General features: G+C 65.1%; 96 protein-coding genes and 2 tRNA genes (2 of these 98 only partly in view). 28 read left to right on the top strand and 70 right to left on the bottom strand.

Annotated elements, in window-relative coordinates; genetic code table 11:
* The 23 genes from truB to tpiA all read right to left on the bottom strand — a co-directional run.
* A protein-coding gene (truB, locus tag HLH45_RS17750) for a tRNA pseudouridine(55) synthase TruB (protein ID WP_074053084.1) crosses the window boundary here: on the bottom strand, positions 1 to 342 show its beginning. The gene continues 585 nt to the left of window position 1, outside the view; only the first 342 of its 927 coding nucleotides appear in the window; its start codon is at positions 340 to 342; the stop codon falls past the left edge of the window.
* Between the two features lie 79 nt (positions 343 to 421).
* Positions 422 to 814, bottom strand: coding sequence for a 30S ribosome-binding factor RbfA (gene rbfA, locus HLH45_RS17755; RefSeq protein ID WP_005914265.1), 393 nt, complete (start codon positions 812 to 814; stop codon positions 422 to 424).
* Positions 815 to 958: 144 nt separating this feature from the next.
* Positions 959 to 3,667: a translation initiation factor IF-2 gene (infB, locus tag HLH45_RS17760; RefSeq protein ID WP_008570978.1), complete on the bottom strand. Its 2,709-nt coding sequence runs from the start codon at positions 3,665 to 3,667 to the stop codon at positions 959 to 961.
* A 95-nt stretch (positions 3,668 to 3,762) separates the two neighbouring features.
* A complete protein-coding gene (nusA, locus tag HLH45_RS17765; protein ID WP_005914268.1) occupies positions 3,763 to 5,274 on the bottom strand; it encodes a transcription termination factor NusA in 1,512 nt (503 codons plus the stop codon).
* Positions 5,275 to 5,278: 4 nt separating this feature from the next.
* A complete protein-coding gene (gene rimP, locus HLH45_RS17770) occupies positions 5,279 to 5,869 on the bottom strand; it encodes a ribosome maturation factor RimP (RefSeq protein WP_008570977.1) in 591 nt (196 codons plus the stop codon).
* A gap of 197 nt (positions 5,870 to 6,066) precedes the next feature.
* Positions 6,067 to 6,143, bottom strand: a tRNA-Met gene (locus HLH45_RS17775).
* A 200-nt stretch (positions 6,144 to 6,343) separates the two neighbouring features.
* Entirely contained in the window at positions 6,344 to 7,804 is a 1,461-nt protein-coding gene (gene nuoN, locus HLH45_RS17780; protein WP_003485567.1) for an NADH-quinone oxidoreductase subunit NuoN, read from the bottom strand.
* Positions 7,805 to 7,840: 36 nt separating this feature from the next.
* The gene (locus HLH45_RS17785; protein WP_014090522.1) at positions 7,841 to 9,343 is read right to left on the bottom strand and encodes an NADH-quinone oxidoreductase subunit M; all 1,503 of its coding nucleotides are present in this window, start codon (positions 9,341 to 9,343) and stop codon (positions 7,841 to 7,843) included.
* 20 nt (positions 9,344 to 9,363) lie between these two features.
* Positions 9,364 to 11,523 (bottom strand): NADH-quinone oxidoreductase subunit L, encoded by a 2,160-nt coding sequence (gene nuoL, locus HLH45_RS17790; protein WP_008570974.1) that lies wholly within the window; start codon positions 11,521 to 11,523, stop codon positions 9,364 to 9,366.
* Positions 11,524 to 11,530: 7 nt separating this feature from the next.
* Positions 11,531 to 11,836, bottom strand: a complete 306-nt coding sequence (gene nuoK, locus HLH45_RS17795) for an NADH-quinone oxidoreductase subunit NuoK (RefSeq protein ID WP_005914274.1) — start codon at positions 11,834 to 11,836, stop codon at positions 11,531 to 11,533.
* Positions 11,833 to 12,495: an NADH-quinone oxidoreductase subunit J gene (locus HLH45_RS17800; RefSeq protein WP_008570973.1), complete on the bottom strand. Its 663-nt coding sequence runs from the start codon at positions 12,493 to 12,495 to the stop codon at positions 11,833 to 11,835. Before HLH45_RS17800 ends, nuoK begins: the two co-directional genes overlap by 4 nt.
* Before the next feature lie 4 nt (positions 12,496 to 12,499).
* Positions 12,500 to 12,988 carry an NADH-quinone oxidoreductase subunit NuoI gene (nuoI, locus tag HLH45_RS17805; protein WP_003485557.1) on the bottom strand — a complete coding sequence of 163 codons (489 nt, stop codon included), beginning with the start codon at positions 12,986 to 12,988 and terminating at the stop codon, positions 12,500 to 12,502.
* A gap of 3 nt (positions 12,989 to 12,991) precedes the next feature.
* The gene (gene nuoH / locus HLH45_RS17810; RefSeq protein WP_008570972.1) at positions 12,992 to 14,083 is read right to left on the bottom strand and encodes an NADH-quinone oxidoreductase subunit NuoH; all 1,092 of its coding nucleotides are present in this window, start codon (positions 14,081 to 14,083) and stop codon (positions 12,992 to 12,994) included.
* The gene (gene nuoG / locus HLH45_RS17815) at positions 14,080 to 16,314 is read right to left on the bottom strand and encodes an NADH-quinone oxidoreductase subunit NuoG (RefSeq protein WP_033478364.1); all 2,235 of its coding nucleotides are present in this window, start codon (positions 16,312 to 16,314) and stop codon (positions 14,080 to 14,082) included. The genes nuoH and nuoG overlap by 4 nt, the downstream gene beginning before the upstream one ends.
* Positions 16,311 to 17,645 carry an NADH-quinone oxidoreductase subunit NuoF gene (gene nuoF / locus HLH45_RS17820; RefSeq protein WP_003485551.1) on the bottom strand — a complete coding sequence of 445 codons (1,335 nt, stop codon included), beginning with the start codon at positions 17,643 to 17,645 and terminating at the stop codon, positions 16,311 to 16,313. Before nuoF ends, nuoG begins: the two co-directional genes overlap by 4 nt.
* A gap of 3 nt (positions 17,646 to 17,648) precedes the next feature.
* Positions 17,649 to 18,176, bottom strand: coding sequence for an NADH-quinone oxidoreductase subunit NuoE (nuoE, locus tag HLH45_RS17825; protein ID WP_003485548.1), 528 nt, complete (start codon positions 18,174 to 18,176; stop codon positions 17,649 to 17,651).
* Entirely contained in the window at positions 18,173 to 19,480 is a 1,308-nt protein-coding gene (locus HLH45_RS17830; protein ID WP_008570969.1) for an NADH-quinone oxidoreductase subunit D, read from the bottom strand. Before HLH45_RS17830 ends, nuoE begins: the two co-directional genes overlap by 4 nt.
* Positions 19,477 to 20,229: an NADH-quinone oxidoreductase subunit C gene (locus HLH45_RS17835; protein WP_008570968.1), complete on the bottom strand. Its 753-nt coding sequence runs from the start codon at positions 20,227 to 20,229 to the stop codon at positions 19,477 to 19,479. Before HLH45_RS17835 ends, HLH45_RS17830 begins: the two co-directional genes overlap by 4 nt.
* Positions 20,230 to 20,265: 36 nt before the next feature.
* Positions 20,266 to 20,820 (bottom strand): NuoB/complex I 20 kDa subunit family protein, encoded by a 555-nt coding sequence (locus HLH45_RS17840; protein ID WP_005914280.1) that lies wholly within the window; start codon positions 20,818 to 20,820, stop codon positions 20,266 to 20,268.
* On the bottom strand, positions 20,811 to 21,167 hold the full coding sequence (locus HLH45_RS17845) for an NADH-quinone oxidoreductase subunit A (RefSeq protein ID WP_003485539.1): 357 nt from the start codon (positions 21,165 to 21,167) through the stop codon (positions 20,811 to 20,813). The genes HLH45_RS17840 and HLH45_RS17845 overlap by 10 nt, the downstream gene beginning before the upstream one ends.
* A 102-nt stretch (positions 21,168 to 21,269) precedes the next feature.
* Positions 21,270 to 21,354, bottom strand: a tRNA-Leu gene (locus HLH45_RS17850).
* Between the two features lie 49 nt (positions 21,355 to 21,403).
* Positions 21,404 to 21,877 carry a preprotein translocase subunit SecG gene (gene secG, locus HLH45_RS17855; protein ID WP_008570967.1) on the bottom strand — a complete coding sequence of 158 codons (474 nt, stop codon included), beginning with the start codon at positions 21,875 to 21,877 and terminating at the stop codon, positions 21,404 to 21,406.
* A gap of 33 nt (positions 21,878 to 21,910) precedes the next feature.
* Complete coding sequence (tpiA, locus tag HLH45_RS17860) at positions 21,911 to 22,666, bottom strand: triose-phosphate isomerase (RefSeq protein WP_008570966.1); 756 nt, start codon at positions 22,664 to 22,666, stop codon at positions 21,911 to 21,913.
* Between the two features lie 112 nt (positions 22,667 to 22,778).
* Between tpiA and HLH45_RS17865 the strand changes: the two genes are divergently transcribed.
* Positions 22,779 to 23,579, top strand: coding sequence for an SDR family NAD(P)-dependent oxidoreductase (locus HLH45_RS17865; protein WP_008570965.1), 801 nt, complete (start codon positions 22,779 to 22,781; stop codon positions 23,577 to 23,579).
* A 204-nt stretch (positions 23,580 to 23,783) separates the two neighbouring features.
* Here HLH45_RS17865 and HLH45_RS17870 read toward each other — a convergent pair whose 3' ends face one another.
* From HLH45_RS17870 to trpB, 10 genes are all read right to left on the bottom strand, one after another.
* Positions 23,784 to 24,212 carry a group I truncated hemoglobin gene (locus HLH45_RS17870; protein ID WP_008570964.1) on the bottom strand — a complete coding sequence of 143 codons (429 nt, stop codon included), beginning with the start codon at positions 24,210 to 24,212 and terminating at the stop codon, positions 23,784 to 23,786.
* Positions 24,212 to 25,084 carry a DUF3034 family protein gene (locus HLH45_RS17875; RefSeq protein ID WP_008570963.1) on the bottom strand — a complete coding sequence of 291 codons (873 nt, stop codon included), beginning with the start codon at positions 25,082 to 25,084 and terminating at the stop codon, positions 24,212 to 24,214. The genes HLH45_RS17870 and HLH45_RS17875 overlap by 1 nt, the downstream gene beginning before the upstream one ends.
* Entirely contained in the window at positions 25,081 to 27,447 is a 2,367-nt protein-coding gene (locus HLH45_RS17880; protein ID WP_033478363.1) for a putative bifunctional diguanylate cyclase/phosphodiesterase, read from the bottom strand. The genes HLH45_RS17875 and HLH45_RS17880 overlap by 4 nt, the downstream gene beginning before the upstream one ends.
* Positions 27,444 to 28,127, bottom strand: coding sequence for a methylamine utilization protein (locus HLH45_RS17885; RefSeq protein ID WP_008570960.1), 684 nt, complete (start codon positions 28,125 to 28,127; stop codon positions 27,444 to 27,446). Before HLH45_RS17885 ends, HLH45_RS17880 begins: the two co-directional genes overlap by 4 nt.
* Before the next feature lie 188 nt (positions 28,128 to 28,315).
* Positions 28,316 to 29,254, bottom strand: coding sequence for an isopenicillin N synthase family dioxygenase (locus HLH45_RS17890; RefSeq protein WP_008570959.1), 939 nt, complete (start codon positions 29,252 to 29,254; stop codon positions 28,316 to 28,318).
* A gap of 122 nt (positions 29,255 to 29,376) precedes the next feature.
* Positions 29,377 to 30,726, bottom strand: a complete 1,350-nt coding sequence (gene glmM, locus HLH45_RS17895) for a phosphoglucosamine mutase (protein ID WP_008570958.1) — start codon at positions 30,724 to 30,726, stop codon at positions 29,377 to 29,379.
* Entirely contained in the window at positions 30,723 to 31,610 is an 888-nt protein-coding gene (gene accD, locus HLH45_RS17900) for an acetyl-CoA carboxylase, carboxyltransferase subunit beta (RefSeq protein ID WP_008570957.1), read from the bottom strand. Before accD ends, glmM begins: the two co-directional genes overlap by 4 nt.
* Positions 31,611 to 31,850: 240 nt before the next feature.
* Positions 31,851 to 32,657, bottom strand: coding sequence for a tryptophan synthase subunit alpha (gene trpA / locus HLH45_RS17905; RefSeq protein ID WP_008570956.1), 807 nt, complete (start codon positions 32,655 to 32,657; stop codon positions 31,851 to 31,853).
* 43 nt (positions 32,658 to 32,700) lie between these two features.
* Positions 32,701 to 33,081 (bottom strand): hypothetical protein, encoded by a 381-nt coding sequence (locus HLH45_RS17910; protein ID WP_008570955.1) that lies wholly within the window; start codon positions 33,079 to 33,081, stop codon positions 32,701 to 32,703.
* Positions 33,082 to 33,123: 42 nt separating this feature from the next.
* Positions 33,124 to 34,341, bottom strand: a complete 1,218-nt coding sequence (gene trpB / locus HLH45_RS17915) for a tryptophan synthase subunit beta (protein WP_005914297.1) — start codon at positions 34,339 to 34,341, stop codon at positions 33,124 to 33,126.
* A gap of 105 nt (positions 34,342 to 34,446) precedes the next feature.
* On the opposite strand from trpB, the gene HLH45_RS17920 reads away from it, so the two are divergent.
* Entirely contained in the window at positions 34,447 to 35,373 is a 927-nt protein-coding gene (locus tag HLH45_RS17920) for a LysR family transcriptional regulator (protein ID WP_008570954.1), read from the top strand.
* A 191-nt stretch (positions 35,374 to 35,564) separates the two neighbouring features.
* Here the strand turns inward: HLH45_RS17920 and HLH45_RS17925 are convergent, their stop codons facing one another.
* The 8 genes from HLH45_RS17925 to prmB all read right to left on the bottom strand — a co-directional run bounded on the left by HLH45_RS17925 (position 35,565) and on the right by prmB (position 44,424).
* The gene (locus HLH45_RS17925) at positions 35,565 to 36,233 is read right to left on the bottom strand and encodes a phosphoribosylanthranilate isomerase (protein WP_008570953.1); all 669 of its coding nucleotides are present in this window, start codon (positions 36,231 to 36,233) and stop codon (positions 35,565 to 35,567) included.
* On the bottom strand, positions 36,230 to 37,003 hold the full coding sequence (gene truA, locus HLH45_RS17930; protein ID WP_008570951.1) for a tRNA pseudouridine(38-40) synthase TruA: 774 nt from the start codon (positions 37,001 to 37,003) through the stop codon (positions 36,230 to 36,232). The genes HLH45_RS17925 and truA overlap by 4 nt, the downstream gene beginning before the upstream one ends.
* 162 nt (positions 37,004 to 37,165) lie before the next feature.
* Complete coding sequence (locus tag HLH45_RS17935; protein ID WP_008570950.1) at positions 37,166 to 37,573, bottom strand: VOC family protein; 408 nt, start codon at positions 37,571 to 37,573, stop codon at positions 37,166 to 37,168.
* Positions 37,570 to 39,525, bottom strand: coding sequence for a type IV pilus assembly protein FimV (locus HLH45_RS17940; protein ID WP_443980425.1), 1,956 nt, complete (start codon positions 39,523 to 39,525; stop codon positions 37,570 to 37,572). Before HLH45_RS17940 ends, HLH45_RS17935 begins: the two co-directional genes overlap by 4 nt.
* 683 nt (positions 39,526 to 40,208) lie before the next feature.
* Positions 40,209 to 41,234 (bottom strand): aspartate-semialdehyde dehydrogenase, encoded by a 1,026-nt coding sequence (locus HLH45_RS17945; RefSeq protein ID WP_008577526.1) that lies wholly within the window; start codon positions 41,232 to 41,234, stop codon positions 40,209 to 40,211.
* Between the two features lie 83 nt (positions 41,235 to 41,317).
* Positions 41,318 to 42,391 (bottom strand): 2-hydroxyacid dehydrogenase, encoded by a 1,074-nt coding sequence (locus HLH45_RS17950; RefSeq protein ID WP_008577524.1) that lies wholly within the window; start codon positions 42,389 to 42,391, stop codon positions 41,318 to 41,320.
* Positions 42,384 to 43,487, bottom strand: coding sequence for a chorismate synthase (aroC, locus tag HLH45_RS17955; protein WP_008577522.1), 1,104 nt, complete (start codon positions 43,485 to 43,487; stop codon positions 42,384 to 42,386). The genes HLH45_RS17950 and aroC overlap by 8 nt, the downstream gene beginning before the upstream one ends.
* Positions 43,488 to 43,497: 10 nt before the next feature.
* Positions 43,498 to 44,424 carry a 50S ribosomal protein L3 N(5)-glutamine methyltransferase gene (gene prmB / locus HLH45_RS17960; protein ID WP_008577520.1) on the bottom strand — a complete coding sequence of 309 codons (927 nt, stop codon included), beginning with the start codon at positions 44,422 to 44,424 and terminating at the stop codon, positions 43,498 to 43,500.
* Between the two features lie 80 nt (positions 44,425 to 44,504).
* Here prmB and HLH45_RS17965 point away from each other — a divergent pair, with 80 nt between their 5' ends.
* Positions 44,505 to 45,155 carry an SCO family protein gene (locus HLH45_RS17965; RefSeq protein ID WP_008577518.1) on the top strand — a complete coding sequence of 217 codons (651 nt, stop codon included), beginning with the start codon at positions 44,505 to 44,507 and terminating at the stop codon, positions 45,153 to 45,155.
* The gene (asd, locus tag HLH45_RS17970; protein WP_008577516.1) at positions 45,152 to 45,994 is read left to right on the top strand and encodes an archaetidylserine decarboxylase; all 843 of its coding nucleotides are present in this window, start codon (positions 45,152 to 45,154) and stop codon (positions 45,992 to 45,994) included. Before HLH45_RS17965 ends, asd begins: the two co-directional genes overlap by 4 nt.
* Positions 45,995 to 46,405: 411 nt before the next feature.
* On the opposite strand, the gene HLH45_RS17975 is transcribed toward asd, so the two are convergent.
* The gene (locus tag HLH45_RS17975) at positions 46,406 to 47,989 is read right to left on the bottom strand and encodes a transglycosylase SLT domain-containing protein (protein WP_011347957.1); all 1,584 of its coding nucleotides are present in this window, start codon (positions 47,987 to 47,989) and stop codon (positions 46,406 to 46,408) included.
* Positions 47,990 to 48,281: 292 nt separating this feature from the next.
* Here HLH45_RS17975 and HLH45_RS17980 point away from each other — a divergent pair, with 292 nt between their 5' ends.
* On the top strand, positions 48,282 to 49,787 hold the full coding sequence (locus HLH45_RS17980; RefSeq protein WP_008577512.1) for a helicase HerA-like domain-containing protein: 1,506 nt from the start codon (positions 48,282 to 48,284) through the stop codon (positions 49,785 to 49,787).
* A 50-nt stretch (positions 49,788 to 49,837) separates the two neighbouring features.
* On the opposite strand, the gene nudK is transcribed toward HLH45_RS17980, so the two are convergent.
* A complete protein-coding gene (gene nudK / locus HLH45_RS17985; protein ID WP_014090544.1) occupies positions 49,838 to 50,458 on the bottom strand; it encodes a GDP-mannose pyrophosphatase NudK in 621 nt (206 codons plus the stop codon).
* A 352-nt stretch (positions 50,459 to 50,810) separates the two neighbouring features.
* Here nudK and HLH45_RS17990 point away from each other — a divergent pair, with 352 nt between their 5' ends.
* The gene (locus HLH45_RS17990; protein WP_008577509.1) at positions 50,811 to 52,085 is read left to right on the top strand and encodes a DUF4013 domain-containing protein; all 1,275 of its coding nucleotides are present in this window, start codon (positions 50,811 to 50,813) and stop codon (positions 52,083 to 52,085) included.
* Between the two features lie 137 nt (positions 52,086 to 52,222).
* On the opposite strand, the gene HLH45_RS17995 is transcribed toward HLH45_RS17990, so the two are convergent.
* Positions 52,223 to 53,689, bottom strand: coding sequence for a rhomboid family intramembrane serine protease (locus HLH45_RS17995; RefSeq protein WP_008577508.1), 1,467 nt, complete (start codon positions 53,687 to 53,689; stop codon positions 52,223 to 52,225).
* 111 nt (positions 53,690 to 53,800) lie between these two features.
* Between HLH45_RS17995 and greB the strand changes: the two genes are divergently transcribed.
* Entirely contained in the window at positions 53,801 to 54,307 is a 507-nt protein-coding gene (gene greB / locus HLH45_RS18000; protein WP_011347962.1) for a transcription elongation factor GreB, read from the top strand.
* 324 nt (positions 54,308 to 54,631) lie between these two features.
* Here greB and rimO read toward each other — a convergent pair whose 3' ends face one another.
* A complete protein-coding gene (rimO, locus tag HLH45_RS18005) occupies positions 54,632 to 56,008 on the bottom strand; it encodes a 30S ribosomal protein S12 methylthiotransferase RimO (protein WP_008577504.1) in 1,377 nt (458 codons plus the stop codon).
* A 180-nt stretch (positions 56,009 to 56,188) separates the two neighbouring features.
* On the opposite strand from rimO, the gene HLH45_RS18010 reads away from it, so the two are divergent.
* The 4 genes from HLH45_RS18010 to HLH45_RS18025 all read left to right on the top strand — a co-directional run bounded on the left by HLH45_RS18010 (position 56,189) and on the right by HLH45_RS18025 (position 57,817).
* On the top strand, positions 56,189 to 56,851 hold the full coding sequence (locus HLH45_RS18010; protein WP_008577502.1) for a dienelactone hydrolase family protein: 663 nt from the start codon (positions 56,189 to 56,191) through the stop codon (positions 56,849 to 56,851).
* Positions 56,848 to 57,282, top strand: coding sequence for an HIT domain-containing protein (locus HLH45_RS18015; protein ID WP_008577500.1), 435 nt, complete (start codon positions 56,848 to 56,850; stop codon positions 57,280 to 57,282). Before HLH45_RS18010 ends, HLH45_RS18015 begins: the two co-directional genes overlap by 4 nt.
* 27 nt (positions 57,283 to 57,309) lie before the next feature.
* Complete coding sequence (locus HLH45_RS18020) at positions 57,310 to 57,477, top strand: LiaI-LiaF-like domain-containing protein (protein ID WP_008577498.1); 168 nt, start codon at positions 57,310 to 57,312, stop codon at positions 57,475 to 57,477.
* 154 nt (positions 57,478 to 57,631) lie between these two features.
* Positions 57,632 to 57,817 carry a LiaI-LiaF-like domain-containing protein gene (locus tag HLH45_RS18025; protein ID WP_008577497.1) on the top strand — a complete coding sequence of 62 codons (186 nt, stop codon included), beginning with the start codon at positions 57,632 to 57,634 and terminating at the stop codon, positions 57,815 to 57,817.
* A gap of 21 nt (positions 57,818 to 57,838) precedes the next feature.
* Here HLH45_RS18025 and dcd read toward each other — a convergent pair whose 3' ends face one another.
* Both dcd and apbC read right to left on the bottom strand, forming a co-directional pair.
* Positions 57,839 to 58,408 carry a dCTP deaminase gene (dcd, locus tag HLH45_RS18030; protein WP_008577495.1) on the bottom strand — a complete coding sequence of 190 codons (570 nt, stop codon included), beginning with the start codon at positions 58,406 to 58,408 and terminating at the stop codon, positions 57,839 to 57,841.
* A gap of 91 nt (positions 58,409 to 58,499) precedes the next feature.
* Positions 58,500 to 59,351 carry an iron-sulfur cluster carrier protein ApbC gene (gene apbC, locus HLH45_RS18035; RefSeq protein WP_008577493.1) on the bottom strand — a complete coding sequence of 284 codons (852 nt, stop codon included), beginning with the start codon at positions 59,349 to 59,351 and terminating at the stop codon, positions 58,500 to 58,502.
* 335 nt (positions 59,352 to 59,686) lie between these two features.
* Here apbC and HLH45_RS18040 point away from each other — a divergent pair, with 335 nt between their 5' ends.
* Both HLH45_RS18040 and HLH45_RS18045 read left to right on the top strand, forming a co-directional pair.
* Entirely contained in the window at positions 59,687 to 62,677 is a 2,991-nt protein-coding gene (locus tag HLH45_RS18040; protein WP_008577491.1) for a TonB-dependent receptor plug domain-containing protein, read from the top strand.
* A gap of 361 nt (positions 62,678 to 63,038) precedes the next feature.
* Positions 63,039 to 66,098, top strand: coding sequence for a TonB-dependent receptor (locus HLH45_RS18045; RefSeq protein WP_008577490.1), 3,060 nt, complete (start codon positions 63,039 to 63,041; stop codon positions 66,096 to 66,098).
* A gap of 895 nt (positions 66,099 to 66,993) precedes the next feature.
* On the opposite strand, the gene HLH45_RS18050 is transcribed toward HLH45_RS18045, so the two are convergent.
* Complete coding sequence (locus tag HLH45_RS18050; protein WP_033478770.1) at positions 66,994 to 68,589, bottom strand: phytoene desaturase family protein; 1,596 nt, start codon at positions 68,587 to 68,589, stop codon at positions 66,994 to 66,996.
* A 450-nt stretch (positions 68,590 to 69,039) separates the two neighbouring features.
* Between HLH45_RS18050 and HLH45_RS18055 the strand changes: the two genes are divergently transcribed.
* The 3 genes from HLH45_RS18055 (at position 69,040) to HLH45_RS18065 (ending at position 75,824) form a co-directional block, all read left to right on the top strand.
* Positions 69,040 to 71,142, top strand: coding sequence for a M13 family metallopeptidase (locus HLH45_RS18055; RefSeq protein ID WP_029819769.1), 2,103 nt, complete (start codon positions 69,040 to 69,042; stop codon positions 71,140 to 71,142).
* Positions 71,143 to 71,527: 385 nt separating this feature from the next.
* The gene (locus HLH45_RS18060; protein ID WP_008574920.1) at positions 71,528 to 73,624 is read left to right on the top strand and encodes a M13 family metallopeptidase; all 2,097 of its coding nucleotides are present in this window, start codon (positions 71,528 to 71,530) and stop codon (positions 73,622 to 73,624) included.
* Between the two features lie 184 nt (positions 73,625 to 73,808).
* Positions 73,809 to 75,824 carry a M13 family metallopeptidase gene (locus HLH45_RS18065; protein WP_008574919.1) on the top strand — a complete coding sequence of 672 codons (2,016 nt, stop codon included), beginning with the start codon at positions 73,809 to 73,811 and terminating at the stop codon, positions 75,822 to 75,824.
* A gap of 208 nt (positions 75,825 to 76,032) precedes the next feature.
* On the opposite strand, the gene HLH45_RS18070 is transcribed toward HLH45_RS18065, so the two are convergent.
* From HLH45_RS18070 to HLH45_RS18095, 6 genes are all read right to left on the bottom strand, one after another.
* Positions 76,033 to 76,728: a rhomboid family intramembrane serine protease gene (locus HLH45_RS18070; protein ID WP_014090553.1), complete on the bottom strand. Its 696-nt coding sequence runs from the start codon at positions 76,726 to 76,728 to the stop codon at positions 76,033 to 76,035.
* A 40-nt stretch (positions 76,729 to 76,768) separates the two neighbouring features.
* The gene (locus HLH45_RS18075) at positions 76,769 to 77,176 is read right to left on the bottom strand and encodes an MGMT family protein (protein ID WP_033478907.1); all 408 of its coding nucleotides are present in this window, start codon (positions 77,174 to 77,176) and stop codon (positions 76,769 to 76,771) included.
* Between the two features lie 408 nt (positions 77,177 to 77,584).
* Positions 77,585 to 78,955, bottom strand: coding sequence for a glutathione-disulfide reductase (gene gorA, locus HLH45_RS18080; protein WP_008574917.1), 1,371 nt, complete (start codon positions 78,953 to 78,955; stop codon positions 77,585 to 77,587).
* Positions 78,952 to 80,232: an NAD(P)/FAD-dependent oxidoreductase gene (locus tag HLH45_RS18085; RefSeq protein WP_372497667.1), complete on the bottom strand. Its 1,281-nt coding sequence runs from the start codon at positions 80,230 to 80,232 to the stop codon at positions 78,952 to 78,954. Before HLH45_RS18085 ends, gorA begins: the two co-directional genes overlap by 4 nt.
* Complete coding sequence (locus tag HLH45_RS18090; protein ID WP_008573151.1) at positions 80,210 to 81,454, bottom strand: DUF418 domain-containing protein; 1,245 nt, start codon at positions 81,452 to 81,454, stop codon at positions 80,210 to 80,212. The genes HLH45_RS18085 and HLH45_RS18090 overlap by 23 nt, the downstream gene beginning before the upstream one ends.
* A 228-nt stretch (positions 81,455 to 81,682) precedes the next feature.
* Positions 81,683 to 82,162 carry an FKBP-type peptidyl-prolyl cis-trans isomerase gene (locus HLH45_RS18095; RefSeq protein WP_014090558.1) on the bottom strand — a complete coding sequence of 160 codons (480 nt, stop codon included), beginning with the start codon at positions 82,160 to 82,162 and terminating at the stop codon, positions 81,683 to 81,685.
* A gap of 109 nt (positions 82,163 to 82,271) precedes the next feature.
* Here HLH45_RS18095 and HLH45_RS18100 point away from each other — a divergent pair, with 109 nt between their 5' ends.
* Together HLH45_RS18100 and HLH45_RS18105 are read left to right on the top strand one after the other, a co-directional pair.
* Positions 82,272 to 82,814: a C40 family peptidase gene (locus tag HLH45_RS18100; RefSeq protein WP_008573152.1), complete on the top strand. Its 543-nt coding sequence runs from the start codon at positions 82,272 to 82,274 to the stop codon at positions 82,812 to 82,814.
* Positions 82,815 to 82,923: 109 nt separating this feature from the next.
* Positions 82,924 to 83,673: a C40 family peptidase gene (locus HLH45_RS18105; RefSeq protein ID WP_017168813.1), complete on the top strand. Its 750-nt coding sequence runs from the start codon at positions 82,924 to 82,926 to the stop codon at positions 83,671 to 83,673.
* A gap of 199 nt (positions 83,674 to 83,872) precedes the next feature.
* Here HLH45_RS18105 and HLH45_RS18110 read toward each other — a convergent pair whose 3' ends face one another.
* From HLH45_RS18110 to HLH45_RS18120, 3 genes are all read right to left on the bottom strand, one after another.
* On the bottom strand, positions 83,873 to 84,364 hold the full coding sequence (locus tag HLH45_RS18110) for an acyl-CoA thioesterase (RefSeq protein WP_014090559.1): 492 nt from the start codon (positions 84,362 to 84,364) through the stop codon (positions 83,873 to 83,875).
* A 244-nt stretch (positions 84,365 to 84,608) separates the two neighbouring features.
* Positions 84,609 to 85,445, bottom strand: a complete 837-nt coding sequence (locus HLH45_RS18115; RefSeq protein WP_008573155.1) for a class I SAM-dependent methyltransferase — start codon at positions 85,443 to 85,445, stop codon at positions 84,609 to 84,611.
* Between the two features lie 9 nt (positions 85,446 to 85,454).
* Positions 85,455 to 86,795, bottom strand: coding sequence for a dicarboxylate/amino acid:cation symporter (locus HLH45_RS18120; protein WP_029819779.1), 1,341 nt, complete (start codon positions 86,793 to 86,795; stop codon positions 85,455 to 85,457).
* 143 nt (positions 86,796 to 86,938) lie between these two features.
* Here HLH45_RS18120 and HLH45_RS18125 point away from each other — a divergent pair, with 143 nt between their 5' ends.
* From HLH45_RS18125 to HLH45_RS18145, 5 genes are all read left to right on the top strand, one after another.
* The gene (locus HLH45_RS18125) at positions 86,939 to 88,645 is read left to right on the top strand and encodes an alkaline phosphatase family protein (RefSeq protein WP_031423379.1); all 1,707 of its coding nucleotides are present in this window, start codon (positions 86,939 to 86,941) and stop codon (positions 88,643 to 88,645) included.
* Positions 88,646 to 89,014: 369 nt separating this feature from the next.
* Positions 89,015 to 90,319 (top strand): tRNA lysidine(34) synthetase TilS, encoded by a 1,305-nt coding sequence (gene tilS / locus HLH45_RS18130; protein WP_033478698.1) that lies wholly within the window; start codon positions 89,015 to 89,017, stop codon positions 90,317 to 90,319.
* A gap of 31 nt (positions 90,320 to 90,350) precedes the next feature.
* Complete coding sequence (locus HLH45_RS18135; RefSeq protein WP_003486852.1) at positions 90,351 to 90,611, top strand: exodeoxyribonuclease VII small subunit; 261 nt, start codon at positions 90,351 to 90,353, stop codon at positions 90,609 to 90,611.
* A gap of 1 nt (position 90,612) precedes the next feature.
* Positions 90,613 to 91,488 carry a polyprenyl synthetase family protein gene (locus HLH45_RS18140; RefSeq protein ID WP_031423384.1) on the top strand — a complete coding sequence of 292 codons (876 nt, stop codon included), beginning with the start codon at positions 90,613 to 90,615 and terminating at the stop codon, positions 91,486 to 91,488.
* A 461-nt stretch (positions 91,489 to 91,949) separates the two neighbouring features.
* The gene (locus tag HLH45_RS18145) at positions 91,950 to 93,038 is read left to right on the top strand and encodes a M35 family metalloendopeptidase (RefSeq protein ID WP_008573158.1); all 1,089 of its coding nucleotides are present in this window, start codon (positions 91,950 to 91,952) and stop codon (positions 93,036 to 93,038) included.
* Between the two features lie 69 nt (positions 93,039 to 93,107).
* Here the strand turns inward: HLH45_RS18145 and HLH45_RS18150 are convergent, their stop codons facing one another.
* Both HLH45_RS18150 and pmbA read right to left on the bottom strand, forming a co-directional pair.
* Positions 93,108 to 93,569 (bottom strand): DUF4870 domain-containing protein, encoded by a 462-nt coding sequence (locus HLH45_RS18150; RefSeq protein WP_014090566.1) that lies wholly within the window; start codon positions 93,567 to 93,569, stop codon positions 93,108 to 93,110.
* Positions 93,570 to 93,895: 326 nt separating this feature from the next.
* A complete protein-coding gene (gene pmbA, locus HLH45_RS18155) occupies positions 93,896 to 95,263 on the bottom strand; it encodes a metalloprotease PmbA (protein ID WP_033478700.1) in 1,368 nt (455 codons plus the stop codon).
* A 147-nt stretch (positions 95,264 to 95,410) separates the two neighbouring features.
* On the opposite strand from pmbA, the gene yjgA reads away from it, so the two are divergent.
* The gene (gene yjgA, locus HLH45_RS18160; RefSeq protein WP_008573162.1) at positions 95,411 to 95,992 is read left to right on the top strand and encodes a ribosome biogenesis factor YjgA; all 582 of its coding nucleotides are present in this window, start codon (positions 95,411 to 95,413) and stop codon (positions 95,990 to 95,992) included.
* A gap of 256 nt (positions 95,993 to 96,248) precedes the next feature.
* Here yjgA and tldD read toward each other — a convergent pair whose 3' ends face one another.
* Entirely contained in the window at positions 96,249 to 97,694 is a 1,446-nt protein-coding gene (tldD, locus tag HLH45_RS18165; protein WP_011347993.1) for a metalloprotease TldD, read from the bottom strand.
* A gap of 98 nt (positions 97,695 to 97,792) precedes the next feature.
* Between tldD and HLH45_RS18170 the strand changes: the two genes are divergently transcribed.
* A complete protein-coding gene (locus HLH45_RS18170) occupies positions 97,793 to 98,545 on the top strand; it encodes a DUF6065 family protein (RefSeq protein ID WP_033478709.1) in 753 nt (250 codons plus the stop codon).
* Between the two features lie 15 nt (positions 98,546 to 98,560).
* Here the strand turns inward: HLH45_RS18170 and HLH45_RS18175 are convergent, their stop codons facing one another.
* The 3 genes from HLH45_RS18175 to HLH45_RS18185 all read right to left on the bottom strand — a co-directional run bounded on the left by HLH45_RS18175 (position 98,561) and on the right by HLH45_RS18185 (position 104,722).
* On the bottom strand, positions 98,561 to 102,481 hold the full coding sequence (locus HLH45_RS18175; protein ID WP_033478702.1) for a YhdP family protein: 3,921 nt from the start codon (positions 102,479 to 102,481) through the stop codon (positions 98,561 to 98,563).
* A gap of 169 nt (positions 102,482 to 102,650) precedes the next feature.
* Entirely contained in the window at positions 102,651 to 104,150 is a 1,500-nt protein-coding gene (rng, locus tag HLH45_RS18180; RefSeq protein WP_031423396.1) for a ribonuclease G, read from the bottom strand.
* Entirely contained in the window at positions 104,150 to 104,722 is a 573-nt protein-coding gene (locus HLH45_RS18185) for a Maf-like protein (RefSeq protein ID WP_011347998.1), read from the bottom strand. Before HLH45_RS18185 ends, rng begins: the two co-directional genes overlap by 1 nt.
* 138 nt (positions 104,723 to 104,860) lie before the next feature.
* Here HLH45_RS18185 and HLH45_RS18190 point away from each other — a divergent pair, with 138 nt between their 5' ends.
* Positions 104,861 to 105,595, top strand: a complete 735-nt coding sequence (locus tag HLH45_RS18190; RefSeq protein WP_008573166.1) for an SIMPL domain-containing protein — start codon at positions 104,861 to 104,863, stop codon at positions 105,593 to 105,595.
* 297 nt (positions 105,596 to 105,892) lie between these two features.
* A complete protein-coding gene (locus HLH45_RS18195; RefSeq protein WP_033478703.1) occupies positions 105,893 to 106,567 on the top strand; it encodes an energy transducer TonB in 675 nt (224 codons plus the stop codon).
* Between the two features lie 78 nt (positions 106,568 to 106,645).
* On the opposite strand, the gene rlmH is transcribed toward HLH45_RS18195, so the two are convergent.
* Positions 106,646 to 107,116: a 23S rRNA (pseudouridine(1915)-N(3))-methyltransferase RlmH gene (gene rlmH, locus HLH45_RS18200; protein WP_003486825.1), complete on the bottom strand. Its 471-nt coding sequence runs from the start codon at positions 107,114 to 107,116 to the stop codon at positions 106,646 to 106,648.
* A 121-nt stretch (positions 107,117 to 107,237) separates the two neighbouring features.
* On the opposite strand from rlmH, the gene HLH45_RS18205 reads away from it, so the two are divergent.
* Positions 107,238 to 108,773, top strand: a complete 1,536-nt coding sequence (locus HLH45_RS18205; RefSeq protein ID WP_008573168.1) for an alkaline phosphatase PhoX — start codon at positions 107,238 to 107,240, stop codon at positions 108,771 to 108,773.
* 157 nt (positions 108,774 to 108,930) lie between these two features.
* Here the strand turns inward: HLH45_RS18205 and rsfS are convergent, their stop codons facing one another.
* The 6 genes from rsfS to HLH45_RS18235 form a co-directional block, all read right to left on the bottom strand.
* Positions 108,931 to 109,344, bottom strand: a complete 414-nt coding sequence (gene rsfS, locus HLH45_RS18210; protein WP_005912943.1) for a ribosome silencing factor — start codon at positions 109,342 to 109,344, stop codon at positions 108,931 to 108,933.
* 56 nt (positions 109,345 to 109,400) lie between these two features.
* A complete protein-coding gene (gene nadD / locus HLH45_RS18215; RefSeq protein WP_008573169.1) occupies positions 109,401 to 110,270 on the bottom strand; it encodes a nicotinate-nucleotide adenylyltransferase in 870 nt (289 codons plus the stop codon).
* Positions 110,267 to 111,295 (bottom strand): DNA polymerase III subunit delta, encoded by a 1,029-nt coding sequence (gene holA / locus HLH45_RS18220; RefSeq protein ID WP_014090574.1) that lies wholly within the window; start codon positions 111,293 to 111,295, stop codon positions 110,267 to 110,269. Before holA ends, nadD begins: the two co-directional genes overlap by 4 nt.
* A 22-nt stretch (positions 111,296 to 111,317) precedes the next feature.
* Positions 111,318 to 111,962: an LPS-assembly lipoprotein LptE gene (locus tag HLH45_RS18225; RefSeq protein WP_008573172.1), complete on the bottom strand. Its 645-nt coding sequence runs from the start codon at positions 111,960 to 111,962 to the stop codon at positions 111,318 to 111,320.
* A 554-nt stretch (positions 111,963 to 112,516) separates the two neighbouring features.
* Complete coding sequence (leuS, locus tag HLH45_RS18230) at positions 112,517 to 115,159, bottom strand: leucine--tRNA ligase (protein WP_033478705.1); 2,643 nt, start codon at positions 115,157 to 115,159, stop codon at positions 112,517 to 112,519.
* A 67-nt stretch (positions 115,160 to 115,226) separates the two neighbouring features.
* A protein-coding gene (locus HLH45_RS18235; protein ID WP_008573173.1) for a DUF998 domain-containing protein crosses the window boundary here: on the bottom strand, positions 115,227 to 115,343 show its end. It continues 501 nt past the right edge of the window; the window shows 117 of its 618 coding nt (coding positions 502-618); the start codon falls outside the window, past its right edge; the stop codon is at positions 115,227 to 115,229.

Genomic DNA, 115,343 nt, shown 5'->3' on the forward strand with positions numbered 1-115,343 from the left:
AGGCGCCAGCGCCGCCTGTAGATCGGCCTCGCTCAGATCCGGCACCGCACGCTCGCGCAGCGGCTCGCCGTCGGCATCGTCGGTGTCGGTGGTGACGCCCAACACGATCTCGGCGTGGTATGCCTTGGCTGAACCAAGCAGCAGTCCGGCGATCTTGGTGGCTTCGCCAAAACAGAGCGGCAACAGGCCGGTAGCCAGCGGATCCAGGCTGCCGGTATGGCCACCCTTGTCTGCGCGCAATAACCGGCGTGCGGCCTGCAGTGCATTGTTGGAGCTCAGCCCGGCCGGCTTGTCCAGCAGCAGGATGCCGTGCAACGGGCGATAGACGATGCGGGGTTTCAAAAGATCGGTGCTCGAATCAGGCGCAGTGCGCGCCTGCGGGAATCAGGGCCGCGGCAGATGCGGCAGGCCGTGACAGCGCTCAGCGCTGTTCGGCATCTTCATCGCTGGACGTGGCCTCGGGGCCAACGTCGTCCAGGTCACGCAGCAGATTGTCGATGCGTTCGCCGCGATCGACCGAATCGTCGTAATGGAAGTGCAGCTCGGGCACGTGGCGCAGCTTCATCGCGCGCGCCAACTGGGTACGCAGCTGGCCGGCGATTTCCTTAAGCCCCTTGACCGCTTCTGCCGAACGCTCCTGCTGCAGCGCGGTGACAAAGACCTTGGCATGCGCCAGGTCGCGACTGATTTCGACGTCGGACACGCTGACCGACGGCAGGCCATGGTCGCGCACGGCCGCGTGCACGATCGTGCCGAGGTCGCGACGCACCTGCGCGGACACGCGGTCGGTGCGATGGAATGATTTGGTTGGCATGGTCGTGGACCTGGTTGATTCGGAGGGCCAGTTGGCACCGAAGCCAAAAACAAACGCGGGCGGCCATGCCGCCCTCGCCTTGCAGAACCTGCATTGGACCAACTCCGCCGAACGGAGTCCGGGGCCGGTAGGCCCCGGCAGCCGTTACAGCGTACGGGCTACTTCGATACGCTCGAAGCACTCGATCTGGTCGCCGGCCTTGACGTCGTTGTAAGCCTTCACGCCGATACCGCATTCGGTACCGTTGCGCACTTCGTCGACGTTCTCCTTGAAGCGACGCAGCGATTCCAGCTCGCCTTCGAACACCACAACGCTGTCGCGGAGCACGCGGATCGGCTTGCTGCGCTTGACCACGCCTTCGATGACCATGCAGCCTGCAACCGCGCCGAACTTCGAGCTACGGAACACATCGCGGACCTGTGCGATACCGATGATCTCTTCGCGGATTTCCACGCCGAGCAGACCGGAGGCTACCTGCTTCACCTGATCGATCACGTCATAGATGATCGAGAAGTAACGCAGATCAATGCCGTTGGACTCGACGATCTTGCGCGCCGAGGCATCCGCACGCACGTTGAAGCCGATGATCGTCGCCTTGGAAGCAGCGGCCGAATTCGCGTCGGATTCGGTGATGCCGCCCACGCCGGAGTGGATCACGTTGATGCGGATGTCCTCGTTGGACAACGCCACCAGCGACTGCTTGAGTGCTTCCACCGAACCCTGCACGTCGGCCTTGATCACCAGGTTCAGTACCTGCTGACCTTCGCCCTTGCCCATCTGGGCCAGGATGTCTTCCATGCGGTTGGTCGCCGAGGCCACCAGACGCGATTCGCGGCGCTTGGTTTCGCGCTGCTGCGCCACGTCCTTGGCCAGGCGCTCGTCGTCGACGACCACGAAGTCGTCGCCGGCTTCCGGCACGCCGGACAAACCCAGCACCTGCACCGGAATCGACGGGCCCGCCGAGGCCGGCTGATGGCCGGTTTCGTCGAACAACGCACGCACGCGGCCGTACTGGATGCCGCACACCAGATAGTCGCCACGCTTCAGCGCACCCTGCTGCACCAGTACCGTCGCCACCGGGCCGCGGCCCTTGTCCAGCGAGGATTCGATGACGGTACCGCTGGCGCGGCCCTCGGCCACGGCCTTGAGCTCCAGCACTTCGGCCTGCAGCGAAATCGCGTCCAGCAGCGTATCCACGCCGGTACCGACCTTGGCCGACACTTCGATGAACTGGGTATCGCCACCGAACTCTTCGGCCACCACGTTTTCGGCCAGCAGCTCGTTCTTGACCCGCAGCGGATCCGCGCCGGTCTTGTCGATCTTGTTGACCGCCACGATCAGCGGCACGCCTGCCGCCTTGGCATGCGCAACCGCTTCCTTGGTCTGCGGCATCACGCCATCGTCGGCGGCAACGACCAGCACCACGATGTCGGTGATCTTGGCGCCACGGGCACGCATCGAGGTAAACGCGGCATGGCCGGGCGTATCCAGGAAGCTGATGACGCCACGACCGGTTTCGACGTGGTACGCACCGATGTGCTGGGTAATGCCGCCGGCTTCGCCGGAGGCGATCTTGGTACGGCGGATGTAGTCCAGCAGCGAGGTCTTGCCGTGATCGACGTGACCCATGATGGTGACCACCGGCGGACGCGACGTGGCCTCGCCCTGCGCATCTTCGGCATGCGCCAGCAGCGCGTCCTCGAAGTCGGCATTGTCGGCACGCACGGCTTTATGACCAAGCTCTTCGGTCACCAGTGCGGCGGTGTCGTGATCGATGCTCTGGGTGATGGTCGCCATGACGCCCATCTTGAACAACGCCTTGACCACGTCGCCGCCCTTGAGCGCGAGCTTCTGCGCCAGGTCTGCCACGGTGATGGTCTCGCCGATCGCCACTTCACGCACCACCGGTGCGGTGGGACGCTCGAACCCGTGCGGGCCGCTGTTGGCCTGGCTGCCGCCACGGCCGTTGTCATTACCACGGCGCGAGGACGACGAACCCGGGCGGCCGGTCGGCTTGCCGCGCACATTGGAACGCCGCGCGCGATCGGCCGCGGACAGATGCAACTGCCCGGCAAAGCGCTTGGTCGCATCGTCATCTTCAACACCGGCCACCATGACGTGCGAACCGCGCGTCTTGTGCTTGGCGGCATTGCTGCGGTCGTCCGCACGTGCCGGCGCTGCCGGACGCGAGGCCGGAGATGCGCCCGCCGGACGTGCCGCACGCGGTGCGGACGACGGCGAAGACGGTGCCCGCGCGGCAGGCGCCGACGGCGTCGGCGCATCAGCAACCGGGGCCGGCGCACTGGCAGCCGCAGCGGCTTCCTCGGCAGCCTTGCGCTCGGCTTCTGCACGGTCCTTGGCGGCCTGCTCTTCCTCGCGCTTGCGCTGAATTGCCTCGTCGCGCACGCGGTCGCTTTCGGCCAGGCGCTGCTGCTCCTCAAGGTTGCGCTGACGCGACTCCTCGAGCTTACGCAGGATATCGGCGCGTTCTTCGTCCGGCGTCATCGGTGCGGCGCGGCCGCTGCCTTCGTTCTCGGACTTCACGTAAGTGCGCTTCTGCCGCACTTCCACGTTGACCGTGGTCTTGGTGCGGCCGGCGTTGACAGTGACTTCCTGCAGCTTGCGCCGGTTGAGCGTGATCTTCTTGGCTGCTTCGCTCGCCGCTTCGGCAGACGTTTCTGCCTTGCCATGCGTGCGACGCAGGAAGCCAAGCAGTTTCATCTTCTCGGTGCTGGTCACGACCTGGTCGGGACCGCTGAACTTCATTCCGGCCTCGGCCAGTTGAACCAGCAGTTTATCGACCGGCGTATTGACCAGTTCGGCAAGCTTGCGGATGGTGGTTTGCTGCGACATTCGGATCCTATGATCTGGTTGGCGCCCCCTCGCCCAGAGCAAGGGATACGCTGATTCTAAGCCCTGATGGGGTCAGGGCGCGGTTCATTGCCGGCTCATTCGCCGCGCTCCAAACGGGCGATCTCCTCGGCGCGGGCCGCCAGGATCAGCGCCGCAGCGCGCTCCTGGGTCATGCCCTCGATGCCGAAGTCGACGATCTCGTCCGCGGCCAGGTCGGACAAGTCCTCGCTGGTACGCACGCCGTGCTCGGCCAGCGCAAAAGCCGTCTCCTCGTCCATCCCCTCCAGCGCCAGCAGGTCCTCGGTGGGCTGAGTTCCTTCCAGGCCTTCTTCCTCGGCCAGCGCGGCGTTGAGCAACGCATCGCGGGCACGGGCGCGCAGTTCTTCAACGATGTCTTCGTCGAAGCCCTCTACCGCCAGCAACTCGCCGACCGGCACGTAGGCGATTTCTTCGACCGTATTGAAACCTTCGGAGACCAGGATCGCGGAGATTTCCTCGTCCACTTCCAGGCGGTCCATGAACAGCTGGCGTGCCGCGGCCTGCTCGGCCTCGGACTTGGCGGCCACCTGGTCGGCGGTCATCACGTTGAGCTGCCAACCGGTCAGGCGGCTGGCCAAACGCACGTTCTGCCCCCCCTTGCCGATCGCCTGCGCCAGGCGGTCTTCTGCCACGGCCAGGTCCATCGAGTGCTTGTCTTCGTCGACGATGATCGACTGCACTTCAGCAGGCGCCATTGCGTTGATGACGAAGTTGGCCGGGTTTTCGTTCCACAACACGATGTCCACGCGCTCGCCATTGAGTTCGTTGGACACCGCCTGCACGCGCGAACCGCGCATGCCGATGCACGCGCCGATGGGGTCGGTGCGGGCGTCGTGCGCGATCACGGCGATCTTGGCGCGGTCGCCCGGATCGCGTGCGCAAGCCTTGATCTCGACCAGGCCCTGACCGACTTCCGGCACTTCGAGCTTGAACAGTTCGATCATGAATTCAGGTGCGGCACGGCTGATGAACAGCTGCGGGCCGCGTGGCTCGGAGCGCACCTCGGCCAGGTAACCGCGCACGCGGTCGCCGGGACGCAGCACGTCGCGCGGAATGCCCTTGTCCTTCGGAATGAAGGCTTCGGCGTTGCCGCCAAGATCGACAAAAATATTGCCGCGCTCCGCGCGCTTGACCACGCCGGTAATCAACTCACCCACACGATCCTTCCACGCATCCACCACCTGCTGACGCTCGGCCTCGCGCACACGCTGCACGATCACCTGCTTGGCAGCCTGCGCGGCGATACGGCCGAAGTCGGGATTCTCGATCTGTTCTTCGATGTAATCGCCCACTTCCACGCCGTCGGCTTCGTCGATGGCATCCATCAGACGCACCTGGCGGTCAGGGGATTCCATCACCACGTCATCGGCAACCACTTCCCAGCGACGGTAGGTTTCGTAAGTACCGTCCTTGTGATCGATGGTGACGCGGGCCAGCACGTCCTGGTCGGGATAGCGCTTCTTCGCCGCGGAAGCCAGCGCGGCCTCGATCGCTTCGAAGATCACTTCGCGCGGCACGCCCTTTTCGTTGGCGACCGCATCCACTACCAGCAAAAGTTCCTTGCTCATTTCGTCACTCCGCGCGCGGCTTGCCAGCCGCCGACTCGTTGGATGGTTTCTTCTTTTCGTGCCCGGGTTTTTTCGGGCCGGGCTTGTTCGGTTTCTGCGGTGCCAGACCCAGCGCAACCCAATCCGGCACGATGCGCGCTTTGTCGATATTGTCGTAGCCGATCTGCACGTCCTTGCCATCGACGGCGAACACCACCGCCTCTGCCTCGGCATCGATGCGCAGGATCTCGCCCTGGAAGCGGCGCCGACCATCCTGCGCCAGCTTCAAGACGATCTTTGCCGACTCACCGGTGTGGCGCGCGAACTGTTCCAGCGTGAACAGCGGACGATCCACACCCGGCGATGACACTTCCAACGTGTAGTTACCGCTGATCGGGTCTTCGACGTCGAGCTGGGCGGAGACTTCGCGGCTCACGCGCTCGCAGTCGTCGACATTGATGACACGCTCGGGCTGTTCGGCCAGCGGCACGTCGATATATAGGCGCAATGTGGCGCCGCCTGGAGCGGGAAGATATTCCACGCCCAGCAGTTCCAAGCCCAGGGACTCAACCGTTGGACTCAGCAGATTCGCGATTTCGGTCGCTTTTTCGCTCACAGACTGCCCTGATCAGATGATTGCCAGTAGAACCCCGGCAACCGGCAGCAAACTTTCCGGTTCCGGAAAAAACAAGGGGCCCGATGGGCCCCTTGCGTGAAAAAAACCCGACCTCTCAGGGTCGGCGTAAAGACGGGAACATGCGTCCTTACGATCCAAGAAGCTGAATTACTGCGATAAAGCAACAATTCGAAACTTGGTAGCGGGGGCAGGATTTGAACCTGCGACCTTCGGGTTATGAGCCCGACGAGCTGCCAGACTGCTCCACCCCGCAGCAGAAGCGGAATTATGAAGAACTTGAGCGGCAATTGCAAGCCCTAGTTTTTCATCTGTTGGACAGCGTGGCGGCTGTTCAACGTCGCGGCGAATAATACCCGCAATGCAACAAAAACGAAACAGTAAGCGCGGTTTTATTTCAGTGCGACGCCACATGCAGGATGCGACGCCGCAAAACCTAACGCTGGCGCAGCGGTCTTAGGCGAGGCCGGCGAATGCGCGCTGGCACCACACCATGATCGGACTCCAGGCCAGACCAAGTGCAAGCAGGGCCAGCGCATTGACGCCGAGCACGGTGCCGAGCACGCGATCGTTATTGGCCGGCAACGGCTCGCCTACCGGCTCGTCGAAGTACATGACCTTGATGACGCGCAGGTAGTAGTACGCACCGATCACTGCGCAGATCACACCGACCAACGCCAGCCACAGCATGTCGCCCTTCACTGCCGCGCCCAGCACCGCCAGCTTGGTCCAGAAACCGAGGAACGGCGGGATACCTGCAAGCGATGCCATGATGCACAGCACCAGACCAGCCATCCACGGATTGCGCGCGTTGAGTCCCTTGAAGTCGTCGATGTTTTCCGCTTCGAACCCGTTGCGCGACAGCGCGATGATGGCGCCGAACGAAGCGGTGGACATGATGGTGTAGCTGACCGCGTAGAACATCGCAGCCGCATAGCCCTCTTCCCCGCCGCCCGCCACGCCCATCAGCAGGAAGCCGATATGCGAGACCGTCGAGTATGCGAGCATGCGCTTGAGGTTGCTCTGCGCAATCGCCATCAGGTTACCGACCACCAGCGAAACCGCCGACAAGCCGCCGATCAGCAGATGCCACTGCGGCGACAACGGACCCATACCAACTTCCAGCAGGCGATAAGCCATACCGAACGCCGCAAGCTTGGGCGCCGAGCTGATGAACAACGCGATCGGCGCAGGCGCACCCTGATACACGTCGGGCAGCCACATGTGGAAAGGTGCAGCACCCAGCTTGAAGGCGACGCCAGCGATCATGAAGATGGTGCCGGTCAGCAGCAACGTGCGTTCGTTCGAGCCTTCGATCGCATCGTGGATGCCGGCCAGGCTGAGCGTACCGGTGGCGCCGTAGACCAGCGACATGCCGTATAGCAGCAGACCCGACGCCAGCGACCCGAGCACGAAATACTTCATCGCCGCTTCGGTGGCCAGGCCATTGTCGCGGTTGGAGGCGACCAGTGCGTAGGAGCACAGCGCCAGCAGCTCCAGGCCCAGATAGACCATCAACAGGCTACCGGCCGACGCCAGCAGCATCATGCCGGCAGTGGCGAACAACACAAGCACCGGGATTTCGCCCTGGTAGAGATTACGCTCGCGCAGGTAGGTCCAGCCATACACCAGGCTCAACCCGCTGACCAGCACGATCACGGTCTTCATGACATCGGCTGCCGTGTCGCGCACGAACATGCCATTGAAGATATCGCCCTGCCCGCCCGTGCCGGTTGCAAGCAACACGAGCACCACGGCAAGCACGGCAACGGAGAACAGGTGGGTCCAGACCTTGTTCCGCTGGCTCACGAACAGGTCGAGCATCAGCAGTGCGAAGGCGCCGCCGATCAGCACCAGCTCCGGTACGAGCGGAGCTAGGTCAGCGGTGGTCAACGGCGCGAGCGTTGGCGTGGTCATCATTAAATCCTGGAAATCAAAACGTACGGCAAGCGGTCAGAGCTTGGTCGCGGCAATCTGGGTCGCCAGCTTGGCGATCGACGGTTCCATCAGATCGGTCAGCGGCTTCGGGTACAGGCCAAGGGCCAGCACGCCAGCGGCGAACACCCCCAGCACGAATGCTTCGCGGCCATTGATGTCTTTCAGCTCGGCCACGTGTGCGTTGGCCACTTCGCCGAAGAACACGCGCTTGTACAGCCACAGCGTGTACGCAGCGGTGATCACCAGCGTGGTGGCGGCGCCAAAGGCAACCAACGGATGTTTCTGGAAGCTGGCCAGGATGACCATGAACTCGCCGACGAAACCACTGGTTCCCGGCAGGCCGGCATTGGCCATGAAGAACAACATGGAGAAGGTGGCGAACCAGGGCATCACGTTGACCACGCCGCCGTAATCGGCGATGCGACGGGTATGCATGCGGTCGTAGAGCACGCCGATGCACGAGAACATCGCGCCGGACACGAAACCGTGCGAGATCATCTGCACCATCGCGCCCTGCAGGCCCAGACGCGCAGCGTCAGTGCTGCCGTACTCGCGTACCAGGGTGAAGGCGATAAAGGTACCGAGCGTGACGAAACCCATGTGCGCGATGGACGAATACGCCACCAGCTTCTTCATGTCGTCCTGCACCAAGGCCACCAAGCCGACATAGATCACCGCAATCAGCGACAGCGTGATGACCAGCCAGGCGAACTCATGGCTCGCGTCGGGCACGATCGGCAGGTTGAAGCGCAGGAAGCCGTAGCCGCCGATCTTCAACGCAATCGCCGCCAGGATCACCGAACCGGCGGTCGGCGCCTCGACGTGCGCGTCCGGCAACCAGGTGTGCACCGGGAACATCGGCACCTTGACCGCAAAGGCGATCAGGAATGCGAAGAAGATCCAGGTCTGTTCCTTGGCGGTCAGCTGCAGCGCATACAGGTCGGCGAGCTGGAAGCTGCCGCCCTTCAGATACAGATACACCAGGCCCACCAACATCAGCACCGAGCCGAGGAAGGTATAGAGGAAGAACTTCATCGCCGCGTAGATGCGCCGCGGGCCGCCCCAGACGCCGATGATCAGGAACATCGGGATCAGCATGGCTTCGAAGAATACGTAGAACAACATCGCGTCGGTGGCGGCGAAGATGCCGACCGTGACGCCTTCCAGAATCAGGAAGGCAGCGACGTACTGATTGACGCGCTTGTCGATCGAGCGCCAGGCTCCGATCAGGGCCAGCACCGTCACCAGCGTGGTCAGCACGATCAACGCGACCGCGATGCCATCCACGCCCAGGTTGTAGCCGATGTTGTAGGCCGGGATCCAGGCATGCAGTTCGATGAACTGCATGGCGTCATTGGCAGTGTCGTAGCCCAGCAGCGGCAGACTCAGCGCAAAGGTCGCCACCGCTACCGCCAGGGACGCCCAGCGGGCAGTCTCGGCGTTGCGCAACGCAAGGATCAGGGCGCCGCCGATAATCGGCAGCCAGATCAAGATAGACAGTAAAGGCCAGTTCGACACGTTTTCTTATTCCGTACAGTTCAACGCCAGAAATGCATCAGTACCGCCAACAAGGCGATCAAACCGATGATCATTGCGAAGGCGTAGTGATAGAGGAAACCGGATTGCGTGCGACGCAGCAGATTTGCAGCCAGGTCGATCAGTCGGGCAGAACCGTTGACAACAGCGCCGTCGACCACATGGGTATCGACTGCACGTGACGCCTTGCCAAGAACAACGCCACCACCGGCGAAGCCATTGATCCAGAGCTTGTCGAAGCCGTACTTGTTTTCCAGCAACCACACGATCGGCGCGAATGTCTTGCGCGACTTTGTGGCCAGTTCCGGCTTCCACAGGTAGAACAGGGAAGCCAGCAGCAGGCCGGCAATCGTCAGGAAGAACGGAGCGGCCATCATGCCGTGCAGTGCGAAAGCAACCGGGCCGTGGAACTCTTCGGCCAATGCACCAACGGTATCGCGTGCCGGATCGTAGAAATCGACGATGCCAGTGAAGAACGAAACTGCCTGGCCCTGCATAGCGTGTGCTGCATGGTGGCCCTGCCAGTCGGTTCCGAACAACATCGGACCGATCGTGAAGAAGCCGATCGCGATCGAGGGGATTGCTAACAAGACCAACGGCAGTGTTACCACCCACTTGGACTCATGCGGCTCGTGGGCACCATGGTGACCATGTCCATGATCGTCGTGGCCATGCGTGTCGTGGCCATGCGCATCGTGCGAGTGAACCTGCGCTTCGGCATCGGTATGCGCGCTGTCGTGATGCGAATGCGCGTCGTGCGCATGGGCGTCGCGGAACCGCTCCTTGCCGTGGAAGGTCAGGAACAGCAGACGGAAGCTGTAGAAACTGGTCACCAATACGCCGCCAAGCACAGCCCAGTAGCCATAGGTTGCGATCCAGCCATGCGACTCATGCGCATGATGCGCAGCGGCCTCGATAATGGTGTCCTTCGAGTAGAAGCCGGAGAAGAACGGCGTACCAACCAAGGCCAATGTACCGATCACGCTGGTCCAGTAGGTCACCTTCATGTACTTGCGCAGGCCACCCATCTTGCGCATGTCCTGCTCGTGGTGCATGCCGATGATTACCGAGCCGGCCGCCAGGAACAGCAGCGCCTTGAAGAAGGCATGGGTCATCAGGTGGAACACGGCTGCCGAATAGGCCGACACGCCCAATGCCACGGTCATGTAACCCAGCTGCGACAGCGTGGAGTACGCCACCACGCGCTTGATGTCGTTCTGCACGATACCGATCAGGCCGGTGAAGAAGGCTGTGGTCGCACCGATGAACAGGATGAAGTTCAGCGCTGTTTCCGACAGCTCGAACAGCGGCGACATACGCGCCACCATGAAGATGCCGGCGGTCACCATCGTTGCGGCGTGGATCAGCGCCGAGATCGGTGTCGGGCCTTCCATCGAGTCCGGCAGCCACACGTGCAACGGCACCTGGGCCGACTTGCCCATCGCACCGATAAACAGGCAGATGCAGATCAGCGTCATCACGCTCCATTCGTGACCCGCGAACAGCTGCACCTTGGCGCCGGCCATGGTGGTCGCGTTGGCGAACACGGTGGAGTAATCCAACGAGCCGAACCACAACAGGACGCCGGCGATACCGAGGATGAAGCCAAAGTCGCCGACGCGGTTGACCAGGAACGCCTTCATGTTGGCGAACACGGCAGTCGGGCGCTTGAACCAGAAACCGATCAGCAGGTACGACACCAGGCCCACCGCTTCCCAGCCGAAGAACAGCTGCAGGAAGTTGTTGCTCATCACCAGCGTAAGCATGGAGAAGGTGAACAACGAGATGTAGCTGAAGAAGCGCTGGTAACCCGGGTCCTCTTCCATGTAGCCGATGGTGTAGATGTGCACCAACAGCGACACGAAGGTCACCACCACCATCATCATCGCAGTCAGGCGGTCGACCATGAAGCCGACATGTGCCGAGTAGTTGCCGACATCAAAGAATGTGTAGAGGTTCTGGTTGAACGGGCTGGCGCCCTGCTCCACCAGCTGATACAGCGTCAGGCACGACAGCACGCAGCTGACCGCAACACCGAGGATGGTGACGTACTGCGCGCCCTTGCGCCCGACCTGGCGCCCGAACAGGCCGGCGATGATGCTGCCGACCAGCGGTGCAAGCACCACTGCGATCAACAGACTCTTGGAGAGAGTGATTTCCATCTACAGGTCAGCCCTTCAACGTATCGACTTCGGCCACATTGATCGTGCGGCGCGTGCGGAACAGAGTCACCAGGATCGCAAGGCCGATTGCAGCCTCCGCAGCGGCAACCGTCAGAATGAAGAACACGAACAACTGACCGGCGGTATCGCCAAGCTCGCGCGAGAAAGCGATGAAGTTGACGTTGACCGACAGCAACATCAACTCGATCGACATCAGCAGCACGATGACGTTCTTGCGGTTGAGGAAGATGCCGGCCAGCGAGATGCAGAACAGCACCGCGCCCAGTCCAAGCAGGTGGCCCAAGGTAATCAAGACTTCGCCTCCTGTCCGTCGGCCGCGTCGATTTGCGGCGCAACCTGTACCGGCTTTTCAACCGCCATTTTGACCATGCGCAGACGGTCGCCCGCCTTGACCCGGGACTGCTCGCCGGCATTCTGCAACTTGATGCCAGTGCGCTTGCGCAGGGTCAGCATCACTGCAGCCACCACCGCCACCGTCAGGATCACCGCGGCAAATTCGAAAGGCAGCAGAAATTCGGTGTACAGGCTCTTGGCCAACCAGGTCAGGTTTGAACTGTCAGCCGCTTGCGCAGCTGCGTTGTCTGCCGGGAACGGCGTGGCGCTGCGCGCCTTGACACCGATCAACGTGACCATCTGCGCGAGCATGGCCACCGCCACGATGACGCCGAGCGGCATGTACTTGACCCACCCCTCGCGCAAGCGGCTGGTATCGATGTCCAGCATCATCACCACAAAGAGGAACAGCACCATCACCGCGCCGACATAGACCAGCACCAGCGTCACGCCGAGGAATTCAGCCCCGACCAGCAGCCAGATGCATGCCATCGAGAAGAACGTGAGGATCAGGCACAACACGGCGTATACCGGGTTGCGCACGCTGATCACCGCACCGGCGGACACGACCGCGACGGCGGAGAAGGCGTAGAAAGCAAGAGTGACCCAGTCCATCATGACCTCAACGGAAGGCGGCATCGGCAGCGCGACGCTCGGCGATCTCGGTCTCTAACCGGTCTCCGATCGCCAGCAGCTGCGGCTTGTTGACAATGTTTTCGCCACGCTTCTCGAAGTGGTACTCGAGGATGTGCGTTTCGACGATCGAGTCCACCGGGCAGCTTTCTTCACAGAAGCCGCAGAAGATGCACTTGAACAGGTCGATGTCGTAGCGCGTGGTGCGGCGGGTGCCGTCTTCGCGCTTGGCCGAGTCGATGGTGATCGCCAGCGCCGGGCACACCGCTTCGCACAGCTTGCAGGCGATGCAACGCTCTTCGCCGTTGGGATAACGGCGCAGCGCATGCAGGCCGCGAAAGCGCGGCGACTGCGGGAACTTCTCCATCGGATACAGCACGGTGTACTTGGGCTTGAACGTGTATTTCAACGTCAGCCACAAGCCGCCGAGCAGCTCGAGCAGCAGCAAGCTCTTGAAGTAATGGGTGATCTTGTTCATCAATTACACGCCCTTCTGGATCACGCCGTAAAACACCATCAACGCCGTCACTGCGATCCACACGATCGTGAGCGGAATGAAGACTTTCCAGCCCAGACGCATGATCTGGTCGTAGCGGTAACGCGGGAAGCTGGCGCGGAACCAGATATAGGCGCTGGCGAAGAAGAACACCTTCATCAGCAGCCACGGCCAGCCGCCCTTCCACAACCAGTCGATCCACGGCGAAACGTCCGCATTGACCCAGCCCTGGATCGGGCTCAACCAACCGCCGAGGAAGAAGATCGAGATCAGGAAGCTGACCAGGATCATGTTGGCGTATTCGGCCAGGAAGAACAGGGCGAACGCACCGCCGGAATATTCCACCATGTGACCGGCGACGATTTCCGATTCGCCTTCCACCACGTCGAACGGCGCGCGGTTGGTTTCGGCGACGCCAGAAACCCAGTACACGATGAACAACGGGAACAGCGGAATCAGGAACCAGTCAAAGAAACCGGAGTTGCCGGCCTGCGCGAACACGATCTGGCTCAGGTTGACACTGCCGGAGGCAATCATCACACCGACGAGCGCAAAGCCCATCGCGATTTCGTAGCTGACCACCTGCGCGGCCGAACGCATCGCGCCCAGGAAGGCGTATTTCGAGTTCGATGCCCAGCCGGCCAGGATGATGCCGTACACGCCCAGCGAGGTCATCGCCAGCAGATACAGCAGGCCGACGTTGGCATTGGACAACACCAGCTTCGCATCGAATGGCACTACCGACCATGCGGCAAAAGCCGGCGCCAGTGTCAGCAGCGGTGCGATGACGAACATCGCCTTGTGCGAGCTGGTTGGCTGCACGATTTCCTTGAACAGGAGTTTGAAGACGTCGGCGAAGGCCTGGAAGATGCCCATACCCACGTACATGGGCCCATGGCGCACGTGCATCCAGCCGATCAGCTTGCGCTCCCAGACCACGTAGAACGCCACCGCCACGATCACTGGCACGGCGATCAGCAGGATCTTCAATACCGACCACAGCACCACGCCGCCATCGCCCAGCCCCAGGAACCACTGGTGCAACGGGTCGACCAGGTTCAACAACAATTCGTTCATGCAGCCACCACCGTTACACGACCGGCACCGAGCGGCGCGGTTGCGCCATGGCCGGATTCGATCCACACCGTGCCCGGTGCGACGCGCTTGTCCAGCACCACCGGCAACGTTGCCTTACCGGCATCGGTACCGACCTTGACCATCTGACCAGCCTGGACCTGCAACTGCGTCGCCTGCTCCGGATGCATCGCCACGCACGGCGCGATGTTGAGCGGATGCGACTGCAGCGCAGCGGCCCGACGCACCACCGCATCGGTGCGGTAAATCGCAGCAGTTGCAGCGACTTCCAGCCCGTTGCTGGCGGCCGCTGGTTGCGCCGACGCCGTTGGCGTCACGTTGCGGTTCTGCATGCCGGCGCGCAGGCCGATCAGGTCGATGAATTCGAAACCGGGCAGACCCAGTTCACCGCCAAGTGCACGCAGCACGCGCCAGCCCTCGCGCGCTTCGACCGGTAGGCGGCCAGCAGCACGTGCAGTCTGCACGCGGCCATCGAGATTGGTCAGCGATGCATCGATTTCCGGCAACGCACCGATCGGCAGAATCACATCGGCCACATCGCGCGTCGACGCACAGGCGAACTGGCTGAAGGCAACCACCTTGGCGCCTGCCAGCGCGCTGCGTGCAGCGGCGGCGTCGGCAAAATCCAGGCCTGGCTCGATGCCGTACAGCACGTACGCCTGACGCGGCTGGGCCAGCATGCCGGCGACATCGCGCGCGGTCGGCAGCACGCCCTGCGCCACCAGACCCACGGCATTGGCGCCTTGCGGGATGCGGCACAACGATGCGCCGGTTGCGGCAGCAAAATCGCGTGCGGCGGCACGCAACGCGGCAGCCTGCGGATGATTTTCGGCCAACGCACCGACCACGATCACGGCGCGGCTTGCAGCCTTGACCGCATCGCGCAGCGTCGCATCGCTCAGTGCACCCGCCAACTGCGACGGGGCCACCACGGTGCGGCTGGCCTGGGTGAAGGCGAAATCGAAGTCGACCGGGTTGACCGAGTGAATCTGCGTACGGTTCTGGATATGCGCCTTGCGCAGACGTGCGTGCAGCAACGGCAGCTCATGCCGCACATTGGTGCCGAACAACACCACCACGTCAGCCTGTTCGATCTCCGCCAGCGGCGTGGCAAACGCTTCGGCTACCGCAGCGTCGGAGAAATCACGGTTGAGCAAACGGTGGTCCAGGTTGCCGCTGCCCAGACCTTCGGCCAGACGCGCGAGCAATGCGCCTTCTTCGTTGGACGTGGACGGATGCACCAACACCCCGAGCTGATCGCCGGCGTTTTCGCGCAGGATCTGCGTGGCGGCGGCCAGACCTTCGGTCCAGCTCACTTCAGTCCACTGCCCGTTGACCTTCTTCAGCGGCTTGACCGCACGGTCTTCGGCATACAGGCCCTGATGCGAATAACGGTCGCGGTCGGAGAGCCAGCATTCGTTGACTGCCTCGTTCTCACGCGGCACGGTGCGCAGCACTTCGCCACGACGCACATGCAGGAACAGGTTCGAGCCCATCGCATCGTGGTAACCCAGCGATTCGCGCGCCATCAGTTCCCACGGACGCGCGCGGAACTGGAACACCTTGTTGGTCAGCGCGCCCACCGGGCAGACGTCGATGACGTTGCCGGAGATCTCGGTGGTCAGCGGCTTGCCGTCGTAGGTGCCGATCTGCAGGTTCTCGCCGCGATACATGCCGCCCAGCTCGTAGGTGCCGGCAATATCTGCGGTGAAACGCACGCAACGGGTGCACTGGATGCAGCGGGTCATCTCGGTGGCGACCAGCGGACCGATGTCCTCGTCCGGCACCACCCGCTTGCGCTCGTTGAACCGGCTGACCGAACGGCCGTAGCCCAACGAGACGTCCTGCAGTTCGCACTCGCCGCCCTGATCGCAGATCGGGCAGTCCAGCGGGTGGTTGATCAGCAGGAATTCCATCACGCTGCGCTGGTACTTCAAAGCCTTTTCGCTACGCGTGGTGACCTTCATGCCATCCATCACCGGCGTGGCGCAGGCAGGCGACGGCTTGGGCGACTTTTCGACATCGACCAGGCACATGCGGCAGTTGGCCGCGATCGGCAGCTTCTCGTGGTAGCAGAAGCGCGGAATCGGGATGCCGGCCTTGTCGGCCGCCTGGATGATCATCGAGCCCTTCGGCACGACCAGACTCTGGCCGTCGATCTCGACGGTCACATGGTCCGGTGGCACGTTCGGGTTCACTGGTTGGGCGCTCATGCAGCCACTCCGACTTGCGTATCGACGATCGAACGACCGTTGACGATGTAGTACTCGAACTCGTCCCAGAACTGGCGCAGGAAGCCTTGAATCGGCCATGCCGCCGCTTCGCCGAACGCACAGATGGTATGGCCTTCGATCTGGCCAGCGACGGTGCGCAGCTGATGCAGGTCTTCCATCGTGGCCTTGCCGGCCACGATGCGCTCCAGCACGCGGTGCATCCAGCCGGTGCCCTCGCGGCACGGGGTGCACTGGCCGCAGGATTCCTTGTGGAAGAACTGCGAGATGCGGCAGGCGAAACGCACGCAGCAGACGCTGTCGTCCAGCACCACGATGGCACCCGAACCCAGGCCGGTGCCGAGCGCACGCAAGGTGTCGTAGTCCATCTGCAGGCCAGCCACCTGGTCGGCCTTCAGCACCGGCATCGACACGCCGCCAGGCACCACGCCCTTGAGCTTGCGACCCGGGCGCAGCCCGCCGGCCATTTCCAGCAGTTCGTCGAAGGTGGTGCCGAGCGGCACCTCGAAATTGCCGCCCTTCTGCACGCAACCGGACACCGAGAAGATCTTCGGGCCGCCGTTCTTGGTCTTGCTCAACCCGAGGAACCACTCCGGGCCGTTGCGAATGATCGCCGGCACCGACGCATAGGTCTCGGTGTTGTTGATGGTGGTCGGCTTGCCGTACAGGCCGAAATTCGCGGGGAACGGCGGCTTGTAGCGCGGCTGGCCCTTCTTGCCTTCCAGCGATTCCATCAATGCGGTTTCTTCGCCGCAGATGTACGCGCCAGCGCCCAGCGCACCGTAGATGTCGATATCCACGCCGCTGCCGAGAATGTTCTTGCCTAACCAACCGTTGGCGTAGGCATCGGCCAGCGCCAGCTCGAAGTTTTCGAACGGCTCGTGGTGGAATTCGCCACGCAGGTAGTTGTAGCCCACCGTCGAGCCGGTGGCGTAGCAGGCGATCGCCATGCCCTCCACCACCGAATGCGGGTTGTAGCGCAGGATGTCGCGGTCTTTGCAGGTGCCCGGCTCGGATTCGTCCGAATTGCACAGGATGTACTTCTGCATCGTGCCCTTGGGCATGAACGACCATTTCAACCCGGTCGGAAAGCCCGCACCACCACGGCCGCGCAGGTTCGACGCCTTGACCATTTCGATAACATCGGCCGGCGGGATCTTCTCTTCGAGGATCTTGCGCAGCGCGGCGTAGCCACCGGTTTTCAGATAGCTCTCATACGACCACGGAGTGTCGTAGTGCAGGGTCGTGTAGACGACCTGATGCGGCTGCGGCGCCGGACCGACCGGGCCTGAGGGTGCGTGATGATGTGCCATGTCTTACTCCAGCCCGTCCAGCAGCGCGTCGACCTTTTCTTTCGTCAGATGCTCGTGATAGTGGCCATTGATGACCATCATCGGCGCCGCGGAGCAGGCAGCCAGGCACTCTTCTTCGCGCTTGAGGTAGACGCGACCATCGGCCGTCGACTGCCCCAGCTTGCAACCCAGCTTCTTTTCCGCGTGGGCCAGCAGATCCTCGGCGCCATTGAGCCAGCAGCTGATATTGGTGCAGAACGCCACGTTATGGCGGCCGACGCGCTCGGTCTCGAACATCGAGTAGAAGCTGGCGACCTCATAAGCCCATACCGGCGGCAGCTCCAGGTACTTGGCTACGCCCACGATCAATTCGTCGGTCAGCCAGCCCTGGTTCTGCTCCTGCGCGGCGTGCAGACCCTGCAGCACCGCCGAACGCTTGCGGTCCGGCGGGAACTTGGTCAGCCAGTGATCGATGTGCGCGCGCGTCTTGTCGCTCAGCACCACCTGCGGATCGACGTCGCGCGCCGCTTCGAAATTACCCGTCGCCTTCATCGGTCAACCTCACCGAAAACCAAATCGTAAGTACCGATCATCGCCACGACGTCGGCCAGCAAATAGCCACGCACCACCGCGTCCATCGACGACAGATGCGCAAAACCCGGCGCGCGCAGATGCACGCGGAACGGCTTGTTGGCGCCGTCGGACATCAGGTAGCAACCGAACTCGCCCTTGGGCGCTTCCACCGCGCTATAGGTTTCGCCGGCCGGCACGCAATAGCCTTCACTGAACAGCTTGAAGTGATGGATCAGCGCTTCCATGTCGTCCTTCATGCCTTCTCGGCTGGGCGGAGCGACCTTGAAATTGGTGACCATGACCGGGCCCGGGTTGGCCTTCAGCCACTTCACGCACTGTTTGATGATGCGGTTGGATTCGCGCATCTCGGCCACGCGCACCAGGTAGCGGTCATAGCAGTCGCCGTTGGTGCCGACCGGGATATCGAAATCCACCGCGTCGTACTTGGCGTAGGGCTGCTTCTTGCGCAGATCCCACTCGATGCCCGAGCCACGCAACATCGGACCGGTCATGCCCCAGGCGCGTGCCAGATCCGGGCTGATGATGCCGACGTCGACGGTACGCTGCTTCCAGATGCGGTTATCGGTCAGCAGGGTCTCGTACTCGTCCACGCGTGCCGGGAAGGTATTGGTGAACTCCTCGAGGAAGTCCAGCATGGTGCCTTCGCGACCGGCATTGCGCTTCTTCAGCGCCCCGCCCTTGTGCCAACGCGACTCCTTGTACTGCGGCATGCGATCGGGTAGATCGCGGTAGACGCCGCCGGGACGGTAGTAGGCCGCGTGCATGCGCGCGCCACTGACCGCCTCGTAGACGTCCATCAGTTCTTCGCGCTCGCGGAATGCATACAGCATCACCGCCATCGCACCCAGATCGAGCGCATTGGAACCGACCCACATCAAATGGTTCTTGATGCGGGTGATCTCGTCGAACATGGTGCGGATGTACTGCGCACGCTCGGGTGCTTCGATCCCCATCAGGGATTCGATCGCGCGCACATAGGCGTGCTCGTTGCACATCATCGAGACGTAATCCAGACGATCCATGTACGGAACCGACTGGTTGAACGGCTTGGACTCGGCCAGCTTCTCGGTGCCACGGTGCAGCAGGCCGATATGCGGATCGGCACGCACCACGGTCTCGCCATCCATTTCCAGGATCAGGCGCAACACGCCGTGCGCCGCAGGATGCTGCGGGCCGAAGTTCATCGTGTAATTGCGGATTTCCTGCTTGCTTTCGACAGGATTGCTCGCGAAGGCATCGGTTGCCTGGCGGAACTCACTCACTTGGCAGTCTCCGACTTGCCCACTTCACCAGCGGCAGTCTCATAACGGGCATCGTCGCGAATGACGCGCGGCACGCCGACGCGCGGCTCGACCGAGGTCACCGGCTCGTATACAACGCGCTTGCGCTCCTCGTCGTAACGCACTTCGACGTTGCCGATCAGCGGAAAGTCCTTGCGGAACGGGTGGCCGACGAATCCGTAGTCGGTCAGGATGCGGCGAAGGTCCGGGTGCCCATCGAACACGATGCCGAACAGGTCGAACGCCTCGCGCTCGAACCAGTTCACGCCCGGCCAGATATCGGTCAACGACGCCACCACCGGCACCTGCTCGTCCGGTGCGTAGCAACGCACGCGCAGACGCTGGTTGTGCTGGTAGGAAATCAGCTGTGCGACCACCGCAAAACGTTGCTTGGGCAGCTGCTGCGGCTGCGCGCCGGAAGAGCTTTCCTGGCTGGGGAATTCGCCCCAGGCGAAACGGCCGACGGCCTTGCCTTCGACGCCGCGACTGAAGCCCTGCGACGACACGTCGGCGGTATCCCACTCGTCGCTGCCGTAGCCCAGGTAATCGACGCCACACAGGTCGCTGAGCTGTTCGAAACCGAGCTCGTCACGCAGTGCAAGACAGGTGGCGTGCCAATCGGCGGCCGCGACTTCCAGCGTCACTTCGCCGCGCGGCAATGCCACGGCAATCTGCGCACCGGCGAAACGTGCCGCAAGTCGGTCAGTGAAGGAGGATGCTTGCTCTGCCATGGGGGCTTGGCTGCTCTCGGTAGAAGAAGACGGGTGTCAGCGCGCGATCGTCTGGGTACGCCAGATCTTCTTCTGCAGCTGCAAGATGCCGTAGACCAGCGCCTCGGCGGTCGGCGGGCAGCCCGGGACGTAGATGTCCACCGGCACGATGCGGTCGCAACCGCGCACCACCGAATACGAATAGTGATAGTAGCCGCCGCCGTTGGCGCAGCTGCCCATCGAGATGACCCACTTCGGATCGGGCATCTGGTCGTAGACCTTGCGCAGCGCCGGGGCCATCTTGTTGACCAGGGTACCGGCCACGATCATCACGTCGGACTGGCGCGGCGACGGGCGGAACACCACGCCGTAGCGGTCCAGATCCAGGCGCGAGGCGCCCGCATGCATCATCTCGACCGCACAGCAGGCCAGACCGAAGGTCATCGGCCACATCGAGCCGGTGCGCGCCCAGTTCAGCAGCGCATCGACGCTGGTGGTCACGTAGCCCTTTTCGAGCAACGGGTTTTCGCCTTCCGGGCGCAGGATGTCTTCCACCCGGCCTTCCGGCATCGGGTTGGTCATCAGACTATCCAGGGTCTGAATCACTCCCATTCCAGCGCTCCCTTCTTCCACACGTAGATAAAGCCGAGGAACAACATGCCGACGAACAGCCCCATGGTGACCAGCGAACGGGCGCCGATCTCCATGAACACCTGCGTCCACGGCACGATGAAGATGATTTCCAGATCGAACACGATGAACTGGATCGCGATCAGGTAGTAGCGCACATCGAACTTCATGCGCGCGTCTTCGAAGGCTTCGAAGCCGCACTCGTAAGGCGAGAGCTTGCGCGGGTCCGGGCTACGCGGACCGAGGAATCGACCGACCAACATCAGCACGATGCCGATACCGGTGGCGACGATCAGAAACAGCAGACTCGGCAAATATTCGGCCAGCACAGCGATTCTCTCTTGCCTCTGCCCGCACGCGCCGCGTGCCGGCATGGGGTATAGGCAGACCCCGCGCGCGACAAGCGATGCGCAGGAACTGCAGCCAAACAATGGTGCCCAAGAGGGGACTCGAACCCCTACGACCTAAGTCGCTACCACCTCAAGGTAGTGCGTCTACCAATTCCGCCACCTGGGCATACGTTGCGCCGCTGGGCATCCCAGTGCGCAGCGTATTGTAACCGGCTTCAGCGTTTTTGTGCTGGTTCTGAAGCGTTTTCTTCGCTTACTGCAGGCGCCGGCTGCGCCGGTGCGGACTGCGCAGGCGCCACTGCCGGGGCGGCGGCCGGAGCCGGCTGCGACGGAGCGGTCGGCACCGCACCTGCGGCCGGGGCCTGCGGCAACGGCTGGGTGAGCTCGCCGGCGGCGGCCGGAGCCGGGGTTGCCGACTGCGACATCACACCCAGGTTCTGATCCGTAGGACGTGCGCCGTGCGTGGCGTACCACGCCATGAACAGGCTGATGCTGAAGAACACCACCGCCAGCCACTTGGTCGACTTGGACAGGAAGTTCGACGCACCCTGCGAACCGAACACGGTGCCGGACGCGCCGGCGCCGAAGCCGGAGCCGGCCGCCGCACCTGCGCCACGCTGCATCAGGATCAGCGCAATCATCGCCAGGGCGACCAGCACGTAGACCACATTGAGGATCAACATCAGCATTTCGAAATCCGTCCCCGGACAAAACTTAATGGGTTAGCACGCGGCCGCCGCGCGTGCGATGGCCAGGAAATCTTCGGCGACCAGTGACGCGCCTCCGACCAGCCCGCCATCGACGTCAGGCTGCGCGAACAGCTCGCCGGCGTTGTCGGGCTTGACACTGCCCCCGTACAGGATGGGCAACGAATCGGCGATTCTAGCATCCGCCTTCGCGACTTCGCCACGCAGGAAGGCGTGTACGGCCTGCGCCTGCTCCGGGGTCGCAGTGCGGCCGGTGCCAATGGCCCAGATCGGTTCGTAGGCCAGCACCGCGCCTGCGAAACCGGCGCTGCCGACCAGCGCCAGGACCGGGTCGAGCTGGGCACGTAGGATTGCCTCGGTCTGACCGGCTTCACGCTGTTCCAGCGATTCGCCCACGCACAGCACTGGAATCAGTCCAGCATGGATGGCGGCGGCAAACTTGCGTGCCACCAGCTCGCTGCTCTCATGGTGATACTGGCGGCGCTCGGAGTGGCCGACCAGCCCGTAGCCGGCACCGACATCGACCAGCATGGAGGCCGAGACCTCGCCGGTGTAGGCGCCCTTCTCATTACTACTGACGTCCTGGGCTCCGAACGACAGGTGATGGGCCTCGAAATCCTCGATCAGGTCGCCGAGGTAAGGCAGTGGCGGCAGGATGACGACTTCGACACCCTCCAGGGGCATGTGCGCGGCCACCTTGGCCACCAGTTCGGTGGCGAAGGCGCGGCTGCCATGCAGCTTCCAATTTCCGGCAACGATCTTTCGACGCATCAGGCGCAGGTTCCTGAGTTGAAGACAGGCGACAGAATAGCCCAAGGGCTGGCAGCAACCGGCACACTTCTGTCCGCCAGATGTCCTTCCCCTCCCCTTACAGGAACCTGCCATGTCCGTTTCGCCTGTCTTCGCCTTGATCACCGGCGCCTCCAGCGGCATTGGCCGCGAGATTGCGCGCGCATACGCCAGGCGCGGCGTGCCGTTGATCCTGACCGCACGACGGGTGGACCGGCTGCAGGCATTGGCCGAGGAATTGCGCAGCACGGTTCGGGTGGAAGTGCTGCCGGCCGATCTGGCCGACCCTGCCGCGGCCGAGGCGCTGGCAACGCAGATCCAGCGCAACGGCTGGACCGTGGGCACACTGGTCAACAATGCCGGTTACGGCGTGCCGGGCCGCTACCTGCATCACGACTGGGCCACGCATGCGCGCTTCCTGCAGGTGATGGTGGGCGCGGTGTGCGAACTGACCTGGCGACTGCTGCCGATGATCCGTGCCAGCGGCCAGGGCCGCATTCTCAACGTGGCCTCCTTCGCCGCACTGACGCCCAGCGCCGATGGGCAGACCCTGTATGCGGCCAGCAAGAGCTTCATGCTGCGCTTCAGCGAATCGCTGGCGCTGGAAAACGCCGATTGCGCGGTCAAGGTCTGCGCGCTGTGTCCGGGCTTTGCCTGGTCCGAATTCCACGACGTGACCGGCACCCGCGAGGCGATGTCCACCCTGCCCGCCTGGGCCTGGCTGCAGGCCGATGCAGTGGCCGAATATGGAATCGCCGCACTGGAGCGCGGCCAGGTGCTGGCGGTACCGGGCTGGCGCTATCGGCTGGTCAACGCAGCACTGCGGCTGTTGCCGCATGCGTTTGCCCTACGCCTGATGGCGCGCGGCTCGCATCGGGTGCGGCCGCTGGAATGATGCATCGGCAGGCTGCGTGTGCGGGCCATATCGCCTGTGCTCGGCAGCGCTTCGTGCCCGCCTTCGACCCGGGCGACCGGAGGGCTTGCGACGACCACGCAAGCGCATGTATCGAGCATCAGATGATTTGGATGCACGCGCATGCCAGCGCAAGTCGGCATCAGCTCACGCACCTTCCCGCCAACGCTAAACCACCCGCTTGCTTCAGTGATTGACGATCTCGCCGTGCATGGCCGCCAGACGCGCCAGCAGGCGGTTTTGCGTGCGACGCGGAATCTTGCGCTGATCCATGGCCCAGTTCAGATCCTCGACCAGGGCATTGAAGTCGCCTTCGCGGATGGCCAGGTGCGCGTGCGCCTGCTGCATCGATTTGGCGGTGTCCGGGCATGGGCCGTCGGCGACATGGCAGAACTTCTGCACCAGGCGCTCGTTGAGCATGACGATATTGACGCGCGCGAATTTATCGACGATGCGTGGATCGTCGGCGATGCGCGAGAGCATGGTTTCCACCAGCGCTTCGATGCCGGCCTGCCCGCCGAGTTCGTCGTACAGCGTCTGCCGCGATTGCGTGCTGGCGCAGGCGCTCGTCAGGCCCAGCACGCAGAGCAGCGACCAGCGCAGCCATCGGTTCATCAGAACGCCACCTGCAAGGAGAGATAAGGGCCGCGCTGATCGGCAAGCGTGGCGATGTCGCCAAGATCGGCGAATGCAGCGGTCAACGAGACATGCTTACTCGGGAACCAGGCAACGAATGCATCTGCCCACGCTTGCTCGCGCGCAAAGCCGAGGTTATTGGGTTTGTCGCGATATTCCACACCCACTGCCCAGGACGGCGACAGCACGACGGCGGCGCTGACCTCCGGAACCAGGCGATAGCTGTTGCGGCGATCGCCGCCGAAGCCGAGCAAGCCGGCCTGGTTGGCGCGGGTAGCGCGCAAGGTGCCGTTGAGCAGCAGCTGATATCCAGCAGCGCCCTGCAGCAACAGGCGGCTTGCGCTGACATAGATGTCGGTGCCGTGATCGTCGCGCGCACCGATCGCCAACGGCAAGGTGCCGTTGCGCAGGCGTTTGTACTGCACGCCCAGGCTGACTTGTGGCGCATGTCCGTACACAAGGTCGCCGGCCACGCGCACCTTGGCACCGAACACGTCCTGGCCAAGCGCATTCCATGGCAAGCCGAGCCGGTCCTGCAAGGTGCCCAGATCCAGGCGCTGGCGGGCAAGCGACAGTTCCAGCCGATTGCCGACCGTGAGCGCGGCGCCCTGCACGTCGAGACGGTAATCGCCGCTGTCGACGTGGGTTGCGAACGCGACGGTGCCAAGCTCGTCGCGCGTGCCGTACCCGGACAACGTGGCCCACGGCACGATGCCGCCGCCGCTACTGCCTTCGATCATCGACACGCCGCCGGTGGCGAGCAGGCGCCCGTCACCGGCCAGGGCATGCAGCGGCGCGAACACGCCGGCCACCGCAGCAGCAACAAGCGCAACACGCAGATGCCCGCTCATCGCTGCACTCCTGCATGCGCTGGCGTGGTCATGCCGAGTTGGCGCATGCACCAAGCCACCAGCGGCGCTTCTTCCAGCGGTGGCGAATACAGATAGCCCTGCACCATGTCGCAGCCGTAGCCGCGCAGCAACGCGAGGGCCGCGGTGTTCTCGACGCCTTCGGCAATCACACTCAGCCCTAGGTTGTGCCCCAGATCGATCGTGCTGCGCACGATGAAGGCATCGTCGGTGCCTTCGGCCAACTGCATGACGAAACTCTTGTCGATCTTCAATTCGTTCACCGGCATGCGCTTGAGTTGTGCCAACGAGGAATAGCCGGTACCGAAGTCGTCGATGGACAGGCGCACGCCGACACTGCGCAACTGATGCAGCATGTGCAGCGCGAATTCGACATCGCGCATCAGGGCACTTTCGGTCAATTCCAGTGTGACCGACTGCGCTGGCACGGCATGATGCTCCAGGCAGCCGCGGACGAAGTCGGGCAATCCGGGATCGGACAGATCCAGTGCCGACAGGTTGATGGCCATGCCCAGTTCCAGCCCTTGCTTGCGCCATTGCGCCTGGCAGCGCAGAGCTTGGTCCAGCACGAAGCGGGTGAGCGGATGGATCACGCCGGAGTGTTCGGCAAGCGGGATGAATTCGTCCGGGCCGATCGGCCCTAGCACCGGGTGATGCCAGCGCACCAGCACTTCGACCTGTTCGACATGATCGGTGCGCAGACAAATCTTGGGCTGGAAGCGCAAGGTGAGTTCGTTGGCGCCGATGGCCTGACGCAGATCGCCGGTGAGGCGCAAACGCCGCAAATGCTGTTCGTCCTGGCCCATGCGGTAGACGCTGGCGCCGAAGGCGGCCGTCGTACCGACCTGCCGCCGTGCAATGTCGGCCCGGCGCAACAAGGTGTCGGGGTCGGCGCCGTGCTCGGGAATCAAGGCGATGCCGATGCTGGCTTCGAGCTGGATGCGCGCCTGCGGCAACACCAGCGGGCGGCGCAACTGCAGCAGCAGGCGCTGCGCATCCTGCTGCACGCTGGCCGCATCGGCTTGCGCCACCACCACCATGAATTCATCGCTTCCCAGCCGGCCCACCAGGTTGGGCTCCTGCACGACCTCCACCAACCGACGCCCGGCTTCCACCAATACCTGGTCGGCGAAGTCGTGGCCCAGGCTGTCGTTGAGTTCCTTGAAGCGCTCCAGATCCAGGATCAGCACCGCGGCGGTGCCACCGGATGCCACGGTCTGATCCACCACGTCCTTCAAGCGCTCCAGCAACCAGATCCGGTTAGGCAACCCAGTCAGGGCGTCATGGCGGGCCTGATGCAGGATGTGCTGTTCGCGGCTGGCGATCTGGTGCTGCATGCGCCCGAAACTGTCGGCCAGTTCAGCGAGTTCGCGGCCTGGCGGCACCTGCACGGCGGTGCGGTAATCGCCGCGCTGAATGCGCCGCGCGGCCTGCACCAGTTGCGCCACCGGTTTGCTCACGCTGCGCGCAAGAAAAATCGCCACGCCCAGTGCAGCGACCGTGGCCAAGCCTGCCAGCAGCAGGATCCGCAGCTTGAGGATGCGGTACGGCGCCACGGCGCGATCCAGCGATGCCTGCAAGGCCACCCGCACCTGGCTGTCGCCCTGGATCGATTGCAGCCTGACCAGATAACGCGACTCATCCAGCGTCAGCGGGATCGATGCAGCCTGCACCTTCTCGGCCAGGGGCAGCTGCTGCGCGAATTGGGCGCGCGCCGAGGGCTCCAGGGTGGAGGCCAGCACGCGCACCGGCGGGCCATCGGTAAAGAAGGTCGCATCCAGCCCGGTGGTGGTGCGGAAATCCTGCGCCAGGCCATCGCCGGATTCGTTGCCGATCCCAATCCAGCCGACCCGGTTCGGCGCCAGCACCTGCACCACCGCCAACCGCACGATGTGCTGATTCAGCGCCACCACACCGACCGCGCGTCCATCGCGCTGCGCTTGCTGCAGCAAGGCCTGCACCGCACGCAATTGTTCGGCTTGCGGCACGTCGGCCAGGCCGGTCAAGAATTGGCCATCGGGCGACAGCAAGAGCGCGGTTTGCGCCGACATGCGCGCGGCGTGGTTACGCAAGGCCGACTGCATGGTCGGCACATCGCCGCTTGCAACGGCCGCACGAAACCCGAAATCGTCGGCCAGCACCGACGCCGACTGCAGCAGCTGTTCGTCGCGGCGCACGTTGATGCGTTGCCAGACCCGCTGCCCGATCTCCAGCTCTTCGCCAAGTTGCGCCTTGACGCTGCGCTCGGTCGCCACCTGAACGGCAAGGAAGGTCAGCGCCTGGGTGGCAAGCACGACCAGCACGAGCAAGGCCGCGATGCGGGTATGCAGGCGCATCGACCTCATGGGCGCGGCTTCTTCGGGTCGGCGTTACGGAACTTGTCCTGCAGGGCGCGCACGCGCGCATCCGGTGGCGCCACGGCCGGCGCGGCGCCGGTGGTCTGCAGGGTCACGCGGCGCTGTACTGGTTCGCGTGCGATCACCAACGGCTCGCTGCTGGCCGCGCCCTTGATGCGCGGGTGCCAGACCCGCAGCGTGTAATTGCCCGCAGGCGCCTCCAGCTGGGCGCGGCCATCGCTGCCGGTCTTGCCGAAATACGGCGTGTCCAGCACCACGATGTACCCCAGCATCCAATCGTGGATGTTGCAGCCGATGGTGACCAGACCCGCCTGGTCGAAACGCACCGACGTTGCGGTGGTGCCTTGAAACAGCGGCAGCTCGAAGCGCTTGGCCGGAGAGAACGAATACACCTGGTGGCGAATCTGATCGTTGTTCGGAAAGCGCACCAGGGTGCCGGTGCGCACTGCGAGCACGGCAGGCACGAACTGCGAATTGACCTGATCCATCTCCGCAGTCTTGGCCGCGGCTGGCGGAGCCGGCCGCGCCGGCTCCAGGCTCACGACCGCATCGACCAGCACGCCGCCGGCATCGGCGACGGTCACATTGACCGCTGTCGCCGACACCGATCCTGCGCCGGCACAGGCCGCCAGCACCGACACGACACCCAGCCATTTGATCCATCGCATGCGCACGCCCCCAGCCCTGTGCAATCGGCAGCGGGCGCCAGGCGAGTCCGACGTCGCGCTAGCGATTAGCCTCGGTTATCGGCCCGAGTGAACGCAAACTTTAACCAGACGCGAGCGGAATCTTCTGAACAGAAGTGCGGCACCGGTCACCGGTGGTGTTGCGAGCGCGGCTGTTGCGCAGGCGCAGATCACTTCAGCTTGATCTCGCGCAGACGCTCTTCCAGGAAGCCATGCGCCGTGATCGGCTCCGGATAACGGCTGGGATTGTCGGCACTGATGCACGAGGGCAGCACGTCGATGAGGAAATCCGGATTGGGATGCAGGAAGAACGGCACCGAATAGCGCGGCTGGCGCGCCTGCTCTCCGGGCGGATTGACCACGCGGTGGATGGTGGACGGATATACATGGTTGGTCAGGCGCTGCAGCATGTCGCCGATGTTGACCACGATGGTGTCGGCGTCGGCAGTGAACGGCACCCACTCGCCATCGTGGGAACGCACTTCCAGGCCGGCGGCACTGGCACCCACCAGCAAGGTGATGAAATTGATATCGCCATGCGCACCGGCACGCACGTTGGGAATGTCGTCGCTGGTGATCGGCGGGTAATGGATCGGCCGCAGGATCGAATTGCCGTTGTTGGTCTTGTCGACGAAGTAGTCCTGCGGCAGGCCGATATGCAGCGCCAGCGCCGACAGCACGCGCGAACCCAATTGATCGAGCTGCTGGTACAGCTGGTAGCCGCGCTCACGGAAGCCCGGCACTTCGCTGGGCCACAGGTTCGGCGGCATCACTGCGCGGTACGGCGAATCGTCCGGAATCTCGCGGCCGATGTGCCAGAACTCCTTCAGGTCGAAGTGCTTGGAATCCTTGGCGGTTTCCACGCCGAACGCGGTGTAGCCGCGCGCGCCACCGCTGCCTTCCACGTGATAACGGCGCTTGGTCGCTTCGGGCAACACGAAGAACGCCTTGAACACGTCGTAGGCGGCGTCGATGTCGGCCTGGGCGATGCCGTGGTTGCGGATGCCGGCAAATCCCCACTGCCGATAAGCCGCTCCGAGCTCGGCGACGAAGGCGTCGCGATCGGTGTCGAAACGGGTGATGTCCAGCGTGGGGATGCGCGCGCTCATACGGATGTCTGCAGTCAAGGTCGAAAGGTCCAGAGAAACCTGCTGATCAGATCAGCAGGCGATACAACAGGTAAAACGTGGCGGCCTTGGCGATGACCACGCACACGCCAATGACGATCGACTCACGCCGCGTCACGCACTGCACCCGAGAGCCGGTCGAGCGTGTCCTGCATCAGGCCGGCGTCGTCAGCTTCCACGGTCACCCGTACCACCGGTTCGGTGCCCGACGGGCGCAGGAACGCGCGGCCGCGCCCTTGCACGGCGGCCTGCGCCTGCTGCAATGCCTGCTGCACGTGGACCGCTTCCACAATGGCCTTGGCGGTGCCGCCATCCAGGCGCACGTTGACGGTCTTCTGCGGCACCTTGCTCAGGCTGGCCAGCGCCTCGCGCAGGCTCTGCCCATCGCGGCCCAGCGCTTCGAGCACCTGCAGCGCACTGACGATGCCATCGCCAGTGCTGGCACGGTCCAGGCACAACAGGTGACCGGACGTTTCGCCGCCCAACGTGCCGCCGCCTTCGACCAGGGCCTGATGCACGTAGCGGTCGCCGACCTTGGCGCGCTGGAACGGGATGTGCAGTGCAGCCAATGCCTGTTCCAGACCGTAGTTGGTCATCAAGGTGCCGACCACGGTACCCGTCAGCCGGCCGCTGGCCTGCCACGAGCGGGCCAGCACATACAGCAGATCGTCGCCATCGACCAGGTTGCCCTGGTCATCGGCCATCAGCACGCGGTCGCCGTCGCCATCGAAGGCGATGCCCAGATGCGCCCCGCACTCGCGTACCTTGGCGGCGAGATTGTCGATATGGGTCGAGCCCACGCCGGCGTTGATGTTGAGCCCGTCCGGCGCGGCGCCGATGACCACCACTTCGGCGCCCAGCTCGCGGAACAGCATGGGTGCGATGTGATAGGTGGCGCCATGCGCGCAATCCAGCACCATCTTCAGCCCGTGCAGGGTGAAACCGCGCGCCACGCTGGCCTTGCAGAATTCGATATAGCGGCCGATCGCGTCACGGGTGCGGATGGCCTTGCCCAATCGCTCCGATTCCACCGTGTGGAACGGCTCGTCCAACGCCGCTTCGATCGCCGCTTCGGTGGCGTCGTCGAGCTTCTCGCCTTCGGCGGAGAAGAACTTGATGCCGTTGTCGTAATGCGGATTGTGCGAGGCACTGATCACCACCCCCGCATCTGCGCGCAGCGTGCTGGTCAAAAAGGCGATGGCCGGGGTCGGCATCGGCCCGATCAGCTGCACGTCGGCTCCGGCGGCAACCAGGCCTGCTTCCAGCGCCGCTTCGAACATGTAGCCGGAAATGCGGGTGTCCTTGCCGATCAGCACCAATGGCCGCTTGCTGCGGCCCTGGGTCAGTACACGGCCAAGCGCATTGCCCAGGCGCAGCACGAAATCGGCCGAGATCACACCCTGCCCGACCCGGCCGCGGATGCCGTCGGTGCCGAAGTACTTGCGTGCGCTCATGCGGCGTCGGCGTCTTGCGGATGCGGCTGCCGCATCATCATCGCGGTGAGCTCGGCGATGCGGTCGCGCAGCTGGCGGCGGTCGCAGATCTGGTCGATGGCGCCGTGGTCGAGCAGGAACTCCGAGCGCTGGAAACCTTCCGGCAGCGTTTCGCGCACGGTCTGTTCGATCACGCGCGGGCCGGCAAAGCCGATCAGCGCATGCGGCTCGGCGATGTTGATATCGCCGAGCATCGCGAACGAGGCCGACACGCCACCGGTGGTGGGATGGGTGAGCACCGAGATATACGGCAGGCCGGCTTCGCGCAGGCGGCCGAGCGCGGCCGAGGTCTTGGCCATCTGCATCAGCGAGAACAGGCCTTCCTGCATGCGTGCGCCGCCGCTGGCGGAAAAGCACACGAACGGGCAGCCCACTTCCAGCGCCACTTCGGCCGCACGCGCAAAGCGCTCGCCGACCACCGACCCCATCGAGCCGCCCATGAAGGCGAAATCGAACGCAGCGGCGACCAGCGGATTGCCCTTGAGGGTGCCGCGCATGGCGATCAGCGCGTCGTATTCGCCGCTGGCCTTCTGGCTGGCCTTGATGCGCTCGCCGTAGCGCTTCTGGTCCTTGAACTTGAGCGCGTCGACCGGCCCGAGCTGAGCGGCGATTTCAGTGGTGGCGGTGTCCGGGTCGAACAGCGAATTCAGGCGCGCGCGGGCGCGGATGGCCATGTGGTGATCGCATTTCGGGCACACCTCGAGGTTTTCTTCGAGCTCCGGGCCGTACAGCGCGCTCCCGCAATTGCTGCACTTTTCCCACAGGCCCTCGGGGACACTGCGCTTCTTGGCCGGGGTGTTTTCGGTGCGGATGCCGGAGGGCATCAATTTGCTGAGCCAGCTCATGCGTGTATGACAATCCATGCAGGGCGGCCTGGCGGGCCGCAGAGGGGCGACAGTCTAACGCGCCGTGGGAATGCCAAGGTAGCCGGGGTCATGAATGCGGGATCTGGCGCAGAGACTTGCGGGCTTGGGCGGCGTGATGTCTCTGCGCAGGATGGCGCGATGCGGCGCAATGGATTGGCTGCACGTGGCTGCGCCCGCCCCCTCGCCCCACTCCCTAGCGCTGAGAGAGACGTTCGGTTCTCATTTCTGGTCGAGCGCCTGGCGCAACGGGGCCAGGAACGCTTCGGCGCGCTCACGGGCGCTGCGGACCTCGCCTGCGTCCGCCAATGCGGCGACCAGGGCACTGCCCACCACCACGCCGTCGGCATCCACGGCCATGGCAGCGGCGCTGGCCGCATCCTTGATGCCGAAGCCGGCCACCACCGGCGCGCCGGCACGCTGGCGCAGCTGGCGCAGGCGATCGCTGGCGGCATGGGTGTCGAGCAGATTGGAGGCGCCGGTGACGCCGGCAAAGCTGACGTAGTACAGATAGCCCTGCGCGGTGCTGCACAACATGTCCAGGCGCTGCTCGCTGGTGGTGGGCGAGGCCAGTGCGATCAGCGCCAGGCCGACCTCGGTGAAGATGGCGCGCGTTTCGCCGGCTTCTTCCGGCGGCAGGTCGACCAGCAGCACACCATCCACGCCCGCGGCGACCGCGGCTTCGGCGAAGCGTCGCGTGCCATGGATCTCGATCGGGTTGAGGTAGCCCATCAACACCACCGGGGTGGTGGCATCTTCGCGGCGGAACTCGTGCACCGCTTCGAGCACATACGCCAGGCCGGCACCGCGGCCCAGCGCGCGCTCGGAGCTGCGCTGGATGGTGGGACCGTCGGCCATGGGGTCGGAGAACGGCACCCCCAGCTCGATCACATCGGCACCGGCGCGCACCAGCGCGTGCATCACCGGCACGGTGGCTTCCAACGATGGGTCGCCGGCGGTGATGAAGGGGATCAGTGCCTTGCGCCCATTGGCACGCAGCTCGGCGAAGCAGGAATCGATACGACGCATGAAATCACTCGAACAAGGGAGGAAGGCCAGCTGCCATCTAACCTCAGGTGGCAAAGAAATACCGCATCAGCGCAAAGCACAGCGCAAACAGGTAGCCGTAGGAAAATCGATCGATGCGCAGCACCGGGTCGCCGCGACGCGCACGCCACGCACCAAGCGCGGCCATCAGCCCACCAGCGACCAGCGGCGCGATCAGCAGCGCTGCCAGTCGAGACCCAAAGGTCGCAGTGAGGTGCTGCGGCAGCAGCCAGAGACTGACACCGCCAAGTAACGCGCCCAGGATTGCGTAGCCCACTGCCGCCAGCCAGGGCGAGGGCCTGCGCTCGAACGACTCGGCGACAGAGTGCAGGCCAACTTCGATCAGCAGCTCGGCCAAGGCCTGCAGGAGCACCTCGGCCACCAACTGGAGCATTCCTTCGAGCATCGCCGCGTCCCTGCGTCCGGATAGCGTCAGCCGCCACCACTTTTAAAGAGCGATCCCCTCGCGCGCTGCGATGGTATGCACATCCTTATCGCCACGCCCGGACAGATTGCACAACACCAGCGCATCCCTGGGCAGCTCGCGCGCAAGCTTGATCGACTGCGCCACCGCATGGCTGGACTCGAGCGCGGCAAGAATGCCTTCGGTATGCGCCAGCAGATGGAAGGCGGCCATCGCCTCGTCGTCGGTGATGCCCTGGTACACCGCGCGACCGCTGTCGGACAGGAACGAATGCTCCGGGCCCACACCCGGGTAATCCAGGCCGGCGGAAATCGAATGGGTCTCGGTGATCTGGCCGTCATCGTCGCAGATCACGTAGGTGCGGTTGCCGTGCAGCACGCCCGGGCGACCTGCGGCGATGGAGGCGGCGTGGCGGCCGGTGGCGATGCCATCGCCGGCCGCTTCGGCGCCATAGATCTTGACGCCCGGATCATTGAGGAAGGCATGGAACAAACCGATCGCATTGCTGCCGCCACCCACGCAGGCACTGATCGCATCCGGCAGCCGACCATAGTCCTGCAGCATCTGTTCGCGCGCCTCGCGACCGACAATCGCATTGAAGTCGCGCACCATGCGCGGGTATGGGTCCGGGCCAGCCACGGTGCCGATGATGTAGAAGGTGTCGCGCACGTTGGTCACCCAGTCGCGCATGGCTTCGTTGAGCGCGTCCTTGAGCGTGGCCGAGCCGGAAGTCACCGGGATCACCGTGGCGCCGAGCAGCTTCATGCGGTAGACGTTGATCTTTTGCCGCTCGATGTCGGTGGCGCCCATGTAGACCACGCATTCCAGGCCCAGGCGTGCCGCCACGGTGGCACTGGCGACGCCGTGCTGGCCGGCGCCGGTCTCGGCGATGATGCGGGTCTTGCCCATGCGGCTGGCCAACAGCGCCTGGCCGATGGTGTTGTTGATCTTGTGCGCGCCGGTGTGGTTCAGGTCTTCGCGCTTGAGCAGGATCTGCGCCCCACCCACTTCACGGCTGAGCCGCTCGGCGTGGTAGATCGGGCTGGGCCGGCCGACGTAATGCTTGAGGTCCTTGTCGTATTCGGCAATGAAACTCGGGTCCTGCCGCGCCTGATCGTAAGCGGCGGACAATTCCTGCAGTGGGCCGATCAAGGTTTCGGCGACGAAACGGCCACCGAACTTGCCGAAGTGACCGGCAGCATCCGGATAGGCGTAAAAGTCACTGATGGGCTGGGCCGACATGGGAATCCTCTGCAGCGATGCGTCATACGAGAGGCGTCACTCTAGCGCAGCCGCGGCGCGCGATAAATCGATAAGATTGCCGCAACCTGTGAGCTGGAATCACATATGAGCGCCTTGCTTCCTCCATTGGCGGCGCTGCGTGCGTTCGAAGCTGCCGCGCGCCTGCAGAGCATCAGCCGTGCTGCGCAGGAATTGCACGTGACCCATGGCGCCATCAGCCGGCACGTGCGTTCGCTGGAACAGGCGTTGGGCGCGGCGCTGTTTGCGCGCCAGGGCCGCGGCCTCGTGCTGACCGCGGCGGGCGTTCGGCTTCGCGATGCCACCGGCGAAGGCTTTGGCGTGATTGGTCAGGCCTGGGCGGCATTACAACGCCCGGCCGCCGAAGCGCCGCTGGTGCTGGGGTGTTCGGGCAGCTTGCTGGCGCGCTGGGTGATTCCGCGCCTGGGACTGCTGCAGCAAGAGCTGCCTGACGTGCGCCTGCATCTGTCGGCCAGCGAACAGCCACCTGGCCCGGACCTGGACGGCCTGGATGCCGCCCTGCTGCTGGACACCCCGCCCTGGCCCAGCGAGTGGCAGGTGCACACCCTCGGCGTGGAGTGGATTGGGCCGGTGCTGAGTCCTCAGCTCGCATCGACCTTGCAGATCGAGGGGAGCAACCCGGCCGCGCTCGGCGATCACGCGCTGCTGCACACCCGCTCGCGCCCGCAAGCCTGGCCGGAATGGGCCCAGGCGCACGGGCTGGCACCCGAGGGGCTGCGCTTCGGCACCGAATTCGAACACCTGGTGTATCTGCTGGAAGCCGCTGCTGCTGGTCTTGGGATCGCGATTGCGCCGCAGCCGTTGGTCGCCGCGGACCTGGCAGCCGGGCGCCTGCTGGCGCCATGGGGCTTCACCGCCACGCACGGCCGCTGGGTCTTATGCGCGGCCAAGCGCAACCCCGATCCACGCATCGAGCGGCTGGCCGGCTGGCTAGGCAAAGCGCTGGCGACAGACCAGCACACCTCTTCAACCCTGCAGGCAGCGGAGAACTGAGCAGCCATCGCGCGCGATCACCCCATGAGCACTTCGCCAGCTGCTGGCGCATCGCGAACACGTGCAAGCGAAAAGGCGCAAGGATCAGGCGACTGTCCAGTGGATCCTGACGCAGCGGTGTTGCAGGCAAGAAGCAGCGCTTGAGATGCCTCGGCATAGCCGCTGCCACGAATCCCGAACCCCAATCACCCTCACGACATGTCGTGACAATCCGCCCGCCGCACTTCCTCGACGAACTTGCGCATCTTGTGGCCGTCCTTGATGCCGGGCGCCAACTCCACGCCACTGGAAACGTCCACGCCCCAAGGCAACGTGGCCACGATGGCGTCGAACACGTTGTCGGCGTTGATGCCACCGGCCAGCAGAAACGGACGATGCAAGCCGGTGGGCAAGCGCGACCAGTCGAAGGTCTTGCCGGTGCCGCCGCCCGCGCCGGGCGCATGGCTGTCGAACAGAAAGCCAGCGGTATTGGGATACGACAACTGCAGCGTGCGCGCGTTGGCGTCCTCGCCATTCACGCCGCTGCTGCCCATCGGCACCGCCTTGAGATACGGCAGGTTGAAGCTACGGCAGAACGCGTCGTCTTCCTCGCCGTGGAACTGCAACAAGGTCGGGCGCACGGTGCGCACCACTTCGCGCACTTCTTCCTTGGAATTGTTGCGGAACAACGCCACCACATCGACCATCGGCGCAGTGGCCTGGCGCATCGCGCGCGCCTCGGCCGGCGCCACGCGCCGTGGGCTGCCATGCGCAAAGATGAAACCTACCGCGTCCACACCCAGCTCGCCGGCCAGCCGGATATCGCCGGCGCGGGTCATGCCACAAAACTTGATACGGGTGCGGTACAGCGATCGATTCATTGGGTCACCTCAGCAGGCAGATGCCACTCTGCAGGATACAGAGGTCCGATAAATACCAGACCTTGTGGCGGCGCTGTCGGGCCGGCCACAGTGCGGTCGCGTCCGGCGAGCAACGTCGCGATCCAGTCGGCCGGCTGCTCGCCGGTACCGACCAAAATCAGCGAACCCACAATATTCCGCACCATGTGATGAAGGAATGCATTGGCCTGGACCTGCACCTCCACCACCTCGCCGATACGCTGCACGTGGATGGCCTGCAGGTGACGGCGCGCGTGCAAGGCCTGACATTGCACGCTGCGGAACGCGCTGAAATCGTTCTCGCCCAATAAGGCCTGCGCCGCCGCATGCATGGCATCGGCATCGAGCGGGCGACGCTCCCAGCTCAGGGTCTGCCGATACAGGGCTGGGCGAATCTGCCGATTGAGCAGGCGATAGCGGTAACGACGCGCGCGTGCGGAAAAGCGCGCGTGGAAGTCATCGGCTGCCGGCACGCACCAGCGCACGGCGATCGACGGCGGCAGGCGCGCAGTGGTGCCCAGCATCCAGCCACGCGGCTCGCGGCGTGCGTCGCTATCGAAATGCACCACCTGGCATTCGCCATGCACGCCCGCGTCGGTGCGCCCGGCGCAGACCACCTGCACCGGCGCATCGGCGACCGACGACAAGGCCGCCTGCAGGCTGGCCTGCACGCTCGGCCCGCCATGCTCGCCCAACTGCTGCCAGCCCTGGAACTCGCTGCCGTCGTATTCCACGCCCAGCGCGTAACGCATCGGTACCTGCCCTATGAGTGAATCGATGAAATCGGCGCGCCGGTCATGCCGCCGCCATCGCAGGCGATTGCCAGCACAGCCCCGTCGCTGCAAAAAAGGTGAAGTTTACGAGCCGCATTGGCTGGTGCCGAGCCGCGGGACGCGCGTGCGACCAGCGCGCAGTCAGTCGTCGGACGCGACGCTGCGCTCGGACCACACGGCCAACGTGGTGCCGCCGGGCTCGCGGAAATGAAACCGACTGCCGCCCGGAAAGCCGAAGACCGGTTTGACGATCACCCCGCCTGCGTCACGCACGCGCTCGATCACCGGGGCCAACGCATCGGCATACAACACCACAAGCGGCCCACCCTCGTCCGGCGCCGGCGCGGCTGCACGGTAGAAGCCGCCGTCCAGGCGTCCATCGTTGAAGGCCAGGTAATCCGGACCGTAGGCCTGGAATTGCCAACCGAACACCGCTTCGAAGAACGCACGGCTGGCATCCGGATCGATGGAGGCGAACTCCACATAGTCGATCCGGCGCTCGCGTGCGTCACTTTCCTGCGCAGTAAGGCGATCGATCGCCGGGCTCATGCCAGGCGTTCCAGCAGCTCGGCGGCTTCGGCGCGCGTGGCGTCGTCGCCGGTGGCGGCAACTTCCAGCAGCAGGCCGCGCGCGGTGTCCTTGTCGCCCAGGTCCATGTAAGCCACCGCCAGTTCCAGGCGATCGCGCCCGGCCGAGGCGACGTCACGGCTGGCCGAGGGGCTGGGCGCAGCGCTCGGCGCCGCAGGCGGACGCTCGAAATCCAGGCTGTCTTGCGTGGCCGCCGCTACCGGGGAAGCCGTAGACGGGACATCACCGATCGTGGGTGCGACATCTGCGTGACTCGCTTCCACGGCCTCGAACGCTGGGTGCGGCGGAGCCTGCACCTCGTCGACGGGGGCGCTGTCCTGCGGCGGCGTTGCCACCACCGGCGGTGCGGCCCGCAGCGCACGCCAATCGTCGCTGTTGACCGCCATGGGCGCAGCAGCCGGCTCGGACGGCAGCGGCTCGCGACGCAGCACGTCCGACAATGGTTGCTGCGCGTCATGGGCGCGCTCTTCGTCGCGCAGATCGGCCTGCTCGAATTCGGTCTCGTGCACCACATCGCGCTCGCTGGGCTCAGTGGCTTGCGTCGCCTCTTGCGGCTCGGCGGCCTGCACCGGCGCGCCAGGCAGGACGAAGTCGAACTGCCGACGCGGCAACGGCGGCAGCGGCGAGGGTTTGCGACGGCGCGCGGCCAGCCACGCCACCACGGCCGCGACGATCAACACCAGCCCGCCGATCAACCACAGCGGAAAACCGCCACCCTGTTGTGCGGCCGCCGGGGTTTCCGACAGGCGCTTCTGTGCAGCCGCCAGGTCGCTGTCCTTCATGGCGATCAGCGCTTGCTGTTGCTGCTTGAGCTTTTCCAGATCCGCCACGCGGGTCCGCAGGTCCTGCAATTCCGCATCGCGGGTGGCGATGTCTTCCTTGGCCTGTTGCAACTGTTGATTGGCCGCCATCTCGCCCTCGCCTTCGGCACTGGTGCCGGACGTGACGCCGGCCTTGTTGGTCTGACTCGCCACTGCAGGGGCGATTTCGAGCCGCGCGCCGTTGCCAGCCGCTGCGGCAGGTGTGGCGGGCGGCGGCGTTGCGGCAGCGGCGGCGCCGGCCTCGGCCGGTTGCGGCACCGCCGATCGCGCCTGCCGCCACTGGGCGGCCTGCTCGCGCACCATGACCGCCGCTTCGGCCGCACCGACCTGGGCAAGCGCGTCTTCCTGCGGCGTGCGCAGCACCGCGCCCTGCTTCAGGCGATTGATGTTGCCGTTGATGAAGGCGTCCGGATTGGTGCGCAGCAACGCCAGCATGGTCTGGTCCAGCGAGTGCCCGCTGGAACGCGCCACCGCCGCGGCGATCTCCGACAAGGTCTGGCCCGCGCGCACGGCCGGCAACGTGTCGCCGGCCTGCGTCGCAGACGCAGCAGACGCACTGCCAGCTGCACGCGCAGCCGGTTCGGCCCTGGCGTTGTCCTGCGCGGCGGGCGCGGCGACCGGCGCCGGCTCGCGTGCAATCGCATTGCTGGAACCGGCACGCGGCGCTTCGATGGCCGGCTCGGCGATGGCGGCCGCGGTGTTGGGCGCATCGACCAAGGCGGAATATTCGCGCACCAGCCGGCCCTGGCCCCACTCCACCTCGATCAGGAAGTTGATCGCCGGCTGGTCCACCGCCTGGCTGCTGGTCACGCGGATCACCGCACGCCCGCGTGCGTCCTGCGCGAACTGGAACTGCAGATTGCTGACCAGCCCTTGCGGGCGCTCCAGGCCGACGCGCGCAAACGTGGTGGCCGATGCCAATGCCACGCGCGCGTTGTCCAGTTCGCCCGGCTCGTTGGAGATGACCGGAATCTCGGCCACCAGCGGTTGCCCGGGCTTGGACAGCACCCGGATATCGCCCAGTCCCAACGCCATTGCAGCGCCGCTGCAGGCCATCAGCAGCAACGCACCTATCCCTTGTATCGGACGCATCGCGCCCCCGCCCCTATGTTTCATGGGCATCAATATAGCCGCTGGATGAGCGAAAAAGTCGGCGCCGTGATGCAGAGCCCTGTGCCAGCGACACTGCCGCAGTGCGGCATGCATGCGTGGCCAATGCAAACCGGCAAGTGCTGATGGGCGCTCTCACTGCGCGAGGTCTCAAGCGCGCAACGGCCTGTCGGCAGATTGCGTGGTGCAAAGTCACGCGCTGCGGGATGCCATGACATGGCGCCAATGGCGTGTCGCCTGAGCAGGCACGGAGTGTGTGCGAGCGGCTGGCGACAGGTCTGCGCACTGCAAGCTGCAAGTTCCTCCAATGCCACATGAGGCGATACGCGCACGTGCGCATGCCCGCAGACGCGCGATGGGTAGCGCGCCTGCAGGTGGAATTCGGTTGAGGTGGAATTCGGTTGAGAATCGAGCCGACGTTCCATGTGTCGGTGCGCACCCTGCCGGAGCGCTTGCGCGCGGTGCGCCTCTCTGGGAAGCATCACCGCGCGCCGGCATGCTCCAGCACGTGCACGGCGGTTGAGAGCGCCAACCGCACGTCGCGAGCCATCCCCATGCAGGCGCGAACGGCGCGCTCAGCATCGCAGTGGCCGGGTGACGCCTGCTGGACCAGGCGCCGGCCGCGCGCACGCATGGCGGCTGCGCGGTCGTCTTTGTCGTGCTGCTTAGCTTTCCTGTGCGACCAGTTCGGCCAGCTGCACGGCGTTGAGCGCAGCGCCCTTGCGGATATTGTCGGAGACGATCCACAAGTTCAGGCCGCGCGGATGCGAAAAGTCTTCACGGATGCGGCCGACGAACACCGCATCCTTGCCGGAAGCATGCGTGACCGGCGTCGGGTAGCCGCCGGGCTTGCGCTCGTCCACCACTTCCACGCCAGGCGACGCTGCCAGCAGCGCGCGCGCCTGCTCCACGGTGATCTTGTCGCGGGTCTCGATCGCCACCGCTTCGGAATGGCCGTAGAACACCGGCACGCGCACCGCGGTGGGGTTCACCTGGATGCTGTCGTCGCCGAGGATCTTGCGGGTCTCCCAGACCAGCTTCATCTCTTCCTTGGTGTAGCCGTTGTCCTGGAAGTCGTCGATGTGCGGGATCAGGTTGAAGGCGATCTGCACCGGGAACCGCTGCGGGTCGATGTCCTGAAAGCTCAACAACTCGCTGGTCTGCTTGCCCAGTTCTTCCATCGCCGAACGCCCGCCGCCGGAGACCGACTGGTAGGTCGCCACGTTGATACGCTCGATGCCGTACTGGCGGTGGATCGGGCCCAGTGCCACCAGCATTTGCATGGTCGAGCAATTGGGATTGGCGATGATGCCGCGCGGGCGCTGCTTGAGCGCTTCCGGGTTGACCTCGGACACCACCAGCGGCACGTCGTCGTCATAGCGGAAGGCCGAGGAGTTATCGATCACCACCGCACCGGCCGCGGCGAACTTGGGGCCGTATTCCTTGGACACGCTGCCGCCGGCGGAGAACAGCGCGATGTCCACGCCGGCGGGGTCGAACTCGGCCAGGTCCAGCACATCGACCTTGCCGCCATTGAACTCCACCTGCCCGCCCGCCGAGCGCGACGACGCCAGCGCGTACAGGGTGGCGACCGGGAAGTTGCGCTCGGCCAGGATGCTCAGCATGGTCTCGCCGACAGCGCCGGTGGCGCCCACGACGGCGACGTTGAAACGACGGTTTTCGTTGCTCATGAGTTTGTCTTTATCGAAAGGGGAAATGAGGAAGCACTGCGCGCTGGGTTCGGGGAACCTCCAACGCTGGCCGCGGAGGTTCCCTATCGTTTGGTCGAAATGCTGCCGGTGACGCCGTTTTTTTTCGCGTCCACGCCGGTGCCGCCACGTTTGGTAGCGGCAACTGCATCGGCGTTGAGGGCGCTCGGCGGGTTGCCGGCATGCGGGCCCTTGCCCAGCGCAGCGATCAGGTTATCCACCGCCAGTTGCACCATCGCGCGGCGCGTGGACAGGCTGGCGCTGCCGATGTGCGGGGTGAGCACCACGTTGTTCAGCGCCAGCAGCTCCGGACGCACATGCGGCTCGCCTTCGTAGACATCCAGGCCGGCACCGGCCAGGCGGCCGTTGGCCAGCGCATCGGCCAATGCCAGCTCATCGACGATGCCACCGCGGGCGATGTTCACCAGCGTGGCGGTGGCGCGCATCTTGCCCAACGCCGCGGCATCGATGATGTGGTGAGAGTCCCTGGTGTACGGCAATACCAGCACCAGGTGATCGGACTGCGCCAGCAACGTCTCGAAATCCACATACCGTGCGCCCAGCGCCTGTTCGGTAGCGGCCGGCAACGGGCTGCGGTTGTGGTACAGCACGCGCATGCCGAAACCGTGCGCACCGCGCCGGGCGATGCCTTGGCCAATGCGTCCCATGCCCAGGATGCCGAGCGTGCTGCCGTGGATATCGGCGCCGAGCATGGTCTTGAACGACCATTGCCCCCACTGCCCGTCGCGCAGCCAGCGCTCGGATTCGGTGATGCGGCGCGCGGTGGCCATCAGCAACGCAAAGCCGAGATCGGCCGTGGTTTCGGTAAGCACGTCCGGCGTGTTGCTGGCCAGGATGCCGGCCGCGCTCAAGGCCTCGATGTCGAGATTGTTGTAGCCCACGCCGACATTGGCGATGGCGCGCAGCTGCGGCGCGGCGGCGATTTCGGCCGCGCCGATGCGCTCGTTGAGGGTGATCAGGGCGCCGTCCAACGGTGCCAGTTGCGCGGCCAGCTCGGCCGGCGAATATGCGCTGACGCGCTGCGTGGTGGTCAGCTCGAAATGCTCGCCCAGCTGCGCGACGACATCGTCGAACAGCGGCTGGCTCACCCACACCCTGGGACGACGTCCGTCAGACATCGACCTGACCGGGAATGCGCGGCGACACCTCGCCCACATCGCCGCACTGGGCACGATGGCGCAACGCCTGGTCCATCAGCACCAGCGCCATCATCGCCTCGGCGATCGGGGTAGCGCGGATGCCCACGCACGGGTCGTGCCGGCCGGTGGTGATGACATCGACCACGCTGCCATCGGCATCCACCGTCGCGCCGGGCAGGCGCAGGCTGGAGGTGGGCTTGAGCACCATCGAGGCGGTGACCGCCTGGCCGGTGGAGATTCCGCCCAGGATGCCGCCGGCATGGTTGCTGAGAAAGCCTTCCGGGGTGATCAGGTCGCGGTGTTCAGTACCCTTCTGCGCTGCGCTGGCGAAGCCGTCGCCGATCTCCACGCCCTTGACTGCATTGATGCTCATCAAGGCCGCGGCGAGTTCGGCATCGAGCTTGCCGTAGATCGGCTCGCCCCAGCCCGCAGGCACGCCGCCGGCCACCACGTCCACGCGCGCACCGACCGAATCGCCGGATTTGCGCAGCGCGTCCATGTAGGTTTCCAGCTCCGGCACCTGCGCCGCATGCGGCCAGAAGAACGGGTTGTCTTCCACCGCATCCCAATCGAAACCAGCGGGACGGATCTGGCCCAGCTGCGACAGGAAACCGCGCACCAGCACGCCATAGCGCTGCTTGAGCCACTTCTTGGCGATCACGCCGGCGGCCACGCGCATGGTGGTTTCGCGCGCCGACGAACGCCCGCCGCCGCGCGGATCGCGAATGCCGTACTTCTGCCAGTAGGTGTAATCGGCATGGCCGGGACGGAACTGCTGGGCGATGTTGCTGTAGTCCTTGCTGCGCTGATCGGTATTGCGGATCAGCAAGCCGATCGGCGTGCCGGTGGTACGGCCTTCGTACACGCCGGACAGGATCTCGATCTCGTCGGCCTCGCGGCGCGCCGAGGTGTGCCGGCTCTTGCCGCTGGCGCGGCGCTGCAGATCGTGGGTGAACTCTTCCGGCGCGAGCTCCAGGCCGGGAGGGCAGCCGTCGACGACGCAACCGATCGCCGGCCCGTGCGACTCGCCGAAGGTGGTGACAGTGAACAGCTTGCCGAACGAATTGGCACTCATGCGCGCAGGCTCATCGCTGCGCGGCCAGCTCGGCGATGCGGGCACCGTGGGCGATCAATTCGCGGCATTCCACCGCGAAGATGCCCATCTGCCCGACCTTGAACTCGACCCAGGCCAGATCCACTTCCGGCAGCAGCTTGACCAGGTGCTGCTCGGACTCGCCCACTTCGCAGATCAGCAAGCCGTCTTCGCTCAGGTGCTGCGGCGCATCGCGCAGGATCTTCAACACCAGGTCCAGGCCATCGTCGCCGGCGCGCAGGCCGAGTTCGGGCTCGTAGGAATACTCCTGCGGCAGCGCGTCGGTTTCCTCGTTGGTGACGTACGGCGGGTTGGTGACGATCAGGTCGTACTGGCGACCGCCCAGACCGTTGAACAGGTCCGACTTGAGCAAGGTGACATTGTCGGCATGCAGGCGCGCCTTGTTTTCTGCGGCCAGCGCCAGCGCATCGTCGCTGATGTCCACGCCGTCCACATCCCACTGCGGGTTGTAGTGGCCCATCGCGATGGCGATGCAGCCCGAACCGGTGCACAGGTCCAGCGCGCGGGTCACTTCGCGCCCGCCCAGCCAGGGCTCGAAGCCGGCTTCGATCAATTCGGCGATCGGCGAACGCGGCACCAGGGCGCGCGCATCGCTCTTGAAACTCAGGCCTGCAAACCAGGCCTCGCCGGTGAGGTAAGCGGCCGGCACGCGCTCGGTGATGCGGCGCTCGAACAGACCAAGCACCTGCTCTTTTTCCGAGCGCAGCAAGCGCGCCTGGCCGTAGGCCGGGCCCAGATCGTGCGGCAGATGCAGGCTGTGCAGGACCAGCTGGGTGGCTTCGTCCAACGCATTGTCGTAGCTGTGGCCGAAGGTCAGACCGGCTGCGTTGAAACGGCTGGTGCCGTAGCGGATCAGGTCGATGATGGTGTGCAGTTCGTCGGCCGCGGCGGCAGTCATGGCAACAACTAAAGAGGAATCGGCCCCCGATTATAGAGGTCGGATCGGTATCATGAGCGTCCGTTGCACTGGAAACCGCCATGTTCAATCGCAATACCGGCATCGTGCTGCTGGTGGCCCTGGCCGCTGGCCTGGGGATGTTGCTGGGCCAGAAGTTCCTTGGCGGCGCGCCCAGTTCGCCATGGCCGCCCACCAAGACCATCACCTTTTATCCGCAGCCGCGCCCGCTGCCGCAATTCAGCCTGCGCCAGTCCGACGGCACCCAGCTGGTGCCCGGCGAACTCAAGGGGCATTGGACGCTGGTGTTTCTGGGCTTCACGTTCTGCCCCGATGTCTGCCCCACCACCTTGACCGATCTGGCAGTGGCGCAACAGCAATGGGAAAGCATTCCCGATGGCCTGCGCCCGCGCGTGCTGTTCGTGTCGGTGGACCCGCAGCGCGATCCGCCCGCGCGCCTGGGCGAGTACGCACATGCCTTCCACAAGGACACCCTGGCCGCCACGGCGGACGTGCCGGCGTTGGAGCGCTTCGCCACCGCGCTGGGCTTCGTGTTCCAGAAGGTCCCGGGCAAAGGCTATGCGCAAAATCCCAACGACTACAGCATGGACCACTCCGCCGGCATTGCCGTGCTCGATCCGCAAGGCCGCCTGGCCGGGCTGATCCGCCCCCCGCTCGATCCGAAGGCGATTGCCGCCGACCTCCAACAGCTGACCAAGGTAACCGCTCCGTGAGTCTTGTCACTTCCCTGACCTACGTGCTGCCGCACCGGTTGCTGTCCTCGCTGGCGCGCGCGCTGGCCTACTCGGATAGACCCGCCACCAAGCAGTGGTTGATCGACACGGTCACACGCAAGTTCGGCGTGGACCTGAGCGAGGCACAGGAGCCGGATCCGCGCGCCTATCCCACCTTCAATGCGTTCTTTACCCGCGCCTTGAAGCCCGGCGCACGCGTGCCGGATGCCGACCCGGCTGCGTTGCTGATGCCCGCCGACGGCCGCATCAGCCAGCTCGGCCCGATCGAGAACGGCCGCATTTTCCAGGCCAAGGGGCAGTCGTTCACTGCTGCAGAATTGCTTGGCGACGAGGCCGCGGCGGCGCCGTTCAACGACGGCCTGTTCGCCACCGTGTATCTGTCGCCCAAGGACTACCACCGCGTGCATATGCCGTGGACCGGCACCCTGCGCGAGACCGTGCACGTGCCAGGGCGGCTGTTCAGCGTGGGCCCGGACGCCGTACGCAACGTGCCGCGCCTGTTCGCGCGCAACGAGCGGCTGGTCTGCCACTTCGACACCGATTTCGGCCCGATGGCCTCGGTGATGGTGGGGGCACTGCTGGTCTCCGGCGTGGAGACGGTCTGGAGCGGCGTGGAGATTCCGCGCTATGGCGACCGCATCACGCGCAAGGACTACCGCGGCAAGGGCATCGTGCTGGAGAAGTTCGCGGAGATGGCCAGGTTCAATTACGGCTCGACCGTCATCGTGTTGCTGCCGCCGGGTGTGGCCACGCTCGATGGCAGACTTGCGGCCGAAGCATCGGTTCGTCTTGGCCAGGCACTCGCGCGTCGTCAGTGAAGTGCAACGCTGCCCTCGTAGGAGCGGACCTGGCCGCGACCAGGCGTTTCCGGTGATACGCCGCCCCTACGCGCACGCCATCCTGCTCAGCCTCGGATGAAGAACATCCGGCATAAAACGGGCTGTTTGGATGGTTTGGTTGCGACCGGGTCCGCTCCCACGGCAACCACCAGGCTTGTCGTGCGCTCGCTGCCAACGTAGCAGCGAACCTGGCCGCGACGAGGCCTTCCCCACAAGGCCTCGCACCCCCGCGCACCGTTTTCCAACCTTCGACTGACGACACGCTGCGCGTGCCGGGGCTACCGGAACGGCTTTGGCACAGCCTGGCCTGCCCCACGCCAGCGGGTTCAGGCCGATGCGCACCGCCGTTTGAAGGGTGCGGACATCAGCAACGCTCCACCAGCGCCCGGTTCAGCGATCGCACCCCGCCAACCTGATGCTCTGCCCCGGCTTGAGCGCATACGACGGCGCTTTCAAGCCGTTGGCCTTGGCCAGCTCCTTGATCTCGCATTGGTACTTCTGCGCGACGCGACCGAGCGTGTCGCCCTTGGCGATGGTGTAGCTGCGCACCTGCTTTGCCTTGGGCTTGGCCACTGCCGGCTGACCGGTGGCGACGGTGGTCGGGACGCCGGCCATCTGGCTGACATCGCCCACCGCCACGCTGGGCACGTACTCGGGCGCGCTGCTGCTACGCACGATCGCGCTGTTGAGATCGGCAGTGATCAGGGTGCGCGCCAGATCCGCACGCGGGCCATTGACGCAGTAACGGGTGTAGAGGTTGACGATGCGGTTGGTGGCATTGATGACCGTGCCGGCCGGAATCCAGCCATCGGATTCGTAACGTGGGTTGAGATTGCGCAACGCACGCATGTAGCCGTCGCGTGTGCCCATGCTGCCTAGGCAGATGGTGAGTTCGTAGATGGTGGTCGACTTGGCCAGCTTGAGCGTGGCCGGCTGCGCATCGAGCTTGGGAAAGTCCACCCCGTATTGACGCGGGTGCAGGAAGATCCACGCCGCCGCGATCACCATTGGCACGTAGTCCTTGGTTTCGGCCGGGAACTGGTTATAGACGTCCTGGTCCCAGAAGCCGCGCCCGCCGCTCTGCGCGAACACGCGCGCGGCACGGCCTTCGCCACCGTTGTAGGCGGCCAGTGCCAGTTCGATGCTGCGGTTGAGTCCGGCCATGCGTTCGTTGAGGTAGGCGGCGCTGGCTTCGGCGGCGCTGCGTGCATCGAAGCGGGTGTCGAAGCCGGTGCCGTCCGGGCCCAGCCCGAAGCGACGTCCGGTGGCGGGCATGAACTGCATCAACCCGGCGGCACCAGCGCGCGAGCTGGCATGCACCTTGCCGTTGGATTCCTTGGCCATGATGCCGAACAGCAGCGCTTCTGGAAGGCCGCGCTTCTGCCATTCCGGCCACATCACGCCGCGCAGGTTGCTGTAGTTCTCGTAGCTGGTCAGCAGCGCCGGGCGCATATCGGTGAGCCAGCGCCGGATACCGGCCTGCACGGCCGGGTTGTACTGCACCATCTTGTCGAATTCGTGGCGCTGGTCGTTGAGCAGCGTGGCGGCACGCGCGGCCTCGGGCACGCCGTTCGACGCCGGACCCAGATGGTCCGGGTCGGCTTGCAGCAGCGTGTCGTCGTCTTCCGGATCTTCGGCGGCCGGCGCCTCGGCATCGGCGCGCGCCTTGAGCAGGCGCTTGTAGGTGGCCAACTGATTGGACACCAGGCAACCACGCTGCTTGATGCAGGCGTCGATGATGTCTTCCATGTCCTCCAGCGCAGCATCGCCTTCGGCAGTGCCCTTGGGGTCGGAGTTGTTCACCAGCACCAGCGCATCGCGATAGCGCTTTTCGGCGGCGGCCATGCGCGCATCGAGCGCGGCGGCCTTCTCCGTGTCGCGTTTGGAGATGGCGTGGGCGGCGGGGACGACAGACATCAGCGCCACCACAGCTAGGACAGGCCATGGGCGCAAACCAAAATGAGCGAGCGGCATCGTAGGCAGTACAGCGGAAAGGCAGGCAGGGTAGCTGCCGGGGCAACATCGGGGCAAGGCAGCGAGGCCACCGGGGTCAGTGGGCCGTTAGCTTGGTGGGCGCGGTCGATGCGTGCAGTACCTGCAAACCGGCGCACCGACGCGAACGATCGAGTGCGTCTGCGGCTGCCGCGCGGCGTGCGTGCGTCGCCCGTTCGACCCAGCCTGCCTGCCAGGATCTGCCGCGTTGCCGGTTGGCATTGCCCGCTGGGATTGCCCGCTAGAATCGGCCCTTTCCTACCGGATCAGCGCAATGGCCTCGTTCCTGCTCGGCAAAGGCGTCACCGACGACATCCCTGTAGTGCTGGAAGGACGCTTCGGCAACCGCCACGGGCTGGTGGCCGGCGCCACCGGGACCGGCAAGACCGTGAGCTTGATGACGCTGGCCGAAGGCTTCTCGCGGCTGGGCGTTCCGGTGTTCCTGGCGGACGTGAAAGGCGATGTCGCCGGCCTGGCCGTGGCTGGCGATGGCGCGCCCGGCGTGCTGCAGCGCGCCAACGATTTGGGCATGACCGACTACGCCCCGGCCGCCAACCCGGTGGTGTTCTGGGACCTGTATGGCCAGATGGGGCACCCGGTACGTACGACGGTCAGCGAGATGGGCCCCACCCTGCTCGCCCGGATTCTGGAACTCAACGACACCCAGTCCGGCGTACTCGACATCGTGTTCAAGCTGGCCGACGACCGCGGCTTGCTGCTGCTGGACCTGGACGACCTGCGCGCGCTGCTCGCGCTGGTGGTCGAAGAGCGCAAGGAGCTCTCCACCAGTTACGGACTGGTGTCCAGCCAATCGGTTGCCGCCATCCAGCGCGCCTTGCTGCGTTTGTCCCAGGACGGCGGCGAACAGTTCTTCGGTGAGCCTGCGCTGGAGCTGGCCGAACTGATGCGCGTCGCGCCGGATGGCCGTGGCGTGATCGGCATCCTGGCTGCCAACCAATTGGTGCTCAAGCCGAAGCTGTATTCCACCTTCCTGCTGTGGCTGCTGTCGGAACTGTTCGAACGCTTGCCCGAAGTGGGCGACCTGGAACAACCCAAACTGGTGTTCGTCTTCGACGAGGCGCACCTGCTGTTCGACGATGCGCCGGCGGCGCTGGTGCAGCGCATCGAGCAGGTGGTGCGCCTGATTCGTTCCAAGGGCGTGGGCGTGTATTTCTGCTCGCAGTTTCCCGACGACATTCCCGACAATATCCTTGGCCAGCTCGGCAACCGCGTGCAGCACGCGTTGCGCGCCTACACGCCGCGCGACCAGAAGGCGGTCAAGACTGCCGCGCAGACCTTCGTCGGCAATCCCAAGCTCGATGTCGCCACCGCCATCTCCAGCCTGGGCACCGGCGAGGCGCTGGTGTCGCCGCTGCAGGGCAAGGGCGTGCCGGCGCCGGTACAGCAGACGTTGATCGCACCGCCGCGCTGCCGCATGGGCGCCATCAGCGAAACCGAACGCGCGCAGGTGCGCGCGGCAAGCCCGGTCGGCACCCGCTACGACACCGCGGTCAACCGCGAATCGGCTGCCGAACTGCTGGCGCGCCGCGTCGAACAGGCCGCCGAACACAACGCAGCCCCACCTGCCCGCACTCGCGAAGATGACGACGCGCACGACAGCGGCTTCGGCCAGGCGGTCAAGGACGCGGTCTTCGGCACCCCCCGCCGCCAGGGCATGCTGGAAGCGATGGCCAAGCAGACCTCGCGCACGGTGGGCAACAAGATCGGGCAGCAGATCGTGCGCGGCATCTTCGGTAGCATTTTTGGCGGGAAGCGATGATCTGCTTGATCGTCGCTGCCACGTCTCGATGGCACCGTCGCCGTGAAGGGCTACCGCGTGTTGGCGTGAACGGACTCCAACACGCCATGCAACTTGGCGTACTGCAACAGCATGATGGTCTTGGCATCGGCGATCTCCCCTGAGCCGATCATCGCCAGCGCTGCATCCAGTGACAGCTCCAGCACTTCGATCTCTTCGCCGTCTTCTTCGAGTCCACCGCCGCCGCTGACCTTGTCGCCGTCGACGTATTCGCCGACGAAAAAGTACAGGCGCTCGGTGACCGAGCCAGGGCTCATGAAGGCCTCGAATACCTTGCGCACGTTGTCGATCCGGTAGCCGGTTTCCTCTTCGGTTTCCTTGCGGATGCAGGTCAGCGCATCGTCCTGGTCGAGCAGGCCGGCACAGGCTTCGATCAACATGCCATCCGGGTTGCCATTGAGCAGCGTCGGCAGGCGGAACTGGCGGGTGAGCATCACCGTCTGCTTGGCGCGGCTGTACAGCAGAATGGTGGCGCCATTGCCACGATCGTAGGCCTCGCGCGACAAGGTCTGCCAGCGGCCGTCCTTGCGCTGGAAATCGAACGTGACCTTGCGCAGCACATACCAATTGTCCGAGAGCACATCGATGCTGCGGATGCGGACCTGCGGGTTGCCGGTGGCAGAGGGAATCAAGCGACACTCCTTGTGGTGCAAGCGAGCAGTGCCACGGTTGCGGCGCGCACGGTCGCTCGTAGGGCCGCGAGAGTGCGGCGGGCCACCATTTTACCTGTCGCTCAGCTGGCACCTCAGGCAGTCACGCACGCACCGCGTCGGCGGTCTGCCGATGCGCTTAGGGTGATGTCTGACACAGCATGCTTCGATGTAGGGCCGGCACTGACGCACGGCCTGGCCAGCAGTCTCCAGACCATGCCCGCAACACGTCGCCGGTCGCTGGCGATCCGGGTTCGCCGGCTTGCCCTCCCCCAATTGCGTGGCGGCGCACGGCCCCGCACAATCCCTTCACATCACACGCCTGGGGAGCGTCATGGAAGACCGTTTTCGCGCACGCAAGGTGGCCGCGCTGGCTGCGCCTGCACCGTTCTGGACCCGCATTCCCGCCATCGCCACCTACCCGCTGCGTGGCTCGGCGCTGTATGCGCTGATCGCATTGACGCTGTGCAGCGCCTTGCTGGTGCTGCCGGGCATCCTGAAACTGGTGATTGCCGGTGTGCTGGGCATGGCGACCTATACCTATGCCTTCGACATTCTGCGCCACACCGCCGATGGCCAGACCGATGCGCCACGCCTGGGCTATAACAGCTTCGACAGCGCGGTACTGCGCCTGATCCTGCTGGCCGTCGCGCTGGGCATCGTGATCGGCGTAGGAGCCGTGATCGCCGGCCCGTTCGGCCTGACCATCGCCTATCTGGGCACCATGCTGCTGCTGCCTGGCATGCTGATCTCGCTGGCCATCGACGGCAGCCTGCGCCGCGCGCTCAACCCCGCCGTCTCCATCGACATGGCGCTACGGATCGGCTGGCCGTATCTGGCCGCCTACGGCCTGCTCTACGTGATCCAGGGCAGCGGCACGGCAGCGGTCTTCTTCGCTACCAAATACCTACCGCCGCTCGTGCGCGAAGCGACGGTCATGGTGACCTCGATCTGGACGCTGTTCGCCAGCTTTCACCTGCTCGGGTATCTGGTGTACCAGTACCACGAGGAGCTGGGCTATGTGCCCAGTGGCGCGGATGCGCACGAACGCAGCGACCCGGACCAGCGCCTGCTCGACGAAGCGGAACAGTACGTGCGCGACGGGCATTCCGACGAAGCCTTTCAGGCCCTGCGCGGTGCGGTGCGCTCGCGCGCGGTGAGCCTGGCGGTGCACGAGCTGTATCAGCGCCTGTTGCGCCAACACCATCGCAACGACGAGCTGCGCGAACACACTCGCCAATACATCAATCGCCTGTTGCAGGAAAAGCAGGAACGGCGTGCACTCGCGCTGCAGCGCGAAGCGCTGGACATCGACCCCACGTTTACGCCGCTGACGCCCGAGCAGGCCAACCTGCTGGCCGAGCGCGCAAGGATGGCCGGGCAGTTCCAACTGGTCACCGATGGCCTGCTGGCCGCCATTGCTGCGTGGCCGCGCGACCCGATGCTGCCTGCCTGGTCGCTGGACGCCGGCGTGCTGCTGGCCGAGCGCTTCGGGCGCGATGATCAGGCGCGCGCCGTATTGCAGAACGCAAAGGATCGCTGCGACGACGAAGCACTGCGCGCGAAGCTGGACGCGGCACTGAAAGCGGTGACGATTCAGCCGGCGTGATCGGCTGAGGAACCGTTCTGCAGGTTCCAGGTAGACAGATTCCCATCAAGCTCCGACCCATGCATGCCAGCCAGCGCGACCGGCCCTTGCCCGCCCGGCGCCGCGCGGTCAAAGAGCATGCGTTGGGCAGAAACCGCTCAACCGTTTTCGAGCAAAAAGCGCGCTTTGTTGGCCTGTCCCTGCTCTGGAAACTGATCCAGCAGCTGGCGCAGCAAGCGCGTGCGCTGCGCACCGTCCTGCAGCTCACCGTGACGCAAGGCAAGCACGAACCATTGTTGGGCCAATTCATCGCGCGGCGTACTCAATTCGCTTTCCTTCAATAGACGCTCGGCATCGGCCAACAGGCCGTTACGCATGCACGCAGCGATCAGCGCCCTGCGCGCCGTCGGGCTGCAGGCAATCCTGGCCTTACTGAGTTCGGCGGCAACTGCCAGCTGGATGCGTGTCTGTTCGGCGCTATGGGTCTGCAGGGCCAGCAGCGTCTCGGCATGGCGCAGGCTGTCCTGGCTGCGCCCTGCATGACGCGCAGCGCGATAGCGCGCAAGCGCAACCTCCAGATTGTGCGGCTGCTCGCTCGCCAACTCCGCCAGCAAATGTTCGGCCTCGGCGTTTTCCATCCGGCCCAGATGGCGCTGCGCACGCTCCCAGCGATCGTCCACCGCAACCGCGTCGCCCTCCTGCATAAATTCTGGCCGAGTTTGCCGCAGCACCACCAGCAAGGCGCCCAGCAACGCACCGCTCACCAGTCCGCCGGCATGCGCCTCGAAGGCGACTGCGCCGTCGTCGCTGGATGCCAGGCTATACAACTCCCAGCCCAGCCACAGCGGCAACAGCAGGATCGCCGGGCCGCGCACGTAATTGAAGACGACGAAAAACCAATAGAAAAAACGCACCCTGCGCCTGCCCCAGACCACGCAGAACGCACCCATCAGCGCGGCGATGGCACCGGAGGCACCCAGACCGCCACCGGGCTCGCCCCAGCGCCACCACAAGCTGGCCAGGCTGGCGCCGAATCCGCCGAGCAGATACAGCACCAGGAACCAGCCACTGCCGATGGCGCCTTCCAGCAAGGTACCCAAGGCAAGCAGGAACAGCATGTTGCCCAGCAAATGATCGAAGCTGCCGTGCAGGAACGTGGCAGTCAGCATGCGCGCTGGCGACCATTCGGAACTGCGCTGCACATGGCGCAGCGTAAATATCCTGGACAGCCGCGTGTCGTAAGGCGCACGCAATGCGCGCCACTCGCGCAGACGCGCGTCGTCGTTGAACAACGTGCCGCTGCGCAGGGCGTGTTCGAAGGCGACATCGTGCATCGTCAGGTGCGCCAGATACGCGATGCGTTGCGGTTTAGGCACGCTGTCCAGCTTTGCCTGGCGTGCCGCGCGCAGCTTGGCGTTGGCGGTCTGCTGCAGGTAGCGCGCATGCGCATCGGCCTCCAGCGCGCCCAAGCCGGAGTGCACGTAGTAGTGCACGGCGCTCTCGACCAGGCTGTCGTCCTTGCGCTGGTAGCCCAGGTAGACCGCCACATTGATCAGCACCAGCAGCAGCGTCACCCAGGGGATGTTCTGTCGCGACCAGGGTTTGTGCAGCGGCATGATCAGCATGACAACATCCGTGTCTTAAGAATGGCGCAAAGCTTCGCTGTGCGGCGGCAGATGCGCAAGCACGTCATGCGCGCTAGCATCGCGGCCCCGCCGTTGGAAACTGCCTGCCCCATGAGCCGCTGGCGCCCGCCTGCCGAGAAAAGCACTGCGCTGATCACGCCCGAAGGCCATGCCCGCCTCAAGGCCGAGCTGGACGACTTGTGGCGCGTGCGGCGGCCCGAAGTGGTCCGTGCCCTTGCGGCGGCCGCCGCCGAAGGCGACCGCTCTGAAAATGCGGAATACACCTATCGCAAGAAGCAGCTCGGTGAAATCGATCGGCGTGTACGCTATCTGAGCAAGCGGCTGGAAGCGCTGCGCGTGGTGGACACCGCACCCACCGACGCGAACGCGGTGTTCTTCGGCGCACAGGTGGAACTGGAAGATGCCGACAGCGGCGAGTTACTGCGCTACCGCATCGTCGGCCCGGACGAAACCGATGCCGGACGCGGCTGGATCAGCATCGATTCGCCGCTGGCGCGCGCACTGCTGAAAAAGCGCGTGGACGACGAATTCGACGCGCACTTGCCGGCCGGCAAGCACACGTTTGTGGTGGTGTCGGTGCAGTACGTGCCGCTGTAAGGGATATACAGCGCGCGAAGCGATTCTGGCGCCGTGTATCGGCAACGGCGGTGATCGAGGCCACAGAGAACCGAACACCCAGTGCCCCAGGACTGCCGCGTGACCTGCTGATACGCTCGCGCCCCGACCACCCTCATGCGGCGATGTCATGCCCACAGGCGATGTTGGTGCGCAGCGCGTCGTGCCGGGGGCGGCTGCGCGTCGCCAGCCTCGTCGCGCTCAGGCACGCTCCTACGGCTTGGCGTGCCCACCGCGGCATGTACGCCGACGGTTCGGCACAGTCGGGAGCGCCGACGCCATCGGCCAGCCGGCATCCTGCTGCGGCTAAACGATCTGCAGGTTCAATGTCCGCCCTGGCTGCTGCACCGCAGGGCCAGACGGCAATGCATCGCCAAACAGATCGTGCTCGTCGCTGTCGGTGATTTCCACATCGACCAGATCGCCCACCTTCAAGCCGAGCTCGCCGCCGTTCTGGATATGCACCAGCCCATCGATTTCCGGCGCATCGGCACGCGAGCGGGCCACCGCGATGTCGTCTTCGATCACATCCACCAGGCACTGCTGCACGCTGCCGATCTTGGATTCCAGGCGCAACGCAGAGATCTGCGCCTGCTTGGCCATGAAGCGCGCCAGGCGCTCGTGTTTCACTTCTTCGGGCACCTGATCCGGCAATGCGTTGGCGCTGGCGCCATCGACCGGCGAATACGCAAACGCACCGACGCGGTCCAGCTGCGCCTGATCCAGGAAGTCCAGCAAGGATTCGAATTCGGCATCGGTTTCGCCGGGGAAACCGACGATGAAAGTCGAGCGCACGGTGATCTCCGGGCACATCGCCTTCCAGCGCTGCACGCGCTCCAGGGTTTTTTCCACCGCGCCCGGGCGCTTCATCAACTTGAGGATGCGCGGGCTGGCGTGCTGGAACGGGATGTCCAGATACGGCAGCAGCTTGCCTTCGGCCATCAGCCCAATCACATCGTCCACGTGCGGATACGGGTACACGTAATGCAGGCGCGTCCACACGCCCAGCTCCGACAACCCCTCGCACAGCGCCTTCATGCGGGTCTGGTACATGCGGTCGCGCCACGGACGCTCGGCGTACTTCAGGTCCACGCCATAGGCCGAGGTGTCCTGCGACACCACCAGCAATTCCTTGACGCCACCGCGCACCAACCGCTCGGCTTCGCGCAGCACCTCATCGACCGGACGCGAGACCAGATCGCCGCGCATCGAAGGAATGATGCAGAAGCTGCACCGGTGATTGCAGCCTTCGGAAATCTTCAAGTAAGCGTAATGGCGCGGGGTCAGCTTGATGCCGTAGTCCGGCACCAGATCCACGAACGGGTCGTGACGCGGCGGCAACGCGGCGTGCACTGCCTCCATGACGCTCTGGTAGTCCTGCGGGCCGGATACTGCCAGCACCTGCGGATACGCCTCACGAATCTGCTCCGGGCGCTTGCCCAGGCAGCCGGTGACGATGACCTTGCCGTTGGCGTTCATCGCTTCGCCGATCGCGTCCAGCGATTCGGTCACCGCCGAATCGATGAAGCCGCAGGTGTTGACCACCACCACATCGGCAGCGTCGTAGCTGGGCACGATGTCGTAGCCCTCCACGCGCAGCTGGGTGAGGATGCGTTCGGAATCGACGAGCGCCTTCGGGCAGCCAAGGCTGACGAAGCCGACTTTAGGGTTCAGCTGGGACATGGAAGCAGGAGCCTGGGAAGCGGAGCGGCCTGGGGCCTGAGCGGGTCAATTATAGCGGCGCGGGGGCGACGCTCTGAACCGCATGCCGCGCAAGCGGGGTCATCTTAGCGGAACCCTCACCTTCGCCCCCGCCGATCCGGTCGATAATGCGCGCCTCCCCGGACTGCAGCAGGAGTTTCCATGGGTCACTGGACCACGCTCGACACCCCCGACGGCCAGGTTGCCGCCTGGCACGCCACACCCGCTTCCAGCCCGCGCGGCGGCCTGGTGGTGATTCAAGAAATCTTCGGCGTCAACGAACATATCCGCGCAGTGGCCGACGACTACGCCGCACGCGGCTATGAAGTGCTGGCACCGGCCTTTTTCGACCTGGAAGAAAAGGACGTGCAGTTGCCATACGACCAGCAGAGCCTGCAGCGGGGCCTGGCGCTGGCCAACGCGGTCGGCCTGGAGCGCGCCGTGGAGGTGATGAAATCTGCCGCCACCCTGCTCACCCGCGCCGGCAAGGTCGGTACGGTGGGCTACTGCTGGGGCGGCTCCGTCGCGCTGCTGTCGGCCATTCGCCTGGGGCTGCCGTCGGTCAGCTACTACGGCGGCCGCAACACCCAGCTGCTGGACGAAACCCCCAAGGCGCCGGTGATGTTCCACTTCGGCGAGCGCGATGCCAGCATTCCGCCCGAGGCGATCCAGGCCCATCGCGAGAAGCTGCCGCAGATGGAAACCTTCGTTTACCCGGCCGGGCACGCCTTCAACCGCAGCATCGACCCCACCCACTACGACGCCGACAGTGCCGAGCGCGCACTGGAGCGCACCCTGGGCTTCTTCGCGGCGCACCTGGGATGAGCGACACCGCACCGGACAGGCCTGCGGGCGACTTCCAGCTCGACCCGCGCCTGGCGGCCGATAGTGTGTTCGTGGCCGACGGGCCGCTGTCGCAGGTGCGGCTGATGGACGACACCCGCTTCCCGTGGCTGGTGCTGGTGCCACGGGTGGCCGATGTCAGTGAATGGATCGATCTGGATGGCGGCCAGCAGCGTTTGTTGCTGGCCGAAATCAACCAGCTCTCGCAGTTGCTGCGCGCCGAACCCGGGGTGGGCAAGCTCAATATCGGCGCGCTGGGCAACATCGTGCGGCAGCTGCATGTGCATCTGGTCGGCCGCCACCCCGGCGATGCCGCCTGGCCCGGGCCCGTCTGGGGCAGCGGCAGTGCGCAGCGCTTTGCGGCCGAGGCGTTGCAGCAGCATGTCGCGGCGTGGGCGCAACGGCTACGATAGGCACCTGTCTTTCAACCAGTCTCCCGCATGAAATCCAATGTCGTCGCCGCGCTGATCCTGATCCTCGTCGGCCTGCTGTTCCTGGCCAATAACCTGGGCTGGACCAATCTCAGTATCGGTCGCTTGATCGCCACCTGGTGGCCGGCCGCACTGGTTGCGTGCGGAATTGGCATGCTGTTCGGGCGCGGGAAGTAGGTCGGGCGGGGATTCGGGAGTCGGGCATCACCGCACTTGAGGCGCTCACTGGCGATGCAACATGACGACTGTCATCCGCAACTGTTGACTTCCGGCACCTGATTGACGGGCGCATCGAGCGCAGCATGGCCTCACACCAACCGAGGATGTCGCCATGAACTACCGTCTGATTCCTGCCCTGTTCCTGATCGTCCTGGGCGCGTTGTTTCTGCTGGACAACCTGGGATTGGCGCATATGGATGTGGGCAACCTGATCGCGACCTGGTGGCCGGTGTTCCTGATCGCCGCCGGTGTGCGCCAATTGCTGCGCTACCGCGAGAAGGCGGCTGTGACCTGCTGAAGGCCACGGCCGCGCCACCCATCAGGTCCGCGGCAGGGTCACGCCGGTCTGGCCCTGGTACTTGCCGCCGCGGTCCTTGTACGAGGTTTCGCACACTTCGTCGGACTGGAAAAACAGCATCTGCGCCACGCCTTCGTTGGCATAGATGCGCGCCGGCAGCGGCGTGGTATTGCTGAATTCCAGGGTCACGTGGCCTTCCCACTCCGGCTCCAGCGGGGTCACGTTGACGATGATGCCGCAACGTGCGTAGGTGCTCTTGCCCAGGCATACCACCAGCGTGTCGCGCGGGATGCGGAAATATTCCACCGTACGCGCCAGCGCGAAGCTGTTCGGCGGAATGATGCAGACATCCGATTCGATATCGACAAAGCTGCCGGGATCGAAGTGCTTCGGATCGACGATCGTCGAGTTGATGTTGGTAAAGACCTTGAACTCGCGCGAGCAGCGTACGTCGTACCCGTAGCTGGAAGTGCCGAAGCTGACGATGCGCTGCCCGGCAGCATCGTGCTTGACCTGGCCGGGTTCGAACGGCTCGATCATCGCGTGCTGTTCGGCCATGCGCTTGATCCAGCGGTCGCTCTTGATGCTCATGCGTGTTCCTTGAAGACGGAAGGCGGCGGGCCGAGCGGCCCGCGCGAAGACGGCGAATTCTACCAGCGGCCGGCATCGCCGGCCCGATGCGCTACAGCAGGGATGCAGAGATCGGGATGCTGGCGCGTGGGCGCTTGCCCAGTTCCTCGGCAAGCCGCGTCGCCGCCGCTAGGTAGGCCTTGGCTGCCACCGACTCTGGCGCGGCCACCACAACCGGCTGGCCGGCATCGCCTTGCTCACGGATTGCGATCTCCAGCGGCAACGACCCCAGCAACGGCACGCCGTACTGCGCCGCCATGCGCTCACCGCCGCCTTCGCCGAACAGATGCTCGCGGTGGCCGCAGTTGCCGCAGGTATGCACCGCCATGTTCTCGACGATGCCGAGCACCGGCACCTCGACCTTTTCGAACATCTTCAAGGCCTTGCGCGCGTCCAGCGTGGCGATGTCCTGCGGCGTGGTGACGATGACCGCACCGGCTACCGGAATCTTCTGCGACAGTGTCAACTGGATGTCGCCGGTGCCCGGCGGCAGGTCGATCAGCAGATAGTCCAGGTCGTCCCACAGGGTGTCGTTGAACAACTGGGTCAGCGCGGACGTCGCCATCGGCCCGCGCCAGATCATGGGGGTGTCCTGATCGACCAACAGGCCGATCGACATCGCCTCGATCCCGAATGCACGCAGCGGCTCGATCGACTTATTGTCCGGGCTGTCCGGCCGCCCGCTCAGGCCCAGCATTGCCGGCACGCTGGGGCCGTAGATATCGGCATCCAGCACGCCGACGCGCGCGCCCAACTGATGCAGCGCCAGTGCCAGATTCACCGCAGTGGTGGACTTGCCCACGCCGCCCTTGCCCGACCCCACCGCAATCACATTGCGGATGCGCGAATGCGGCGCCAACGTGCCCTGCACCGCGTGCGCGGCGATTCTGCGTTCGCCCGTCATGCGCCAACCGCCTGCGCAACCGCGCGCGTCGCCAAGAAACCACTTTTCGCCATCGTGTTCATCGCCTACCCGGTTTGTCGTGTGCTACCGCGAGCGACTCAAGCATCGCCTTGCGCCGCATCGAAGAGGGCGTGAGTGTACCGGCTCGATCAGACGCAGCCGCCCTGTTTGCCAACGCGACACAGACGCACGTGTAGCTCGCACGTGACATTCACTGGCAAATTTCGCAGAGATGGACACAAGATTAAAGAATTGTTACGGTCGAAAATCGGTTCAGCTGGCGCTCAGCGAACCCAACTGTGCAAGTCGAATCCCAGCAAGGAATCCGCGAAATCATGTCGAGCCGTACCTCGCAACGCACCCGTCGCCATCGCCTCAGCACTGCACTTTTCGGCGTACTAGCCGCCTCTGCGGGCAATGCTGCCGCCCAATCCGAAAATGGCGTCGCGCCTGATACGACCGATCTGGACAAGGTCACCGTCACCGGATCGCGCATTGCGCGTACCGGCTTTGTCACGCCCTCGCCCGTGACGGCCATCAGCGCCGAAGAAATCCGCGCCACCGGTGCGACCACCATCAGCGACCTGATGGCGCGTATGCCGGCACTGGCACCGAGCTACACGCTGGGCAATTCCACCCGCTTCATCGGCACCGCCGGCCTGGGCCTGCTCGACCTGCGCGGCATGGGCGTGGATCGCACGCTGGTGCTGGTCAACGGGCGTCGCCACGTAGGCTCAAGCCCAGGCTCGACTGCGGTGGACGTCAACACCATTCCGGTGGAATGGGTCGAGCGCGTGGAAGTCATCACCGGCGGCGCATCGGCGGTGTATGGCGCCGACGCGGTGGCCGGCGTGGTCAACTTCATCCTCAAGAAATCCTTCACCGGTTTCGAAACGCGCGCGCAGACCGGCCTGGCCGACGAAGGCAACTACAACCGCTCATTTGCCAGCTTTTCTGCCGGTACCGATTTCGCAGGCGGTCGCGGCAACATCGCGGTGTCCGGCGAATACAGCAAACAAGATCGTTTCGGTCGCGGCAACCGCGCCATCGGCCGCGAGTATCTGGTGAGTGTGCCCAACCCCGGTTTCGACCCCACCCGTCCGCCGAGCGAAAGCAATCCGCAAAACGTGCTCAGCGGCCCCGGTGGCAATCATTCGACCTCCTACGGCGGCACCTTCAATCTGGGCACGTTCGATTTCCGTAACCCGGCAAGCTACGGCAACCGCTATCTGTTCAACGACGACGGCAGCTTCCGGCGCAACCGTTACGACGGCACCGTGGTGAGCAACACCTCGTGCGTGGACTGCGATTTCGTCGACCTCAATGCGGTAGCCGACCTGCAGCCGGGCTTCGACCGCAAAAGCGTCAACACCATGATCAACTTCGAGATCAGCGAAAACCATCGCGTGTTCTTCGAAGGCAAGTACAGCGAAACCGATTCGGAATTCTTCGGCCAACCGGCATTCGACAGCTCGCTGCGCGTGCGCCGCCAGAACCCGTACGTCAGCCCCGAGCTCGGCGCCCTGATGGATTCGCGCGGCGCCACGCAGATCCTGATGAACCGCTTCAACGTCGATGCCGGCCGCCGCGGCGAAAACATCGAACGCAAGACCTACCGCGCGGTTCTCGGCGCCGAAGGCAACCTGACCGACAACTGGACCTACGATGTGTCTGCCAATTACGGCAAGACCACGGTGGACCGCCTCAACCTCAACAACCGCATCAATGAACGTTGGCAGGCTGGCATCGACGCCGCACGCGATGCCAGCGGCAACATCGTCTGCCGCACCACGCTGGATCCGACTGCGGTCAACCCCAACACCGGCCGCGTGTACTCGGCGCTGGCCCGCGAAGGTTGCGTGCCCTTCAGTGTCTTCGGTAACGGCGCGGTCACTCCGGAAGCGGCTGCATGGTTCAACACCACCGCGCGCTCGCAAGCCAAGATCCAGCAGACCGTATTCAGCGCCTCGGTGGCCAACAGCAACATGCTGTCGCTGCCGGCGGGCGACATCGGTTTCGCTGGCGGCGTGGAATACCGCAAGGAACAGAGCGAGGAAGTCACCGACCCGTTGGCTGCGTCGGGCGCGACCTTCCTCAACGCCATCCCGAACAGTGGCGGCGACTACAGCGTCAAGGAAGTGTTCGTCGAAAGCACCATCCCGTTGCTGGCCGGCCTGCCGGGCGTGGATCGCTTGGCGCTGGACGTTGCAGGGCGCTATTCGGACTACAGCAGTATCGGCTCGACCAAGACTTGGAATATCGGTCTTGACTGGACCATTATCCCGTCGCTGCGGTTGCGTGGCACGCTGGCACAGGCCGTGCGCGCACCCAGCATTGGCGAGCTGTACGACTCGCAGAGCGAAAACTTCGCCACCATCAACGACCCCTGCAATTACCTGCCCACCAATATCAACCGTCCCGGCACCGCCGGCGATGTGGCGTTGCGTCAGGCCAACTGCAGCGCGCTGGGGATTCCGGTGGGCTGGATCGACACCTTTACCTCCACGCGTCCCGGCGTGAGCGGCGGCAATCCGGAGCTCAAGCCGGAGCGCGCGCGTAGCCTCTCGTACGGTTTGGTGTGGCAGCCGGAATTCTTCGAAGGATTCGGCATGTCGATCGACTATTGGCGCATCGACCTGCGCGATGCCATCGGCACGGTGACCGCCGAAACCAACGCCACCCGTTGCGTGGACAACCCCGGCGGTATCGGCAACAGTTTTTGCGGCTTCGTGCAACGCGCACCATTGGGTGGCTTCACCGATCCGCAGGGGCGCATCTATCCCGAACACAGCATCATCGGGTGGCAGGCGCTCAACGAAAATCTTGCCCGTTCGCGTCGCGTAGGCGTGGATCTGGAAATGGACTACCGCTTCCAGATCGGCGGAGGCAATACCGTGCTGCGGTTCGTCGGCACCCGCCTGATCCAGTCGCGCGAATGGGTATTCCAGGACTTCCCGGCCGAATACGACGAGTACGTGACCTACGTGACCGACCCGCGCTGGCGTGCGCAGTTCCAGACCAAGTACAACTGGAACGAGTGGCGCGCATCGTGGGACATGAACTATGTGGACGGCAATCTGCGGGTGACCCCGGAGAGCTATAACAGCAACCCTGGCTCGGCCAGCCCGATCAAGAACGGCTCGTACGTCTATCACAACTTCCAGTTCGGCTATCAATTCCCCGGCTCGAAGATCGACGTATACCTGGGCATCGACAACGCCTTCGACAAGGATCCGCCGCGCAACTACTTCGGCTCGGATTTCACCTCTGCGCTGTATGACAACGTGGGCCGGTTCTTCTACCTGGGCACGACAGTGCGATTCTGATGGCCTCACGCGTGTAGAAAGAGCCCCGCTTGTCGGGGCTTTTTTTTTGTGGTTTGGCAACGCGATGGATCATTACTCGCTGCGCAGACCACCCAACAACCTTCGAACACGCCGATTACATCAGGCAATCTGTATCGAACGTAACCATTAACTCACGAGCGCCGCTCCAGGTCGTTTGCCCAGGTGTGCAACATAACGCCACTTTGTGCCGAATTCCTCATTTTCGATGCGGATTTGGGTTATTTCATTAACAAATCATGTCAGATGCTTGCACTCGGTAGCAGGCATTCATTACGTTCGGGTTAAGGCCATCTGACTCCCCGATGACCGCCCTATCCGAACTCCAGTTGAAAGGTCAGGAATGAGCAATCAGTTTCGTCGCCAAGTCCTCAAACGCACCGCTCTCGCCGTCGTGCTCGGTGCTTGCCTAACCAACGGCGCGGTCTACGCGCAAAGCACCACGGGCAGCATTTACGGCAGCGCCCCGTCTGAAGCCGGCAGCACGATCGTCGTGCAGAGCGACACCGGGCTCAGCCGCACCATTACGGTGGATGCCAATGGCCGCTACAACCTCGGCTCGCTGCCGGTGGGTGCCTACACCGTCACCCTGAAGCGCGGCGACCAGGTCGTCGACACCCGCAAGAACGTGCAGTTGCGCGTTGGCTCAGGCACTGAAGTCTCCTTCGCCGGCGCGGCCGCATCGGGCAGCAACGCCGATGCAACCACGCTCGGTGCGATCACCGTTACCGCCGCCAACGCACCGAAGATCGATGTCAGCTCGACCAGCTCGCGCTCGGTCATTACCTCCGAGCAGCTGGCCACCTTGCCGCTCGGGCGTAGCGCCGAAGCGATTGCGTTGCTGGCGCCGGGTGCGGTGGCTGGTAGCGGCGCATTCAATAACGGTTCGCGCTCGGTGGTCTCTTTCGGCGGTTCCGGCGTCACCGAAAATGCTTATTACATCAATGGTTTCAACGTCAGCAATCCACTGAGCAATCTGGGTGGCGTCAGCCTGCCTTACGGCGCTATCGACCAGCAGGAAACCTATACGGGCGGCTATAGTGCGAAATACGGACGCTCCACCGGCGGTGTCATCAATCAGCTTGGCAAGCGCGGCACCAATGAATGGCATTTTGGTGCACAGGCAGTCTGGGAACCCGATTCCCTGGCGAGCTCGACTGGCGATGTCTGGTTCCCGAGTAACACATTGCCCGCAGGTTATGGCTACACCAACCGTACGCAGCCTGGCACGCTCTACCGCAGTGGCAAAGACAACAATCAAACCCGGACTGTCTACAGCGCGTATGCGGGCGGCCCGCTAATCGAAGACAAACTCTTTATTTTTGTCGCTGGAGAAACCGACAAGACCGACGGCGTCACCACCAACGCACGCACAAACTCTATTCAGGGACAGAACAACTACGGGTACAGCTCGCCCAAGTTTTATGGAAAGCTGGACTGGAACATCAACGATTCAAATATTTTGGAATATACGCGCATCCAAAACACTGACCGGCGCGGCGGCTACTACACCGCATTCAATTACGACGATCTGAGCACTGGGGGCGCGACGGGGACCTTCCCGGATACGTTCAAGATCACTGATAAATACGACATTTTCAAATACACTGGTTATCTGACCGATGATCTGACCCTGAATGCCACCTGGGGCCGCAGCACCCAGCACAACCGCCAGTTCAACCCGAATATTTCGGACCTTCCATTTCTCGACGGCGTCACCGAGCAAGATCCGGCAATTGTGGGTAACACGCCGATTCGCAACGGCCAGGCGACCAATCGAGCCAAGGCTGATGATCCGATCAGCAAGTCACGGAGTCTTCGTCTGGAGTTGGAATATCGCCTCGGCGATCACGATTTAACCGCTGGCGTGGACAATATGTACTTCAATGCCTACAACGAAGGCGTTCGCACGACGGGGCCTGGCTACCAGTGGATCTACGGCCGCCAGGACAATCCTACTGAAGGCATTAACCCCGAACTTGGCGTCGGTGCGCCCGGCGGACAGGGCTACTACGCGCAACGTCGGATCTTTACGACAACCACAAGCATGGCGGTCGAGCAGAAAGCCTATTATTTGGAGGACCGTTGGCAGGTCAGCGACAAGTGGTTGCTGACACTGGGCATTCGCAACGATAAGTTCACCAACTACAACAGCGACCACGTTGCCTATGTCGACAGCGGTGATCAGTGGGCACCGCGCCTTGGTGCAAGCTGGGATGTGTTCGGCGATTCGTCACTGAAGATATTCGCCAACCTTGGGCGCTACTACCTGGCGTTACCCAATAGCGTCGCCATTCGTGGAGCATCGGCCTCAACCTATACCGACGAATACTTCACGTACACCGGTATCGACGCCAATGGCGAGCCAACCGGTCTTGGAGCGATTGGTCCTGGCCCGGTCTCGAGCAATGGCGAATACGGCCAGGCGCCGGATCCCAATGCGTTCGCGCCTAGTGATCTGAAGTCGCAGTATCAGGACGAGATCATTCTTGGCTTCGAGAAAACTCTCGGCGAGAGCTGGAACTCGGGCGCCAAGGTGACCTATCGCAAACTGCAGAGTGCGATTGATGATGTCTGCGATCCTGGCAAGATGTCCGCGAAATTGGCTGCAACCGGTGGAGATGTCAGCAGCGTGAGCATCCCGGGGTGTGTCATGTTCAACCCTGGCCAGACCAATACATACAATCTTGCCAACGTCGACGGCTCAGGCTATACGCAATTGCGCATGAGCCAGTCCGATTGGGGTTTCACTGACAAAGCGCGTCGCAATTACGTTGCCGTGGACCTGTTTCTGGAACATCCGTTCGACGAAAAGTGGTATGGCCGTGTCGACTACACCTGGTCGCATAGTTACGGGAATACCGAAGGTCAGGTCAAGTCTGACATCGGTCAATCCGATGTCTCCAAGACGCAGGACTGGGATGCGGCTGAGTTGATGTATTACGCAGGCGGTAGTCTGGCAAATGATCGCAGGCATCAGTTCAAGGCATTCGGTGCGTATCAAATCGCGCCGGAGTGGATGGCATCGGCGACTGTACGTGTGATGTCGGGCACACCGATCTCCTGCCTGGGCTACTTCGGGTCGAATGAAGGCAACCCGATCGGATATGGCTCTGCGTACCACTACTGCGGTGGCCAGGCTTCACCTCCGGGCGACGCTGGACGTACCCCCTGGATCAAGAATCTGGATCTTGGCATTACCTACCGGCCTTCCTTCGCCGACCATAAGTTGGCGCTGGGACTTCAGGTCTTCAACGTCTTGAACGACCGCTCGGTAAATCGTGTTGAAAGCCGCTACAACACCGCGCCCTTCACCGTTCGCAACACCTATGGTATCGGTACCGAACCCTACAACTACAACACACCGCGATTTGTGCGTCTGACTGCAGCCTACGATTTCTGATCGCAGAAACAGGATCGCCGTGGTGGCGCTTCCGGAGCATAAACCACTTGAAAAGGCCCTGGTTTCCAGGGCTTTTTTATCCATTACCGAAGAGTCATCGCAATCACCCCGCGTGTTGATCAATCACCAAAATAAACCGCGCAACATTATGTCAAGGCGCACGCTGACCAAGCCTCCTCCTGTGTGTGTTCCAGACCTGCACAGATACAAGCCGGGAATCGCGACGCGCTAGACGCCCCCCCATCCCGGCAGCGGGCTGGAGCAGAAGAACTCCACAGCTGGCCCTGAGGTTTATTTATCTAACGCCTAACAGGTGTTCATCCAAAATCCCATAGAAGTTCAGGCTCAGTTGTTTCACACGGAAAGCGCCGGATCAAATCACACGCCTCCTCTTCTGTGAACGGCGCACTGCTTGTCAGCGAATAAATTACCGATGTATCGTTTTTAATATTGCAAGACCCTCCACCCGGTGGACAAATGACTTCACTACTGCAGCCGCCTTTAATCGTCAAAAGATATGGCGCAGAAGCACCCCCTCCTTCCCGTTGGGCATTATTGCAAAAATACGCCCACTGACCGACGGGAACGCCCTCGGTACTAAAATAGACGTAATCTATTGAGCTCTTACGGGCAGCCTGGACGTCTGCGCCAGCACATGCGAGGACAATCAACAACGCAACAAAGTTAATCTTCGTCTGACATCTCCTTTTGAATGAAACTTGCGCAATTACTGTGAGCGCATGCCATTATTATCACTCCCCAATGTAGATTTCGAATAAAGATCACATTTTTACAAGACAATTCAGTAAAATTATTTAATTTCTCAGAGGAGTGCTTACTTCAAACCAGATCCTCACTGGCGGCGAATTCGATTCAATACATGGCTGCAAAAAAATCAACCATCCAAAATCACCCGCGCCGCATTATGTCCGGGCGCACCCGTCACACCGCCGCCCGGATGGGTCCCGGATCCACACAGATACAACCCCGGCACCGCGCCGCGATAGGCACCCTGCCCCAGCAGCGGGCGCGCGCTGAAAAGTTGGTTGAGGCTGAGGGCGCCGTGAAAGATGTCGCCGCCAACCAGGCCGAAGATGCGTTCCAGATCGAGCGGGCTGAGGATCTGCCGGCCCAATACCGAGGCCGCGAATCCGGGCGCGTAGCGCTCGACCGTGGCGATCATCAGATCGGCCACCTCGTCGCGATAATCGTCCCACTGCCCGCCATCGGGCAGTTGCGGTGCCACGTGCTGGCAGAACAGGCTGGCGACATGCTGACCAGGCGGCGCAAGGGTGTCGTCCAGGGTGCTGGGAATGAGCAGTTCGACCACGGGCTCACGCGACCATCCCAACGCGCGCGCGTCATGCCAGGCGCGGTCCATGTAGTCCAGGCTCGGTGCCATGATGATGCCGGCGGTCAGGTGATCGCCGTCGCCGGGCAACGCGGTGAAGTCCGGCAGGCGCGAGAGTGCGACATTCATGCGGAAGGTGCCCGACCCGCAGCGGTAATGGGCAATACGTTCGCGCGTTGTCGCAGGCACGTCGCCTGGCCGCATCAGGCGCTGATACAGCAGTTTCGGGTTGACGTTGGCCACGATCGCGCGGGCGTGGATCGTCTCACCGCCGGTCGTGACGACACCGACTGCACGCCCCTGCTCCACCAACACGCGCTCCACCACGCAGCCGGTACGGATTTGCACGCCGTGTTCGCGCGCGCTGGCGGCCATGGCCTGAGTGATCGCGCCCATGCCACCGATGGCGTGGCCCCATGCCCCCTTGACCCCGTTGCTCTGCCCGAACACGTGGTGCAACAACACGTATGCGGTACCCGGCGTGTGGGGACTGGCGTAATTGCCGACAATGCCATCGAAGCCGAACAAGGCCTTGATCGGCGCGCTTTCGAACCAGCGATCCAGATATTCGGCCGCTGAAATCGTAAACAGGTCCAACAGCTCCTGGCGCAATGTCAGCGGCAGGCCCTGCAACTGCAGCCCGAGCTTGCCTGCCCGCCATAGCTGCGGCAATACCTGCAACCAGCCGCCATCGGTGACATCAGGCGGTGGCTGCAAGGCCAGCGCACGCAATACGTCGGCCAACTGCTCCAACCGCGCTTCGTAGGCGGGCAATGCGGCCGCATCCCGCGCTGAAAACCTGGCAACTTCCTGCGCCGTGCGCCCTGCCCCGGCAAGCAGATAGTCACCGTTCGGCAACGGCAGAAAATTGTTGAGACGTCGCGGCACCACGTGCAGGCCATGGCGTTCCAGTGCGAGATCGGCGATGACCTTGGGTTGCAGCAACGACACCGTGTACGCCGCCACCGAATTGCGGAACCCAGGATGAAACTCCTCGGTCACCGCCGCACCGCCAACCACGTTGCGCGCTTCCAACACCAGCACCCGTTTGCCAGCCTTGGCCAGATAGGCAGCGCACACCAGCCCGTTGTGGCCGGCGCCGATGATCAGTGCATCCAGGGGTTCAGAGGCGACGGGCATGCACTGGTATATAGCACCGCTCATCCGCGCCCACCATGTGGCAGCGGCAGCGTATGAGCGCCTGCCCGCCGCTAACAATGCAGCACTACGGCGGCGCGCGCGGGTGGTAGGCGAAGAACGGTCGCTGCACAGTGCCGCTAGTGGTTGCCAGCAAGTGCCCCGCTGGGTGATTCGGGGGTGACCACGCCGACACCTCCAGCCGACAGCTGCAGGTTGTGTGACATCGACAGTACCGCCGTTGCCTACTGGCCATGGCGGGCCGGCTCACTGGATGTTCGGTACCCCCGCGCCCCAAAAGCTGGTGCCTCGCCCGGCCCTCTACGCCCCGCACCCATGACCTTCGACACCATGCCATCCGGCTGGCGAGGCGTAGAGTGCCGGCCACGGCCCCGGCGACGGGGCTTCCCATCGATGCTTCCGGAGTCCTTTGTGATTCGTACACCTCATTTATTGACGCTGACCCTGGCCGTGGCAACCGCCCTGAGCGGTTGCAAGAAGTCCGAAGACACCGCACCTGCCGCCCCTGCGGGCGACACCGCGGCCACTACCCCGGCAGCGCCCAAGACGCTGACCCTGGACCAGAGCAAGCTGCCGGCAGTGAACCAGTTCACCGCGGCCGACCTAGACCCCAACAGCAACGCCTGTACCGATCTGAACGCCTACGCCAATGCCAAGTTCCTGGCCGCCAACCCGGTGCCGAGCGACCGCACCAGCTGGGGCGCGTTCGAGATGCTCGACGAGCGCTCCAATGCGATCCAGCGGCAGTTGGTGGAACAGGCCGCAGCCGACGGCAAGGCCACCGGTGTGGAAAAGATCGTCGGCGACCTGTGGTCGACCGGCATGGACGAAGCCAAGATCAACGCGCAGGGCATCGAGCCGCTGAAGCCGGAACTGGCCGCCATCGACGCGATCAGCGACCAGGCCAAGCTGGTGGACTACCTGCGCAGCAGCGCGGCCAAGGGCAACAACGTCCTTTTCGGCTTCGGCGCCGAAGCGGACTTCAAGAAGTCCAGCCAGAACATCGCCTATGCCATGCAGGGAGGCCTGGGCCTGCCGGACCCGGAGTACTACACCAGCCCCGCCAACAAGGCCAAGCTGGAGGCCTACCAGGCGCACATCGCCAAGGTGCTGGAGCTGTCGGGCGTGGCCGCGGCCGATGCCGCCGCGCAGGCCAAGCAAGTGGTCGCGTTCGAAACCCGCCTGGCCAAGGTGTCCAAGACCAGCACCGAGCTGTCGCGCGACGCCTCGCTGGCCTACAACCCGATCTCCCCCGCCGAGGCCGACAAGCTGACCCCGAACTGGTCGTGGACCGAGTTCTTCAAGTCGCAGGGCGTGGCCACACCGGAGATGTTCTCGCTGGCGATCCCCGCCTTCCATCAGGAAGTGAGCAAGATGATCGCCGACACCGACCCGACGATCTGGCGCGCGTACCTGCGCTTCCACACCGTCGATGGCGCTTCGCCGTTCCTGAGCCAGCCGTTCGTCGATGAGAACTTCGCGTTCTACAACAAGACCATGCGCGGCCAGAAGGAAATCAAGCCGCGTTGGAAGCGCGTGCTGGCCACCATCAACGGCCAGGCCGGCGAAGCGCTGGGCCAGCTGTACGTCAAGGTTGCCTTCCCGGCCGATTCCAAGGCCAAGATGGAAACCCTGGTGACCAATCTGCGTACCGCGCTCAAGGCCCGCATCGAAAAGCTGGACTGGATGAGCCCGGAGACCAAGACCAAGGCCATCGCCAAGTGGGAAAGCTTCACGCCCAAGATCGGCTACCCGGAAAAGTGGCGTGAGTGGAACGGCCTGAGCACCGGCCGCGACAGCTACCTGGGCAACGTGATGGCCGCGCAGGAATTCAACTACAAGTGGAACCTGTCCAAGATCGGCAAGCCGGTGGACAAGACCGAATGGAGCATGAGCCCGCAGACGGTCAACGCCTACTACAACCCGCTGCAAAACGAGATCGTGTTCCCGGCCGCCATCCTGCAGCCGCCGTTCTTCGACCCGAATGCGCCGGAGGAAATGAACTACGGCGGCATCGGTGCAGTGATCGGCCATGAGATGACCCACGGTTACGACGACCAGGGCAGCCGCTTCGGCGCCGATGGCAACTTCATCCCCGATCCGGGTTGGTGGACGCAGAAGGACCTGGACGCGTTCAAGGCACGCACCGGCAAGCTGGTGGCGCAGTTCGACGGCTACCGCACGCCGGCCGGCGACAAGGTCAAGGGCGACCTGACCCTGGGCGAAAACATCGCCGACCTGGGTGGCCTGAACACCGCCTACGACGCCATGAAGGCCGCCACTGCCGGCAAGGACGACCCCAAGACCGACGGCATCACCCGCGACCAGCGCTTCTTCCTCAACTGGGCCACGGTGTGGCGTCGCAACTTCACCCCGGAAGAACTGGCCGTACGCCTGAAGACCGACCCGCATGCACCGGCGAACTTCCGCGCCATCGGCGCACCGTCGAACATGCCGGCCTTCGCCGCCGCGTTCTCGTGCAAGGCGGGCGATGCGATGGTGCGTCAGGGCGACAAGCAGGTCGTGATCTGGTAATTGCGCAAGCGCGGTAAAACCACGGGCGGCCATCGAAAGATGGCCGCCCGTTTTCGTTGTGCACCCCGTATTTGCCGCAGTGTCTTTCTCCAAATCCGCCAGCCGGCACCAATAACCGAGGCAGGCCATGCTCCTGCAGTGGATGATCTTTCCTGCACGCACGCGCTGCCAGACCGATGCCGACCAACGGGTAGAACGCGCATCCCGCTGCGACGCCGTCGCTGCGCTGGCCACAAGCGCAGGCTACGCAAGACCCGCAAGCACCAGCTGCAATGCGGTGCGATCTGCAATCGCGCCTGCATGCAAGCCTCAACAAAACTCAACGCACGCGCCCCCTGGTGATGGGTCCGCTTATGCTCGGCGTTTATCCCAGCCACTGGCGCCCATGTCACACACCAAGACCTCCACGCTTGCCCTTGCCCTGCTGGTCGCCCTGGCAGGCTGCCAACGCGAAGCGCAAACCAGCAGCAGGCCGGAAAAAACCGCGACCTCGGCACCTGCAGCGACAGCGGACGCGAAACCTGCTTTCGACATCGGCGAACTGGATGCAGCTACCAACGCGTGCCAGAACCTGGACGATTTCGTCAATGGCCGTTGGAAAAAAGCCAATCCCATCCCGGCCGACCGCACCAGTTGGGGGGTCTCCGACGTGCTCGTGGAGAACAGCCTGACCACCCAACGCCAGATTGCCGAAGACGCCGCAAGGCAGGCGGACACCCAAACCAATCCTGTCGCCCACAAGATCGGCATGCTGTATGCCTCGGGCATGGATGAAGCGGCCATCGAAGCGGCCGGCGACCGGCCGATCAAGCCACAGCTCGACGCCATCGCCGCGCTGACCTCAGGCAAGGAGGTTGCCGATTACATCACGCATCGTTTTGCCGAAGGCGATGCGCAGGTGTTCGATTTCGGCGCACGTGCGGACTTCAAACATGCCGACAGGCAGATCGGGTTCGCGCAGGAAGGTGGACTGGGCCTGCCGACCAAGGAGTACTACGTCTCTCCCGAATACGCGCCCATTCGCGAGGCATATCTGGCTTACATCGCCAAATCCTTCGAGCTCACCGGCAGCACCGCAGACGCCGCCAAGGCACAGGCGAGCGAGGTCCTGGCGCTCGAAACACGGCTGGCCGCGGCCTCGCTCACACGCACCGAGGCGCGTGACCCCAGGAACCAGTATCACTTCGTCAGCACGGCCGAGGCCGACAAACTCACGCCGCACTTTGCATGGAGCAATTTCTTCGCCGTGCAAGGCATCGACAGCGGTGCCGGCTTTTCCCTATCGCAGCCGCGGTTCTTCGCCGAATTCGATCGTCAGCTGGCGAACGCGCCGATCGCCCAATGGCAGGCCTATCTGCGCTTCCACACCATCGACGACGCCTCCAAGCAGCTCAGCAAGGCCTTCGTCGACAACAACTTCGCGTTCTATGGCAAAACGCTGTCCGGGCAACCCGAACAGCAGCCGCGTTGGAAGCGCGTATTACGCACGGTCAATGGCGCAATGGGCGAAGGGCTGGGGCAGCTCTACGTCGCCAAGGTGTTCACGCCGGACGCCAAACAGCGTGCCAGCGACTTGGTGGACAACGTGCGTGTTGCGCTCAAGGCGCGCATCGAGAACGTCGACTGGATGAGCCCGGAAACCAAGGCCAAGGCCATCGCCAAGTGGCAAACATTCCTGCCCAAAATCGGCTATCCCGACACCTGGCGCGACTGGTCGGGGCTGGAAATCGTGCCTGGCGCGTATTACCGCAACCTGCAGGCAGCAGCGAAATTCAATTATCACTACGACATCGCCCAGATCGGTAAGCCCACCGACCGGATGCGCTGGCAGATGACCCCGCAGACGGTCAATGCGTATTACGACCCCAGCACCAATTCCATCAATTTCCCGGCTGGAATTCTGCAGCCGCCGTTCTTCGACGCCAGTGCGGACGACGCCTTGAACTACGGCGGCATCGGCGCGGTGATCGGGCACGAAGCCACCCACGGCTTCGACGATGAGGGTCGGCAGTTCGACGGCGCCGGCAACAATGTCGACTGGTGGACACCGCAGGATCGCAAGGCCTTCGAGCAACGTGCCGAGCGACTGGTCAAACAGTTCGATGCCTACGTGCCGCTGCCCGACCACCCCACGGTGCACGTCAATGGCAGGCTCAGCCTGGGCGAAAACATCGCCGACCTGGGCGGTACCAACGTCGCCTACGATGCGTTGCAGGCAGATCTGCGCGCGCATCCGGAACGCGCCGTCGCGATCGACGGCTACAGCCCGGATCAACGCTTCTTCCTGAACTATGCACGCAGCTGGCGTGGGCAGACGCGCGAACAGCAGCAGCTGGTCTACCTGGCAAGCGACCCCCATGCGCCCGACAACCTGCGCGCCATTGCCCCGCCCTCGAACATGCCCTCCTTCGCCAAGGCATTTTCCTGCAAGGCCGGCGATGCGATGGTGCGGTCAGAAAAAGACCGTGTGGTGATCTGGTAAGCCTGCACAGGCGACGGCTGCAAGCGCTTCCAACACGGTGGCACCCGGTACAGGCTCGCACGCGCGGGCCTGTCGCATTCATGCAAGCGGCCGGCACCGAACACGAACCGGCGCGCGCGCCTGCCTGCGCGGCACGCAGCCTTGCTAAACTCCGCCGACTTCAATCTGGCCACCCTTCTTCTCGATGCCCACCATTCGTCCGCTTGCCCTCGCTCTTGGCTTCAGCCTGATCTCGCTGCTGTCCGCCCCCGACGCCGACGCCGCTCGCAAGAAGAAGGCCGCAGCGCCCAAGGCTCCGGCCGTCTCGGCGGCCTGCACCAATTTCTACGACTACGCCAACGCCAGCTGGCTCAAGGCCACCCCCGTGCCGCAGGCCGGCGCCGTCACCGCGCTGGGTCAATTGTCCGAGCGCGCCCTGCAGCAGCAGCGCGAGTTGCTCGATGCATCGATGAAGTCCCCGCAGGGCAACGTGCAGAAGCTGCTCGGCGATTTCTGGGCCAGCGGCCTGGACGAAGCGGCTGTGGAGAAGGACGGCTCCAATCCGATCGCCCCCCTGCTCTCGCGCATCGACGCGATCAAGAAGGCCAAGGATGTGCCCGCTTCCATCGCCGCGTTGCATCAGGTCGGTATTCCGGTCGGCTTCAATTTCGGCCCGGACGTGGACCTGAAGGCGCTCGATCGCCATATCGGCTACTTCATGCAGGGCGGCATGGGCCTGCCCGACCCGGCCTTCTACACCCGCACCGACGCCGACACCCAGGCGCTGATGGGCCGCTACCGCGCGTACGTCAAGCAGATCCTGGCGCTGACCGGCACCGCTGCCGACAAGCTCGACGCCGACGCCGCCTCCGTGCTGCAGATCGAAACCGCGCTGGCGCGTAGCGCGCAGTCGGTGCAGGGCATCAACAACCCGTTCAACAACTACGCACCGATCGCCACCAAGGAACTGGGCAAGCAGTACAAGAACCTGCGCCTGGCCGACTTTCTGGAGGCGCAGGGCGTCAAGGACGACCTGGTGTCGATGGCCGACCCGGCCATGTTCAAGCAACTCGACAGCATGATCGTCAGCATCAAGCCGGACCAATGGAAGGCCTACCTGCGCTGGCGCGTGGGCGATGCGATGGCGCCGTACCTGTCCAAGAGCTTCCACGATGCCGAATACCAGTTCCGTGGCCGTCTGCTGCGTGGCGATGCGGTGCTGCCGCAGCGTTGGCAGCAGGTGCTGGACGCGATCAACGTGGCCGCCGGCCCGATGCTCGGCCGCGAGTACGTGGCGCGTTATCTGAGCAGCGACACCCGTCGCCAGGCCGAAGCCATCGCAGACCAGGTGCGCGATGCACAGCTGGCCGCACTGGAGCGCACCGGTTGGGGCAAAGGCGAGGTGGTGGCCGAAGCCAAGGCCAAGCTGGCCGCGATGAAGATCGAAGTCGGCGCGCCGCGACGCGACCTGGATTACACCGTGCAGCCGATGGGGCGCGGCAGTTTCGGCGGCAATATGCTGATCGCCTCGACCTGGCGCCACCGCGAAGAGATGAAGCGCATCGGCAAGGGCAACGCCGACCGTCGCTGGGACGTGCTGCCGCAACAGCCGGCGGTGGCCTACGACATTGCGCAGAACCGCCTGATCGTCACTGCCGCCGTGTTGCAGGCGCCGGTGTTGACCACCGGCGGCACCCAGGCCGCGCAGTACGGTGCCTACGGTGCGCTGGTCGCACACGAGATCACCCGTGCGATCGATGCCAAGGGCTCGCTGGTCGATGCCAAGGGCGAATTGCGCAGCTGGTGGACGCCGGCCGAAAAGGCGAGCTGGACCATGCTGACCAACAAGGTCGCCGCGCAGTTCTCCGCCTACCCGTACCCGGGCGTGCCCAACGCCAAGGTCAATGGTGCGCAGACCGCCGAAGAGAACCTGGCCGATCTGGCCGGCGTCGAATTGGCCTGGCAGGCGTTCAGCAAGGCGCAGCCGGCAGCCACCGAGGCCGACAAGCAGGCCTTCTTCACCGCCTGGGCCGGGCTGTGGGCACAGCAGTTGTCGCCCAACGAGGCGGTGCAGCGCGCAAGCGCCGACATCCGCGCACCGGGCCAGTGGCGCACCAATGGCCCGCTCTCGAACCTGCCCGAGTTCGGTGCAGCGTTCAGCTGCAAGGCCGGCCAGCCGATGCAGCGCGTGGATGCCGAGCAGTTGAAGATCTGGCGCTGAGTCAGGCGCCAGCAAGTCGCTGGCAATCAGCACGCAGTGGCAGGCAATAAAAAAGAGCGCGGACTCCGCGCTCTTTTTTTGTGCCTGGCATTTCGCCCATCCGTTGCTTACCTCAACGCGCTCTTCGTAGGGGCGGCCCGGCCGAGATGAAGCCTTGCCGGTAAAACCCCATCGCGGCCAGGGTCGCTCCTACGGAGCAGCGTGGATCTCAACGCACCACGCGCAACGGCGGCTTGCGCTTCCCGCCGCCCTTCCTTCCGCCGCTGCCGCCGAATGGCGACTGGCCGCGCCAGTAGCGGATCATCAGCCAGCCGAACAGCATGCCGCCCAGATGCGCGAAGTGGGCCACGCCAGGCTGCCAACCGGTCGCCCCGAGCAGTAACTCGATCGCGCCGAACACGATCACGAAGGTCCGCGCCTTCATTGGAATCGGCGGGAACAGCAGCATCACGCGCTGATTGGGGAACAGCATTCCGTAAGCCAGCAGCAAACCGAACACGCCGCCCGATGCGCCGACGACCGGCGCACCGCTTTGCGTGAACCAGGCCATCAGCAACTGGCACAGGCCGGCGCCGGCGACGCACACGAGGTAGTAGGTGAGAAAGCGCTTCTGGCCCCAGGTCTGTTCCAACGGCGCGCCGAACATGAAGAGCGCCAGCATGTTGAAAAATAGATGGTTGAAGCCGCCATGCAGGAATGCGTAGGTCAGCAGCTGCCAGGGCATGAAGCTGGCACCCGGCGAAAACGCATCGAAGCCGTTGGACAGCGGCCACAACATCAGCCACGACAACACGCTGTCCGATGGCAACACGCCAGCGCCCAGGTCGCCCACCGCCCATTGCAGCAGGAACAAGCCGATGTTGGCGATCAGTAATGCTTTGGTGACGGGCGGCAATTGAGGCATGGCGGCTTCCTTCGGAATGCTGCCGATGATAACGGCAGGCTTATGAAGGTCCCCACACGGCCGCATCCAGCCGCTGCGCGGCGCTGGCCCGGCGCACACGGCCACGTTCCACCTGGACGCCCTCGTCGCGCAGGCGCTGGCATTGCTCGCGGTAGCCTGCCGAGCCTTCGGGCAAGGCAATCCGGCCGTCGCTGCGCAATACGCGGTGCCAGGGCAGCTGCGGGTCGTCGTTGCCGCTGAGCACGCGTGCCACCAGTCGCGCACGGCCCGGCAGGCCCGCGCGCCGGGCAACTTCCCCATAACCGGCGACCTCGCCCACGGGAATTGCGCCGATCGCCTGAAGAATCCGCAGCCGCGCCTGCTCGCCGGACCGTGACGCGCCCTTGGAGCCTGCGCGCGCAGGCGGGCTGGCGCTGCCGCGCGGTGTTGGATGGCGAGATGTGGGCATCGCACAAGCATGCCAGCTGATGAGCGTGCGTGTGCGGATCGCCCTGCACGCGAGGGGAAAGTTGCAAGCCCTCTCCTCCCGGGAGAGGGCTTGAGGTGCGGGCGCAGCAAAGCAAACCGCCGAGGACACGCAATCAGTCGTCGTTTGTTCGTGGATAAAGGTACAACCAAGCTTGAACATCAGGTCGCGTTGGATCGATGCGTCGCTTGTACCAGACCCTCACCCCAACCCTCTCCCACAGGGACAGAAGCTCGGTCCATTCTTCCATCGAGACACTGGGGGACCAGGTGGCGCGCAGCGCCGGATGAGGCTACGGCTGCCACTGGCTATCCCAGCCTGGCATTGATCAAGGCATCGCCTCATGCGCCGCCACGCGGCAACCCACCGTCGATGGCGACAGCGCCCCCCTCAATGCATCAACACAATCTCTTCAGACGAAGTGGGATGAATCGCCACGGTCTCCTCGAAGTCCCGCTTGGTCGCGCCCATCTTCACCGCCACCGCAAAGCCTTGCAGCATTTCGTCGGCGCTCTCACCCAGCAGATGGACACCGACCACACGTTCCTCCTCGCCCACGCACACCAGCTTGAACAGACTGCGCTGCGGCGCGTCGGCCAGCGCGTGCAGCATCGGGCGGAAATTGCTGCGGTACACGCGCACCGCACCGTTGTACCGTGCACGCGCCTGTTCTTCGGTGAGCCCGACATTGCCAAGCGGCGGGTGCGAAAACACCACGCTGGGCACGTTTTCGTAGTCCATGCGCGCATCCGGTTGGTGACCGAACAGGCGATCCATCAGCTTGCGCCCTGCCGCAATCGCCACCGGCGTCAGTCCGACCTTGCCGCCCACATCGCCGATGGCGTGAATATTCGGCACGTTGGTGGTCTGCCCGTCGTCCACCACCACTTCGCCCTTGTCACCAAGCGCAACGCCCACTGTGTCCAGACCCAGCCCGGCGGTATTGGCGCGGCGACCCACCGCAAAAAACACCTTGTCGAAGACGTCGTTGCCCTGCTCGCGCGGATGCACGCAATGACCATGCACGCGCAACGCACCGTGCAGATCGCGCTCCAATGCGGTGGTGGTGAAACCGAAGTGCAGCCGCACACCCAGATGGCGCAGGTTGTCGGCCAACTGCAAGGTGAGCTCCGCATCGAAGCGCTCCAGCAAGCGCTCGCCCTGCACGAACAGATGCACGCGACTTCCCAGGGCCTGCAGCAGCCCGGCGATTTCCACCGCGATATAGCCACCGCCGACAATCGCGACCTGCTCGGGCGCATGGCAGAGATTGAAGAAATCGTCGGAGACTTCGCCATGTTCTGCGCCCTCCACGTCCGGGCGTAACGGGTGTGCACCGGTGGCGATCACGATGTGCTCGGCGGTCACCGGTACGCCGTCGCTGCCCATGAGGGTATGGCGGTCCTGCAATACGCCGCGTTGCGGGATCAGGACCACGCCATCTTCGTTGAGGCGGCGTCGATAGCTGGCGTGGATGTTGGAGATGTACCCCTGCCGATGCGTGACCAGCTCCTGCCAGGCCAGCGTCGGGCGCGGCACATCGAATCCCAGCGCGCTGGCCAACTCGACCTTGCCGGCCAGATCGGCTGCCAGCCACATCGCCTTCTTCGGCACGCAACCGAGATTGACGCAGGTGCCGCCCAGTTCGTCGGGCTCCATGATCGCCACGCGCGCGCCATGTCTTGCTGCGCGAAATCCAGCCGCGAGGCCGCCGGAGCCGCCACCCAGAATCACCACGTCGTAGTCGTAACGCGCACTCATGCGAAACGCTCCGCCCGGTAAGGATGCGGGTCCAGCGCAGGTACGCGGCCCGTGATCAGGTCGGCCATCAATTGTCCGCTTGCAGTGCTCATGCTGATGCCGAGCATGCCATGCCCGGCTGCGAGCCAGACGTGAGGATGGCCCGGCACCGCGCCCAGGACCGGCACATCGTCCCAGGTCATCGGTCGCCATCCGTACCAGCGATCGATCACCGCAGGCCCGCATGGCGCCTGCAGATATTCGGCCGCTGCACGCTCCAACGCAGCCAGGCGTGTGGCATTGAGCTGCGTATCGCGCCCGGAAAACTCCATCGTGCTGCCGATGCGCAGGCGGTCGCGCCACGGCACCACGAACACCCAGCGGTCCTTCAACACCACCGGGCGGCGCGGCATCAGATGCGGCGCGCTGTAGGTAATCGAATAGCCCTTGCCGGCCTGCACCGGCAGGCGCAAACCAAGTTGCGCCGCCAGCACCGGCGACCATGGCCCGGTTGCGATCACCACTTCGCGCGCAGGGCGCTTGCCGTGCTCGGTCTGCACGCAGCTGCCAGCTCCATCGGGCACGATTGCCTGCACGCGGCAGTGCGCATCGATCACCACGCCACGTGCGCGCAGCACCCTCGCAAGCTCCGCGGTGTACTGCTCCGGGCGCAGATGGGCATCGCCCGGGAAGTGGATCGCACCGGCGATCCCATCGCGAAATGCGGGATCCTGGCGTACGTAGTCCGCACCATCGATGACCTCTGCCCGGATCCCCCACTGCGCCAGCAGCGCGCATTCGTCGCGGTATTGCGCAAAGCGGCGCGCATCGCCGAACACGTAATCCAGCCCGTCGTTACGAAACTCGCACTCCAACCCGTACCGCGCCACCCACGCGTCGAAGCGCTGCCGCGCGTCGTGCAACAACGCCGCGCGCGCCTGTGCACTGGCCTGCCAATCGCGTGAATTGCAGCGCCGCGCAAAACGCAGCAGCCAGCGCCACAACCCCGGATCCAGACGTGGCGGGATATACAGCGGCGCGTCCGGGGTGAACATCCATTTCAGTGCCTGCGCAATCATGCCGGGCGCCGCCAGCGGCGGTGCATGGCTTGGCGTGATGGTGCCGCAATTGCCGTAGGAGGTCGCCGCACCGGGCGCACCGGCATCGAGCACGCGCACCTGCCGGCCCGCTTCGACCAGTGCCAGCGCGGTGGCCAGGCCAATCGCGCCCGCACCGATCACCACCACATCATCGCGGCTGCCGTGCATGCAGGCGCTACCCGGCGCGCCCAGCGCCACGCCACATCGGCGGCATCTGCAGATAGGTCGCGCTGCGCCATAGCCATTCCATCGGTCCGAAGCGGAACCAGTGCAGCCAGCACCGGCTCAGCTGCACCTGCAGCGCGAACAGTGCCAGCGCGAACGGCAGTTGCCACACCCGCGGCAGCTGTTCGAAATAGCCCAGCCCGTAGCCGTAGAAGATGCCGGTGCAGACCAGCGATTGCAGCAGGTAATTGCTCAATGCCATCCGCCCCGCCGGCGCAAGCCATGCCAGACGCGGTGCCAGGCGCACCACCCATGCGGCGTAGCCCAGGCACATCAACGGCCCTGCAATCAGCGACAGCGCGAAGGCGCCGGACAGGCGCAGGTCCAGCCGCGCCGGATCGATCCACGGCTCCAATGCATAACTTGCCAGCATCACGCCCAGCCCGAGCGGCAACACGCCATGGCGCAGCGTCGCAAACAAACGGGGGAAGCGCTCGGGCGCGGCGATCGCACCGCTGCGCACGAACCAGCTACCGAACAGGAACATGCCGAGCATGGCCGGGCCATTGATGCTGAGCCCGGTCATCGCCTGCTGAAAGTCATGCCAGCGCTGCACCGTCGCCTGCAGGTAGGTGCCGCTGCCGAATGCGGCGCGCTGCGCCTGCACATTCGCCAGCGCCTGCTGCGCGGCGTCGGCCATCGCCGCTTTCCACTGCACCGTCGCGGCAGGATCGGCCTGCGCCAACTCGCCTGCCACCCCATACAGCAGGGTCAGCCCGGGTGCGCACAGGTACACCAACGCAGCGAACCACGGCAGCGTCACGGTCGGCACGTTGCGCGCACTGAGCAGCAGCAACGCCAGCAGGGCATAGGTCACCAGGACATCGCCGGACCACACCAGCAGCGCGTGGGCAAGCCCGATCGCCAACAGCCCGAGGGTGCGGCGCAGATACAGGCCGAAGAACGCGCGCCCGGCCTGCGCGGCGCGCTGCGCCATCACCGCAAAGCCCATGCCGAACAACAGCGAAAACAGCGTGTAGAACTTGCCTTGCACGAACACGTAGACCAGCGCATCGGCAACCCGGTCGGCGCCATGCCAATGCGGCTCCACGCCGGTCATGGCCAGATCGAGTGGCCCGACAAAGGCTTCGATGTTCATCAGCAGGATGCCCAGCAGCGCCACGCCGCGCAGGACATCCAGCACGACGATGCGCTCGGTCGCAGCAATGGGAAGCAGCACGTCGCGGGATGTCATCACGGCTCAGGCAACCATATACGGCGGCACGCGCCGCAGAATGCAAACGGCCCGCCGATGGGGCGGGCCGTCAGGAACAGCAATCATGCACGCGCCGCGGCAAACCGCACGGATGGGCCGACATGCGCGTGGAGTGCATGCGCCAGCGCAGCGCCGGATGACCGGCCTACGTCAGTGGCGCGCAGGCGTCCCACCCGTCCAACCGCCATGCGAGCGCGTGCCCCACCCTTAGTGGTGATGACCGCCGTCGCCGTGCACATGGCCGTGGTCGCGTTCTTCTGCGGTGGCTTCACGCACTTCGACGATCTCCACGTCGAAATGCAGATCCTTGCCGGCCATGGGGTGATTGAGGTCCACATCGACCACGCTCATGCCGACTTTCTGCACCGTCACTGCGCGCGGGCCGAAGTTGGTCTGCAGCACGACCTGGGTGCCGGGCACCAGCTTGGTGGCGCCGAAATGCTTCTTGGGCACGCGCTGGCTCAGGCCTTCGCGGTATTCGCCGTAGGCGTCGGCGGCCTTGACGTCCACGCCGAAGCTCTCGCCGGCCTCCTTCCCCATCATGGCCGCTTCCAGGCCCGGGATGATGTTGCCGTGGCCGATCATGATCGCCAACGGGTCACGCTCCTTGGAGCTCTCGATCGGCTCCTGGCCGATCTCCGAAACGGTGTAATGGAAGCGGACGACGCTGTCTTTTTCGATCTTCATGCCTGGCTCTGAATGGGCTGCCCGGTGGCAGACGGTTGAGGACGGCTTGTCGGCCGCCGGGTGCGCCGCCATCATGGCGACCTTTCGAACCGCCCATTATCCCGGCTCCATGCATATCACGCCAGTTTTCGCCGCCCGCCCCCGTTGCGCCGCGGCCAGCCTGTTGCTGGGCCTGCTGCTCCTGGGGGGCTGTTCGTCGCACACGCCGGTTCAGCGCCCGGCCGCGCCACCGCCGACAACGCGCGTGTGGCCGCAGGTAACGCCAGCCGACCCGGCCGCCGCCAACAACATCCTGATGCGCGCGCTGGGGTTGGTGGGCACCCCGTACCGGTTCGGCGGCAACACGCCAGAGACCGGGTTCGACTGCAGCGGGCTGGTCACCTATGTCTACCGGGATGTATTGGCCCTGGCGCTACCGCGCACCTCCCGCGAACTGGCCGCAATTCAGGGCCCGCGCATCCCGCCCGAGCGACTTGCCACCGGCGATCTGGTGTTTTTTGGCTCCGGCGGCAACGTGACCCACGTCGGCATTTATGTCGGTGAAGGCCGCTTCGTGCATGCCCCTACCACGGGCGGTACGGTCCGCCTGGATTTCCTTGATGGAGCTTACTGGCGTGACCATTATTCAGGTTCGAAGCGGGTTTTACACTGAAATGTGACGTAGATCACAAGTCATAAAACGGAAAGTTAACTTTTTTTGAACGTAACGATTCTTTCACCAGGGCATCATCTCGCATCGACAGCAGAACTGTGATTCCCGCGTGACGAACGACGAACAGATCAAAACTGGCGCCGCACCGCTTCCGCCCCGGAAACCGCTCCGCCTGCTATGCGCCACCGCTCTCTTGATTGCAGCACTTCCCGCATTCGCGCAGACCGCCAGCAGCACGCCATCCGCTCCGCAGACGACCACGCCTGACAGCGCCGTCGCCGCCGAGAAAGCCGCAACCCGCAGCCGCGCCGACGCCGCTGCCACTGCAACACTGGCCGCCCTGCTTCCGCATCTGGCTGCCAACGATGCCATTCCGCTGATGGACCGCTCGGCAATGTTCGCTGGCGATCTCAGCCGCCTGCTTGCCAACTACGACGTGTCGCAGAGCGCAGCCAATGCGGCCCAGAACGCCGTGGCCGACAGCCGCGTGCAGGTGATCCTGCAGCGCGCCATGGCCCTGCTCGGCACCCCGTATGTGTGGGGCGGCGAGTCCACCGAAGGGTTCGATTGCAGCGGCTTGGTCGGCTATGTGTTCAAGACTGCACTCGGCATCGATCTGCCGCGCGTCTCGCGCGACATCGCCCGCGATGAATCGGCCGAACTGATCAAGGACCCAAGCGCGCTGAAGGCTGGCGACCTGGTGTTCTTCGGCAAGCGCGGTCGTATCGACCATGTCGGCCTGGTGGTCGGCGACGGCAAGTTCCTGCACGCGCCCAGCCGCGGCAAGGACGTGCGCGTGGATTCGCTGGCGAGCGGCTACTGGAGCGAGAAGTTCATCCAGGCGCGTCGCGTGCTGTAACGCTCGGTTGCCCGGACTCAGTCAAGCAAGGCCGCGACGATCTCGCGGCCTTTTTGTTGTGCGGAACCCGGCCGCGACGTCCGTGTGCGACTGCGCATGCTCTCGGCGCCTATCGGCCCGCGTGCCAGGCGCACCAGGAGCCACGCTGGCCGCACCGCATGCGCTTTCATCGGGCCAGACGACCTACCCCGTACGCGGCTTACTGCGAAGTGTCGGCCTTGTACCGCGCCATGGTGTCCTCGATGCCCTTGCTCAACTCCATCACCTTGAGCGCATATTCGGCCAGGCGTTGATCTTCCGGGGTGTCGGGCCGCCAGGACGGCACTTCGACCGGGGTGACCCCGTCCGGGTCCATCGCCACGAACACGATGATGCAATGCGTGCACAGGCGCGAATCGCCTCCCATCGGACTGCGCGCGCGTACGTCGATGGCCAAATGCATGCTGCTGCGGCCGGTGTAGACCAGCTTGGCCGACACCGCCACCAGATCGCCGATGCGCACCGGCGCCACGAACCGGATGCCGCCCACCGCCACGGTGACGCAGTAATGCCCGCTCCAACCGCTGGCGGCGGCAAAGCCAACCTGGTCGATCCACTTCATTACCACGCCGCCATGCACCTTGCCGCCGAAGTTGACGTCGCTGGGCTCGGCCAGAAAACGAAATGTCAGATCACGCTGTTGGCCAATCACCGCCCGCCCTCGTCAATGGATGAGCTGGAAGTGTGCCATGTGAAGCTCGTCGTACCCGCGACGCGATGGCCATACCGGTCGACGTGAGCGCCTACGAACATCGGCCGGCACACCCCTCGTTGCCATTGCTGTCCATCAGCGAGTGCCGGATGCCTTGAAATTCACATGCGAGCGTGAGCAGCGTCATCGCCAGATCGCCCGACGCACACTGCCCGGCGTCATCAGACAACACCCACAAGCACACTCAACCGCCAAGCACCCCAGGGTTGTCCCGCTTGCGCAGACACAGCCATGGGAAATGTGGCTGCGACACGCTGAGCGCCTTTCGCGCACAGGCACTCCAACAACGCGGGTCGAACAACCACTGCACCGCAAAGCGCTCGAACGTCGCGTAGGTATGCTGGTGGTAATGCGCGGCCAGCTCCGGGACGCCCAGCTCGGTGAAGTAGCGCAGGCTGCGTGCGGCACTCTCCTGGCCGCGTTGCGGCGTGGCGTAGAGCGGGCTATCGAGAATATGCAGCTCGCCATCCTCGCGCAGATGCGCGAGCAAACGCTCGATCAACGCGCCAGGATCAGCAAAATATTGCACGCAGGCGGGTAGCACGATGATGTCGAATACGTCGCGCGGTAGTGCCACGGTCTGGATGTCGCCAGCGATGAAACTCAGGCGCGCCGCATGGCCGAATACGCGTGCGGCCTGGGTGAGCTCGGTGCGATTGACGTCGATGCCGCAGACCTCGCGTTGCAGCGACTGCGCCAGCAAGTGCGATAGCCAGCCATTGCCGCAACCGAGTTCGAGGATGGCGCCCTCGCCGGCATGCGTGCCCAGGTGCTGCACCAGCAAACTGCTCGACAGCGCGCGCACGCGCCATTCCAGCGTTGCCCCCAGTTTTCCGCCCGGACGCGGCAGGCTGCGCACCTGCGCATCGGTGTACAGCCGGCCTTCCTTGCGCCGGATCTCCAGATAGCGCGTCTCGAAGGGGTCGTCGGCCAAGCCGCGCTGCACGAACACGCCATCCATGCGCTGCAGCTCGGGCAGCTGCTGCAGCCGTTCGCGCAGGAGTGGAGATTCGGCACGCATCAAGCCGCCTCAGCGCAGTGGTCTGGCGCTGTCGGCCGGCGGTTCTTCCAGTCCCACATTGGTGGAGGCGGAGTCGTAGATGCGCTTGTCGAGCAGTCCGGTTTCCTTGGCCACCAGCACCGGCACCAGCATCTGCCCGGTGACATTGGTCATGGTGCGCATCATGTCCAGGATGCGGTCGATCGCATACAGGTAGCCGATCACTTCCAGCGGCAGATTGGCCGCACTCAGCACCACCGTCGCCATGATGACGGCCGTGCCCGGTACACCGGCCGTGCCGAAGCTGCCGAGCACCGAGGCGATCAGCACCACGAAATACTGGTTGGCGGTCAGCGGCACGCCGGTGTATTGCGCGATGAACACCGCGCACAACGCCGGAAAGATCGCGCCGCAGCCATCCATCTTGATGCTGGCGCCCAGCGGTACCGCGAATGCGGCGTAATCCTTGCTGACCCCCAGGTTATGCGTGATCGAACGCATTGCCACCGGCATTGCCGCAAAGCTCGACGAACTGACGAACGCCACCTGCATGCCAGGCGCGGCACCGCGGAAAAACTTCCACGGGTTGAGCCCATGTGCGAGCAACAGGCTGCTGTAGACCACCACAACGTGGATCGCGCAGGCCACATACAGCGCCAGGACGAAATTGCCGAACGGCAGCAGTTTCGAAAAGCCGTAGCTGCCGACCAGGCCAGCGATCAGGCCAAAGGTGCCGAGCGGAGTCATTTCCAGCACGAAGCGCGTCACCTGGATCATGATGTCGCTCATCTGCCCGGTGAGCTTGCGCGCCTCGGCCACACGCTCGCCGAGCTTGACCATCGCAAAGCCCAGCAACGCGGCGAAGAAGATCACCGGCAGGATCGAGCCACGCCCCGCCGCCAGCACCGTTTCGCCGGCCGCGTTGGTCTTGGTGCCGATGCCGGTCAGTGCGTAGAACGGATTGGACGGCACCACATCCAGCAGCACCTGGACCGGGCTTGGCACATCGCGCGGCTTCCAGGCCGAATCCACGCTCAGACTGAAATGGCCGGCGCCCGGCTGCATGATCGTGCCGACCGCCAGGCCCACGCCCACCGCCAATGCTGCGGTGATGACAAACCATAAAAACGTGCGTCCACCGAGTGCGGCAACCGACTTTTGCCCGTGCAAGGACGAGATCGCATTGATCACCGCGAAGAACACCAGCGGGATGGCGATCATCTTGATCAGCGTGACGTACAGGTCACCCAGGGGACCGAACCACACATCGGCCGCCGGGCCCATGGCCCAGCCGACCAGCGCGCCGAGGACGAAGCCGGCCACCACGCGTTGCCAGAACGGAATGCGCAACCACGCCGCAACCAGTTTCATGTCGTCGAATCTTCCGGGGGGAAAGTGCATGCACCATAGCCCAGGGCTGCCCTGCCCGCGAGACCACCGCTGGAACAGCGCTGTGTCATCGGTGTGACACCACCCAGCGCGGCATAATGGGGATTGATTCAGCCACGAGTTCGATGCCGATGCGTTACCGCCTGCCTACCCTCGCCGCCCTGACCACGCTGTGCGTCGCCGCCTGCGCCTCCACGACCGGCAGCAGCACCTCCGCACCCGCGTCGGTCCGCGTGGAGGTACCGCCGGTGGCGCACCCGGCGGGCGAAACCCCGCAGTGGTGGTACCGCTCGGGCGCCGCCCGTGCCGCCGGCAACGGCGCCATGGCCGGCAAGGCGCGCAACGTGATCCTGTTCCTGGGCGATGGCATGAGCCTGACCACGGTCGCCGCCGCCCGCATCCTGGACGGCCAGCGCAAGGGCGGGCCGGGCGAAGAAAACCTGTTGTCGTGGGAACAATTCCCCGCCACCGCTTTCAGCAAGACCTACAACACCGACTCGCAGACGCCGGATTCGGCCGGCACCATGACTGCGATCACCACCGGCGTGAAGTCGCACATGGGCGCGATCGGGGTCAGCAGCGGCAACCGCAGCGACTGTGCCGACAGCTTGAACAAGGGCCTGCTGAGCTGGCTGCAGCTGGCCGACAGCGCCGGCATGGCCACCGGCATCGTCACCACCACGCGCCTGACCCACGCCACGCCGGCGGCAACCTATGCGCATTCGCCGGACCGCAACTGGGAAAACGACACCGACCTTCCCGAATCGGCGCGTGCTGCCGGCTGCCAGGACATCGCCCAGCAATTGCTCTCCACCGCCCGCTACGGCCGAGGCCCGCAAGTGGTGCTGGGCGGAGGACGCAGCCAGTTCCAGAGCGTGCAGGAGCGCGACCCGGAATACGACGACAAGGTGGGCCTGCGCCTGGACGGCCGCGATCTGGTGGCCGAATGGAAACAGGCGCACCCGCAGGGCGCTTATGTCTGGAACGAGCAGCAGTTGCAGGCAGCGTCCGGTGCACCGGCGCTGCTGGGCTTGTTCGAGCCGGACCACATGCAGTTCGACCACGACCGCAACCGCACCCCGCAGGGCGAGCCCAGCCTGACCGAGATGACCCGCACCGCGATCCAGTCGCTGTCGCGCGACCCGAATGGCTTCGTCCTGATGGTCGAAGGCGGCCGTATCGATCACGCCAACCACGCCGGCAACGCCTACCGCGCACTCGACGAAACCGTGTCGTTGTCCGATGCCGTGCGCGCTGCCGTGCAGACTGCGCCAGCGGACACGCTGATCATCGTCACCGCCGACCATTCGCACACGCTCAACTTCGTCGGCTACCCGGTGCGCGGCAACCCGATCCTGGGCAAGGTGCGCGGCACCGGCGGCGAAGAAGGCGACCGCAGCCAGCTGGCAACCGACCTGGCCGGCCAGCCATACACCACGCTCAGCTACGCCAACGGTCCCGGCTACACCGGTGCCAGCAATGCGCAGCCGGCCGGCCCCAAGAAATATCCGCACGAACCCAGCAGCAGCGAGCCGGCTGCCGGCCGCCCGGACCTGACCCACGTCGACACCGAGGCACCCAGCTACATGCAGGAAGCGCTGGTGCCGACCAAATCCGAAAGCCACGGCGGCGAAGATGTCGGCATCTGGGCCACCGGCCCCGGCAGCGCGGCATTCCGCGGCACGCTGGAAGAGAACGTGATCTACCACGTCATCGTCCAGGCCACCCCGCGCTTGCGCGAGCGCCTGTGCAAGGCAGGCACCTGCGATGCCGCCGGCGTGCCGGTGGAATTGCCCAGGCCGGCCACCTTCGAGGCTGCGGTCAAGCGCTGATGCGCGGGCGGCGCTGCGGCGATGGCGGGCGAGCTGGCGCGTGATGCGGTTGCCGCATCGCCGCTCGACCTGCCCGCCTGGCGTCGCCACCGCCATGTGCAATCGCGCCTGCGAACAGCCGCAGTCCCCAGCCGTTGGTGTGGTGCTCGGATGGGCCGTAGCGGAACGATGCGGTGACCGCGCACGGCAGCACGTTGCAGCCCAGACTGCAGCTGCGCACGGTTGTTCGCGCTACGGGGCGCCGGGAACGACGGAATCGTCGATGGGTCCCAGGCAGAGAACACCCCGGGCAGGCGGCCGACACGCAATCACGCAGCAGGGATGGCATCTGCTCGCCGAGCGCGCAGGAGCCGCTGCGAGATTGCGCCTATGCTGACCGGCACCCCGCTCCTGTTGCCAGCCACCCCGCCCGGCCCGGTGCTGCTGGCCTATAGCGGCGGGATGGATTCCAGCGTGCTGCTGCATCTGCTGGCGGCGACGCCACGCTATCGGCACGCAGGATTTCGCGCGCTGCATGTGCATCATGGGCTGCATGCCGATGCCGATGCCTGGGCCGCGCATTGCCAACGCACCTGCGACACGCTGCAGGTGCCGTTGCAGATCGTGCGGGTGCAGGTGGCACGCGACAGCGGTCTTGGGTTGGAAGCGGCAGCACGCCACGCGCGCCATGCGGCGTTCGCGCAGGCGCTCACTGCTGGCGAATGGCTGGCGCTGGCGCACCATCGCGACGACCAGGCGGAAACCTTCCTGCTGCGTGCGCTGCGCGCTTCCGGCCCCGAAGGCCTGGCGGCGATGCGGCCGCAGCGCCCATTCGCCAGCGGCACGCTGTGGCGCCCGATGCTGGCGCACGCCCGCGCCGATCTGCTCGCCTACGCGCATGCGCAAGGGTTGCGCTGGATCGAAGATCCCAGCAATGCCGACCCACGCCATGACCGCAACTTCCTGCGCAGCCAGGTCGTGCCGTTGCTGCAGCAACGCTGGCCGCAAGCACCCGACGCGTTGGCGCGCAGTGCGCAACTGAGCGCCGATGCCAGCGCATTACTGCTGCAGCAGGACATGGCGTTGTTGCCGAGCGTGCGGACCGCAAGCGGCGCGCTGGATCTGCAGGCATTGCGCGCGCAACCGGTGGAACGAAGGGCACGGCTGTTGCGCGCCTGGGTGAGTGCGGCGCACGCGCCGCCGCTGCCTGCGCAAGGCGTGGCCGCGCTGGAACGGGAAATCGACAATCACGCTGCAGATCGGCAGGCCTGCTTTGCCTGGCAACAGGTAGAAGTACGCCGCTGGCGCCAGTACCTGTTTCTGCATCGCCACGCTGCGGCCTGGCCGTCGGACTGGCACGCGCAGTGGGACGGCGCAGCGCCCCTGCACCTGCCCGACGGTGCGCAGTTGCGGTTGCTCGGCGCACCCGGGCTGCGCTTTGCGCAACCGCTGCTGGTGCGCGCACGCCGGGGCGGCGAGCGCATCGTGCTGCCGCAGCGCACGCACTCGCACCAACTCAAACACCTGCTGCAGGCGCTGGATCTACCGCCGTGGGAGCGCGGGCGCCTGCCGATCCTGTGGGACGGCACGCAGGTGCTCGCCGCCGGCGACTGCATCATTTCCGCCACCTTGGACGCATGGTTGCAGACCAATGCCGCCGCGCTGCAATGGCGCGCGGCTGCCGACGCGAATTGACCCGCCTGCGCGCGCGCCGCACACTTTAGCGATGGCCAAGAAGTCTTTGAACGAAACGTCCCCGGTTGCCCGCTTCGAACAGTCGCTGGAAGAACTCGAGCAACTGGTGCAGAAGATGGAAGTCGGCGATCTGAGCCTGGAGCAATCGCTCACGGCCTACGAGCGCGGCATCGGGTTGTACCGTGATTGCCAGCAGGCGCTGGAACAGGCCGAACTGCGCGTGCGCTTGTTGACCGACCCCGCCCGCCCCGAGCTTGCCGAAGCCTTCGAACCGCCGTCGCTGGACGGCTGAGGTGAGTTCGGCGCTGTTCGACCACTGGATCGCCCGCACCGAACGCAGCCTGGAGGCCGGCCTGCCGCGCGCCACGCATGCACCGCAGCGCCTGCATGCAGCGATGCGCCATGCCGTGCTGGGCGGGGGCAAGCGCATGCGTCCGCTGCTGGTCTACGCAAGCGGCGCTTTGTTCGGCGCTGCTGAGGATCAGCTCGACACGCCCGCGGTGGCGGTAGAGCTGATTCACGCCTATTCGCTGGTGCACGACGACTTGCCGGCGATGGACGACGACGCGCTGCGGCGCGGCCAGCCTACCGTGCATATCGCCTTCGATGAGGCCACCGCGATTCTGGCCGGCGACGCCTTGCAGACGCGCGCGTTCGAATTACTCGCCACTGCCTCTGCAAGCGCCGAACTGCGCGTCAGCTGGATGCAGAGCCTGGCCACTGCTGCGGGCGCGGCCGGCATGTGCGGCGGCCAGGCGCTGGATATCGACGCGACCGGGCAACTGCAGTCGCTGCAGGATCTGCAACGTATGCATGCGCTCAAGACCGGCGCATTGATCCGTGCGGCGGTCCGGATGGGCGCACTCACCGGATGCGCCGCGGCGGCCGACCAGCAGCGTCTGGACGAATTTGCCGACGCCTTGGGCCTGGCCTTCCAGGTACGCGACGACATCCTGGATGTGGAATCGAGCTCGGCGCAGCTGGGCAAGACCGCCGGCAAGGACGCGGCGCAAGCCAAATCCACCTACCCCGCCCTGCTGGGGATGGATGGCGCCAAGGCGAAGCTGGCCGAGCTGGCCGCGCGCATGCACGACGTCCTGCAGCCCTATGGGCAACCAGGCGAGACGTTGGCCACCTTGGGCCGGTTTGCGGTGAACCGCGCGCACTAGGCGCAGTTGCCAACGCCGCTACACCGCAGCGAGCGGGAACGGCCGATGCCCGAATCGATCTGAAGTTTCCCGCGTGCCGCAATGGCGCGCTGGTGGCTCGCGCAGCTACATCTGGACGATTTGCGACATAAAGCGGACGCGCCGGACGCGATTTGCGCACTCCGTGCGCCAGCGCACGGTCAACGTCTGCACCGGAGGCGTGCAAGCAGCGAACTCGGTCACACATTGCAACTTTTCCTGGCTGCATTTGTGTCGTGCGTTGACACATTCGGAGTTGCAGCACATGACCGATCGCACATTTTAAAGCTGAATTGTCGACATCCGTGCTATTTCGGCGGTGTTCATAAGTTCGCTACGAACAAAAATATTCGCAATTGAATAACTTGTCGCGTCCGCTCGTCCTGCCTAGGTTTGGCTTGCCCGCATCCGCGGACATCCCCCGATCACACGGAGAGTCACTGGTGAAGAACGTTTTTCTCGCATCGTTTGCAGCAGGCACGCTGGCCGTTGTTGGCGTCCTCGGATCGGCCCAGGCGCAGTCCGTGCGCGGTCCGCTTCCGTTGACCATCGAACTGTCGCCAGTGGCCGACCAGGCTGGGCGTCATCAGGGCAAGATCGCCGTCACCGTCACCAATAACGGCAGCCAGACCGCACGCGTGCCGACGTACCAGCTGCCGCTGAAGTCGCTGGATAACGGCATTCTGGAAGTGAGCCGTGACGGCAAGCCGGTGGACTACACCGGGCGCCTGGTCAAGCGCGGCCTGCCCAAGGCCGCCGATTTCACCATCCTGCAGCCAGGCCAGAGCGTGAAGGGCGAGGTCGATCTGGCCGGCGCCTACGATCTGTCCACCAGCGGCAACTACACCATCCAGGTGCGCTCGGCGCTGCAGTACGCCTCCTTTTCCGACGGCAGCCTGATGAAAGCCGCCAGCGGCGAGCCGGCCGTGGCCACCAGCACCCCGCTCACCGTGTGGCTGGACGGCGTCAACCGTGGCGTACAGCGCCAGCTCGCAGTCGGCCCGACCGCCGTGGTCAACGGCATCAATTACCTCAACTGCAGCACCACCCGCACCAGCCAGATCGCCAGTGCCGTCACTGCCGCGCGCAACTACTCGCAGAACGCGCGCAACTACCTCAATGCCGGCAGCACCGGCGCGCGCTACACCACCTGGTTTGGTGCCTATAACGCCTCGCGCTACAGCCGGGTCAGCTCGAACTTCGTCAACATCGACAATGCGCTGGACCAGAACAACGGCCAGATTACCATCAATTGCGGTTGCACCGACAGTGCCTTCGCGTACGTCTATGCCAACGCGCCTTACGAAATCTATGTCTGCAATGCGTTCTGGAGTGCATCGACCACCGGCACCGACTCCAAGGCCGGCACGCTGGTACACGAGATGAGTCACTTCACGGTCGTCGCCGGCACCCAGGACCGCGTCTATGGCCAGTCCGGCGCGCGCAGCCTGGCGATCAGCAACCCGGCGCAGGCCATCACCAACGCCGATAGCCATGAGTACTTCGCCGAAAACACCCCGGCGCAGAACTGATCGCTCCATCGCCTGATACGACAAAGGCCCGGCATCGCTGCCGGGCCTTTGTTGTTTCCACCGCGCCGATTACTTGATCAGGCGCAGCGCGAACGGGTAACGGTAATGCTCGCCGTTGTTGGCCTTGACTGCGGCCAGGATGCACAGCACCAGGTTGGCAATCCACACCAGCGTCGGCAAGAAGAACAGGATGCCGAACGAGACAATGGTCAGAATGATCGCTGCCACGGTGGCAATGAGCACGGTGATCTGGAAATTCAGCGCTTCCTTAGCTTGATCGGTCGCGAACGGCTTGGACGGGCTGGCGTCCTTGCTGATCAACCAGATTACCAACGCACCGACGAACGAGGTCACGATGCCGAGCAGATGCGCGGCCAGCGCGAGCGTACGCTCCTCCGACGGACTGGTGCCGACCGGTGGCGGTGGCGGTGCGGCGTGCGATTCGAATTCGCTCATCATGTCTCCCCGTGCATGGTTGTGGTGCGGCGGACTATAGCAACGATTCAGCCAGCCACCAGTGCGGAAAGACATGGGTGCGCGGCCCGGCCATGGCTGCAATCGGCCGCGCCATGGCGAAAAAGACCACCCTGCCTTAGTGCGAGCGGGTGCCGCCCACAAGACGCAGAGGGCTTATTCACGCGCGTCGCAAGGTGCGCAGGTAGCGCTCGCACGTCGCGCGCGCGGCCGCAAGATCCATACCCCATTGCGCATATCGCATCGGAGACAGCGGCGGTGACCGTGACCTGCCCGCTTCGGCGTTACGCAGATGCATCGTCAGGTGCGAGCGGCGGCTCGTGAGGCGTGCGCCTACACGACAAGCCGCCCGGAAACCGGCGAAGCCGGCACAGCGGTGCCGCTCAGCTGTCGCCTGCCACCGTCATGCGGGTGATCAGCACCGAGCCGATCTTGACGTGCGAGCGCGGGTCGACATCGCTGCCCACCGCTTCGATGCCGGCGAACATGTCGCGCAGATTGCCGGCGATGGTCAGGCCATCGACCGGGTAGGCAATCACGCCGTTTTCGATCCAGAAGCCGCCGGCCCCGCGCGAATAGTCGCCGGTGACGGGATTGACGCCGTTGCCCATCAATTCGGTGACCAGCAGGCCGCGCGACATGCCGGCAATCATCGACGCCAGATCGCCCGCATTGGCGGTGACCTGCAGGTTGTGGACGCCACCGGCATTGGCGGTGGTCTGCAGGCCCAGCTTGCGCGCCGAATAGCTGCCCAGCACATAGCGCTGCAGCACGCCGTCGGTGATCAGCGCCGAACGCCGCGTCGCCACGCCTTCGCCGTCGAAGGCGGCCGAGCGCAAACCGCGGCGCAGGTGCGGCAGCTCTTCGATGTTGAACCAGTCCGGGAACAACGTGCTGCCGACGCTGTCGAGCAGGAAGCTGGCACGGCGATACAGCGCGCCGCCGGACACCGCGCCGAGCAGGTGGCCGACCAGCGAGCGCGCCACTTCCGGAGCGAACAGCACCGGCAACTGACCGGTGGGCAGCGAACGCGGCTGCAAGCGCGCCACGGTACGCGCGGCGGCATGGCGGCCGATGGCGTCGGGCGCTTCCAGGTCTTCGCGTGCCAGTGCACTGCTGTACCAGCCGTCGCGCTGCATGCCATCGCCCTGCCCGGCAATCAGCGCGCAGCTGATCGAGTGGTGGGTACCGCGCTCGCGACCGATGAACCCGTGCGAATTGGCGTACACCGACAGGCTGAGACCGGTGCTGGCCGAGGCGCCATCGGAATTAGTGATGCGCGCGTCGGCGTCGCGGCCGGCGGTTTCGCAGGCCAGCGCCAGATCCACGGCGGTATCGGCGTCCAGCGCCCACGGATGCCAGCTGTCCAGCTCGGGGAACTCGCGCGCCATCAACTCCGGGTCGGCCAGGCCGGCGGCCACGTCGTCTTCGGTGAAGCGGGCGATCGCGCAGGCCTGCGCCACGGTAGATTCCAGGCTTGAATCCTGCAGGTCGGCAGTGCTGGCACTGCCCTTGCGCTTGCCGAAGTAGACCGTGACCGCAATGCCACGATCGCGCGTGGATTCGACCGTCTCTACAGCGCCCAGCCGCACATTGACGTCCAGGCCGCGCTCTTCGCTGCAGCTGACTTCGGCCTGCGTGGCGCCGGCGGCGCGCGCGCGCTCGAGCAGGCGCTGGGAGATGTCGGTGAGCGCATCCAGGCGCTGCAGGCTGTCGTCGGTGACGCGGATTTCGGAGGAGAGTGCGTTCAATGCTTTATCCTTGGAAACGCGGATCCGTCCGCGAAAGCCCGGCCATCCATGACCGGAATGTTTGAATTCGGTGCGGAGTTGTTCCGCCGACGCCCGGCCGTTCGAGGCCGCAGATGTTTATCAACCAAGTTTCGGGATGTGGTGGCAATGCGCGGACGCGATGAAGAGACCGGTGAATTTCGTGGCGCCAGCCGCAGCCAGCAGCGGCGCGAGGCGCTGGAGATTTTCGACCTGGGCGAAAAGCTGGTGGCGCTGACCCCGGCGCAGCTGGCCAAGTTGCCGGTGCCCGAATCGCTGATCCCGCATATCGAAGAGAGCAAGCGCATCACCTCGCATATTGCGCACAAGCGGCAGCTGGCGTTTCTGGCCAAGCACATGCGCCGCGAGGACGAGCAGACCCTGGCCGCGATCCGCGATGCGCTGGACGCCAACAGCGATACCGCGCGCCGCGAAGTGGCGGCGATCCACCGGGTCGAACGCTGGCGCGAACGCCTGCTGGCCGAAGGCGACGTGGCGCTGGCCGAACTGCTGGAAGCCTACCCGGCCGCCGATCGCCAGCAACTGCGTCAACTGGTGCGCAACGCGATCCACGAACGTGCCAAGAACAAGCCCCCGCGCGCCTACCGCGAGCTGTTCCAGGTGCTGCGGGAGCTGTCTCAAGAGCAGGGATTGGAGCGTGGGGATTCGGGATTGGAAGACGACGAGTCGGCGGCGGAAGGCGACGAGTAAGGATTCACGGAAGCGGCGGCGCAGTCGCCCGGCAGTGATCGCAGACCGGCCCGACTTCCACCGCCAATTCCTGCTGCGACGCATCGAGGTCGACGCGCCGTAAGCGCCAGACACACGGCAACGGACTGCCGCTGCGACGACCTCCAAATCCCGATGCCGCAAGCGCATCGGGACCAGTGCATCGCAAAGGCCTGACGCACTGCTTTGCGCTCCTGCCGCTACGATTCCCAAATCCCGATTCCCGATTCCCCGCATCTCAGGCCTGCGTTCCGCCGACCGTGATGCCGTCGATCAGCAGCGACGGCTGGCCGACGCCGACCGGCACGCTCTGCCCGTCCTTGCCGCACACGCCCACGCCTTCGTCCAGCGCCAGGTCGTTGCCGATCATGCGCACCTTCTGCATGGTTTCCGGGCCGTTGCCGATCAGGGTGGCGCCCTTGACCGGTGCGGTGACCTTGCCGTCTTCGATCAGGTAGGCCTCGGTGGCCGAAAATACGTATTTGCCGCTGGTGATGTCGACCTGGCCGCCACCGAAGTTCACCGCGTAGATGCCCTTCTTGACCGAGCGGATCATCTCTTCCGGATCGTGCTGGCCGGCGCGCATGTAGGTGTTGGTCATGCGCGGCATGGTCAGGTGCGCGAACGATTCGCGGCGGCCGTTGCCGGTGGGCGCCACGCCCATCAGGCGCGCGTTGTGGCTGTCCTGCATGTAGCCCACCAGCACGCCGTCTTCGATCAGCGTGGTGCACTGGCTGGGCGTGCCTTCGTCGTCGATATTGAGCGAGCCGCGGCGCCCGTCCAGGGTGCCGTCATCGACGATGGTCACGCCCGGCGAGGCCACGCGCTCGCCGATGCGGCCGGCGTAGACGCTGGTGCCCTTGCGGTTGAAGTCGCCTTCCAGGCCGTGCCCCACCGCCTCGTGCAACAGCACGCCGGGCCAGCCCGGGCCGAGCACCACCGGCATCACCCCGGCCGGCGCCGGGATCGCGTCCAGATTCACCAGCGCCTGGCGCAGCGCTTCGCGCGCAAACCCTTCCGGGCGGCCGTCGGCGAACAGTTCGGCATAGCCATAGCGGCCGCCGCCGCCGGAATAACCGGATTCGCGCCGGCCGCCCTGTTCGACGATCACCTGCACGTTCAAGCGCACCAGCGGCCGCACGTCTGCTGCCAGCACGCCGTCGCTGCGGGCGATCAGCACCGTGTCCACGCCGCCGGACAGGCTCACCATCACCTGCTTGACGCGCGGGTCGGCAGCGCGCAGGAACTGGTCGATCCGGCGCAGCAGGTCCACCTTGGTGGCGCTGTCCATGTCGTCGATGGGATCGGTGGCCGGGTACAGCGCACGGCCATTGCCGCGTACCAGCGCGCGGGTGGATTGCGCCCCGCCCTCGCGCGAGATCGCGCGCGCGGACTGTGCCGCTTCCAGCAGCGCATCGCGGTGGATGTCGTCGGAATAGGCGAAGCCGGTTTTTTCGCCGGCGATTGCGCGCACGCCCACGCCTTGTTCGATGGAATGCGCGCCGTCCTTGACGATGCCGTCTTCCACGCTCCAGCTCTCGCGCCGCGAATGCTGGAAATACAGATCGCCGAAGTCGATGCCCGGGCCCAGCAGGGCGCCGAAGGTGCGGTCGAGATGGCCGGCGTCCAGGCCGGAAGGAAGCAGCAGCCGGGTTTCGGCCAGAGTGAGAGCGTTATCGGTCATGTGGTCAGGATGGGGCCCGCGCGCCGGGGAGACAAGTCGTTCGGCTGAACATGCGCACGGCTATCATCGCTGGCCAGTTCTTCACCGATCGCCCGCGCATGAAGCTCATCGCCTACGTCCTGGATGGCCATACGCTGGACATCCGCCCTGCCCCGCACGAGCGCGCGTGGATGGATGCCACCGACCAGCGCTACGCCTACCGCTGCCTGCCGCTGGCGATCGCCAATGCGCATGGCTGGGAGCTGCTGTGCCAGTCCGGTTTCGAGGCCAGTTGGGACGGCAGCGACGCACTGGCGGCGATTAGCATCAGCGCCGATGCCAACACGCAGGCACCGGCGATCAGCCACTTCGGCTATGGCGTGCTGACCTTCCACGTACCGTGCCTGTTCCGCACCGACACCGGCATCGACCTGTTCGTCACCGGTCCATTGAACCGGCCCAAGGACGGCATCGGCGCGCTGAGCGGCATGGTGGAAACCGACTGGAGCCCGCACACCTTCACCATGAACTGGCGCTTCACCCGGCCCGGGCGGGTGCGCTTCGAGGCGGGCGAACCGTTCTGTCATCTGTTCCCGCTGCAGCGGCAGTTGATCGAGCAGGTGCAGCCGCAGTGGAAGCCGCTTTCCAAAGCGCCGCAGCTGGCGCAGCAACACGCCGACTGGACATCCAGCCGCACGCGCTTCCTGGACGAACTGCCCGATGCGCAATCGGCGGCGGCACGCGAAAAATGGCAGCGTGGCTATTTTCTTGGTGTGGCCGCACCCGGGCAGCCGCCGGTGCCGGGGCACCGGTCGCGGCTGCGCCTGCCGATGTTTACCCGTGCCGGCAGCGAGGACGCGCCCGCGGAGTGAGGCCGACGGAGTCCGTCAGCGCTGCGTCGGATCTGGCTTGCCGGACCTGCCGGAGGGGGCGGCCGGTTTGCTCGGCGCCCGCTCGCGCGCCTCGCGCTCCACCACGTCCACCTGCGGGTCTTTCCATGGCCCGGTGACGTGATAGGTCTTGGCACCGATCGCACCCAGCGGTTTGCCGAGCACCGCGTTGGCCGCTGCGCCGACGGCGGCACCCACCGGGCCGCCGGCCACTGCGCCGACCACGGTTAGCAGGTTGCCGGCCTTGGGGTTCACGTCCACGGTCTGGTCGAAGGTCTGCGCGCGCAGGTCGGTCTGGCCTCGGATCGCGATGTCGGCAGCCGGGCCTTCGATGCGGATGGCATCGGTCCGCGCGAAGCCCTCGCCGAAGCGCACCTCGCCGGCCAGCTTGTTGAAGGCCAGCCCCTTGGAGAAGAAATCGCGGAAGTCGAACATCAACCGGCGTGGCAGCTGCGCCACGCTCAGCAGACCGAGCACGCGGCCGGCGCCCGGGTCCACTTCCAGCAATTGGCCATTGCGCACATCGACCTTGAGGTTGCCGTCCAGCGAGCCGAGCGCGAAACCGGTTGGTGAGCCCTGCCAGCCGGCATTGAGCTCCAGTTGCCCTTCGCCGCCGCGCAATTGGCCGCCCAGGGTGAGGTTCTGCAGCAGATTGCCCAGGTTGCGGCTGTCCACGCGCGCCGACAACCGCGTGCTGGCTGCCTCGCCCTTGCCGCGCCAGGCCCCGGTGAGGCCGATGTTCTGATCGTCCGAGCGCAGTTGCAGCTGATCCACCTGCATGCCATCGGTGAGCCGGCTGCTGCGCAAGGTGGCCGCGCCGAAGGTCATCTTGCCGATCTGCAGGTCGTCGATATCCAGCGCCAGTGGCGGAATCGACACCGGGTCGAATTCGGCCACGGCACGACGCGCGGGCTCCGGCAACGCGCCTGCCAACGGATCGCCGGGCTCGGGCGCGGCCGGCTCGGCAGGCGCCTCCACCGGCTGCCAGTGCACGGTCTTCAACGTGCCCTGCACCGTTGCGCCGTCGGCATTGGGCACGGTGAGCTGGCCGGCCAGCGAGGGGCCGTCCAGCGTCACCGCCACTGTGTCGCGGGTGGGGCGCAGCCGCAGACGCGTCTGCGGGAACACCCCACCGATCATCAGCAACCGGTCTGCCTGCACATCCACCTGCTGCAACGGCATCGGGTCTTTGGCGGGCACGGCCGGCTGGCCGGGCAACGGTGGCATGTCGGCGTCGCCGCTGCTGCCGCGCGCCAGGCTGATCCAGTCGATCGCATCCAGCGAGGCGGCGCGGCCGGTGACCACCAGCCCGTTGGCGGGTGGCCGTTCGGTGACGGTATCGGTGCCCATCACCACACGCACGCCGGTCTGCGCGCCATGGCTGCTGGCCTTGAGCGCCACCAGCTTGCCGAACCCCACATCGATGTCGCCATCGCCGAGCGGCAGCGCGACCCTGACCCGGGTGTCCAATGGCTCGCTGGCTGCCTTGTCCAACGGCGCGGGCAGATCCAGCGTGGTGCCGACCAGATTGGAGCGCAGCGTCAGCACCGCGTTCGCATCGGTCTGCCCCGGCGGCGGCAGTGGCACATCCACGCCCACCTGCCATGGCGCACTGCCATGCACGTACGGGCGCAGCCATTCCATCTGGGGTGCACGGTCGAACAGTTCCAAGGCATCTAGGGTGGCGCCCAGACGTGCTTCGAAAGCTTGCCTGGGGTCCTGCACCAACCCGCCGGCGCGCAACGACAATTCGCCGCTGCGGCCTTCGTGCTGCACGCTCAGCCGCTCGGCGGCAAAGCCGGTGTCGCGATACTCGGCCTGCCCGCTGACCTGGTCGAAGGCCAGGTCCCAACGCGCGTCGGCCAGCTTGGCGCCCTGCAGGGCCACCGTGCCCTGCAGATGGCCACCGGCACCATGCGTCCGCAAGGGGCGCAGCAGGTCGAAGGTCACGGCGGCCGGCCCGGACACGGTGAGATTGCGCAAGGTGTCGCCATAGCGTCGCTCCAGCGGACTCTTGCGCAACATGCCGAGCAGTTGCGCCGCATCGGCCTGCGTGGATGCGCGCACGTACAGTTCGGAGGTGGCAAAGCTGGGAATACCCGCTTCCAGCTGCGCGACCGGGGTACCGGCCAGATCACCCTGCCCTTGCAGCGAGAAGCCGTTGCCGATGAAGCTCAGGTTGGCCTGGACCTGCTCCATCGCCGGCCAGTCCGGCTGGAAGCGGATCACGCCATCGCGGATCTGCCCGAACGCTTCGAAGCGCCCGTCGTTGTTGTCGAACGGCCAATCGTCCAGATCGCCGCTGACCAGGCCAGTGCCGCCGGTGACGGTGCCGCCGGCCACGGCCATGTCGAGCCAGTCGATGGCGGCCTCGCTCATCTTGGAGCGGATCCAGAACTTGCGCGCCACCGGCAGCGCCACATCGTCCAGTTGGGCCGCCAGCTGCATGCGCGGGCGGCTGCCATCGCCCTGGAACCACAGCCCGCCACGCACGTTGGCGCCGTAATCCTTGCCCTGCACGCGCAACGCCGGAGTGGCGACCTGCCAGCCCGCGCCTTCGCGCCAACCGACGATCTTGCCGGCCAGCTGGATCTCGTGCACCACGCCGAAGCCGGTCGGCCAATCGAAACGCAGCGTGGCGTCGGGCGCGGGATCCAGCTCGACGCCCTGCGCATCGCCATCGAAGGTGCCGCGCAGGCCACTGATGCCAGGCGCATTGCCCACCGGCAGAAACCCCAACGCTTCGATCTGGCCCCGCGCGCGCAGGTCGCCGCCTCGCTCGCCGGCGACCTGCAGGTCGGCCACGCGCAGCTGCGGTTTGGACAGGCTCAGCCAACGCCGCAAGGCGGGCGACAACTGCTCGCTCAAGGCGGCAGCTGCAATCAGGCCCGAGACATCCACATGCTTGCCCACCACCGCATAGCGGCGCCCGCCGGCAATGCTCAGCCCGTCCAGGTGCTGCAGTTGCGCTGCCGGGCCCAGGCGCAGCAGCGGCGCGTCCACGCGCCAGCCGCCATCGATGGTCTGCCAGCGCGCACGCGCCTGCAGCCGTTCCCAGGTGAGCGTGCGCCGCGCGGTCTCGTCCGGCAGCGCGGCCCCGGACAGGCGGAGCTGCTGCAGGTCGACATCCACGCTCACTGCAGCGATCCGGCGTGCGCGCAATTGCGCCCAGGCCTGCAAGCGCCCACCACCGCCCTCCACGCGCATGCCGCCGAACTGCAGCAACGACGCCCATGCGGACAGGTCGGCCGGATCGGCTTGCACATAAGCGCTGCCGTCGCCGCTGTCGCGATCGAATTCCAGCACCGCCGTCAGCGGCGCGCGCGTGAGATCGATCCAGCTACGGCTGCCCACCTTCACCGTCGAGCCGCTGACGCGCAGGCGCAGGTCGATGCGCGGCAGCGTGGTGTCCAGGCCGATCGAGGGCGCGGCCACGTGCAGTCGGGCTTCGGCCAGCTGGATCTCGCCCAGCCGGCGCAGCGCATCCAACGGATCGGAGTTTCCGCCGCTGGGCATGCCCTGGACCGACCACACACCGTCGTCGCTGCGCTGCAAGGTCAGCGCCAGGCCGCGCAGGCGTATTTCGGTCAGCGAATGGCCCGGCAGCAACCCGGCGTACATCGCCAACAGCACCTCGGCCTGGCCGACGCGCACCTCGCCGTGCGGACCGATACGCAGCCCATCCAGCCGCAGCAGTGGACCGCGCCGGGTCCATTCGGTCTGCAGCCGGTCGAACGCAATCGGCTGACCGGCACGCTGGCTCAGCCACTGCGCAATCTGCTGCGGATGTTCCTCGGCCAACGGCAGCGCCTGGCTGGCCGCGCCCACCAACAACGCGACCGCCACCAGCGCAAGCGCGCAGGCAGTGATCGCATAGCGGCGAAACAGACGGAGACGGCGGCGCAGCGGGGTGGGCATTAACGGCTGGGAATGGGGAATGGGGAATGGGGAATCGTAAGGGCACCGGACCCGGCTTACGAACGGTCAGCCGTCTGATTGCGCATCCAGACTGAAGAGATAACCGAAGCGCCGTAGAGCGGCTGTTGCTCCACACCCATTCCCCAATCCCGATTCCCCATTCCCGGACTCACAGCAGCACCACATCGAACTGCTCCTGCAGGTACTGGTCGTCGGACTGAAAGCGGATGCTCTTGCCGAGGAACTCTTCCAGTTCGGCCACGGCGGCGGACTCTTCCTCGGTGATGCGGGCGACCACTTTCGACGAGGCGATCACCAACAGGCGCGCGGCATCGAACTGGCGCACGGCGCGGGTGATCTCGCGGAAAATTTCGTAGGTCACCGTTTCGGCGGTCTTGATGGTGCCGCGCCCGCCGCACTGGCTGCAGGTTTCCGAGAGCTGGCGCTCCAGGCTTTCGACGGTGCGCTTGCGGGTCATCTCCACCAGGCCCAACGGCGAGAACTCATACACCGTGGTCTTGGCATGATCGCGCGCCAGCGCTTTTTCCAGGGTGCGCAGCACCTGCCGGCGGTGCTCCGCATCGTCCATGTCGATGAAGTCGATGATGATGATGCCGCCCAGGTTGCGCAGGCGCAGTTGCCGCGCCACCGCCTGCGCGGCTTCCAGGTTGGTGCGGAAGACGGTTTCTTCGAGGTTGCGCTGACCGACGAACGAGCCGGTATTGACGTCGATGGTGGTCATCGCCTCGGTCTGGTCGATCACCAGATAGCCGCCGGATTTGAGCGGCACCTGCTTGTTCAGCGCGCGCCCGATCTCGTCTTCAACCCCGTACAGGTCGAAGATCGGGCGGTCGCCGGTGTACAGCTCCAGCCGCTCGGCCAGCACCGGCATGTACTTGGCCACGAACGCCTGCAGCTGCACGAAGGTCTCGTTGGAATCGACCTTGACCTTTTCCACGTCGCGGCGGATCAGGTCGCGCACCGCGCGCAGCGGCAGGCTCAGGTCTTCGTAGATGATGCTGCACGGCGGCGCTTCGCGGCCGCGGCGCTCGACCACGTTCCAGACCCGCGACAGGTAGGCGATGTCCTCGGCCAGCGCCTCGGCCGGCTGGCCTTCGGCATTGGTGCGGATGATGTAGCCGAAGCCGCCATGCTGGGCCGAGACCTCGCTGACGATGGTCTTCAGGCGCAGCCGCTCGGCCTCGTCTTCAATGCGCGCCGACACCCCAACCACCTTGGACTGCGGCAGCAGCACCAGATAGCGCGAAGGGATGCTGATCTGCGTGGTCAACCGCGCACCCTTGGTGCCGATCGGATCCTTGACCACCTGCACCACGATCTCCTGGCCGTCGCGCAGCAGCTCCACGATCGGCACCGAGGCCGGCGGCGGCGGCGGGATCGGGGTTTCTTCGGTATCGACCACGCTGGCTGGTGCCGGTGCCAGACGGACCACGTCGTTGGCGTGCAGGAACGCGGCACGCTCCAGCCCCACTTCGACGAAGGCAGCCTGCATGCCCGGCATCACCCGCTGCACCTTGCCCTTGTAGATATTGCCCACCACGCCCCGGCGCCAGCCGCGCTCGATGTGCAGTTCCTGCAGCATGCCGTTCTCGATCACCGCCACACGGGTCTCGCGCGGGGTGACGTTGACCAAAATCTCTTCCGACATCAATGCGCTCCGAAGGCTGTGAGCAACTGCGAGGTGTGGTACAGCGGCAATCCCATCACGCCGGAATAGCTTCCGGACAGATGGCGGATGAAGCGTTCGGCGCGGCCCTGGATCGCGTAGGCGCCAGCCTTGCCCATCGGCTCGCCGCAGGCGGCGTAGGCGGCGATCTGCGCATCATCGAGCGTGTCGAAGGTGACCTCCGACACCACCAATGCCTGGGCCGGCGCGCGCTGTGCGCAGACTAGAACCACCGCCGTGAGCACCTGGTGGGTGCGCCCGGACAACGCGCGCAGCATGGCAACGGCATCGTCCACATCGACCGGTTTGCCGAACACCCGCTCGCCCAGCACCACCTCGGTATCGGAGCCCAGCACGATGGCGTCGGGGTCGGCGGCCTGTACCAGCGCCAGCCCGGCATGCGCCTTTTCCAACGCAACGCGCTGCACGTACTGGTCGGGCGATTCGTCGGCTGCGCGCAGCTCGGGCACATCCAGTTGCAGCGTCTGGAACGGCACATCCAGGCGTTGCAGGAGTTCTTGTCGGCGCGGCGAACGGGAAGCGAGATAGAGCATCCGTCCAGCATACCTGTTGCCCGCACTCGCCCGCTTGCCTGGTGAACGCACACACCGTTGCCGACGGCGCTGTCGTGCTCGACTCACAACATATTCATCGAGCTGCCAACACGCTCGCCACACAGACAAGGAGATCTCATGCGTACCCATCTCAAGCCGTTGTTGCTGGCCCTGTCCATCGCTGCCGGAACCGCCATGACTGCCCACGCCCAACCCGCGTCCAGCTACACCATTCCCAGCGACGGCACCCTGCTCAATGTCTCGGCCGAGGCCGAAGCCAAGCGTGTGCCGGACATCGCCACGCTGTCTGCCGGGGTGGTCACCCAGGCCGCCGACGGCAACGCCGCCATGCGCCAGAACGCCGAACAGATGAGCAAGGTCATGGCCGCGGTTAAAGCTGCCGGCATCGCCGACAAAGACGTACAGACCAGCGGCATCAATCTGAGCCCGCAGTACACCTACAAGGAAAACGAAGCGCCCAAGATCAACGGCTACCAAGCCAGCAACACGGTCAGCCTCAAGGTGCGCGACATCACCCGCCTGGGCAAGGTGCTCGACGCCCTGGTCGCGCAAGGCGCCAACGACATCAACGGCCCCAGCTTTTCGATCGACCAACCCGAGCCGGTCTACGACGAAGCCCGCGTTGCCGCACTGAAGAAGGCCCAGGCGCGCGCCGAAACTTACGCCAAGTCGCTGGGGCTGAAGGTGCGCCGCATCGTCAGCATTTCCGAAGGCCGCAGCGGCGGCGCAGTCCGCCCGATGATGATGGCCGCCTCGATGCGCTCGGCAAAGGCCGAGATGGACACCCCGGTCGCCCCCGGCGAGAGCACCTTGTCGATCAACCTGGATGTGACGTTCGAGCTGGGGCGTTGACCTGACCGCAACCGCGTTCGGTTTGCTTTGCAGACTGCCCTCCTCGAGGGCAGTTTTTTTTATGGCCAAGCCAAAATTTTTGTTGCCTCCTCTTGCGATGGCAACGCCCCGTTTCCGGCACGAGTCAGGCGCGCCAAATGTGTGCGGATCGATGCGATCGGGGCGAATCGACCAGCCGACCTCCAGCGCTTCGAAATCGCTTGTGCCCGCGCAGAGGTCGCGGTAAACCTACGCCACCGGATGGTGATGTGCGTCCGGCTCGCGCTGGTCCTTTCCGCAGTTCCGTTCTGGAGGTGGATGATGGTTCGCACGCAATCGCAGGTTTCTTCCCGTCCCCTTGGCATCGACCCCTCGCGCGTTCTGGCGATGAGCACGGCCGTGGCATTGCACCTGCTGGCCGGCGGGTTGTTGCTGATTCCGCTCTCGCACCGGGCCATTCCGCAGCAGACCGCGCCAAAAGAGCGTTGGCTCATGCCGGTCAGCATCCCGACGCCGCCACCGCCGCTGGTATTTCCAGTCGAAGTAAAGTTCACGCCGAAAACGCATTCACCGACCAAGACGCTGCCGGTGCCGGTACAGACCCCGGTGGTCAGTGAACCCTCCGTTGTCGACAGCGCACCGGCTGCCGTTGCCGCAACCGTCTCCGACGCTGTTGCAGACAGCGCTCCGACAACCACCGCACCCAGCGGCCCAGTCGAAGCAGGGCAATTGCAGTATCTGAGTTCGCCCGCGCCGAGCTATCCGGCGGCTGCACTGCGTGCAGGGCAGCAAGGCACGGTGGTACTGCGCGTACTGGTTGGCACCGATGGGCGTCCGGCCGAGGTGAGCGTGCAGACCAGCAGTGGTCATCGCGTGCTCGACCTGGCCGCGCGTAGCCAGGTGCTGCGCAGCTGGCGCTTCCAGCCGGCGATGCAGAACGGCCAGGCCGTGCAGGCCTATGGTCTGGTGCCGGTGAGCTTCTCGCTGAACTAAGTGGCGACTGGATGCGGCGGCCTGCAACCGCAGCCGCCGCATCGATATGGCTCTGCACACCAGTTCCGTTAGCCGCTCTTATGCGCGGTGATACGGATGGTTGGCCAGCATCGCCGCGGCACGATACAGCTGCTCGGCGACGATCAGGCGCACCAGCATGTGCGGCAGGGTGAGCGGGCCGATCGACCAGCTTTCGCTGGCGCTCTTGAGCACCTCCGCCGCGTGGCCTTCCGGCCCGCCGATGAGAAACGCCAGGTCGCGGCCCTGTCCGCGCCAATGCTCCATGCGCTGGGCGAGCTGTTCGGAACTGAGCGGGCGCCCGGGGACATCAAGCGCCACCACGTAGGCATTTTTTGGCAGCGCCGCGAGCACGCGACGGCCTTCGTCGTCGGTCGCGCGCTGCGCATCGCGGCCCTTGCCGCGCAGGCCGGGCTCGATCTCGACCAGCTCCAGCGGCATCCAGTGCGAAAGACGTTTTTGATATTCGGCAAAACCTTGCGCCACCCAGCTTGGTGCGCGCTCGCCGGTAGCGATGAGTCGGCATTTCATGGCCACATGATATCCGCGTCACAGCCCGGGCAGCCCGCGGCGATTTGTCACCGCGTGTCATGGTGTGGTTACAGCTGGCAATTAGTGTCGCTCGACCACCCAGCCACGCAGGAGTCGTTCGATGCCGATTTTCGATCCCGCCCGCCGCCAGGTTCTCAAGGGCAGTGCTGCCGTCATGGCCGCCGGCGCCCTTGGCAGCTTGAGCGCGCTGCAGTCGCGCCAGGCCCAGGCCGCCACTTCGCCTTCCACGCAGCTTGCACCGGTCCCGAGCCGGTACGGCCCGCTCGCCCCGGTCGCCGACCAGAGCACCGGTTTGCCGCTGCTGCAGCTGCCACAGGGTTTCAGCTATCGCTCGTTCGGCTGGAGCGGCGACCGCATGGACGACGGCCAGCCCTGCCCCGACCGCCACGACGGCATGGCCGTGGTCGGCCTGCGCCGACCCGACTGGCGCCCCGGCAGCGACCCGCTACGCGGTCTGGAATATGTGCTGATCCGCAACCACGAACGCGGCGCAGGCAACCCGTTCCGCGCACCGGCGATGTACGACACCGGCATCGTCAGCGGCACCCAGCAGGCCGGCGGCGGAACCACCACGCTCAGTTACGGCCGGCGCGGCTGGGGCAGCCTGGAGCCGAGCCTGGGCGGCACACTGGTCAACTGCGCCGGTGGCACCACGCCGTGGGGCACCTGGCTGAGCTGCGAAGAGATCAAGACCAATGCGGTCTCCAGCACCGGCCGCAAGCATGGCTATGTGTTCGAGGTGGACCCGGACAGCCACCGCACCACCGGCCGCCCGCTGGTGGGCCTGGGCCGTTTCAGCCATGAAGCGGTGGCGATCGATCCGCGCACCGGCATCGTCTATCTCACCGAAGACGACCGCAACAAGGCCGGCCTGTACCGCTTCATCCCCAACGACCGCCGCGGCCGCAATGGCTCGCTGGAAAACGGCGGGCGATTGCAAGCCGCGCGCGTGCGCGGGCGCCGCAATGCCGATCTCACCGTGGCCAGCATCGGCCAGCAATTCCAGCTGGAATGGGTGGATATCTCCGAGCCCGACCTGGACAGCATCGCTGCGCCGGCCGGCTTTGCCGATATTGGCGCCAACGACACCCTGAGCGGCCCGTTCGCGCAGGCCTGGGCCGATGGCGCGCTGCGCATGAGCCGCGGCGAAGGCATCTGGTACAGCTACGGCAAGATGTTCATCGTCGACACCAGCACCGGCGTGGATGCGCAGGGGCGCCGTGGTTACGGCAACGGTGCGGTGTGGGTGCTGGACCTGTTTACCCAACGCCTGAGCGCGCTGTTCGTCAGCGGCAATCAGCTGGCTGCGCACAACCCGGATAACGTGACGGTGAGTGCGCGCGGCGGCGTGGTGTTGTGCGAAGACGGCGGCGAAAGCCCGGACCAATACGGCCCCGGCGCGCGTCTACTCGGGCTGACGCGCAACGGCGCCTCGTTCTATCTGGCCAAGAACAACGTGCAGCTGACCTCGCAGCAGATTGCCGATGCCGGCAAGACGATCGCCGAAGGCGACTACCGCGACACCGAGTTCTGCGGCGCGTGCTGGGACCCGTTGGCGCGCACCTTGTTCGTCAACATCCAGACGCCGGGCATTACCCTGGCCATCACCGGGCCGTGGGAACGCGGACCGCTCTAAGCGCGTGGCGCTGCGCACCTGCGGTATGCATGTCCCGAACAGCGCGTGGCCAAGGAATGCACGACGCCGACCGATTGCGCAGCGAACGCCCCACACAACAACGGCGCCCAAGGGCGCCGTTGTTGTCTCTGCGCGCCTGCGGCGCACCTGCGCAGACTCAGCGCAGTTCGTCGGACTCGTCTTCGTCGGACGGACGTTGATCGCCCACGGTCCACAGACGCTCCAGTGCATAGAACTCGCGCACGCGCGGCAGCATCACATGCACCACCACATCGCCCAGGTCGACCAGGACCCATTCGGCTTCGCGCTCGCCTTCCACGCCCAGCGGCATCACGTCCAGACGCTTGGCGAATTTGACCACTTCGTCGGCGATCGATTTGACGTGGCGGGTCGAGGTGCCGGAGACCACCACCATGTAGTCGCAGACGCTGGACTTGCCGCGCACATCGATCTCGACCACGTCCTTGGCCTTGAGCTCTTCGACAGCCTCGCGCACGGTAGCCAACAGGGCCGGCACGGACGGCGGCGGGTTCGGAAGGGAGGTCTTGATGACTTGGGCTTGGCTGGTCAAAGCGGCAACTCGATGGAATTGGCGTGAATTATAGGCCGGTCCGGCAGCACGCGTGTTCAGGTAGCCGGGCGGACGCTGCGGTACAGGCCTTCACGCTGGATCATTGCGGCCACCGGGGGCGGCACCAGACGCTGCCATTGCGCGCCGGTGGCGATGCGTGACCGCACCGCACTGGCCGATTCGCCGCGCAGTGGCTGATGCAGCAGATACAGGCGGCCGGCCGGCGCACTGACCAGCTCGTCCGCGCGTGCGACCCAGCGGCCCTGCACCATCGCGGCCAGCTGCGGTGCGTCGGCCAACGCCAAGGGTGTGCCCGGACGGGCGGCAACCACGAAATGCGCCAGCCCGAACAACGCCTCCCACCGATGCCAATGGTGCAGCCCCACGAAGGCATCGGCACCGAGCAACCAGGCGATCGGCGCCGCAGGGCCAAGTTCGGCACGCAGCTCGCGCAAGGTATCGACCGTATAGGACGGCGCATCGCACTGCGCGGCGCGCTGCAGTTCGCGGGTATCCAGTTGCAGGCCTGGAGAGTTGGCCAGCGCCAGTTGCAGCATCTGCGCACGCTGCGCAGCGGTGGCACCGGGTGCAGGGCGATGCGGCGGGTCGGCCGCCGGCACCAGTTGCACGCACGCGCCCAGTTCGTCGCGCGCCGCGCAGGCGATGGCCAGATGGCCCAGGTGGATCGGGTCGAAGGTACCGCCGTAGTAAAGATGGAGCTGGGAATCGGGGTTCGGGATTCGGGAATCGGAAGAGCCGGGGTCTGCAACGTGGTCGGGATGGGAGTGTTGCTGTTCCTGCGATCCGGAGGAGCTGCTTGCAGGGCTGGCCTGCGCAAGCTGGTCGGAATGGGCCCGCTGCCGGTCACCCTGCCCTTCCCGGCTCCCCGGTCCCGGGTCCCGGGTCCCGGCGTCCCTGGCCTTCACGCCAACAATCTCACCGCGCGGGCTTCGGCCACGGCCACCAGCAGGCGTTCCAGACCAACCCAGGCATCGCCGTCGGCGCGGCCCTTGGCCATGCGATCGACCAGCCCGGCTTCGGCGACGAAGCGTTCCCAGCGGTGCGGTTCGGGGTGACGCTGCAGCGCGCGCTTGAAGGGCGCCTGGCGCGATTCCCACAGCCCTTGCGCCTTCATTTCGGCAGCCAGGTTGCCGCCGTTGGCCTGCACCTTCGCCAGTGACGCGGTGCGCAGCAGTTCCTTGATCAGGATCGGCATCAGCGCGGCGACCGCCTCGCCTTCGCCGCGCAGGCCGGCAAGCATGCGGATCACCGCGGCCGGCTGCCCGGACAACGTGGTTTCGGCCAGCCGGAACACGTCGTAGCGTGCGGCATCGGCCACCAGCGATTCCATCGCCTCCAGATCCAGCGTCTTGCCGTCGGCCAACAGGGCGAGCTTGTCGATTTCCTGCGCGGCGGCGAGCAGGTTGCCTTCCACCCGCTCGCTTAGGCGCTGCACGGCAGCGGCATCGGCGCGCAGGCCGTGCGCGCGCAGGCGGCGCTCGATCCAGTCGGACAGTTCGTGCGGTTTGATCGCCCAGGCCACCGCGATGGTGCCGATGCGACCGACCGCCTCCGCCCACTTGCCGTGATGCGCCTTGCTCCAGTCGTTGGCGGTGATCAGCAGCACCACGTCCGGCGGCGGGTTGGCGCAGAAGCGGGTGATGACCTCGGCCCCGTCCTTGCCGGGCTTGCCGCTGGGCAGGCGCACTTCGACCAGGCGGCGCGGACTGAACAGGCTGGGCGCATTGAAGCTGGCGTCAAGCTGGTTCCAGTCGAACTCGCGGCCATCGGCATCGAAAACTTCGCGTTCGCCGATGCCTTCGGCGCGCGCGCGTGCGCGCACCGCATCGGCGGCCTCAAGCACACGCAAAGTCTCGGGGCCGGCGATCAGATACACCGGCTGCAAGGGCTGGCTGGACTGGCCGGCCAGCTGCTCTGGGCGAAGTTCCATCACCGAAAACGCGGGGCGCGGCTCAGTTGCCCGACGTGGGCGCGGGCGGCAACGAGGCCGGCACGCTGGATTCGGGTGTCGTGGTCGGCTGCGCTGGCGCCGTCGGGGCCGGCGGCAATGGCGCGGTCGGCGTGCTCTCCAGACCTTCGCCGCGCTGCAGGCGTGCCCGCACCACGCTGTCGATACGACGCAGGATCGAGGCCGACATGTCCTTGCGCAGTTCGTCGGCAAGGATTTCGCGCTCGGTTGCCGTACCGGTGGCATCCACCGGTGGCGACACGTAGTCGCGCGAGAGCTCGATCACCTGCTGCGGCACCAGCACCGAGCCATTGGCGGTGGTGACGGTGAAAATGGCCGCGTAGCGCAGGCTGTATTCCTGTGCACGGCCCTGGCTGTCGATGGCGATCGGCAGATCGCCCCAACGCTCGGACAACACCTGCAACTGCGCAAAGCCGGTCTTGGCATCCTCGTCGGCCAGCGTGGCGCCGGAGGCCTTGAGACCCCGCCGCAACAGCTTGGCCAGCTCGCTGTACTGCACGGCGGACTGCACCTTCACCGCTGGTGTGTCGGGCGGCAACGCCAGCGAATTGCGCAAATGGAAGCCGCAGGCGGTGAGGCTCGAGACGAGCACGAGGGACGCAGCGAAGGCAGTAGGAAATCGAATCATGGGCACAGTCTGGATGAGCGCCCCGGCGGCGGCAACAGGCGGCTAGCCTGCCCGAGACCGCGTGAACGGGGCTTGAGAGGGCGCCGCGAAACACTGCGGCGCCCCAGGAATGAAAAAACGCGTCGCCACGCGCCAGTGAAACGCATCGTCGGCAACCACTGCCAAAACTCTACCCACGCGTCGTGCGCGCCAGTGAAATGCGGTGTCGAAAACGAAAGCAGTGCCCACGTAAGCCACGCCACGCGCCGCCGCGGTGATTTGCCTGAAAACCCAGCAGCACGTCGTCACGCACCGATGGAATGGTCGCCCAAGACACCTGGCGCTTCTCGCCGATCGGCCTCGCCTTTTCGTGTTACCGCGCCCCCATGCCATGCATCGCTAGATCCGTCGCAGCAGCACATCCGCACATCGCACGCCGGTGCAGTGTGCGGCAGCTGCAACGTTATCCACGCGCCTGACCGCGCTGGACGCCCCCGCCACCGTGCAAGCGCGTTGCCACGCCGATCCGGCGCACTGCCCGGACCGGCGAGGGCAACCCGCCGGACCAGCACGGCTTAGCCGGCGACGATGTTCACGATCTTGCCCGGCACGATGATGATCTTGCGCACGCTCAGGCCTTCGAGGAACTTGGCGGCGTTCGGCTCGGCCTGCGCCAGCGCTTCGATCTGTTCGCGGGTCGCATCGGCAGCGACGTCGATCGTGCCGCGCAACTTGCCGTTGATCTGCACTGCCAGTGTCAACGCATCGCGCACCAGCGCGCTGGCATCGGCCTGCGGGAACGCCACGTTTTCCAGCAGTGTCTCGCCCCGGCCCAGGACCTGCCACAACGCGTGGCTGGCGTGCGGGGTGATCGGATTGAGCAGCAGCACCATCGCCTCCAGCGCTTCCTGGCGCACCGCGCGGCCCTGTTCGCTGGCGTCGTCGAACTTGGCCAACGCGTTGGACAATTCCATCACTGCCGCAATCGCGGTGTTGAAGCTGTGGCGGCGACCGTAGTCGTCGCTGACCTTGCCGATGGTTTCGTGGGTCTTGCGGCGCACGGCCTTCTGTTCGGCGCTCAGTGCGGCGACATCCAGCGCGACGGCAGCACCCTCGCCCACATGCTTGTGCACCTGCACCCACAACCGGCGCATGAAGCGCGCCATGCCGTCGACGCCGGCCTCGTTCCACTCCAGCGATTGCTCGGGCGGCGCGGCGAACATCGAGAACAGCCGCACGGTGTCGGCGCCGTACTTGGCCACCATCGACTGCGGGTCCACGCCGTTGTTCTTGGACTTGGACATCTTCTCGGTGCCGCCGATGTGCACCGGCTGGCCGTCGGCGATCAGCACCGCACCGGTGACGCGGCCACGCTCGTCGCGCTGGATTTCCACGTCGGCCGGGTTGATCCAGTCCTTGCCGCCGTTGTCGGCATCGCGATAGAAGGTCTCGGCGATGACCATGCCCTGGGTGAGCAGGTTGGTCACCGGCTCATCGCTGTCCACCAGCCGCGCGTCGCGCATGAGCTTGTGATAGAAGCGGAAGTACATCAGGTGCAGGATCGCGTGCTCGATGCCGCCCACGTACAGGTCGGCCGGCATCCAGTAATTGGCGCGGCGGTCGACCATGTCGCGTGCGTTGGGGCTGGTATAGCGCGCCACGTACCAGCTCGATTCCATGAAGGTGTCGAAGGTGTCGGTCTCGCGCTCGGCCGGGCCGCCGCAGTCCGGGCAGGTGGTCTGGCGCCAGCTCGGGTCGGTCTTGATCGGCGAACCGGTGCCGGAAAATTCCACGTTCTCCGGCAGCACCACCGGCAGTTGATCTTCCGGCACCGGCACCGCGCCGCACTTGGCGCAATAGATCACCGGAATCGGGCAGCCCCAATAACGCTGACGGCTCACGCCCCAGTCACGCAGGCGGTAATTGACCCGACGCTGGCCCTGGCCCTTGCGCTCGAAGCGCTCGGCCAGTGCTTCGAAGGCACCGCCGAAATCCAGTCCATCGAACTCGGCCGAATTGATCAGCTCCAGCTCGCGGCTCTTGTCGGTGTACCAATCGCGCCAGTGGGTGGCGTCCCAGGTCTGCTCTTCTTCGTTGCGCGGCTCGCGCAGCTTGACCACCTGCACGATCGGCAGGCCGTACTTGTTGGCGAACTCGAAATCGCGCTGGTCGTGGCCCGGAACGGCCATCACCGCGCCGGTGCCGTAGCCCATCAGCACGAAGTTGGCCACCCACACCGGCACCTGCTCGCCGCTGATCGGGTGGACCGCGGTCAGGCCAGTGGCCATGCCGCGTTTTTCCTGGGTTTCCAGCTCGGCTTCGGAGACGCCGCCATGCTTGAGCGTTTCCAGCAGCGCGGCCAGTTCCGGGTTGGACTTGGCGGCATGCAACGCCAGCGGATGCTCGGCGGCGATCGACACGAAGGTCACGCCCATCAGCGTGTCCGGGCGGGTGGTGAACACGCGCAGCGGGTCCAGCGGTGCGCCGTCGATGTCGCGCACGTCGAACTGGATTTCCAGCCCTTCCGAGCGGCCGATCCAGTTGCGCTGCATGGTCTTGACCGAATCCGGCCAACCATCCAGTTGATCCAGGCCGTCCAGCAGTTCCTGGGCGTAATCGGTGATGCGCAGGAACCACTGCGGGATCTCGCGCTTTTCCACCAGCGCGCCGGAGCGCCAGCCGCGGCCGTCGATGACCTGCTCGTTGGCCAGCACGGTCTGGTCGATCGGGTCCCAGTTCACCACCGCGTTGCGGCGGTAGGCCAGGCCCTTGCGCATCAAGCGGGTGAACATGCGCTGCTCGTGCACGTAATAGTCCGGCGTGCAGGTGGCGAACTCGCGCGACCAGTCGATGGCGTAGCCCAGCGATTTCAGCTGCGCGCGCATGTGCTCGATGTTGGCGTAGGTCCACTTGGCCGGCGCGGTCTTATTCTTGATGGCGGCATTTTCGGCCGGCAACCCGAACGCATCCCAGCCCATCGGCTGCAGCACGTTATGGCCGGTCATGCGCTTGTAGCGGCTGACCACGTCGGAGATGGTGTAGTTGCGCACATGGCCCATGTGCAGCGCCCCGGACGGGTACGGCAGCATCGACAGGCAATAGAACTTGGGTTTCTCCGAGTTCTCGTCGACCTGGAAGGCGCGGGTGGCATCCCAGAACTGCTGGGCGGAGGTTTCGACCTGCTGCGGGTCGTAGACGTTCGGTTCGACGGTGGACATTGGGAGCGGATGCTCGGGCGGTGCAAAGCGGTACAGGGTACCGCAGTGCAGCAGGTGGACCAAACCGTTACCGCAGCGCGGCCGGCTTCGGCGGCCAGATCCAGCCCGCCACCGCCAGCCAGCCGACCCAGGCCAGGAACGCCAGCCGTTGCGCAATGGCCTGGCGCACCAGGCCCGGCGGGCC

It is taken from the genome of Xanthomonas euvesicatoria (assembly GCF_013112235.1).
Lineage (GTDB): Bacteria > Pseudomonadota > Gammaproteobacteria > Xanthomonadales > Xanthomonadaceae > Xanthomonas > Xanthomonas euvesicatoria.

Excerpts from the sequence above, each read along its gene's own strand:
- rbfA (WP_005914265.1), bottom strand. The coding sequence starts at position 814 with ATGCCAACCAAATCATTCCATCGCACCGACCGCGTGTCCGCGCAGGTG.
- infB (WP_008570978.1), bottom strand. The coding sequence starts at position 3,667 with ATGTCGCAGCAAACCACCATCCGCAAGCTTGCCGAACTGGTCAATACG.
- nusA (WP_005914268.1), bottom strand. The coding sequence starts at position 5,274 with ATGAGCAAGGAACTTTTGCTGGTAGTGGATGCGGTCGCCAACGAAAAG.
- nuoN (WP_003485567.1), bottom strand. The coding sequence starts at position 7,804 with ATGACCACGCCAACGCTCGCGCCGTTGACCACCGCTGACCTAGCTCCG.
- nuoL (WP_008570974.1), bottom strand. The coding sequence starts at position 11,523 with ATGGAAATCACTCTCTCCAAGAGTCTGTTGATCGCAGTGGTGCTTGCA.
- HLH45_RS17800 (WP_008570973.1), bottom strand. The coding sequence starts at position 12,495 with ATGATGGACTGGGTCACTCTTGCTTTCTACGCCTTCTCCGCCGTCGCG.
- nuoI (WP_003485557.1), bottom strand. The coding sequence starts at position 12,988 with ATGAACAAGATCACCCATTACTTCAAGAGCTTGCTGCTGCTCGAGCTG.
- nuoH (WP_008570972.1), bottom strand. The coding sequence starts at position 14,083 with ATGAACGAATTGTTGTTGAACCTGGTCGACCCGTTGCACCAGTGGTTC.
- nuoG (WP_033478364.1), bottom strand. The coding sequence starts at position 16,314 with ATGAGCGCCCAACCAGTGAACCCGAACGTGCCACCGGACCATGTGACC.
- nuoF (WP_003485551.1), bottom strand. The coding sequence starts at position 17,645 with ATGGCACATCATCACGCACCCTCAGGCCCGGTCGGTCCGGCGCCGCAG.
- nuoE (WP_003485548.1), bottom strand. The coding sequence starts at position 18,176 with ATGAAGGCGACGGGTAATTTCGAAGCGGCGCGCGACGTCGATCCGCAG.
- HLH45_RS17835 (WP_008570968.1), bottom strand. The coding sequence starts at position 20,229 with ATGGCAGAGCAAGCATCCTCCTTCACTGACCGACTTGCGGCACGTTTC.
- HLH45_RS17840 (WP_005914280.1), bottom strand. The coding sequence starts at position 20,820 with ATGGGAGTGATTCAGACCCTGGATAGTCTGATGACCAACCCGATGCCG.
- secG (WP_008570967.1), bottom strand. The coding sequence starts at position 21,877 with ATGCTGATGTTGATCCTCAATGTGGTCTACGTGCTGGTCGCCCTGGCG.
- tpiA (WP_008570966.1), bottom strand. The coding sequence starts at position 22,666 with ATGCGTCGAAAGATCGTTGCCGGAAATTGGAAGCTGCATGGCAGCCGC.
- HLH45_RS17865 (WP_008570965.1), top strand. The coding sequence starts at position 22,779 with ATGTCCGTTTCGCCTGTCTTCGCCTTGATCACCGGCGCCTCCAGCGGC.
- HLH45_RS17870 (WP_008570964.1), bottom strand. The coding sequence starts at position 24,212 with ATGAACCGATGGCTGCGCTGGTCGCTGCTCTGCGTGCTGGGCCTGACG.
- HLH45_RS17875 (WP_008570963.1), bottom strand. The coding sequence starts at position 25,084 with ATGAGCGGGCATCTGCGTGTTGCGCTTGTTGCTGCTGCGGTGGCCGGC.
- HLH45_RS17880 (WP_033478363.1), bottom strand. The coding sequence starts at position 27,447 with ATGAGGTCGATGCGCCTGCATACCCGCATCGCGGCCTTGCTCGTGCTG.
- HLH45_RS17885 (WP_008570960.1), bottom strand. The coding sequence starts at position 28,127 with ATGCGATGGATCAAATGGCTGGGTGTCGTGTCGGTGCTGGCGGCCTGT.
- HLH45_RS17890 (WP_008570959.1), bottom strand. The coding sequence starts at position 29,254 with ATGAGCGCGCGCATCCCCACGCTGGACATCACCCGTTTCGACACCGAT.
- glmM (WP_008570958.1), bottom strand. The coding sequence starts at position 30,726 with ATGAGCGCACGCAAGTACTTCGGCACCGACGGCATCCGCGGCCGGGTC.
- accD (WP_008570957.1), bottom strand. The coding sequence starts at position 31,610 with ATGAGCTGGCTCAGCAAATTGATGCCCTCCGGCATCCGCACCGAAAAC.
- trpA (WP_008570956.1), bottom strand. The coding sequence starts at position 32,657 with ATGCGTCGTATCGATTCCTGCTTCGCCGAGCTGCGTGCCAATGGGCGC.
- HLH45_RS17910 (WP_008570955.1), bottom strand. The coding sequence starts at position 33,081 with ATGCTCGAAGGAATGCTCCAGTTGGTGGCCGAGGTGCTCCTGCAGGCC.
- trpB (WP_005914297.1), bottom strand. The coding sequence starts at position 34,341 with ATGTCGGCCCAGCCCATCAGTGACTTTTACGCCTATCCGGATGCTGCC.
- HLH45_RS17920 (WP_008570954.1), top strand. The coding sequence starts at position 34,447 with ATGAGCGCCTTGCTTCCTCCATTGGCGGCGCTGCGTGCGTTCGAAGCT.
- HLH45_RS17925 (WP_008570953.1), bottom strand. The coding sequence starts at position 36,233 with ATGAATCGATCGCTGTACCGCACCCGTATCAAGTTTTGTGGCATGACC.
- truA (WP_008570951.1), bottom strand. The coding sequence starts at position 37,003 with ATGCGTTACGCGCTGGGCGTGGAATACGACGGCAGCGAGTTCCAGGGC.
- HLH45_RS17935 (WP_008570950.1), bottom strand. The coding sequence starts at position 37,573 with ATGAGCCCGGCGATCGATCGCCTTACTGCGCAGGAAAGTGACGCACGC.
- HLH45_RS17940 (WP_443980425.1), bottom strand. The coding sequence starts at position 39,525 with ATGCGTCCGATACAAGGGATAGGTGCGTTGCTGCTGATGGCCTGCAGC.
- HLH45_RS17945 (WP_008577526.1), bottom strand. The coding sequence starts at position 41,234 with ATGAGCAACGAAAACCGTCGTTTCAACGTCGCCGTCGTGGGCGCCACC.
- HLH45_RS17950 (WP_008577524.1), bottom strand. The coding sequence starts at position 42,391 with ATGTCTGACGGACGTCGTCCCAGGGTGTGGGTGAGCCAGCCGCTGTTC.
- aroC (WP_008577522.1), bottom strand. The coding sequence starts at position 43,487 with ATGAGTGCCAATTCGTTCGGCAAGCTGTTCACTGTCACCACCTTCGGC.
- prmB (WP_008577520.1), bottom strand. The coding sequence starts at position 44,424 with ATGACTGCCGCCGCGGCCGACGAACTGCACACCATCATCGACCTGATC.
- HLH45_RS17965 (WP_008577518.1), top strand. The coding sequence starts at position 44,505 with ATGTTCAATCGCAATACCGGCATCGTGCTGCTGGTGGCCCTGGCCGCT.
- HLH45_RS17975 (WP_011347957.1), bottom strand. The coding sequence starts at position 47,989 with ATGCCGCTCGCTCATTTTGGTTTGCGCCCATGGCCTGTCCTAGCTGTG.
- HLH45_RS17980 (WP_008577512.1), top strand. The coding sequence starts at position 48,282 with ATGGCCTCGTTCCTGCTCGGCAAAGGCGTCACCGACGACATCCCTGTA.
- HLH45_RS17990 (WP_008577509.1), top strand. The coding sequence starts at position 50,811 with ATGGAAGACCGTTTTCGCGCACGCAAGGTGGCCGCGCTGGCTGCGCCT.
- HLH45_RS17995 (WP_008577508.1), bottom strand. The coding sequence starts at position 53,689 with ATGCTGATCATGCCGCTGCACAAACCCTGGTCGCGACAGAACATCCCC.
- greB (WP_011347962.1), top strand. The coding sequence starts at position 53,801 with ATGAGCCGCTGGCGCCCGCCTGCCGAGAAAAGCACTGCGCTGATCACG.
- rimO (WP_008577504.1), bottom strand. The coding sequence starts at position 56,008 with ATGTCCCAGCTGAACCCTAAAGTCGGCTTCGTCAGCCTTGGCTGCCCG.
- HLH45_RS18010 (WP_008577502.1), top strand. The coding sequence starts at position 56,189 with ATGGGTCACTGGACCACGCTCGACACCCCCGACGGCCAGGTTGCCGCC.
- HLH45_RS18015 (WP_008577500.1), top strand. The coding sequence starts at position 56,848 with ATGAGCGACACCGCACCGGACAGGCCTGCGGGCGACTTCCAGCTCGAC.
- HLH45_RS18020 (WP_008577498.1), top strand. The coding sequence starts at position 57,310 with ATGAAATCCAATGTCGTCGCCGCGCTGATCCTGATCCTCGTCGGCCTG.
- HLH45_RS18025 (WP_008577497.1), top strand. The coding sequence starts at position 57,632 with ATGAACTACCGTCTGATTCCTGCCCTGTTCCTGATCGTCCTGGGCGCG.
- dcd (WP_008577495.1), bottom strand. The coding sequence starts at position 58,408 with ATGAGCATCAAGAGCGACCGCTGGATCAAGCGCATGGCCGAACAGCAC.
- apbC (WP_008577493.1), bottom strand. The coding sequence starts at position 59,351 with ATGACGGGCGAACGCAGAATCGCCGCGCACGCGGTGCAGGGCACGTTG.
- HLH45_RS18040 (WP_008577491.1), top strand. The coding sequence starts at position 59,687 with ATGTCGAGCCGTACCTCGCAACGCACCCGTCGCCATCGCCTCAGCACT.
- HLH45_RS18045 (WP_008577490.1), top strand. The coding sequence starts at position 63,039 with ATGAGCAATCAGTTTCGTCGCCAAGTCCTCAAACGCACCGCTCTCGCC.
- HLH45_RS18050 (WP_033478770.1), bottom strand. The coding sequence starts at position 68,589 with ATGCCCGTCGCCTCTGAACCCCTGGATGCACTGATCATCGGCGCCGGC.
- HLH45_RS18060 (WP_008574920.1), top strand. The coding sequence starts at position 71,528 with ATGTCACACACCAAGACCTCCACGCTTGCCCTTGCCCTGCTGGTCGCC.
- HLH45_RS18065 (WP_008574919.1), top strand. The coding sequence starts at position 73,809 with ATGCCCACCATTCGTCCGCTTGCCCTCGCTCTTGGCTTCAGCCTGATC.
- HLH45_RS18070 (WP_014090553.1), bottom strand. The coding sequence starts at position 76,728 with ATGCCTCAATTGCCGCCCGTCACCAAAGCATTACTGATCGCCAACATC.
- HLH45_RS18075 (WP_033478907.1), bottom strand. The coding sequence starts at position 77,176 with ATGCCCACATCTCGCCATCCAACACCGCGCGGCAGCGCCAGCCCGCCT.
- gorA (WP_008574917.1), bottom strand. The coding sequence starts at position 78,955 with ATGAGTGCGCGTTACGACTACGACGTGGTGATTCTGGGTGGCGGCTCC.
- HLH45_RS18090 (WP_008573151.1), bottom strand. The coding sequence starts at position 81,454 with ATGACATCCCGCGACGTGCTGCTTCCCATTGCTGCGACCGAGCGCATC.
- HLH45_RS18095 (WP_014090558.1), bottom strand. The coding sequence starts at position 82,162 with ATGAAGATCGAAAAAGACAGCGTCGTCCGCTTCCATTACACCGTTTCG.
- HLH45_RS18100 (WP_008573152.1), top strand. The coding sequence starts at position 82,272 with ATGCATATCACGCCAGTTTTCGCCGCCCGCCCCCGTTGCGCCGCGGCC.
- HLH45_RS18115 (WP_008573155.1), bottom strand. The coding sequence starts at position 85,445 with ATGCGTGCCGAATCTCCACTCCTGCGCGAACGGCTGCAGCAGCTGCCC.
- HLH45_RS18120 (WP_029819779.1), bottom strand. The coding sequence starts at position 86,795 with ATGAAACTGGTTGCGGCGTGGTTGCGCATTCCGTTCTGGCAACGCGTG.
- HLH45_RS18125 (WP_031423379.1), top strand. The coding sequence starts at position 86,939 with ATGCCGATGCGTTACCGCCTGCCTACCCTCGCCGCCCTGACCACGCTG.
- tilS (WP_033478698.1), top strand. The coding sequence starts at position 89,015 with ATGCTGACCGGCACCCCGCTCCTGTTGCCAGCCACCCCGCCCGGCCCG.
- HLH45_RS18135 (WP_003486852.1), top strand. The coding sequence starts at position 90,351 with ATGGCCAAGAAGTCTTTGAACGAAACGTCCCCGGTTGCCCGCTTCGAA.
- HLH45_RS18150 (WP_014090566.1), bottom strand. The coding sequence starts at position 93,569 with ATGTCTTTCCGCACTGGTGGCTGGCTGAATCGTTGCTATAGTCCGCCG.
- yjgA (WP_008573162.1), top strand. The coding sequence starts at position 95,411 with ATGCGCGGACGCGATGAAGAGACCGGTGAATTTCGTGGCGCCAGCCGC.
- tldD (WP_011347993.1), bottom strand. The coding sequence starts at position 97,694 with ATGACCGATAACGCTCTCACTCTGGCCGAAACCCGGCTGCTGCTTCCT.
- HLH45_RS18170 (WP_033478709.1), top strand. The coding sequence starts at position 97,793 with ATGAAGCTCATCGCCTACGTCCTGGATGGCCATACGCTGGACATCCGC.
- HLH45_RS18175 (WP_033478702.1), bottom strand. The coding sequence starts at position 102,481 with ATGCCCACCCCGCTGCGCCGCCGTCTCCGTCTGTTTCGCCGCTATGCG.
- rng (WP_031423396.1), bottom strand. The coding sequence starts at position 104,150 with ATGTCGGAAGAGATTTTGGTCAACGTCACCCCGCGCGAGACCCGTGTG.
- HLH45_RS18185 (WP_011347998.1), bottom strand. The coding sequence starts at position 104,722 with ATGCTCTATCTCGCTTCCCGTTCGCCGCGCCGACAAGAACTCCTGCAA.
- HLH45_RS18190 (WP_008573166.1), top strand. The coding sequence starts at position 104,861 with ATGCGTACCCATCTCAAGCCGTTGTTGCTGGCCCTGTCCATCGCTGCC.
- HLH45_RS18195 (WP_033478703.1), top strand. The coding sequence starts at position 105,893 with ATGATGGTTCGCACGCAATCGCAGGTTTCTTCCCGTCCCCTTGGCATC.
- rlmH (WP_003486825.1), bottom strand. The coding sequence starts at position 107,116 with ATGAAATGCCGACTCATCGCTACCGGCGAGCGCGCACCAAGCTGGGTG.
- HLH45_RS18205 (WP_008573168.1), top strand. The coding sequence starts at position 107,238 with ATGCCGATTTTCGATCCCGCCCGCCGCCAGGTTCTCAAGGGCAGTGCT.
- holA (WP_014090574.1), bottom strand. The coding sequence starts at position 111,295 with ATGGAACTTCGCCCAGAGCAGCTGGCCGGCCAGTCCAGCCAGCCCTTG.
- HLH45_RS18225 (WP_008573172.1), bottom strand. The coding sequence starts at position 111,962 with ATGATTCGATTTCCTACTGCCTTCGCTGCGTCCCTCGTGCTCGTCTCG.
- leuS (WP_033478705.1), bottom strand. The coding sequence starts at position 115,159 with ATGTCCACCGTCGAACCGAACGTCTACGACCCGCAGCAGGTCGAAACC.